The organism is Paenibacillus sp. FSL P2-0322 (genome assembly GCF_037975315.1).
Lineage (GTDB): Bacteria > Bacillota > Bacilli > Paenibacillales > Paenibacillaceae > Paenibacillus > Paenibacillus polymyxa_B.
Map to the genome: position 1 here is coordinate 5,280,858 of NZ_CP150243.1, position 101,643 is coordinate 5,382,500.

General features: G+C 46.5%; 92 protein-coding genes, 13 tRNA genes, 6 rRNA genes, 3 pseudogenes and 1 other annotated feature (2 of these 115 running past the window's edge). Of the genes and pseudogenes, 4 read left to right on the forward strand and 110 right to left on the reverse strand.

Features of this window, described 5'->3' with window-relative positions; translation table 11 throughout:
- From MKY24_RS23355 to MKY24_RS23405, 11 genes and pseudogenes are all read right to left on the reverse strand, one after another.
- On the reverse strand, window positions 1-8,372 hold the 5' portion of the coding sequence (locus tag MKY24_RS23355; RefSeq protein ID WP_339200986.1) for an amino acid adenylation domain-containing protein. Its footprint begins 6,595 nt before the window's first position; only the first 8,372 of its 14,967 coding nucleotides appear in the window; it begins with the start codon at window positions 8,370-8,372; the stop codon falls past the left edge of the window.
- Between the two features lie 679 nt (window positions 8,373-9,051).
- Window positions 9,052-9,252, reverse strand: a pseudogene (locus MKY24_RS23360) (diaminobutyrate--2-oxoglutarate transaminase); the annotation flags it as partial.
- A 418-nt stretch (window positions 9,253-9,670) separates the two neighbouring features.
- The gene (locus MKY24_RS23365) at window positions 9,671-9,811 is read right to left on the reverse strand and encodes a hypothetical protein (protein ID WP_339200987.1); all 141 of its coding nucleotides are present in this window, start codon (window positions 9,809-9,811) and stop codon (window positions 9,671-9,673) included.
- Window positions 9,812-9,831: 20 nt separating this feature from the next.
- Window positions 9,832-10,281, reverse strand: a complete 450-nt coding sequence (locus MKY24_RS23370; RefSeq protein WP_023990471.1) for a group II intron maturase-specific domain-containing protein — start codon at window positions 10,279-10,281, stop codon at window positions 9,832-9,834.
- A 516-nt stretch (window positions 10,282-10,797) separates the two neighbouring features.
- Window positions 10,798-11,118, reverse strand: coding sequence for a hypothetical protein (locus MKY24_RS23375; protein ID WP_339200989.1), 321 nt, complete (start codon window positions 11,116-11,118; stop codon window positions 10,798-10,800).
- Window positions 11,119-11,601: 483 nt separating this feature from the next.
- Window positions 11,602-11,949: a helix-turn-helix transcriptional regulator gene (locus tag MKY24_RS23380; protein WP_023990474.1), complete on the reverse strand. Its 348-nt coding sequence runs from the start codon at window positions 11,947-11,949 to the stop codon at window positions 11,602-11,604.
- Window positions 11,950-12,522: 573 nt separating this feature from the next.
- Window positions 12,523-12,729, reverse strand: coding sequence for a hypothetical protein (locus MKY24_RS23385; RefSeq protein ID WP_053326171.1), 207 nt, complete (start codon window positions 12,727-12,729; stop codon window positions 12,523-12,525).
- Between the two features lie 314 nt (window positions 12,730-13,043).
- A pseudogene (locus MKY24_RS23390) lies at window positions 13,044-13,133 on the reverse strand (DNA-binding response regulator); the annotation flags it as partial.
- A gap of 62 nt (window positions 13,134-13,195) precedes the next feature.
- Window positions 13,196-14,500, reverse strand: a pseudogene (locus MKY24_RS23395) (histidine kinase); the annotation flags it as partial.
- A gap of 124 nt (window positions 14,501-14,624) precedes the next feature.
- A complete protein-coding gene (locus MKY24_RS23400) occupies window positions 14,625-15,206 on the reverse strand; it encodes a TetR/AcrR family transcriptional regulator (RefSeq protein WP_023990477.1) in 582 nt (193 codons plus the stop codon).
- Window positions 15,207-15,298: 92 nt separating this feature from the next.
- A complete protein-coding gene (locus MKY24_RS23405) occupies window positions 15,299-16,309 on the reverse strand; it encodes a fumarylacetoacetate hydrolase family protein (protein ID WP_023990478.1) in 1,011 nt (336 codons plus the stop codon).
- A gap of 165 nt (window positions 16,310-16,474) precedes the next feature.
- Between MKY24_RS23405 and MKY24_RS23410 the strand changes: the two genes are divergently transcribed.
- The gene (locus MKY24_RS23410) at window positions 16,475-17,497 is read left to right on the forward strand and encodes an MBL fold metallo-hydrolase (RefSeq protein ID WP_023990479.1); all 1,023 of its coding nucleotides are present in this window, start codon (window positions 16,475-16,477) and stop codon (window positions 17,495-17,497) included.
- An 884-nt stretch (window positions 17,498-18,381) separates the two neighbouring features.
- Here MKY24_RS23410 and glmS read toward each other — a convergent pair.
- The 26 genes from glmS to MKY24_RS23540 all read right to left on the reverse strand — a co-directional run bounded on the left by glmS (window position 18,382) and on the right by MKY24_RS23540 (window position 37,655).
- Window positions 18,382-20,214, reverse strand: a complete 1,833-nt coding sequence (gene glmS / locus MKY24_RS23415) for a glutamine--fructose-6-phosphate transaminase (isomerizing) (protein WP_023990480.1) — start codon at window positions 20,212-20,214, stop codon at window positions 18,382-18,384.
- A gap of 631 nt (window positions 20,215-20,845) precedes the next feature.
- Window positions 20,846-22,186 (reverse strand): phosphoglucosamine mutase, encoded by a 1,341-nt coding sequence (gene glmM, locus MKY24_RS23420; protein WP_013312125.1) that lies wholly within the window; start codon window positions 22,184-22,186, stop codon window positions 20,846-20,848.
- Window positions 22,187-22,246: 60 nt separating this feature from the next.
- The gene (locus tag MKY24_RS23425) at window positions 22,247-23,716 is read right to left on the reverse strand and encodes a CdaR family protein (protein ID WP_023990481.1); all 1,470 of its coding nucleotides are present in this window, start codon (window positions 23,714-23,716) and stop codon (window positions 22,247-22,249) included.
- Entirely contained in the window at window positions 23,713-24,546 is an 834-nt protein-coding gene (gene cdaA / locus MKY24_RS23430) for a diadenylate cyclase CdaA (RefSeq protein ID WP_013312127.1), read from the reverse strand. Before cdaA ends, MKY24_RS23425 begins: the two co-directional genes overlap by 4 nt.
- Window positions 24,547-24,767: 221 nt before the next feature.
- Complete coding sequence (locus MKY24_RS23435; RefSeq protein ID WP_013312128.1) at window positions 24,768-25,391, reverse strand: zf-HC2 domain-containing protein; 624 nt, start codon at window positions 25,389-25,391, stop codon at window positions 24,768-24,770.
- A gap of 150 nt (window positions 25,392-25,541) precedes the next feature.
- On the reverse strand, window positions 25,542-26,108 hold the full coding sequence (gene sigW / locus MKY24_RS23440; protein WP_016818747.1) for an RNA polymerase sigma factor SigW: 567 nt from the start codon (window positions 26,106-26,108) through the stop codon (window positions 25,542-25,544).
- 191 nt (window positions 26,109-26,299) lie between these two features.
- Window positions 26,300-29,092, reverse strand: coding sequence for a phosphoenolpyruvate carboxylase (ppc, locus tag MKY24_RS23445; protein ID WP_264454484.1), 2,793 nt, complete (start codon window positions 29,090-29,092; stop codon window positions 26,300-26,302).
- Window positions 29,093-29,830: 738 nt separating this feature from the next.
- A tRNA-Gly gene (locus tag MKY24_RS23450) sits at window positions 29,831-29,901 on the reverse strand.
- A 9-nt stretch (window positions 29,902-29,910) separates the two neighbouring features.
- Window positions 29,911-29,984: transfer RNA gene (locus tag MKY24_RS23455), tRNA-Pro, on the reverse strand.
- 18 nt (window positions 29,985-30,002) lie between these two features.
- Window positions 30,003-30,079, reverse strand: a tRNA-Arg gene (locus MKY24_RS23460).
- A 5-nt stretch (window positions 30,080-30,084) separates the two neighbouring features.
- A tRNA-Gly gene (locus MKY24_RS23465) sits at window positions 30,085-30,159 on the reverse strand.
- Between the two features lie 10 nt (window positions 30,160-30,169).
- Window positions 30,170-30,250: transfer RNA gene (locus MKY24_RS23470), tRNA-Leu, on the reverse strand.
- A gap of 11 nt (window positions 30,251-30,261) precedes the next feature.
- A tRNA-Lys gene (locus MKY24_RS23475) sits at window positions 30,262-30,337 on the reverse strand.
- A gap of 4 nt (window positions 30,338-30,341) precedes the next feature.
- Window positions 30,342-30,416: transfer RNA gene (locus MKY24_RS23480), tRNA-Gln, on the reverse strand.
- Between the two features lie 55 nt (window positions 30,417-30,471).
- A tRNA-Val gene (locus tag MKY24_RS23485) sits at window positions 30,472-30,547 on the reverse strand.
- A gap of 11 nt (window positions 30,548-30,558) precedes the next feature.
- Window positions 30,559-30,630: transfer RNA gene (locus MKY24_RS23490), tRNA-Glu, on the reverse strand.
- Window positions 30,631-30,641: 11 nt separating this feature from the next.
- Window positions 30,642-30,714, reverse strand: a tRNA-Thr gene (locus tag MKY24_RS23495).
- A 3-nt stretch (window positions 30,715-30,717) separates the two neighbouring features.
- A tRNA-Asn gene (locus tag MKY24_RS23500) sits at window positions 30,718-30,793 on the reverse strand.
- Between the two features lie 19 nt (window positions 30,794-30,812).
- Window positions 30,813-30,929: ribosomal RNA gene (rrf, locus tag MKY24_RS23505) — 5S ribosomal RNA — on the reverse strand.
- A 148-nt stretch (window positions 30,930-31,077) separates the two neighbouring features.
- Window positions 31,078-34,002 (reverse strand): 23S ribosomal RNA (locus tag MKY24_RS23510).
- 189 nt (window positions 34,003-34,191) lie between these two features.
- Window positions 34,192-34,267: transfer RNA gene (locus tag MKY24_RS23515), tRNA-Ala, on the reverse strand.
- 21 nt (window positions 34,268-34,288) lie between these two features.
- Window positions 34,289-34,365 (reverse strand) — tRNA-Ile (locus tag MKY24_RS23520).
- A gap of 38 nt (window positions 34,366-34,403) precedes the next feature.
- Window positions 34,404-34,520 (reverse strand): 5S ribosomal RNA (rrf, locus tag MKY24_RS23525).
- 118 nt (window positions 34,521-34,638) lie between these two features.
- Window positions 34,639-36,194: ribosomal RNA gene (locus MKY24_RS23530) — 16S ribosomal RNA — on the reverse strand.
- The 16S, 23S and 5S rRNA genes sit together here with 13 tRNA genes alongside, the layout of an rRNA operon.
- A 423-nt stretch (window positions 36,195-36,617) precedes the next feature.
- Entirely contained in the window at window positions 36,618-36,848 is a 231-nt protein-coding gene (locus tag MKY24_RS23535) for a hypothetical protein (RefSeq protein ID WP_013312131.1), read from the reverse strand.
- A gap of 192 nt (window positions 36,849-37,040) precedes the next feature.
- Window positions 37,041-37,655, reverse strand: a complete 615-nt coding sequence (locus tag MKY24_RS23540) for a stage II sporulation protein M (RefSeq protein ID WP_339200990.1) — start codon at window positions 37,653-37,655, stop codon at window positions 37,041-37,043.
- 95 nt (window positions 37,656-37,750) lie between these two features.
- On the opposite strand from MKY24_RS23540, the gene pdaB reads away from it, so the two are divergent.
- Window positions 37,751-38,530 carry a polysaccharide deacetylase family sporulation protein PdaB gene (gene pdaB, locus MKY24_RS23545; protein ID WP_053326182.1) on the forward strand — a complete coding sequence of 260 codons (780 nt, stop codon included), beginning with the start codon at window positions 37,751-37,753 and terminating at the stop codon, window positions 38,528-38,530.
- A 106-nt stretch (window positions 38,531-38,636) separates the two neighbouring features.
- Complete coding sequence (gerD, locus tag MKY24_RS23550) at window positions 38,637-39,383, forward strand: spore germination lipoprotein GerD (RefSeq protein WP_339200991.1); 747 nt, start codon at window positions 38,637-38,639, stop codon at window positions 39,381-39,383.
- Window positions 39,384-39,417: 34 nt separating this feature from the next.
- Here gerD and MKY24_RS23555 read toward each other — a convergent pair whose 3' ends face one another.
- From MKY24_RS23555 to MKY24_RS23570, 4 genes are all read right to left on the reverse strand, one after another.
- On the reverse strand, window positions 39,418-40,524 hold the full coding sequence (locus MKY24_RS23555; protein WP_023990487.1) for an Mrp/NBP35 family ATP-binding protein: 1,107 nt from the start codon (window positions 40,522-40,524) through the stop codon (window positions 39,418-39,420).
- Between the two features lie 59 nt (window positions 40,525-40,583).
- Window positions 40,584-41,360, reverse strand: coding sequence for an N-acetylmuramoyl-L-alanine amidase CwlD (gene cwlD / locus MKY24_RS23560; RefSeq protein WP_069080586.1), 777 nt, complete (start codon window positions 41,358-41,360; stop codon window positions 40,584-40,586).
- 68 nt (window positions 41,361-41,428) lie between these two features.
- Window positions 41,429-42,598, reverse strand: coding sequence for a sulfate adenylyltransferase (gene sat, locus MKY24_RS23565; RefSeq protein WP_339200992.1), 1,170 nt, complete (start codon window positions 42,596-42,598; stop codon window positions 41,429-41,431).
- A gap of 53 nt (window positions 42,599-42,651) precedes the next feature.
- Complete coding sequence (locus tag MKY24_RS23570; RefSeq protein ID WP_068939394.1) at window positions 42,652-43,344, reverse strand: phosphoadenylyl-sulfate reductase; 693 nt, start codon at window positions 43,342-43,344, stop codon at window positions 42,652-42,654.
- Between the two features lie 962 nt (window positions 43,345-44,306).
- Between MKY24_RS23570 and MKY24_RS23575 the strand changes: the two genes are divergently transcribed.
- On the forward strand, window positions 44,307-44,549 hold the full coding sequence (locus MKY24_RS23575) for a hypothetical protein (protein ID WP_339200993.1): 243 nt from the start codon (window positions 44,307-44,309) through the stop codon (window positions 44,547-44,549).
- Between the two features lie 507 nt (window positions 44,550-45,056).
- Here MKY24_RS23575 and rpsI read toward each other — a convergent pair.
- From rpsI to MKY24_RS23920, 69 genes are all read right to left on the reverse strand, one after another.
- Window positions 45,057-45,449 carry a 30S ribosomal protein S9 gene (rpsI, locus tag MKY24_RS23580; protein WP_013312140.1) on the reverse strand — a complete coding sequence of 131 codons (393 nt, stop codon included), beginning with the start codon at window positions 45,447-45,449 and terminating at the stop codon, window positions 45,057-45,059.
- 20 nt (window positions 45,450-45,469) lie between these two features.
- Window positions 45,470-45,907: a 50S ribosomal protein L13 gene (gene rplM, locus MKY24_RS23585; RefSeq protein ID WP_013312141.1), complete on the reverse strand. Its 438-nt coding sequence runs from the start codon at window positions 45,905-45,907 to the stop codon at window positions 45,470-45,472.
- Between the two features lie 183 nt (window positions 45,908-46,090).
- Window positions 46,091-46,876 (reverse strand): tRNA pseudouridine(38-40) synthase TruA, encoded by a 786-nt coding sequence (gene truA / locus MKY24_RS23590; RefSeq protein WP_023990555.1) that lies wholly within the window; start codon window positions 46,874-46,876, stop codon window positions 46,091-46,093.
- A gap of 151 nt (window positions 46,877-47,027) precedes the next feature.
- Window positions 47,028-47,393 carry a 50S ribosomal protein L17 gene (rplQ, locus tag MKY24_RS23595; RefSeq protein ID WP_013312143.1) on the reverse strand — a complete coding sequence of 122 codons (366 nt, stop codon included), beginning with the start codon at window positions 47,391-47,393 and terminating at the stop codon, window positions 47,028-47,030.
- A gap of 34 nt (window positions 47,394-47,427) precedes the next feature.
- Complete coding sequence (locus MKY24_RS23600) at window positions 47,428-48,372, reverse strand: DNA-directed RNA polymerase subunit alpha (protein ID WP_007432558.1); 945 nt, start codon at window positions 48,370-48,372, stop codon at window positions 47,428-47,430.
- A gap of 135 nt (window positions 48,373-48,507) precedes the next feature.
- The gene (gene rpsK, locus MKY24_RS23605; protein ID WP_013312144.1) at window positions 48,508-48,903 is read right to left on the reverse strand and encodes a 30S ribosomal protein S11; all 396 of its coding nucleotides are present in this window, start codon (window positions 48,901-48,903) and stop codon (window positions 48,508-48,510) included.
- A gap of 19 nt (window positions 48,904-48,922) precedes the next feature.
- Window positions 48,923-49,291, reverse strand: a complete 369-nt coding sequence (gene rpsM / locus MKY24_RS23610) for a 30S ribosomal protein S13 (RefSeq protein WP_007432560.1) — start codon at window positions 49,289-49,291, stop codon at window positions 48,923-48,925.
- A gap of 21 nt (window positions 49,292-49,312) precedes the next feature.
- Window positions 49,313-49,426, reverse strand: a complete 114-nt coding sequence (rpmJ, locus tag MKY24_RS23615; protein ID WP_003333770.1) for a 50S ribosomal protein L36 — start codon at window positions 49,424-49,426, stop codon at window positions 49,313-49,315.
- Window positions 49,427-49,543: 117 nt separating this feature from the next.
- A complete protein-coding gene (gene infA, locus MKY24_RS23620) occupies window positions 49,544-49,759 on the reverse strand; it encodes a translation initiation factor IF-1 (RefSeq protein ID WP_006212898.1) in 216 nt (71 codons plus the stop codon).
- A gap of 2 nt (window positions 49,760-49,761) precedes the next feature.
- Entirely contained in the window at window positions 49,762-50,070 is a 309-nt protein-coding gene (locus tag MKY24_RS23625) for a KOW domain-containing RNA-binding protein (protein ID WP_013312145.1), read from the reverse strand.
- Window positions 50,071-50,079: 9 nt separating this feature from the next.
- Window positions 50,080-50,619, reverse strand: coding sequence for a M24 family metallopeptidase (locus MKY24_RS23630; protein ID WP_023990556.1), 540 nt, complete (start codon window positions 50,617-50,619; stop codon window positions 50,080-50,082).
- Between the two features lie 5 nt (window positions 50,620-50,624).
- On the reverse strand, window positions 50,625-51,269 hold the full coding sequence (locus MKY24_RS23635; RefSeq protein ID WP_013312147.1) for an adenylate kinase: 645 nt from the start codon (window positions 51,267-51,269) through the stop codon (window positions 50,625-50,627).
- A 90-nt stretch (window positions 51,270-51,359) separates the two neighbouring features.
- Window positions 51,360-52,658 (reverse strand): preprotein translocase subunit SecY, encoded by a 1,299-nt coding sequence (gene secY / locus MKY24_RS23640; RefSeq protein ID WP_013312148.1) that lies wholly within the window; start codon window positions 52,656-52,658, stop codon window positions 51,360-51,362.
- On the reverse strand, window positions 52,658-53,098 hold the full coding sequence (gene rplO, locus MKY24_RS23645) for a 50S ribosomal protein L15 (RefSeq protein ID WP_013312149.1): 441 nt from the start codon (window positions 53,096-53,098) through the stop codon (window positions 52,658-52,660). Before rplO ends, secY begins: the two co-directional genes overlap by 1 nt.
- Window positions 53,099-53,141: 43 nt before the next feature.
- Window positions 53,142-53,327: a 50S ribosomal protein L30 gene (rpmD, locus tag MKY24_RS23650; protein ID WP_013312150.1), complete on the reverse strand. Its 186-nt coding sequence runs from the start codon at window positions 53,325-53,327 to the stop codon at window positions 53,142-53,144.
- Between the two features lie 12 nt (window positions 53,328-53,339).
- The gene (rpsE, locus tag MKY24_RS23655) at window positions 53,340-53,837 is read right to left on the reverse strand and encodes a 30S ribosomal protein S5 (protein ID WP_013312151.1); all 498 of its coding nucleotides are present in this window, start codon (window positions 53,835-53,837) and stop codon (window positions 53,340-53,342) included.
- A 27-nt stretch (window positions 53,838-53,864) separates the two neighbouring features.
- Window positions 53,865-54,233 carry a 50S ribosomal protein L18 gene (gene rplR / locus MKY24_RS23660; protein ID WP_007432568.1) on the reverse strand — a complete coding sequence of 123 codons (369 nt, stop codon included), beginning with the start codon at window positions 54,231-54,233 and terminating at the stop codon, window positions 53,865-53,867.
- Window positions 54,234-54,348: 115 nt separating this feature from the next.
- Window positions 54,349-54,891 (reverse strand): 50S ribosomal protein L6, encoded by a 543-nt coding sequence (rplF, locus tag MKY24_RS23665; protein WP_013312152.1) that lies wholly within the window; start codon window positions 54,889-54,891, stop codon window positions 54,349-54,351.
- A 33-nt stretch (window positions 54,892-54,924) separates the two neighbouring features.
- Window positions 54,925-55,323 (reverse strand): 30S ribosomal protein S8, encoded by a 399-nt coding sequence (rpsH, locus tag MKY24_RS23670; protein ID WP_007432570.1) that lies wholly within the window; start codon window positions 55,321-55,323, stop codon window positions 54,925-54,927.
- A 32-nt stretch (window positions 55,324-55,355) separates the two neighbouring features.
- Entirely contained in the window at window positions 55,356-55,541 is a 186-nt protein-coding gene (locus MKY24_RS23675) for a type Z 30S ribosomal protein S14 (RefSeq protein WP_013312154.1), read from the reverse strand.
- A gap of 76 nt (window positions 55,542-55,617) precedes the next feature.
- Window positions 55,618-56,163 carry a 50S ribosomal protein L5 gene (gene rplE / locus MKY24_RS23680; RefSeq protein WP_007432571.1) on the reverse strand — a complete coding sequence of 182 codons (546 nt, stop codon included), beginning with the start codon at window positions 56,161-56,163 and terminating at the stop codon, window positions 55,618-55,620.
- A 31-nt stretch (window positions 56,164-56,194) separates the two neighbouring features.
- Complete coding sequence (rplX, locus tag MKY24_RS23685) at window positions 56,195-56,548, reverse strand: 50S ribosomal protein L24 (protein WP_013312155.1); 354 nt, start codon at window positions 56,546-56,548, stop codon at window positions 56,195-56,197.
- A 36-nt stretch (window positions 56,549-56,584) separates the two neighbouring features.
- Window positions 56,585-56,953 carry a 50S ribosomal protein L14 gene (rplN, locus tag MKY24_RS23690; RefSeq protein ID WP_007432573.1) on the reverse strand — a complete coding sequence of 123 codons (369 nt, stop codon included), beginning with the start codon at window positions 56,951-56,953 and terminating at the stop codon, window positions 56,585-56,587.
- Window positions 56,954-56,987: 34 nt separating this feature from the next.
- A complete protein-coding gene (gene rpsQ / locus MKY24_RS23695) occupies window positions 56,988-57,251 on the reverse strand; it encodes a 30S ribosomal protein S17 (RefSeq protein WP_007432574.1) in 264 nt (87 codons plus the stop codon).
- A gap of 50 nt (window positions 57,252-57,301) precedes the next feature.
- Window positions 57,302-57,499, reverse strand: a complete 198-nt coding sequence (rpmC, locus tag MKY24_RS23700) for a 50S ribosomal protein L29 (RefSeq protein ID WP_007432575.1) — start codon at window positions 57,497-57,499, stop codon at window positions 57,302-57,304.
- A complete protein-coding gene (rplP, locus tag MKY24_RS23705) occupies window positions 57,489-57,923 on the reverse strand; it encodes a 50S ribosomal protein L16 (protein WP_007432576.1) in 435 nt (144 codons plus the stop codon). Before rplP ends, rpmC begins: the two co-directional genes overlap by 11 nt.
- A gap of 2 nt (window positions 57,924-57,925) precedes the next feature.
- Complete coding sequence (gene rpsC, locus MKY24_RS23710; protein WP_013312156.1) at window positions 57,926-58,591, reverse strand: 30S ribosomal protein S3; 666 nt, start codon at window positions 58,589-58,591, stop codon at window positions 57,926-57,928.
- A gap of 13 nt (window positions 58,592-58,604) precedes the next feature.
- Window positions 58,605-58,937, reverse strand: a complete 333-nt coding sequence (gene rplV / locus MKY24_RS23715) for a 50S ribosomal protein L22 (protein WP_013312157.1) — start codon at window positions 58,935-58,937, stop codon at window positions 58,605-58,607.
- Window positions 58,938-58,973: 36 nt separating this feature from the next.
- Window positions 58,974-59,252 carry a 30S ribosomal protein S19 gene (gene rpsS / locus MKY24_RS23720; RefSeq protein ID WP_007432579.1) on the reverse strand — a complete coding sequence of 93 codons (279 nt, stop codon included), beginning with the start codon at window positions 59,250-59,252 and terminating at the stop codon, window positions 58,974-58,976.
- Window positions 59,253-59,324: 72 nt separating this feature from the next.
- On the reverse strand, window positions 59,325-60,155 hold the full coding sequence (rplB, locus tag MKY24_RS23725) for a 50S ribosomal protein L2 (protein ID WP_023990557.1): 831 nt from the start codon (window positions 60,153-60,155) through the stop codon (window positions 59,325-59,327).
- A gap of 30 nt (window positions 60,156-60,185) precedes the next feature.
- Entirely contained in the window at window positions 60,186-60,476 is a 291-nt protein-coding gene (rplW, locus tag MKY24_RS23730) for a 50S ribosomal protein L23 (RefSeq protein ID WP_013312159.1), read from the reverse strand.
- Entirely contained in the window at window positions 60,476-61,099 is a 624-nt protein-coding gene (gene rplD, locus MKY24_RS23735; RefSeq protein WP_013312160.1) for a 50S ribosomal protein L4, read from the reverse strand. The genes rplW and rplD overlap by 1 nt, the downstream gene beginning before the upstream one ends.
- A 26-nt stretch (window positions 61,100-61,125) precedes the next feature.
- Complete coding sequence (gene rplC, locus MKY24_RS23740; protein WP_013312161.1) at window positions 61,126-61,749, reverse strand: 50S ribosomal protein L3; 624 nt, start codon at window positions 61,747-61,749, stop codon at window positions 61,126-61,128.
- Window positions 61,750-61,781: 32 nt separating this feature from the next.
- Entirely contained in the window at window positions 61,782-62,090 is a 309-nt protein-coding gene (rpsJ, locus tag MKY24_RS23745) for a 30S ribosomal protein S10 (protein WP_005544556.1), read from the reverse strand.
- A 337-nt stretch (window positions 62,091-62,427) separates the two neighbouring features.
- The gene (tuf, locus tag MKY24_RS23750) at window positions 62,428-63,618 is read right to left on the reverse strand and encodes an elongation factor Tu (protein ID WP_028542619.1); all 1,191 of its coding nucleotides are present in this window, start codon (window positions 63,616-63,618) and stop codon (window positions 62,428-62,430) included.
- Between the two features lie 94 nt (window positions 63,619-63,712).
- Window positions 63,713-65,791 (reverse strand): elongation factor G, encoded by a 2,079-nt coding sequence (fusA, locus tag MKY24_RS23755; RefSeq protein ID WP_023990559.1) that lies wholly within the window; start codon window positions 65,789-65,791, stop codon window positions 63,713-63,715.
- 47 nt (window positions 65,792-65,838) lie between these two features.
- Window positions 65,839-66,309 carry a 30S ribosomal protein S7 gene (rpsG, locus tag MKY24_RS23760; protein ID WP_007432586.1) on the reverse strand — a complete coding sequence of 157 codons (471 nt, stop codon included), beginning with the start codon at window positions 66,307-66,309 and terminating at the stop codon, window positions 65,839-65,841.
- Window positions 66,310-66,360: 51 nt separating this feature from the next.
- Window positions 66,361-66,783, reverse strand: coding sequence for a 30S ribosomal protein S12 (rpsL, locus tag MKY24_RS23765; protein ID WP_007432587.1), 423 nt, complete (start codon window positions 66,781-66,783; stop codon window positions 66,361-66,363).
- A 144-nt stretch (window positions 66,784-66,927) separates the two neighbouring features.
- The gene (locus MKY24_RS23770; RefSeq protein ID WP_007432588.1) at window positions 66,928-67,179 is read right to left on the reverse strand and encodes a ribosomal L7Ae/L30e/S12e/Gadd45 family protein; all 252 of its coding nucleotides are present in this window, start codon (window positions 67,177-67,179) and stop codon (window positions 66,928-66,930) included.
- A gap of 217 nt (window positions 67,180-67,396) precedes the next feature.
- A complete protein-coding gene (gene rpoC, locus MKY24_RS23775; protein WP_013312165.1) occupies window positions 67,397-71,011 on the reverse strand; it encodes a DNA-directed RNA polymerase subunit beta' in 3,615 nt (1,204 codons plus the stop codon).
- A 140-nt stretch (window positions 71,012-71,151) separates the two neighbouring features.
- Window positions 71,152-74,697, reverse strand: coding sequence for a DNA-directed RNA polymerase subunit beta (gene rpoB / locus MKY24_RS23780; protein ID WP_028542620.1), 3,546 nt, complete (start codon window positions 74,695-74,697; stop codon window positions 71,152-71,154).
- A 356-nt stretch (window positions 74,698-75,053) separates the two neighbouring features.
- Window positions 75,054-75,656 carry a class I SAM-dependent methyltransferase gene (locus MKY24_RS23785; RefSeq protein WP_076294719.1) on the reverse strand — a complete coding sequence of 201 codons (603 nt, stop codon included), beginning with the start codon at window positions 75,654-75,656 and terminating at the stop codon, window positions 75,054-75,056.
- Between the two features lie 148 nt (window positions 75,657-75,804).
- Window positions 75,805-76,170, reverse strand: coding sequence for a 50S ribosomal protein L7/L12 (rplL, locus tag MKY24_RS23790; RefSeq protein WP_010348819.1), 366 nt, complete (start codon window positions 76,168-76,170; stop codon window positions 75,805-75,807).
- Between the two features lie 68 nt (window positions 76,171-76,238).
- Window positions 76,239-76,742, reverse strand: a complete 504-nt coding sequence (rplJ, locus tag MKY24_RS23795) for a 50S ribosomal protein L10 (RefSeq protein WP_013312168.1) — start codon at window positions 76,740-76,742, stop codon at window positions 76,239-76,241.
- Window positions 76,743-76,816: 74 nt separating this feature from the next.
- Window positions 76,817-76,968 (reverse strand) — a sequence feature (ribosomal protein L10 leader region).
- A 68-nt stretch (window positions 76,969-77,036) separates the two neighbouring features.
- Window positions 77,037-77,729: a 50S ribosomal protein L1 gene (gene rplA, locus MKY24_RS23800; protein ID WP_013312169.1), complete on the reverse strand. Its 693-nt coding sequence runs from the start codon at window positions 77,727-77,729 to the stop codon at window positions 77,037-77,039.
- Between the two features lie 87 nt (window positions 77,730-77,816).
- Entirely contained in the window at window positions 77,817-78,242 is a 426-nt protein-coding gene (gene rplK, locus MKY24_RS23805) for a 50S ribosomal protein L11 (RefSeq protein WP_007432595.1), read from the reverse strand.
- A 73-nt stretch (window positions 78,243-78,315) separates the two neighbouring features.
- Complete coding sequence (nusG, locus tag MKY24_RS23810; RefSeq protein WP_007432596.1) at window positions 78,316-78,849, reverse strand: transcription termination/antitermination protein NusG; 534 nt, start codon at window positions 78,847-78,849, stop codon at window positions 78,316-78,318.
- A 22-nt stretch (window positions 78,850-78,871) separates the two neighbouring features.
- Window positions 78,872-79,063 carry a preprotein translocase subunit SecE gene (secE, locus tag MKY24_RS23815; RefSeq protein ID WP_013312170.1) on the reverse strand — a complete coding sequence of 64 codons (192 nt, stop codon included), beginning with the start codon at window positions 79,061-79,063 and terminating at the stop codon, window positions 78,872-78,874.
- Window positions 79,064-79,083: 20 nt separating this feature from the next.
- The gene (gene rpmG / locus MKY24_RS23820; protein WP_023990562.1) at window positions 79,084-79,233 is read right to left on the reverse strand and encodes a 50S ribosomal protein L33; all 150 of its coding nucleotides are present in this window, start codon (window positions 79,231-79,233) and stop codon (window positions 79,084-79,086) included.
- Window positions 79,234-79,567: 334 nt separating this feature from the next.
- Window positions 79,568-80,212, reverse strand: coding sequence for an RNA polymerase sporulation sigma factor SigH (sigH, locus tag MKY24_RS23825; RefSeq protein WP_016324748.1), 645 nt, complete (start codon window positions 80,210-80,212; stop codon window positions 79,568-79,570).
- A gap of 162 nt (window positions 80,213-80,374) precedes the next feature.
- Window positions 80,375-80,896 carry an NYN domain-containing protein gene (locus tag MKY24_RS23830; protein ID WP_023990563.1) on the reverse strand — a complete coding sequence of 174 codons (522 nt, stop codon included), beginning with the start codon at window positions 80,894-80,896 and terminating at the stop codon, window positions 80,375-80,377.
- 4 nt (window positions 80,897-80,900) lie between these two features.
- A complete protein-coding gene (rlmB, locus tag MKY24_RS23835; protein WP_023990564.1) occupies window positions 80,901-81,647 on the reverse strand; it encodes a 23S rRNA (guanosine(2251)-2'-O)-methyltransferase RlmB in 747 nt (248 codons plus the stop codon).
- A gap of 55 nt (window positions 81,648-81,702) precedes the next feature.
- The gene (locus tag MKY24_RS23840; protein ID WP_339201003.1) at window positions 81,703-82,161 is read right to left on the reverse strand and encodes a ribonuclease III domain-containing protein; all 459 of its coding nucleotides are present in this window, start codon (window positions 82,159-82,161) and stop codon (window positions 81,703-81,705) included.
- Window positions 82,158-83,561, reverse strand: coding sequence for a cysteine--tRNA ligase (gene cysS / locus MKY24_RS23845; RefSeq protein ID WP_025723808.1), 1,404 nt, complete (start codon window positions 83,559-83,561; stop codon window positions 82,158-82,160). The genes MKY24_RS23840 and cysS overlap by 4 nt, the downstream gene beginning before the upstream one ends.
- Window positions 83,562-83,585: 24 nt before the next feature.
- Window positions 83,586-84,266: a serine O-acetyltransferase gene (cysE, locus tag MKY24_RS23850; RefSeq protein WP_013312176.1), complete on the reverse strand. Its 681-nt coding sequence runs from the start codon at window positions 84,264-84,266 to the stop codon at window positions 83,586-83,588.
- A gap of 488 nt (window positions 84,267-84,754) precedes the next feature.
- Window positions 84,755-86,215 (reverse strand): glutamate--tRNA ligase, encoded by a 1,461-nt coding sequence (gene gltX / locus MKY24_RS23855; protein WP_028542624.1) that lies wholly within the window; start codon window positions 86,213-86,215, stop codon window positions 84,755-84,757.
- Window positions 86,216-86,254: 39 nt separating this feature from the next.
- Entirely contained in the window at window positions 86,255-86,731 is a 477-nt protein-coding gene (gene ispF / locus MKY24_RS23860; RefSeq protein ID WP_023990567.1) for a 2-C-methyl-D-erythritol 2,4-cyclodiphosphate synthase, read from the reverse strand.
- Window positions 86,728-87,426 carry a 2-C-methyl-D-erythritol 4-phosphate cytidylyltransferase gene (ispD, locus tag MKY24_RS23865; RefSeq protein WP_023990568.1) on the reverse strand — a complete coding sequence of 233 codons (699 nt, stop codon included), beginning with the start codon at window positions 87,424-87,426 and terminating at the stop codon, window positions 86,728-86,730. The genes ispF and ispD overlap by 4 nt, the downstream gene beginning before the upstream one ends.
- A gap of 70 nt (window positions 87,427-87,496) precedes the next feature.
- Window positions 87,497-88,582, reverse strand: coding sequence for a PIN/TRAM domain-containing protein (locus MKY24_RS23870; RefSeq protein ID WP_023990569.1), 1,086 nt, complete (start codon window positions 88,580-88,582; stop codon window positions 87,497-87,499).
- Window positions 88,583-88,775: 193 nt separating this feature from the next.
- Window positions 88,776-89,528 carry a CDP-diacylglycerol--serine O-phosphatidyltransferase gene (gene pssA / locus MKY24_RS23875; RefSeq protein WP_071558182.1) on the reverse strand — a complete coding sequence of 251 codons (753 nt, stop codon included), beginning with the start codon at window positions 89,526-89,528 and terminating at the stop codon, window positions 88,776-88,778.
- Window positions 89,529-89,582: 54 nt separating this feature from the next.
- Complete coding sequence (gene disA, locus MKY24_RS23880; protein ID WP_013373290.1) at window positions 89,583-90,659, reverse strand: DNA integrity scanning diadenylate cyclase DisA; 1,077 nt, start codon at window positions 90,657-90,659, stop codon at window positions 89,583-89,585.
- Between the two features lie 12 nt (window positions 90,660-90,671).
- The gene (gene radA, locus MKY24_RS23885; protein ID WP_013312184.1) at window positions 90,672-92,045 is read right to left on the reverse strand and encodes a DNA repair protein RadA; all 1,374 of its coding nucleotides are present in this window, start codon (window positions 92,043-92,045) and stop codon (window positions 90,672-90,674) included.
- A 240-nt stretch (window positions 92,046-92,285) separates the two neighbouring features.
- Window positions 92,286-94,730 (reverse strand): ATP-dependent protease ATP-binding subunit ClpC, encoded by a 2,445-nt coding sequence (gene clpC / locus MKY24_RS23890; RefSeq protein WP_279836075.1) that lies wholly within the window; start codon window positions 94,728-94,730, stop codon window positions 92,286-92,288.
- Between the two features lie 44 nt (window positions 94,731-94,774).
- Window positions 94,775-95,839: a protein arginine kinase gene (locus MKY24_RS23895; protein ID WP_071558181.1), complete on the reverse strand. Its 1,065-nt coding sequence runs from the start codon at window positions 95,837-95,839 to the stop codon at window positions 94,775-94,777.
- Between the two features lie 28 nt (window positions 95,840-95,867).
- Entirely contained in the window at window positions 95,868-96,392 is a 525-nt protein-coding gene (locus MKY24_RS23900; protein WP_023990574.1) for a UvrB/UvrC motif-containing protein, read from the reverse strand.
- A 69-nt stretch (window positions 96,393-96,461) separates the two neighbouring features.
- Window positions 96,462-96,926, reverse strand: coding sequence for a CtsR family transcriptional regulator (locus MKY24_RS23905; RefSeq protein WP_013312188.1), 465 nt, complete (start codon window positions 96,924-96,926; stop codon window positions 96,462-96,464).
- A 540-nt stretch (window positions 96,927-97,466) separates the two neighbouring features.
- Window positions 97,467-98,654 (reverse strand): GNAT family N-acetyltransferase, encoded by a 1,188-nt coding sequence (locus MKY24_RS23910; RefSeq protein ID WP_279836230.1) that lies wholly within the window; start codon window positions 98,652-98,654, stop codon window positions 97,467-97,469.
- Window positions 98,655-98,818: 164 nt separating this feature from the next.
- A 5S ribosomal RNA gene (gene rrf / locus MKY24_RS23915) occupies window positions 98,819-98,935 on the reverse strand.
- A gap of 146 nt (window positions 98,936-99,081) precedes the next feature.
- Window positions 99,082-101,643: ribosomal RNA gene (locus tag MKY24_RS23920) — 23S ribosomal RNA — on the reverse strand (it continues 364 nt past the right edge of the window).

Here is a 101,643-nt window from a genome sequence, read left to right on the forward strand (position 1 = left end):
CTTTCTTTATAAAGAGCCGTTGCGAATTCAAAACTGCACTCCAGGCCGCCGTTTTCTTCCGTAACATCCACACTCAGGTCGAACTTGGCCGTGCCGTATTCGCTAGGGTACGGGGACAATTTCAGCCCTTCCAGCTCAAACTCTTTATCCTCCAAGTTTTGTAGGGAGAACATCGTGTCAAACAGCGGGTTGCGGCTCAAATCCCGGCTGACCTGCACTTTATCAACGAGCTCTTCGAACGGATAATTCTGATGCTCGTAAGCGCCTAAGGTCGTTTCTTTCACTTCTTCCAGATACGACAGGAAGGTCTTCTCCGAAGCCGGATAATTGCGGAGCGCCAGCGTATTGACGAACATTCCGATCAAAGGCTGCGTGTCTCCGTGCGTTCTGCCCGCAATCGACGTTCCGACGATCAAATCGTCCTGACCTGTGTATTTATGCAAAAGCACGGTATATGCCGCAAGCAGCACCATATACAGCGTCGTTCCTCTTTGAGCGGCCAGCTGCTTCAAGCCTTCGTTCGTTGCCTCGTCCACGAAGGACGTCAGCGTTTGTCCCTCAAAGCTCTGCACGGCAGGACGCGGATAGTCCGTCGGCATTTCCAGAACCGGCAGCTCGCCCCGGTAACGGTCCAGCCAGTAAGCTTCCTCGCGTTTCAACTGCACTTTTTGCTCGTCCGACTGCTGCCATACCGCATAGTCCTTGTATTGAATGTGCAAAGGCTCTAATGACTCGCCGCCGTACAGACGAACGAGTTCCTCGACTAACACGTCCATCGAAACCCCGTCGGAGACGATATGGTGCATGTCGAACATCAGCAAATAACGTTCGGCTGCCAGCTCTACGAGCTCCGCCCGCAGCAGCGGAGGCTTCGCCAAGTCGAAAGGCCGGATGAAGTCCTGCACGACTTCAGGCGCTTCTTCCTCGCTCGCATGACGGTACTCGACGGCAAAGTCGACGCTCTCGTAAATGCGCTGTATTGCTTCGCCTTGTACGATCTCAAAGCCGGTTCGCAGTGTTTCGTGCCGTGCGATCAGTCCGCGGAAAGCCTTCTCCAGCAGGCTCCGGTCAATCGATCCTTCCAGCAGCAGCACGCCCGGCATGTTGTAGCTCTGATCGGCCCCTTCCAGCTGATTCAGGATAAACAACCGCTTCTGAGCTGAGGAAAGCGGATAATATGCTCTTGCGCCTGCCAGCGGAATCGACGAGAACGACTGCTCTCCGATCCGGGAGATGGCAAGAGCCATCTCTTCGATCGTCGAGTAGCGGAATACGTCGCGCAGAGGCAGCTCAACGTTCATTTCCTTCTGAATCTTGCTGACAAGGTTCGTCGCCCGCAAGGAGTGGCCTCCGAGCTCGAAGAAATTGTCCAGGACTCCAATACCGGAGTAACCCAGCACTTCCTCCCAGATCTTCACAAGCTCGGACTCCGTCCGGTTACGCGGTGCTACATATTCGACGCCCGTCTGCAAGCTGCCTTGGGGCTCCGGCAGCGCTTTGCGGTCTACTTTGCCGTTGGCCGTCAGCGGCATGCGCTCCAGCTGCACGAAGTACGACGGGATCATGTACCCCGGCATTCCCTGGGCCAGTGAGGTTCTCATTTCGCTGACCGTCAGTGTCCGGTCCGCCACAAAGTAGGCGACAAGCGCCTTCTCGCCCCCGCCGTCCTGACGGGCAAGCACCACCGCTTCTTCCACGCCCTCGACGTTCAGCAGCTGCGTCTCGATTTCGTCCAGTTCGATCCGGTAACCGCGGATTTTGACCTGGTGATCGATTCGGCCCAGGTATTCGATGTTGCCGTCCGGCAGCCAAGCCGCCAAGTCGCCCGAGCGGTACAGTTTCTCCCCCTCCGCAAACGGGGAATCGACGAACTTCTCCGCCGTCAGATCCGGACGGTTCAGGTATCCTCTCGCAAGGCCTTCCCCGGCCACGTACATTTCGCCCGCTACGCCGATCGGCACTGGGCGGCGGTTTTCATCCAGGACGTACACCCTCAGCGTCGGGATCGGCTTGCCGATATTGCTCTTCGCCGCCTCCATTTCGACCCACGTTATTTCCTTATACGTCACGTGAACCGTCGTCTCGGTAATGCCGTACATATTGATCAGCTTCGTCTCCGGGTACTTCGTCTTGAAGCCCTTGAGCAGCAGCGGACTCAGCGCTTCGCCCCCGAAGATGACGTTGCGAATCCGCAGATCGTACGGATGGTCCGCCAAGACCTCACGCAGCAGCTGGTAGAAGTATGTTGGCGTCTGGTTCAAAATCGTGACCTGTTCGCGGCCCAGCAGCGCCAGGAAATCAGCCGGATTTTTCGCCGTCAGCGGCGGTACGATGACCAGCTTGCCTCCGTACAGCAGCGCTCCGTACATTTCCCAGACGGAGAAATCGAAGCAGAACGAGTGGAACAGCGTCCACGTGTCGGACGGCCCGAAGTCGAACAGGTTCTTGTCGTTGAACAGGAGCCGCACGACGTTCTTATGCTCGATCAGCGTTCCTTTCGGTCTGCCGGTCGTTCCCGACGTGTAGATGACATATGCCAGGTTATCCGGCCCGGAAATCGGCTCCAGGTTCGAAGCGTCCAGCGCACCTTCGGAGCCCGCCCCTCTGTCCCTCCAAACGAAATCATCCAATTCGAGGCGCGTTCCTGCGAAGTCAGTCTTCTCGTGCAGATGCTTTTGAATCAGCAATAACGGCGCGCCCGAATCCTCGATCATGAAGCGGATGCGCTCCTCCGGGTAGTCGGGATCGACAGGCACGTAGGCTCCGCCCGCTTTGAGAATCGCCAGAATGCCGACGACCATATCGAGCGAGCGTTCGGCCAGAATCGCTACCAGCTGGTCCGCTTCTACTCCCGTCTCCCGCAGCTTCCGCGCAAGGCGGTTGGATCGCTCGTTCAGCTCGCGGTAAGTCAGCTGCCGCTCGTTCATGACAGCGGCCACGTTGTCCGGGTAAAGCTCCGCCTGCTCTTCGAACAATTGAACGAGCGTCTTCCCGCGCGGAAATTCCGTGGTGGTGTCGTTAAAACGTCCGAGAAGGTCGGCCTTTTCCGCCTCCGTCACAAGTTCCAGCTCGCCCACTGTAATTTCCGGGTTATCCGTCACCTGCTCCAGCAGATGGACGAGATGCCCCTTGAGCCGCTCGATGCTGTCTTTATCGAACACTTCGGCGTTAAAGTCGAACCGAATTTCGATCTCGGCTCCCGGCACCACGGTCACGTTGAAGTTATAGTTCGTCTGCTCCTCCATCTGAACGTCAGCGATCGTCAGGTCGCCGTGTTGCTGGTCGCCCGCCTGCTCCATCTGCTCGTCCACCGGATAGTTCTCGAAAGCGATGATATGGTTGATCAGGTTCTGCTTTTGCACGCTGCGGGCTTGAATTTCATACAGCGGATAGTAATCATATCGCCCGGACTCCAGCGCACGCTCTTGGAGTTTCGCCATCATATCAGCGAACACGGTGCCCGCTTCGCTCGTGACGCGGACAGGCACCGTATTGATGAACAGCCCGATCATGGACTCGATGCCCGGGATTTCCACCGGTCTTCCGGCCACGACGCTGCCGAATACGGCATCGTTTGTTCCGTTATATTTTTGCAGCATCACGCCCCAAGCGGCTTGCAACAGCGTATTGACCGTAACCAGGCGATCTTTCGCCACCCGATCCATCCGCTCGCTCAACTCCTTGCCCAGCTCGGCGGTGACGTGATCAGCCGTAAATCTGCCGTTCAGCGCCGGTTCCTTTTGTCCCGGGAGTACAGTTTGCCCTTCATAACCTGACAGGAATGCCGTCCAATAGCCGGATGCCGCCTGATCGTCCTGTTTCTCCAACCATTCGATATAGGCGCCATAATCCGATCCCTTATCTCCCGCTGGCTGCTTGCCGGATGCCAAGGTCGAGTACGTCTCAAACAGCTCCTGCGTCAGCTGCGCCAGGCACCAGCCGTCCATCAAAATATGCTGGAAACTCCACAGCACATGATAGCTTTGCTCTTCGGTGCGCAGGATCGTAACCCGAACGAGCGCGTCATGTTCCAGGTCGAAGCCGCGAAGCTTGTCATCCTCGGCCTTTTTATCCAAATACGCTTGTTTCTCGTCCACCTGCAAATGAAGCAGCTCTTCATATTCAAAGCCGACCGGCTTGTCGCGGTATATGATTTGCAGCGGCTCGCCCGCCGGTCCTTTCACAAAATTCGCCCGCAGCACCAGATGACGTTTCGCAAGCTCCATCCAGCTCCTCTCGAAAAGCTGGACGTCGAGCGCTCCCCGCATCGTAAACCGCGTCTGCTCGAAGTAAGCGGCAGTTTGCCGGTCAAGCGCGCTGTGGAACCACATGCCCTTCTGCATCGGCGTAAGCGAGTAAATATTTTCGATTTCCCCGAGATGGCCCGAGCGCTGGGCGATTTGCTCCAATTCCGCGATGGTCAAGCCTTTAAATTGCACGTCGCTCGGCGTCAATTCGGTGTTTTCTTTGCCTGCGCAGTGGGTAATGAGCTCTCGGAGACTTTGCTCAAGCCGCTGAGCGAAGGCTTCCATCGTTTCCTTGCGATACTGCTTCCGGCTGTAGCTGAGATCGAGCGATAAAGTGCCGTCCAGCACCATGCCGTTGATATCCAGCACAAAGCTGCGGGCCTGCCGGTCGCTGGCCGGGCTGCCGCTGGAATAAGAAGATATGCCGATCTCGTCCTGATTGACATCATCGTCGAACTGGCCGAGGTAGTTAAAATTAATTTCCGGCTCTGCGCCCCAAACAAAGCCATCCTCCGATTTGGAGAGATAGCGGCATACGCCGTACCCAAGCCCCTTGTTCGGAATGCGGCGCAAGCTTTCCTTGACCTGTTTAATCTGATAGGCCAAATCCCGGTCGGTTTCTGGCTCCAGGACGACCGGAAACTTGGTCGTAAACCAGCCGACTGTGCGCGTGATGTCGATATCCGTTCCGATCGATTCGCGTCCGTGTCCTTCGAGATTGATCCGCACCCGTTCGTGTCCCGTCCACTTGCGAACGGCTATGCCGAGCGCCGTTACCAAAATATCGTTCATTTCGGTGTTGTAGGCCCGGTGAACCCGCTTCAGCAGCAGCTCCGTTTCTTCGGGAGTCAAACGGACGAACAGCGATTCGCTGTCCTGCTGCGTCGTAACGTCCGCCTCCAGATCCTTCGGCACGGCCGGAACCGCAATTTGTTCCACGGCCTGCCAATAGGCCCGTTCCTTCGCCATCTCCGGGCTTTGCGCGTAAGCGGCTAACTGCTCGGACCAAGTGCGGTACGCATCCGTTTTCGCCGAGAAACGAATTTCCTCGCTTTTGCCGGCCTGCTCGTAACCCAGAGCGAAATCCTCCATCAAAATGCGCCAAGACACGCCGTCCACCACGGCATGATGAACCGCGAGCAGCAAATGATCGCCGTCCGCGCACCGGAACAGTCCCGCCTTCACGAGGGGCCCGTTCTCCAGATCGATGCCCGCTTGAATGTCCGTTGCCTTCGCTTCCACAGCCTGCGCGGTATTCTCCGCATCCTTGAAGTCGAACACGTCCAGCGTGAACAGCCCGCCGTCCTGAATCGCGCGGTTCCGCGCGCTAAACCCTTGTTCCGTCTTGCGGAACACCATCCGCAAGGCGTCATGATGCTCGGCCAGCTTTTGCAGCACCTGACGCACCGTCTCTTCGTCGAAGCGTTCCTTCCGGTACAGCATCACCGACTGGTTGAAATGATGCGGGTCCGCAAAGGAGCTCTCGAAAAACCAATGCTGAATCGGCGTCAGCGCCGTTTCACCCGTTATTTCGCCCTGATCAATGGTACGTCCGATCGGTTTCACATGCAGGCTGAGCTGTGAAATAGTCGGATATTTGAACAAATCCCGGATTTCCAGCTTGTAGCCGGCTTGATGAAGCCGCGAAGATACTTGAATGGACTTGATCGAGTCTCCGCCCAGCTCGAAGAAATGATCCGTTACCCCAACGCGATCGGCGTTCAATACCGCCTGCCACACATCGGCAAGCGTCCGCTCGGCTTCATTGCGGGGAGCTACGTACGCGCCGCCGGTCAGCGCGTTTCCTTCCGGAGCGGGCAAAGCCTTGCGGTCGATTTTGTCGTTCGGCGTGAGCGGCATCTGCGGAAGCTGAACAAAATGCGCCGGAATCATGTAATTCGGCAATTTTTGCGCCAGCGCGCTTCTTAGCTCGCCGAGCGTAAGCGGGCGCCCCGCGACCAGGTAAGCGCACAGTTCTTGCCCGCTTTTGCCTTCCCGCGCGATTACGATCGTCTCCTGCACGGAGTCGATCTTCAGAAGCTGCTCTTCAATCTCGCCGATCTCGATCCGGAATCCACGGATTTTCACCTGATGGTCGATCCGACCCAAGTACTCAATATTTCCGTCCGGCAGCCAGCGGGCGAGATCTCCCGTCCGGTAAAGGCGTTCTCCCGGCGCAAACGGATGTTCCACGAACTTCTCTGCCGTCAGCTCCGGATGGTTCAGGTAACCTCTCGCAAGCCCCACGCCTGCCACGCACAGCTCGCCGTCCACTCCCGGAGGCACAAGCTGCAGGTGGGCATCCAAAATAAAAATCCGGTGATTGGCCAGCGGGCGCCCGATCGGAATGACTCTGCCCTCCGGCTGCTCCTCATCCGCATCCCAAAGTGTCGTAACAATCGAAGCTTCGGTAGGGCCGTAAGCATTGAAATAGTGGACCTTGCGTTTCCACTGCTGCACGAATTCGGCCGATACCGCCGAGCCTCCCGTTACGAGCTTCGTTAAGCTGGGAAGGCGGTCCGGGTTCAAATAAGCACTGTACGTCGGAGGCAAAATCGCCGCCGTAATCGCATGCTCGTTCATATAACTCTCGAACAGGCGGTTGTCGAGAATCGTCTCGGCCGTCGGGATGTACAAAGCCGCGCCAAAATAGAGCGCTTTGAACACTTCCCAGCAGGACGCGTCGAACGACAGGCTGGCGAATTGAACGATCCGGTCATGCTCCGTGATGCCCAGCCTGTCCGCGAACATCAGCTTCAAGCTGACCAAACCGCGATGCTCCAGCATGACCCCTTTGGGATTGCCCGTCGTACCTGACGTATAGATGACATAAGCCAGATCGTTCGGACCGCTGGCCGGCTCCAGGTTCGAGCCATCGTCGCTGTAGGCCTGCTCGTCATCCAGCGCCACCACAGTCCCTTCGAACGGCACCTGCTGCAGCAGGTGCCGTTGAGTCAGCAGCAGCTGCGCATTCGAGTTCTCCAGAATGTAGCGGATGCGTTCTTCCGGGTATTCCGGGTCGATCGGCACGTAGGCACCGCCAGCTTTCAGAACCGCCAGAATGCCAACGACCGTCTCCAGCGATCTCCTGACCATCAAGCCTACCAGCTGATTGGGCAGCACGCCGACCGATCGCAACGTCCGCGCCAGCCGGTTCGCCCGTTCGTTCAGCTCCGCGTACGAAAGCCGCCGCCCCTCAAAGACAACCGCCGTCGCTTCGGGCACCCGCTTCGCCTGCTCCTCCACGAGCTGATGAATCGTCCGATCACGGGGATAGTCCTTCTCGGTATCGTTAAAGCTTTGCAGCAATTGAAATTTCTCGTCTTCCGACAGCATGTCCGCCCGCACGATGTCCATCTCCAACTCGTGAAGCCCCACGGCCAGCAGGCGATTCAGATGGCCGACGACCCGAGTCATAAACTCGGAGTCATATAAGTGCTCGTTATATGACAGCGCTAGCTGTATCGTCCCGTCGGTTAAGCTGAATTCAAAGGAACAATCCGTGACCACATTTTGCCCGATTTCGTCCAGATGCAGCTCCTTAAGGGATACTAGCGTATGGATGACGGGTATACCGTCTGCATATTGCAGGTCCAGCTTCTCCGTCATTTTCAAGAACGGAATATGTTGATGCTGAATCGCTCTCGGCAAGGAAGTCCTCAGCTCGCTCAGAAGCGTTTTAAAAGTCGCACCCGCCGAAAGCGAGTTTTTCAAAATGACCGTATGATTAACGGATCGACGCGTCTCCGTCGGTTTCCGTACAACCGGCATGCCGACCAGAATGTCAGAAGCGCCTGTGTATTTATGCAAGAGTGACTGAACACCGGCGAGCAAAATCATAAAAGCGGCCAGCGGAGCGCCCTTGCTCATTTGAAGGACGCGCTGCGCCGCTTTTTCCGAAAGCGAACCGCCTACGGTTTTCATAATGGGCGCCAGGGAGCTTGGAGCTTTGCTGTAAGGCAGCGGCGTCAAGGTATAATCGTCGCTACCGAATTTTTCGTTCCAAAACAACATTTCTTTTTCAAAAGCCATCTGGATCGTTCCCCTCTCTTCATCGGTAAAAGCAATCCGGCGGAGCATATGCCGCAGCAACGCTTCAGCCTCGCTCCCCGCCTTTTCAAACATGTGACAACAATGTCAATGGCTTTCGCCAGGTCACCGCTTCGCTTGCCCGTTTGATCGCATGCGGCAATCCTCTGCCTAGCAGCTGTCCCGCTCGGCTCCCATGCGTGAAAGACAACAAAGAGCATCGTTCTACGCAAGAGATGCAGCTGCTTCCGGCTCCTCTGCTTCAATATGCTTGCTGCGGACGAGCCGCCCGAAGACGGGCTTTGGTTTAACATTGGGTTCGGAATTAGATTTGGGGGTGGACAAGGGATGTTCCACCCATCGATGTTAGGCTTGCTGTAGGGTTCCGGCCGGCCAGCAGGAAGTCGACCGTACCTCCGGATTCGGCACCGGAGCTGCCTTTGTCGAAGCCTATGTTTAAGGGATATTGATACACTCTATGTACGATTTTAGTATTCCCCCGCCTGGTGTGAATAAGTAAAGATCTGGCTGCGGGGTAGTGAGCTTTTCCTGACGATTAGATGTGACAATGGTGCTGCATGAGGCTCAAAGAATGCTCCGTATGGCATAAACGGGACAGCCCTTGGATCGGCGGTGAATTCCATGCTGCCTGACGGTACCGCAGGCAGCATGGGGAGAAAATCTTCCAATGGGATGAAAACGTTATCTTAACATCAGGGCCGCACGACCCCCAGAAGGCACTTCCGTGCCTCTTGCCGGGGCGTCCACCTGCTTTCGTTACCAGCAAATCCTGGGTCTCCTGAGAGATCACCTGCTGCATACTGGACTTGATAATGTCGCAGCCGGCGACCAGATGCTCCATCGAGACGGTCAGCGGAGGCATGATCTTCAGCACGCAGTCTCCTCTGCCGGCTCTTTCAATGATGAGCCCGTTCTCGAGGCTGATCTCCGTCATCCGCTTCGCCTCGGCTTCATCCTTTCTGAACCTTCTGAAGTCATGGAGCAACATATTCTCGGCAGTCATTTTCCACAATTGTCGGTCCCCGCATGCCAGCTTGCTGGGTAGCCAGTGGACTGGTCTCTCGCACACAGCTTGGATAGGTATAAAAACCATCCAATTCTATTTTATATCATAATTGGAAAGGTAACCTAGGTAAAATTATATCAAAATTCCGAAGAATGTATAGTAAAACTTTAGTTAAATTTGGTCAAGGTGTTAATATTTTGCCTAAAAAGAGCGAATGGAGAAGAACGCTGGGAATGGTTTGCCATCAATCGAGGAATTCGACGCGTGTCGACATTCAGGCGGGGTGCCGGCCGATTTGGGAGATCTTCCCTGTATACATTCTCTGCCGGTGCTCCGAATCCTTGCGCTTTGCGATAACTTAACATGATTACCTGACGAATTTCTGGAAGCCTGGCTGGAAACGTGACTGGATGTCTGCTGGATATTCTGCTGAAAATCCGTTGGATACTCGGTTGGAACTGCCCGGCTGGAAGCTGGCCGTAGCGTCCGCCCGGATGGCAGCCGGCATAGTTTTGTATCCCGCCGTCTTCACTGCGCCTCTGCTAGAGTAAAGGGCAGATAAATTCTGCCCCTCCTCATCAAACCGTACGTGAGGTTTTCCCTCATACGCTTCTTGGCATACCATTTTGTGAGTCGCTGAAGGATGTACCAGTCACGTTTAGCCATCTTCCTTTGGCTGTAGGTCGTAACGTAGTAGTTACGCCAACCCTGTATTTTCGGGTTTAAGTATTCCAAATGTTCTTGGAATGATTTGTGACGCATATTCGCAGGGGCTAGTCGTTCCTTCACGACTTCCCTAATTCGCTCCTTTGCCTTACGGCACAGCCATTGTTGGGTCGTATAATATACTTGGCTTTCGGAAGTTTCGGCCTTCGTCTTTCGGTGAAGCATGCCTAGGAAGTCGAAGCCTTCTTCTCCTGTCCATAGTCCGACGATTCGCGTTTTTGTCGGGTGTAACGTTAACTCCAGACGTTCCATTATCGTTCGAATGATCTCGTATGCCCGATCCGCATCCTTCTTGGGGATAAATTGGCGCTTTACGGGTTTCCCATACCCTGGCCTTTACCTTGTTTTATCCATTTTTCTATCGTGGTGGGAATCGGATATGCTTGAGCCATAATGCCCCTCCATTCACCTCGTAGTTTCTTAATGCAAAAAAAGCCCCATTGTAAAAACAAGGTGCCTGACTTTAAGATGTGTGATATATAATTTTTCAAGAGAGATTTCAGTACTAGGCTAGCTTCTTAATAAACTAACTTTCGACAAAAAAGCGTAAATTATAAAGGATGTATATTTAGTGAGATTATACCATGAATTGTGCTTTAAGGAATAAAAAAATAGGTCTTACCATCATAAATATCTTGGTTATCGAGGTTGATATACAATCGCTCAGCACGTAATTTCACATCTTTGGTCTCCGTCGAATTATCTTAGGTTGCTTTCTTTTATTCTCCAATCCCTTTGAAAAATAACACTGCTACAGATAGTGTCGTCTTAGAGGAATCTTAAATTGGGTTGCTTTTTATGAAAAAATTTATGCATCCATTCGTCTTTCTCCAGCTTGGTCAGTATATATTTAGTCGTTATATTTTTTAACTGACGAAACCGATTAATCTCAGATTTTTTAAAGAAACCTTTTGCAGCATACTCCATCAATAACTCGTAATTAATACGCCCAGCACAAACTAAAGAATCCTCACTTAATTGACCAAGTGCATCTTTGACATTAAGCTGCGGACTTGGGATCACTACATTCAAGCTTCCAAAAGGAAGCTCTATTCTTTGAATTTCCTCTTTGCCCCCCCCCCGACTCATGGCTTCGCATGAGCTGTAGAAGGATATACGAGTGTACGCATATACTCCAAGGAGCACTAATATTCAAACCAGGACTCGTAACGAACATCTTATAGACGTCGGTGTGCCCATGGCATCAATTACATCTTGGATGGAAGATCCTATCGTAAATGGAGCGGCCCCCTTCTTCTTTGAGCCAATAGATACTTTCAAATTATGGTTGATATTATTCCACCCAATGATATGATCATTAGAGTCCAATTCCACATGTGATTCCCATAAGTCCATGAGTTTCCGATGACCGATGTCGAAGTTCCCATAACATCAATCACTTTTTGCTTCGGAGACCCTATAGTAAAAAAAAATTGGGACTTTCTTCTTCCAGATTTATATGGATAGCCGTGTGTCCATCTCAATTGGATGGATCATATGTCTAATGTGAACTTAAAACATAACTACTGAAGGCTTTGCAATAATGAGTCCCCTTCACGGCTCCGCGAAAGTTCATTTATCTCTATACCGCTTTAACTTCAAATCAACAATTCCCTCTATTTCCTGTTTATCGCCCAGGTCTAACTTTCGAAATCCTGAGATTAATTTTGATTCAAGATCATCTAACTTAACTTGAAATAATCCACTATAAAAAGTTGCCGCCTCATCAAGTAATAACCAATCTAAATCAATATCGAAATTTAGTTTAAGGGCAATTACGGTTTCTAAGGATGGTTTGTACTTATCTTTTTCCAATTCACTTAATGTACCCTGAGAAATACCAATAGTAGATGAAAAGTCAGTTTGATTAAGCTTATTTAATTTTCTTATACTCTTTATCTTTTCACCCAAAGTCTTCATTGCTCCACCTACCATCCATAAAAATGAAATACATACTTAATTTATAATAGTTATATATATTATATATTCATTTGTATTTTAGATAAAAAAACATTTTTTTCATCGCGACAATAAGCTCTTGATTTCTCATACTGTTTTCAACAGAAACTTGGATTTCTCCTGCTTCAATTACTTAAGATACCAATACAGGAAAGGGTTCAAAGCCCTTTGATTTGTCATGCAACTATACTCGCTCTGATTGAGCCAAAGCAGTCGCCTCCTGAATTTAATAACAAAAGCCCGATGATACTTGCTCATCGGACTTTTGTTAAATACTTACTAAGAAAAGATATTATTGTTATTTTTCGTTAATATTTAGTACACAACTTTATTTTTTAGTACACAATCTTATTGTTTAGTACACAACTTTATTGTCCGAAGACAAATTAGTGTCTATATACAATAAAGTTGAGTTCTGAATAGTGTTGATAAATCAACGTTTTTCGTTATTTCATAATAATAATAAATACAATAAAGTTGAGTTCTCAAATCATATTTAAAGCTTCTCCTTCAATTAAAAAAGTCATTTTATAATTATCCGTTATTACTTAGCCCCTCATCGGATTTTAATTTCAAAAAGTTGGCCACTGAATCAGAGAAATAAATCATATAAATAATGTAGATAAGGGGATTAATCAACGCCTCTTTTCCCCAGAGCGAAGGAAGCACAATATCCTGATCTGACAGCCCAATTTGCGACAACATTTCTTCGCCAAAGCGACTGAGAAATTTTGAATACATTGTTGTTGTATAAAAAGAGTGGGTTTGTTCAACTTTATCTCTATTTAAAAAATAAAACATGTTCTTTCGGATTTTAGTAAAGCGAATGGCTCTTTGCATGTGAAGTAGGAGCCAGTTATTGTGGGCAATGGTAAACAAGTCGTTATTAATATTTGAATGAGTACAATGAAGGGATTGAAAAAACTCGCGCAAATGTTCAATCCTGGTATGTTAAACGTAGCAAGAGGGATGACATAGCTTGGAGACAATTTGTGATTTACCAGCCCCCACATATAGCTTGATTGCGCGCATAAAAACAACCTTCTCCCCACTTTTCAGGTGCCTTGTTCAAGCGCATATCTTGTAAGCTGGACACGATTTTGAAGATACAACTTTTGCAATATAATTTTCAAATGGTTTTTAACCATAGTATAACGAGGTTCCATTTATTTGAATGCAGGCATTCAATGATACTCTTCTCTTATACTTAACCTTGCATAATACTATCAGGAAGAGTATCTCGCTTGATATGAGGATCGTAATTGGCGACCACAAGAATATCCATATGCCGCGCAGTGCGCAGTAACTTTTGGATAATTGTTCCTTCCCGTAAACGTTTCCATATGGGGCTGTCACTCTGACCAATAATGAGTTGGGTAGTATGATATTCATTAGCTCTGGCAAGAAGAACATCTGCAAGCTTATCAGAATGCCCAAGTGGCACAACTTCAAAATGCCCGCCTAGACGCACTACCAGGCTTTCGAGTTTCTCTTTTTTCATCAATTCCTCTTCATTCATCGTATCCGTTGGGTGTACATATGTGACAATCCATTGTACCTTTAGTCGGAATGCAATTCTAAATCCCCGCCGGATTAACCTTTCTGCATTGGAACTCAGCTTGACGCATACGAAAATGACCTCCCGCTTATTCCAGGGTCCACGTAAGGAACTTTTGCGCTCCCATGCTTCCAGACGTTCATCCACATCGTCCGCAATTTCCCGAAGCGCCAGCTCCCTTAAAGCAATTAAATTTCCAATTTTAAAAAAGTTCCCCAGAGTCTGATCTATCTTCTCCCGGGCATATATCTTTCCTTCCTTCATACGGGCTTGTAGAGCCTGCGGTGCCACATCGATCAGCTCGACCTCGTCAGCAAGGCGAAGAATGGAATCCGGGACGGTTTCCCTGAAACGCACCCCTGTAATTTGCTCCACTGCATCATTTAAGCTCTCTAAATGCTGAACGTTAACGGTAGAAATGACAGAAATCCCAGCATTCAAAATTTCCAATACATCTTCATATCGCTTTTTGTTTTTGCTACTGGGAACGTTGGTGTGAGCCAACTCGTCGACAAGTACCAGTTCAGGATTCCGCCGGATGATTGCCCCAGTATCCATTTCTACAAGTTCTGTGCCTGAATATTTGATTTTTGTGCGCTCGATTAATGGCAGTTCTGCAACCTGCTGGATGGTTTCTTTTCGCCCATGCGTTTCCAGCAAACCAATTACAACATCAATGCCCTTTTTAAGAAGATGATTGCCCTCTTGCAGCATAGTGTAGGTTTTGCCAACTCCAGGAGCCGCACCAATAAAGACCTTGAATCTTCCCCTTTTGATTCGTCCAATTTTCTCATCCACTTCCCGTGAATTTAAGCGGTGATATAACGGGTTTTTCTTCCGATTGGTCATTTTGGCTGGCAGAATCCGCTCTCCATGGTGCTCCGCCCGATCAGCAACGATAAAGATATCCATATTTTTGGATTTTTTTAGAATGTCATTGATGACGGAGCCTTGTCAGAAATAATGTCCCGGTTGCAGTATAACGAGCTTTCGAGCATCTTGGTGCATCTTCTTTCAATTGTTCTAGAGTTAAAGCTGCGCAAGCAGTCTTCGGCATATTTAAATAAATCAACAAAGCTTATGACTGAGACAAAATTCCTTTTACAAACAATGAGACACTGTGCTTGTAGAACTCTTCCTCGGTGACGAGTTGGGACTGATATTGCCGGTGAATCAGCTCGCTCATCTGAAATCCGTAGCACATCGAGAGAAAAGACATGGCGGCAAGACGCTCATCCTGTCTGGCTATAACTTTTTTCTTCTGCAAGCGTTCAAAATATTCAACCAGCAAGGAGTGCAGCTTCACCGGCGGATCGGCCAGCACTCTGTCCAATTCGGGAAGCATTCCTTTGTCGCGGATGCCAATCAAAATGATGTCCGCATTTTTATGGAAAAACAAACGGTACTGCTGGCTTACATTCAGCAGATCGACTTCCGGATTATCGGTCGCGTCCTCTTTTAACAGCTTCTCAAATTGCGGGATATCCGCATGTCTTTCAATGATGGCTTCCAATATGCCTTTCTTGCTTCCAAATTGCCGGAAAATCGTAGATTCATTGACTTTAGCTTCCGTTGCAATGGCTTTGGTGCTTACTCCCCGATAGCCCTTCTTTTTGATGAGCCGTGTCGCGGCTTCAATGATTCTGTCTGAAGTTTGCATTGTATTTCTCCTTTTGCATATGTTAAACCTATTCTACTACAAGTTTTGCATGTGCAGCAGGGTCGGGGTTCATCATTTTCATAAACGTTTATTTAAGGCAAATCGCTTCTTTTTTCCCAGCGGCTTGGTTCCGTAATCTTGACATGATCAGGCACAAATTGCGTGAGCGTGCCTAATTTATCAAATGTAATCTGGATTCGGTCAGAGGGCAACAGCCATTGTTCGGTCTCGATTGCGCAGCAATCCGGTATCGTCCCCATTCCTATAATCGTGCCCGGGAGCGGCGTGAAAACTTTGAGAACCTCCTCCATCACTTTTGCAGGGTGTGCAGAATACTCGGATGTGCTTCCCTTCCAGTGCAGTCTCTCCCCGATGCGTACATCCACATCCAGTACCAGCGGGTTGTCGATTTCATCCGGCGTAACCAGAAATGGTCCTATTCCTTTGCTGCGATCAAAATCTTTGCAGCGCGTCGGTCCGGTCAGCGCCTGGAAATCCGGCCACTGCACATCGCGGACAGTACTGTCGTTAAAAATAACATAACCTGCAATGCAGTTCCCCTTCCCTGTAACAAAGGCCAGCTCCGGCTCGATATCCAGGTAGGAAGTGTACGAAGGCCAATGAATCGTATCCCCATCGCCAATTAATGCATTATGGTTACACTTGTAATAACTGAAAGTTACTTTATTCGGATCTTTCTGGAATTTTTCGGTAATATTTCGTTTAAGCTCTTCTCTTTCCGGCCCTGTATATTCTCTTTGCAGCAGATTTGCGCCAGCATTTCTCAGATGTCTTGGCGTCAGCCCAAAATCGATAAGCGCAGCCGGATTCGGAACCGGCGGCAGCAGTTTTACCGCTGCAATCGGGCAGATTTCATGTTCATTGAATTGATGCGACTGTTCGACAGCATATTGCATCAATTCCTTAGCGGCATCATAACTTGCCGGCAAATAATGAAGATAGCTGTCCATACATTCAAGACTGTCAACGAATGTTCCCTGCTTTTTCATGATTGCGGCAAAAGACACGACAAATTTCTCGTTAATTACAAGCCCAAACAAAGGTTCCTGGGATGTCTTGGTTTGAAAGGTTACTAGCTTCATGTTGCAGCGCCTCCATCCATGTAGTGTGATGTTGTTCTGTTACTATCATATAGCACAGAGAAAATGCATGCAAGTACATGCTTGCATTTCTGTTTTCCATTCTCTATAATAAAGACATAGTCAGTATGCCTTACCCCAAAAACATATACGCAAAGGAGAATTTTCATGAAGTATGGACATATTATCCAAAAACCTCGTGTTAAATTTTTTGAAGTTGCAGATGGCGTCTTTGCCGGTATTTCGCCGTATCGCGGCATCAGTTGGGCCAATGCCGGGTTCATCAACAAGGGTGAAGGGCTGGTGTATGACACGTTCTTCGATTTGTTCCATGCGCGGGAAATGCGGGAGGCTTTTATGGAAGTAAGCAACGGCGGCTCTCCCGCATATGTGGTGAACTCGCACTATAACAGCGACCATGCCTGGGGAAACAAAGTGTTTGAAGATGCTTGCATTATTATGCACAAGGAAGCGTCCAGAGAGCGTCTCACCGAAAATATCGCCTGGATGGACAGCGTCATTAGAAGAGGAAAGGATTCTCCGGAATCGACTTCGGGCGAGCGGTTTTTTGCAGCAGAATTTGAAGGATTCGACCTGGAAGGCGTAGAATGGGTGCTCCCGAATATTGAGATAAAGGACGATATCAACATCCGTCTTGGAGATACGGAAGTTATGATTTACAACGTAGCTCCGGCCCACTCTGACAGTGACTTGCTGCTGTGGATGCCAAAAGAAAAAGTGCTGTTCGCCGGCGATGTCGTGTTTAACGGTTGTACGGCATACAGCGAAGAGGGAACCCTCAATTGGGTTAAAGTGCTTGATCGCATTATTGATGAAATTAAACCCGAAATCGTTGTTCCAGGACATGGCGCCATCTGCGGCCTGGACTTCGTGAAGGAGCAGAGAGACTACCTCCTGAATCTGATCAGCGAGTTCAACAAGCATTACAATGGCGAAATTGATTCCTTGTCCCTGACCAAGCAAATTGATATTTCCCGCTTTCTTCATTGGATTCAGCCAGAACGCTTGTATGTTACAGTGGATATCCTATTGAAAAGCAAACGAGGGTTACCACCCCTTCCAATTTGGAACGAGGTGCCTGCTAAGCTGGAAGACATGAAAGCTTTTTTGGCCGGAAAATATGGTAATCAAATCAAGCCATGGGACCCTATGAGTGTTTGGCAAGAATAGCAATTTGAAGCTAGCCTACGAAAAACAAAAAACGGCCCTGTCGCAAACGATGCGAACAGCGGCCGTTCTTTTGAATTGTTCCACGGAAATAAAATCGGCGCTTAGAACCGATTATGAAAAAAATGGAGATGGACTTATGACTTACTAGTAGAACTCTTCTAAAACGATATAACCAAAATTTGATGTTAAGTGTATTTCTCTTCTTTAAAGGGATTCCAAGACTTTTGGCGGTAGCCACCATCACTAACCTGCCCGTTAGCTTAATGACGAATCGTCAGTCTAAGACTTTATTTTCTCAATCTATATCTTTATTTTCTTAGTCTAGAACTTTGTTTTACGGTCTAATACTTTATTTTCTTTTAACATTTTTAAGGCATCTTAATAAGAAGCTTCCGGGAAAGATTAGTACCGAACAATCTTCAGCTTTATAAAATCAATAATTTCATCTCTATCTTCTTTAGTAAGTTCTCGAAACAAAGAAATAAGTTCTAGTTCCTAGGCTTCAATAGCTAAATTAAAAATAGGGTTCTTTGATACAGGCGTATCTCCAAAGATTAACCACTCTATATGGGAATTGAAGTTTTCTTTAATTGCTATAATTATATCAAGAGAGGGTCTATATTTATCTTGCTCTAGTTCACTCAACGTTCCTTGAGAAATTCCAATTGTATTTGCAAACTTTATTTGATTTAAGTTGTTTGTTTTTCTAATAGTTCGAATTCGTTGGCCTATTGTAGACCTAATTGCCCTCCTAAGCTAAAAAGATCCCGATATAATATCATCGGGATCTTTCTTGATGTTTGTAAAATAACTAGTTCCATACTTTTTTTACTGGTTCCGCACTTTTTTATCACCAGACAATTAGTTTAGCATTTTACTAAAGCTTATTCTACGGTAACACTTTTCGCCAGGTTACGTGGTTTGTCAACATCATGACCCAGTGCAAGAGAAGCGTAGTAAGCCAACAGTTGGAGAGATACAACCGAAATTGCAGCAGACAGGATTGGAAGTGTCTTTGGAATGGCAAATACCTGATCCACGGACTTCAGCAACTCAACTGCGTGCTCTTCGTACGTAATCGCAAGAACATCTGCACCACGAGCCTTAACTTCCTTAATGTTGCTCACGGTTTTCTCCAACACGGATTCCTGTGTTACCAAAGCGATAACCGGAATGCCGTCTTCAATCAATGCCAGTGTACCATGCTTCAATTCACCCGCAGCATAAGCCTCGGAATGAATGTAGGAGATTTCCTTGAGCTTCAGGGAGCCTTCCTGTACTACAGCATAGTCCTGACCGCGACCAATAAAGAACAGGTGCTTGTGGCTCGCAATTTGCTCAGCATAGGCTTTGATCGCATCTGCTTTACCCAGCATCTCTTCCACTTGCTCTGGCAGAGATTCCATAGCAGCCAGCACATGAGCTACTTGCTCACCCGTTTGTGTGCCACGCACTTGAGCGAGATACAAACCAAACAGATAGAACGCAATCAACTGTGAAGAATATGCTTTAGTGGAGGCTACGGCAATTTCCGGTCCTGCCAGTGTAACCAACACATCATCTGCATCACGGGCAATGGAGCTGCCGACTACGTTGGTAATCGCCAGTACATGAGCGCCATTTGCTTGTGCTTCACGCAGTGCTGCCAACGTGTCAGCAGTTTCACCGGATTGGCTCACTACGATCACCAATGTCTCTGGTGTTACGATAGGTGAACGATAACGATATTCGGAAGCCACATCGTTTTCTACCGGTATACGAGCCAGACTTTCAATAACTGTACGACCAATCAAACCAGCATTGTAAGCTGTACCACACGCAACAATTTGAATGTTGCGGATATTTTTAATTTGTTCTTCTGTCAGCTTCAGCTCAGGAAGAACAACTTTTTTAGTATCTTTATCGATACGGCCCAACATTGTGTCACGATAAGCCTTAGGCTGCTCGTGAATTTCTTTCAGCATGAAATGCTCATAGCCGCCTTTTTCTGCTGTTACAGCATCCCATTCGACATGAATCATTTCCCGAGAAATAAATTGGCCTTCGATTGTCATTAATTCGACAGCATCACTGGTCAAAACAGCCATTTCGCCATCGTTCAAAATAAATACATTGCGTGTATATTTCAGAATAGCCGGAATGTCGGAACCGATAAAGTTCTCGCCTTCTCCCACACCAATAACCAGCGGGCTAGCTTGACGAACAGCAACCAGCTTATTAGGCTCATGCTCTGTCAGCACACCCAGTGCAAAAGCACCGCGCATAAAGGTAATAGCTTTTTGTACTGCTTTGACGATATCCCCTTTATATTCACGCGCAACCAGATGGGAAATAACTTCCGTGTCCGTTTCGGAAATAAAGGTATGACCTTCGCTGATCAGCTGCTCCTTCAGCTCCAGATAGTTCTCAATAATTCCGTTGTGAACTACAGAGAACTTTTGGCTCTCATCCAAATGTGGATGGGAGTTTTCATCAGAAGGCTTACCGTGCGTTGCCCAACGTGTATGTCCGATACCTGCATGGCCTACCAATGGCGTACCATCCAGTTTAGCTTCCAGATTCGCCAGACGACCTTTAGCCTTAGCTACTTGCAATCCTGAATCTGTAAACACGGCAATACCCGCAGAGTCATAACCGCGATACTCCAGCTTCTTCAATCCGTCAATCAATACCTCTTGTGTATTCTGATTACCAATATATCCTACAATGCCACACATATTCGTTATCCTCCCGATCATCATTTCACAAGACGACTCATCACAGGACTAACGTGTGCGGTAGATTGCGGAATAAAGTTCATTCATCTATGAAGTTGTCAATGATAACTATAGAATTTACAGGCATCTCTTCACGAATGTAACGAAATTCCCAAACCGCGCACGCCAATGATGATGGCCGCACATTCATGAAATGAATCTTATAATTTAGGTTATAAAATAATAAAGGCATCTACCGGTGCGTTGTGTAAACAGTTGCCTGTTCATTTTCCGCTGCCGGTTTACGGCTTGATGCTTCACCGGAAGGTCCCCGCCGAATGTTTCGAACACCTTCACCTCGTCAGCTTGTTTTGTCGTGAACCGATTTGCGAGCAACTTTATCTCAACTGAATCCGTTGCTTCTCCACCAAGTTCCCCCGCACAAAATCAAGCTCTGGCGCTTGTATTACGAACCTTACAACCCTCACTTTCTCTATCTGAGTCACAGCATCCCTATATTATATTCAGCTAAGTATCATTTGGCAATGACACTTTATTCATAATTACACCATGAAGGTCATAAATCGTTAGTAAATAACCGCAAACGCCGTTGCCTGCTTCTTTTTCGCAGGCAACCGACGTTTACAAAATTTTAAACTAATTCTTTCTTCACGACATCTACGATCTGACCGACAAATTGCTCCAGTTCGTCCTTATCCGGGCCTTCGGCCATCACACGAATAAGTGATTCTGTGCCTGAAGCACGGACCAATACACGCCCATTATCACCCAATTGTTGTTCCACCTGCTCAATTGCTTCTGCAATAGCAGGATTCCCCTCGTAATTGCGTTTGTCCTGCACACGCACATTTACGAGCACTTGCGGATACTGTTTCATGAGCGATTTTAGCTCACTCATTTTCTTGCCAGAAGCTTTCAAGGTATCTACCAGCTGAATCCCGGTCAGCATGCCATCGCCTGTCGTATTGTGATCCAGGAAAATAACATGACCAGACTGCTCACCGCCCAGATTAAATCCACCCCGACGCATTTCTTCCATCACATAACGGTCCCCGACCGCAGTTTTTGCAGTCTTGAGTGCCAGCTTTTCAGTAGCTTTATAAAAACCGATATTACTCATCACTGTCGATACAATGGTGCTATCCTTAAGTTTTCCCGCGCGGTTCATTGCATCTCCGCAAATGCAGAGAATATAGTCGCCGTCTACCTCTTCCCCGTTCTCATCAATCGCGATCAGACGGTCGGCATCGCCGTCAAAGGCCAGACCAATATCCGCTTTCAAGCGGCGCACTTCCTCTTTCAACTTCTCAGGATGAGTCGATCCGCAATGATCATTGATATTCAAACCGTTTGGCTCGGCACCGATGGTATGTACCTCAGCTCCCAGTTCTGCAAAAAGCTTCGGCGCCAGCTCATAAGCTGCTCCGTTTGCACAATCCAGTACAATTTTTAACCCTTCAAAAGAATGGCTAATTGTTGTTTTCAAGAACTCCAGATAATCGTAGCGGGAGTGCTCGTCTACAACAACCGTTCCCAATCCGCCACCAATCGGACGAGGCAGTTGGTCTTCTTTTGCATCCATCAGCTCTTCAATTTTCAATTCCGTTTCGTCTGTCAATTTAAAACCGTCGCCGCCAAAAAACTTAATGCCGTTGTCTTCAACTGGATTGTGAGATGCTGAGATCATCACACCAGCGTCAGCTTTCAATTGACGTGTGAGATATGCCACCCCAGGTGTCGAAACAATACCTAGACGAACCACATTAGCCCCAATGGACAGCAAACCGGCTACAAGAGCCGATTCCAGCATCAGTCCAGATATCCGTGTATCCATACCAATAACAACTGTCGGTTTCTCTACATTACCTGCTAAAACATATCCGCCGCAGCGGCCAATGCTATATGCCAGTTCGGCTGTAAGTTCCTGATTAGCAACGCCTCGTACACCATCTGTACCAAAATATTTCCCCATGTAAAATGACTCCCTTTTTTTGTCTAATAAATCATGATTATTTACTACAGATAAAACATGTTATGGCTGACTGTTCTCCGAGGTTCCATTCGCAGAAGAATCTGCGCCGTTATGAGGATTTGTTTTATCCTCCGCAGCTGCGTTGTCCCCGGTCTTAGCGTCAGAGTCTCCACTTTGACTGCCTTGCCCCTCCTGTGGCCTCTCCTGCCCCTTTTCGCCACTACCAGAGGGGTTTGATTCATTCTCACTGTTCGGATTCGTTACAGCAGGCGTAGAAGGGCTCTCAATGTTGACCGTTGCCTTTAGTTGGCTAGCATTTCCGGCTTGCGTAATATATTTAGGCAAGCCTACTTTCAGAGTAACCTCGTGTTGACCAGCCGCGAGGCCACTTACATCTGCCACCAAACTAATATCATCATTGGTTAAATTGTTTACCATATCCTGCGGGCCCTTCACAGTAACATCCATCGTCTTGCCTGCGGGCGCTGTAACAGTCGCAGTCGCTCCATCTCCTGCACCTTGTAAAACGATTGGGATGCCTGACAGCGTCCGTTCCGTATCTGTGACTTCATTGGAAGGAACGACGGTCACCTGAATTTGTATTGACCCTGGCTCGATTTTATCAGAACCTGAGGGGGCTGCCAAATTAGCTTGAACTGCACGGGTCCCCGCTTCCGTAAATTGACTTAAATCCAATGTAGCCGTGACGTAAGAACTAAGGCTGCCCAATACATCCTGCGATGCATACACCGCCGCTTCTTTCACGTTTGCATTGACTTTAGAAAGCGCCAATCCGTCTGGCAACTCTCCGGAATATACAATCTTAACAGGCACAGATTTCGCCTGCTGAGTTACCGGAATTTCAACGGACACAGTGGATGGCTCAATGACCGCACCTGTAAGTTCCTGTCCCTTTTTGTTATAAGCCTTCAGTTTTACACGGTTCTGTTCAAACTTTTCTGAGATGCCATCCGTATTAACAGCCCCCTGAACGGCAGTGACGGTACTCAACTGGCTTTTGGGCAAGGTAACCTTCACGGTTTGAGGAGCAATCACAGGCTTACCAAGCTGCAATCCCGCATCTGGATTTCCCTTAGGAACTATAGATACATTAAATGATTTCGTTTGTTTTTCCTCAATCGTCACTGTAACACGGTTAGGAGTCATAGATACCAATTCCACCCCGTCCGGTAAATCCGGTTCGAGTGATAATGTTTTAGTGCCTGCTCCTAAGCCGTTTAAGTTTAGCTTTGCCTGATAATTATCCGCGAAAAAGGAAGTCAGCACAGAGCGCTGTCCTCTAACTTCCATCTTTACATGGTCAGTATCCATGGTAGACAATACATATTTTGAATCATCCAGACCACTGGCCTGAATGGCCACATTATCAATCACTTTATTATTATAAGAAACGGTCAGCGTAGATGAAGGTGTACCTGTATCTAGATGGACCATTCCCCACAGCAGAACAGCAACCGCAAGCGCCAATATCTTGGAAATCGTATTATTGTTAATCCATTTGTCCATCATGAATTTCCACGGCCTCCCCTCCGATTCCAGAATGAGCCGCGTTTTTCCTTCAAAGACGGTGTTGGCCGCAACTCCTCATACAGCTTGGAGATTAGGGATTCTTCCTTAATGTCGCGCACGACCTGTCCATTAATGGCCAAAGAAATTTGCCCTGTTTCCTCTGACACCACGACAGTTACGGCATCCGTTACCTCACTCACCCCAATCGCAGCCCGGTGACGGGTTCCCAACTCCTTGCTGATGAACGGATTTTCCGATAATGGCAAATAACAGGCCGCAGAAGCAATCTGTTTATTTTGAATAATCACCGCACCATCATGCAGAGGGGTATTAGGAATGAAGATGTTAATTAGCAGTTCAGAACTGACTACAGCCTGTGTCTTGATACCAGACTCTGTATATTCGTTTAGCCCTGTCTCACGCTCAAATACGACCAAAGCTCCTATTTTCCTACGTGATAAATAATTCAGCGCCTTAATCATTTCTCCGATTAACTTGTTAATTTCTTCATCATCCGCAGACGAACGCCCAAATAGTTTGCCACGCCCCAACTGTTCTAGTGCACGACGCAACTCAGGCTGAAAAATAATAAAGATAGCCACCACACCAAAGGTGAACATCTGGTTCATCAACCACTTGAGGGTATACAAATCAAACCAGGTACTAACCGCCCAAATGACAACCAGAAATAGAATCCCTTTCAACAATTGAACTGCACGCGTTCCGCGAACAAGTAAAATAAGCTGATACATAATATAGGTTACGATCAAAATGTCGATAATATCTTTAATGGACTCTTTCCAAGTCAGGTCCGCAAAATAATCCAACATGCGCATGCCCCCGCAATTTTCTGTAGTGAGTGGGTGTAATATGTACACAGTATGCTCTCTCTATCTAGGTTATAACGATCAGGCTCACGTTGCAAGCTGTGTGACAAAAGAACCGCTAAAATCAGTAAAATACAGTACAATTCGCCAGCTTCATATACAAAAAAACGCCTTTTCCAGCGGAAAGAGGCGCTCGATATCGTCCTTGCCATTTCAAGCTTCTTTTATGGAGAAGAGGGTCCCCCGAATAAATCAGTAACCTTGTACCAAATCCAATCCAAGGTTTGATCAATACTTTTAACCTGTCCTGCAATATGAGCGGTGGACGCTTGATAATAAGAACCATCAATTACAGTTACATTTCCTTCCACATCGCCGTATACACGGGCTTCACCATTTTGCACTGTTAGATCTCCGGCAATGGATTTCCCTTCAGGCACAATCACAGTATCACCCTGAATAACGACTTGATCCAGTTGGCTTCCTTTGACTACCAATTGATGGTCCGTGCTAGAAAAGCTAGCCATGCTTGAGCATATAACAATAAGGAAGAAGGCAGCGGCTGTTACAGCGGGATGCCTTTTCACCCACGTCAGCATAGGCACCGCAGTCTGTCTTTTATGCGGTGGCAAAGCATTCATAATGCGAAATGTCAGCTCATCCGATACACACGGCACTTGATGATAGCGTGTACCGTAAAGCATCGCATCCGTCCGCTCCAGCTCTTTAAAACGCATGCGGCATTCCGGGCAGTCTAACAAGTGCTGTTCCAACTCATGTTTGTCCTGCTCAGACAGGTCGCCATCTAGATAGTCATGCATAAAAGAGACGGCTTGTTTGCAATCCATATGAGCCAATCCTTTCTAATATTCTTCCGTGTTTCTCAACATAACATGCTCCGGCTTAGAAACTTTGCTCATCTTACATACGTTACAACGAGCATTATGTTTCATAAAAACATCTACGCAGACTCTTTTCCTAGAATCTATGCGCATGATCTATAGCTTGTGCTCCAGTTTTTTGCGCAGAAAATCCCGGCCCCTGTGTACTCTTGTCTTAATCGTGGTGACTGGGAGATTGAGCACATCACTGATTTCCTGTAAGGAAAGCTCCTGCAAGTACCGTAAAACCATAATCGTCCTATATTTATCCGGAAGGCTGTCAATGGCGTCATGAATTAAAGCCTGCGTTTCGGACAGAAGCGTACTCCCCTCAGGGGTAAGCTCTTCACTGGCGAGCATGGCGTACCCATCGACACCTTCCTGATCATTCATTTCAGCATCAAGTGAGTATGTAGGTTTTCTCCTTCGCAGACGATCAATGCACAGATTTGTAGCAATTCGATAAATCCAGGTTGAGAACTTCTGTCCATGATCGTATTTTTCCAAATTACGATACACACGCAAAAAAGTTTCCTGCACCAGATCCTCCGCCTCATGGCGATTACCTAGCATCCGGTAGGAAAGATGAAAAATCCGATCTTTATATAACTCGACTAACTCCGCAAAAGCTCGCTGATCACCTTTCTGTACCAGCCTCACCAAGCGGCTTTCCATATTATCCACTCTATACTCCCCCAGACTTGCTGATGGGTTACTTACTACATGTTTATGATTATTCATCGTAGTTTAATTTTATCCGGAAATCAACTGTAGTATTGTTACTAACTGCAAGCACACCTGCCATCAATATACAAACAGCACAATCGGGCACCCCATGAGTACCCGATTGCCTGTATTCGTACAACCACACTATATCAGCCCGTATTTCTTAAGCCTGCGGCAATTCCGTTAATCGTCAACAATACCTCACGCAGCATTTCAGTGTCATCACCGTTCTGATCCCGCAGCTCCCGTAGCTCACTTAGCAATTGAACCTGCAAGTAACTTAACGGATCAACATAAGGATTACGCAACCGGATAGATTCCTGAATAACCGGCACGTCGTCCAAAATCTCGGATTGTCCGGTTATTTTCAAAATCAACTCAGATGTCAGCTTGAACTCCGCTGAAATCTGTCCGAAAATGCGCTGCCGGGCCTCTTCGTTATCCGACATCCCAGCGTACTCTTCTGCAATCAGTAAATCCGCTTTAGCGATTGCCATTTGCAGTGTATCAATAAGTGACCGGAAGAAAGCAGAGTCCCTAAACATCGTTTGCAGCACTTTAAGGTTATCCTCATTGTTTTGATAGAAGCTTTGCAAACCTGTTCCAGCCGCATACCACGCAGGTAATAAGTAACGGCTTTGTGTCCATGCAAAAACCCATGGAATGGCGCGCAAGTCCTCAAAACGTTCGCTGTTCTTACGCTTGGACGGACGAGATCCAATATTCAGCTCGCCCACCTCAGGCAACGGTGTAGATTCTTTGAAGAAGTTGAAGAAATCTGGATCTCGGAAAATCAAATCCTGATACTTATCCAGTGATACTTGGGAAATGCGGGCGATAATCTCCTCCCAGCTCTCCTCAAACACTTCCTTCTTCCCGGAACGATGATATGCCACAGCCGTAATCAGCGCCGATGTTGCCTGCTCCAAGCTCCGGTACGCGATGCCTCTAAGCGAGTATCGGGATGATAGTACTTCGCCTTGCTCCGTAATCTTGATTCCGCCTCCAATCGTATGAGGAGGCTGAGCCAAAATACTGCGATTAAGTGGCATTCCACCACGACCCAGCGCACCTCCACGACCGTGGAAAAACTTCACTTTTACGCCAAACTCATTAACTACTTCCGTAATGCTATTCATAGCGACCCGAAGTTCCCAGTTCGCTGTAACCACACCGCCATCTTTATTACTGTCCGAGTATCCCAGCATAATCTCCTGAAGCTGGTCCATCGCAGCCACAGATTGTCGATATACAGGCAAGTTCATCAATCTTCTCATAATATCAGGTGCAGCATGCAGATCATCTATCGTTTCGAACAAAGGGACGGATTGCAGCGTACAGATAACAGTACCATCCTTCTCGATGCGGAACAGGCCTACCTCTTTGGATAAGACCATAACCTCCAGTAAGTCACTGGCTCCCTGAGTCATACTGATCAAGTAGCTTGTAATGGACTGCTTGCCGAATTCCTCCTGAGCCAAATAAATCGTACGATATACGTCAAGACATTCCTGTGTACTATCGCTATATTTTAAATACGGTGAAGTAATCGGACGAGGTTCATTCAGCAGCTTTTCCAGCAGATTTATTTTTTCTTCTTCTGACAGCTTACTGTAATCCGACACAATATTCATTTTAGAAAGAATTTCAGTCATCGCATTTTCATGTTCTTGACTATGCTGACGCACATCCAGCGTAGCTGTATGGAATCCAAACAACTCTACCTGGCGAATCATCTTTTGAATATATGTGTTTGCTACATAATCGGCAAAATGATGACGCAGGCTGTTATCAATAACATTTAGGTCTGCAATGAGCTCTTCCGCAGAATTATAACGCTCATTGGTGCCCTGTTTGCTTTCATCCAGGATGTTGTTCACTTTAGCAATCATATATGCCAGTTTAATGCGATATGGCTCTTTTTCGTTATGCCATACTTCCATCTTTTTAAGTGTAATGTGTGTACGGTCTTCTTCAATAGAAGCCAGCAGATCATCGGAAACTCGCACAATGCTGGTGCTGAAACTCAAGTAACCCATGAGTTCCTTTAACGTGTGCTGATATTCTCTCAAAGCCAACTTGCGCTGCATACGTAACGTTTCCCAAGTCACATGAGCTGTCACAGACGGATTGCCGTCTCGGTCTCCACCGATCCAGGAACCAAATCTCAGATAAGTGGGTATGTGCCATTTTTGTTCGGGATAATATTTGTCCAAACATCGTTCCAATTCTTGGTACACATCTGGGAGTACATGAAACAAGGTCTCGTGAAAATAATACATTCCATTTCTCACTTCATCTAATACAGTTGGCTTGCGATCACGCAGCTCATCTGTCTGCCACAGCGTAATTACTTCGTTTAGCAGATTCTCCCGTACCTGTTCCCGCTCACGCAAGGTAAGCATCGGATTATCCAGCAGCATGACGTCCTCGGAAATGCGCTTGTGGATATCCAGAATTACTCGTCGTGTCGCTTCTGTAGGATGTGCGGTCATGACTAGCTCCAAAGAGAGCTCTTTCAGCAAGTTGCTAACGTCCTCAGCGGAGAAGCCCCCTTGTTTAAGCTCCTGAACGGAACTTTCAATGGAACCGGGCTGAACATCTTCACCAGCGGAATGCTCATAATCCCGCTTACGACGAATACGATGGTTTTGCTCAGCGATATTCACCAACTGAAAATAAATCGCAAACGCGCGAATAACCTGGTGACGAATATCCGTATCCAGTCCGCTGACCATTTGTTTGAAATTCTCATACAACTCCGGCTGATACCCGGCACGTAACGATTTACTTGTCTCACGTATTTTCTCCACGATATCCAAAAGTTCGTTGCCACCCTGATGAACCAAAACCTCACCAAGAATATTCCCTAGAAAACGAACGTCCCGCCGTAGCAGATTGTTGGATTGGTTTTTGTTAGCGGTTAACGTAAGCTCAGTCATGCTTTTCCCCCCATCTGATCTGTTCCACACCATATACAGTTGTAGCAAAGGTACGTATACACACGAAATTTGACACTTTCTTAACATCATACAATAAAAACGCATGAAAAGCTGCAAAATTTACAGTAAAAAATCATCTTTTTGAATTACTTCTTTCGAGAAAATATTGGATTGTTATGAATAAATATGAAATTAATAAATAGAAATGAATGTATACACTAGTGATGCGTGAAACATTATGCACAGTCTCTTATAAAGAGTGTGTTTTTAAAGGTACAAATTCATGCGACATAGTGTGTATATGTTTATTATTTGTTGACAAAGTCAACTCCATTAGCCTTCTATCCACAAAGATATACACAAATTAGCCATTTTCTCAGTGTTTCTAGGGTATTTCCTCTTTAACACTTCGCTTTTTACCCACATAAATAAAGGGAAATGTGCACAACCCAAGAGCAACTGTTGAGTTATCACCATGAATTCGTACCATAATAGCTATAGGATTCCTATATTTAAAGGATTTGATCACGAAATTAGCCTTACTGCAGGAGAAAGGGGAACGTTAGAGGGGAAATTCGGGATCTAGGTGTCAAAAGTAACAAGAGCCTATGTACAATATGCACAAGTCATCCCCAACTGTGCATGACAGGAGACATAATTGCACTAGCTTATATACATAGAAGTAAATGTAATGTGGACAAAATAAAAAGAAGCCTTTCGGCTTCTAGGTAATCGGTAAGCGGGTGATGGGAATCGAACCCACGCTATCAGCTTGGAAGGCTGAAGTTCTACCATTGAACTACACCCGCAAAATAGTATCGGGATGACACGATTTGAACATGCGACCCCCTGGTCCCAAACCAGGTGCTCTACCAAGCTGAGCTACATCCCGATATAATTTTTTAAAATATGGCGCGCCCTGAGAGATTCGAACTCCCGGCCTTTTGATTCGTAGTCAAACGCTCTATCCAGCTGAGCTAAGGGCGCAAATATGGAGCGGACGACGGGAATCGAACCCGCGACCCTCGCCTTGGCAAGGCGATGCTCTACCGCTGAGCCACGTCCGCAAAAACAAGATGCGCGTGGAGGGACTTGAACCCCCACGTCAAAGACGCTAGATCCTAAGTCTAGTGCGTCTGCCAATTCCGCCACACGCGCATGTAATACAATGGTGAGCCATGAAGGACTCGAACCTTCGACACCCTGATTAAAAGTCAGGTGCTCTACCAACTGAGCTAATGGCTCTTAATGGCTGGGGATATAGGATTTGAACCTATGCATGACGGAGTCAAAGTCCGTTGCCTTACCGCTTGGCTAATCCCCAATATGCATATGATTCACAATTCCCCAAGATTTCATCCAGGTAAGAGGATGAAAAATGGTGGAGGCTGAGGGGCTCGAACCCCCGACCCTCTGCTTGTAAGGCAGATGCTCTCCCAGCTGAGCTAAGCCTCCATAATATCCTATGACCCGTAGGGGATTCGAACCCCTGTTACCTCCGTGAAAGGGAGGTGTCTTAACCCCTTGACCAACGGGCCATCCTATAACAAGCTCTCAACCGGGTTCGAACCGGTGACCTCATCCTTACCATGGATGCACTCTACCTGCTGAGCTATGAGAGCAAATGGCTCCCCGAACAGGACTCGAACCTGTGACAACTCGATTAACAGTCGAGTGCTCTACCAACTGAGCTATCAGGGAATATTAATCATAAAGCTCTGCTTGGCGACGTCCTACTCTCCCAGGACCCTGCGGTCCAAGTACCATCGGCGCTGGAGGGCTTAACGGTCGTGTTCGGGATGGGTACGTGTGGAACCCCTCCGCTATCGCCACCAAACATGAATTTGCTGTGCAAATTCTCCCGTACGGTTATTCGGTTCATCACTTATCGTGTGAATGAATAGCCATGCGCTTGTATGTATTTCTACATACCTTCAAGGTTACACCCTGAAAACTGGATCCGAAACTCATTTGCGTTTTATTTTTAGGATAAGCCCTCGACCGATTAGTATTGGTCAGCTCCATGCATTACTGCACTTCCACCCCCAACCTATCTACCTCGTCGTCTTCAAGGGGTCTTACTAATTGGGAAATCTCATCTTGAGGGGGGCTTCACGCTTAGATGCTTTCAGCGCTTATCCCTTCCGTACATAGCTACCCAGCGGTGCTCCTGGCGGAACAACTGGTACACCAGCGGTACGTCCATCCCGGTCCTCTCGTACTAAGGACAGCTCCTCTCAAATTTCCTACGCCCACGACAGATAGGGACCGAACTGTCTCACGACGTTCTGAACCCAGCTCGCGTACCGCTTTAATGGGCGAACAGCCCAACCCTTGGGACCTACTTCAGCCCCAGGATGCGATGAGCCGACATCGAGGTGCCAAACCTCCCCGTCGATGTGGACTCTTGGGGGAGATAAGCCTGTTATCCCCAGGGTAGCTTTTATCCGTTGAGCGATGGCCCTTCCATGCGGTACCACCGGATCACTAAGCCCGACTTTCGTCCCTGCTCGACTTGTAGGTCTCGCAGTCAAGCTCCCTTCTGCCTTTGCACTCTTCGAATGATTTCCAACCATTCTGAGGGAACCTTGGGGCGCCTCCGTTACTCTTTAGGAGGCGACCGCCCCAGTCAAACTGCCCACCTGACACTGTCCTCGCACCGGATCACGGTACCAAGTTAGAACCTAGATACGATCAGGGTGGTATCCCAAGGATGCCTCCCTTCAAGCTGGCGCTCAAAGTTCAACGGCTCCCACCTATCCTGTACAGATCGTACCCAAATTCAATATCAAGCTGCAGTAAAGCTCCATGGGGTCTTTCCGTCTTGTCGCGGGTAACCTGCATCTTCACAGGTATTAAAATTTCACCGGATCTCTCGTTGAGACAGCGCCCAAGTCGTTACGCCATTCGTGCGGGTCAGAATTTACCTGACAAGGAATTTCGCTACCTTAGGACCGTTATAGTTACGGCCGCCGTTTACTGGGGCTTCGGTTCATAGCTTCGCCCGAAGGCTTACCACTCCCCTTAACCTTCCAGCACCGGGCAGGCGTCAGCCCGTATACTTCGCCTTGCGGCTTCGCACAGACCTGTGTTTTTGCTAAACAGTCGCTTGGGCCTTTTCACTGCGGCCCCCTCGGGCTATTCACCCTACCGAGGCACCCCTTCTCCCGAAGTTACGGGGTCATTTTGCCGAGTTCCTTAACGAGAGTTCTTCCGCGCGCCTTAGAATTCTCTTCTCGCCTACCTGTGTCGGTTTGCGGTACGGGCACCTTCTCCTGGCTAGAGGCTTTTCTTGGCAGTCTGAGATCATGACCTTCGCTACTATAATTTTCGCTCCCCATCACAGCCCAGCCTTACGATGTGCGGATTTGCCTACACACCAGCCTCACTGCTTAGACGGACATCCATCAGTCCGCGTCACTACCCTACTGCGTCACCCCATCGCTCATAACGGATTACGGTGGTACAGGAATTTCGACCTGTTGTCCTTCGACTACGCCTATCGGCCTCGCCTTAGGTCCCGACTTACCCTGAGCGGACGAACCTTCCTCAGGAACCCTTAGGCTTTCGGCGGATCTGATTCTCACAGATCTTTTCGTTACTCATACCGGCATTCTCACTTGAATGCAGTCCAGCGCTCCTTACGGTACACCTTCAACCCGCATTCAACGCTCCCCTACCCCTGATGCAATGCATCAAGCCATAGCTTCGGTGGTGTGTTTAGCCCCGTTACATTTTCGGCGCAGAGTCACTCGACCAGTGAGCTATTACGCACTCTTTCAATGGTGGCTGCTTCTAAGCCAACATCCTGGTTGTCTGTGCAACTCCACATCCTTTCCCACTTAACACACACTTGGGGACCTTAGCTGATGGTCTGGGCTGTTTCCCTTTCGACAATGGATCTTAGCACTCACTGTCTGACTCCCGGAACTAAATCTATGGCATTCGGAGTTTGACTGAGCTTGGTAACCCTTGCGGGCCCCGCACCCAATCAGTGCTCTACCTCCACGATTCTATTTCCGAGGCTAGCCCTAAAGCTATTTCGGGGAGAACCAGCTATCTCCGGGTTCGATTGGAATTTCTCCGCTACCCCCACCTCATCCCCGCATTTTTCAACATGCGTGGGTTCGGGCCTCCAGTGCGTGTTACCGCACCTTCACCCTGGACAGGGGTAGATCACCCGGTTTCGGGTCTACGTCCACGTACTCATTCGCCCTATTCAGACTCGCTTTCGCTGCGGCTTCAGCTCTTCACCTTAACCTTGCACGGGAACGTAACTCGCCGGTTCATTCTACAAAAGGCACGCCATCACCCATAGATCGGGCTCTGACTTCTTGTAAGCACACGGTTTCAGGATCTATTTCACTCCCCTTCCGGGGTGCTTTTCACCTTTCCCTCACGGTACTGCTTCACTATCGGTCGCCAGGGAGTATTTAGCCTTGGCAGATGGTCCTGCCGGATTCATACGGGGTTTCACGTGCCCCGCACTACTCGGGATCCGTCTCGGAGAGAACAAGTTTTGAACTACAGGGCTTTTACCTTCTCTGGCGGGCCTTTCCAGACCTCTTCATCTAACCGGTTCCTTTGTAACTCCATGTGAGACGTCCCACAACCCCAAGGAGCAAGCTCCTTGGTTTGGGCTAATCCGCGTTCGCTCGCCGCTACTGACGGAATCACTATTGTTTTCTCTTCCTCAGGGTACTTAGATGTTTCAGTTCCCCTGGTCTGCCTCTATTCTGCCTATGTATTCAGCAGAAAGTGACTGTCGATGAAGACAGCCGGGTTTCCCCATTCGGACATCCCCGGATCAAAGCTTGCTTACAGCTCCCCGAGGCTTTATCGTTGTTCGCCACGTCCTTCGTCGGCTCCTGGCGCCTAGGCATCCTCCGTGTGCTCTTTGTAGCTTAACCTAGACTTTTCTTTCAAAGAAAGAAAATGTCGATGTTCGATAAAGAATGATTTTTGCCAAAGGCAAAAGATCTTTCCTTACCTGCTACCTTTATTTCACTTGTTTACACAAGATCAGCTTAAAGGAATATTCTAAAACGCAATTTCGTTTCGGTATCCAGTTTTCAAGGTGCAATGATAATAAATCTTTTTGGTGGAGCCAAGCGGGATCGAACCGCTGACCTCCTGCTTGCAAGGCAGGCGCTCTCCCAGCTGAGCTATGGCCCCAAAAGGAAATATAAAGTTATATGGTGGGCCCTAGTGGACTCGAACCACCGACCTCACCCTTATCAGGGGTGCGCTCTAACCAGCTGAGCTAAGGGCCCATAATAAACCACCAAAGAAGTTCTTCTTTAGTGGTTTCGCTTGGCGACGTCCTACTCTCCCAGGACCCTGCGGTCCAAGTACCATCGGCGCTGGAGGGCTTAACGGTCGTGTTCGGGATGGGTACGTGTGGAACCCCTCCGCTATCGCCACCAAACGTTCGAGAGTTTGAGCTCTCAAAACTGAGCAACGAGTGAGTAACAGGCCTAAACCTGAGTTTTGAAGCTTACGCTTCATATTTGAATGTTTCCGTTGCAGGAAACGATTCTCCATAGAAAGGAGGTGATCCAGCCGCACCTTCCGATACGGCTACCTTGTTACGACTTCACCCCAATCATCTACCCCACCTTCGGCGGCTGGCTCCCTTGCGGGTTACCCCACCGACTTCGGGTGTTGTAAACTCTCGTGGTGTGACGGGCGGTGTGTACAAGACCCGGGAACGTATTCACCGCGGCATGCTGATCCGCGATTACTAGCAATTCCGACTTCATGTAGGCGAGTTGCAGCCTACAATCCGAACTGAGACCGGCTTTTCTAGGATTGGCTCCACCTCGCGATTTCGCTTCCCGTTGTACCGGCCATTGTAGTACGTGTGTAGCCCAGGTCATAAGGGGCATGATGATTTGACGTCATCCCCACCTTCCTCCGGTTTGTCACCGGCAGTCTGCTTAGAGTGCCCAGCTTGACCTGCTGGCAACTAAGCATAAGGGTTGCGCTCGTTGCGGGACTTAACCCAACATCTCACGACACGAGCTGACGACAACCATGCACCACCTGTCTCCTCTGTCCCGAAGGAAAGGTCTATCTCTAGACCGATCAGAGGGATGTCAAGACCTGGTAAGGTTCTTCGCGTTGCTTCGAATTAAACCACATACTCCACTGCTTGTGCGGGTCCCCGTCAATTCCTTTGAGTTTCAGTCTTGCGACCGTACTCCCCAGGCGGAATGCTTAATGTGTTAACTTCGGCACCAAGGGTATCGAAACCCCTAACACCTAGCATTCATCGTTTACGGCGTGGACTACCAGGGTATCTAATCCTGTTTGCTCCCCACGCTTTCGCGCCTCAGCGTCAGTTACAGCCCAGAGAGTCGCCTTCGCCACTGGTGTTCCTCCACATATCTACGCATTTCACCGCTACACGTGGAATTCCACTCTCCTCTTCTGCACTCAAGCTCCCCAGTTTCCAGTGCGACCCGAAGTTGAGCCTCGGGATTAAACACCAGACTTAAAGAGCCGCCTGCGCGCGCTTTACGCCCAATAATTCCGGACAACGCTTGCCCCCTACGTATTACCGCGGCTGCTGGCACGTAGTTAGCCGGGGCTTTCTTCTCAGGTACCGTCACTCTTGTAGCAGTTACTCTACAAGACGTTCTTCCCTGGCAACAGAGCTTTACGATCCGAAAACCTTCATCACTCACGCGGCGTTGCTCCGTCAGGCTTTCGCCCATTGCGGAAGATTCCCTACTGCTGCCTCCCGTAGGAGTCTGGGCCGTGTCTCAGTCCCAGTGTGGCCGATCACCCTCTCAGGTCGGCTACGCATCGTCGCCTTGGTAGGCCTTTACCCCACCAACTAGCTAATGCGCCGCAGGCCCATCCACAAGTGACAGATTGCTCCGTCTTTCCTCCTTCTCCCATGCAGGAAAAGGATGTATCGGGTATTAGCTACCGTTTCCGGTAGTTATCCCTGTCTTGTGGGCAGGTTGCCTACGTGTTACTCACCCGTCCGCCGCTAGGTTGTTTAGAAGCAAGCTTCTAAACAACCCCGCTCGACTTGCATGTATTAGGCACGCCGCCAGCGTTCGTCCTGAGCCAGGATCAAACTCTCCATTAAAGACCAACCGAAGTTGGTTTATAGAAAGAGCGATAAGCTCATTTTGAAACTGACGAGATAAAATATCTCTTGTTCGCTTCCATTTTATACAACCTGACGGCATGTACCAAAATTTCAGCGTTGGATTTTGTAAACAAAATCCGTACTCACTCGTTGTTCAGTTTTCAAAGATCAAACTTGCATAATGTCTTACTTTGTCTCGTCACCGCGTCTCAGTGGCGACCTTTATAATATATCATCTCTTTTTAGAATTTGCAAGAGTTTTTTCAATTTCTTTTTTTCGAGCTAATCCTTCAAAAAGGAACGAAAATTAATTTACCATGAATATTGAATAGAGTCAATACTTTTTTTGATATCAGAAAGTATAATCTTTTTAAAATAGTTTACTTCCTGATATCTCTGATATAGTTTCATCTTATCTTTTCATTGTTTGGTTTGTGGGACTCGCCCTCTGCGAGCATATTTTGATAGTTCCTTGGCGGGTGCAAAACGGGCATACATGCGAAAGACTGTTTTATATCGTAGTGCGATTGCGTAGCGAATATCTTGATCCAATCGAGTATCGCTCATATCAAGCAGCATTTCATCTAGCTCCTTACGAAGAACGTAGTCAAGTTCCTTGCATTCTTTTTCGTTAAACAGCATTCCCAACATATGACCATACTCCCTTATCAGCAGATTATATAGTACTTATATTTGCTCAACTATTGTTCCAATCTTTACCTGTTTTTAAACTCAACTGCTAAGGTTTCAAACTTACCCCGATTAATCTTCAGCTTCTCTTTAGGCTCTCCCCTTTGTTATGTTCAATTTTCAGGAAATATATAAATAATTGGCCATAATATTTTATTGTGACAATAAACGATAAGTTATGCCACTCTCAATTGCAGCTGCTATAAGCAGTAAGATGACAGACCATATGGACACCCTCAACGTTTGTTTCATAAATAAATCCCACACTGGGCCAGTTCCTTTGCGCTTTAGCCCTATGCTTGTACCTATAGTAGACATTATGTTGATTCCAAACTTCAATCCGAAGGCACAGGCGATAATCAAAACAGGCAATTCAATCACACCGTGAGGCAGTAACCCTTTGACAACAACTTCATACATACTTCTTCCCATATCTGTCTGCAAGTGTACTACAAACCCTAAAACCATACCGTTCACAATTAAAAATATAAACGGTACGATTCCAAATACTGCCCCCATAAATATAACCAGCACACATTTAATTGCATTATTGAAAAAGATGAATACAAAAAAACTCCATTGTGGATGGTCAGAATTCTGCAAGCGCTGCGCTACTTCTCCCAGTCCCTCCATTTGTTGCGCCAGCATGGATTGAATAGTGCCTGTACTTAACCATCCCACCATAATACTTGTGCAGAAAAGAAATGCAGAGATTAAAATTAACCGTCTTGTCGTGTGTAAATCGTGAAAAAATGCTTTTAATCCCATTTGATAATTCCTCCTATTGGTTCAATGGAATAATTGACAACCCCCGGCATAGCTTTAAGTAAACAAGCACTTCGATGAAAGGGGCGTTATTAACCATGAATTCTTTTTTCTATGTATTGAACGGTAAAAAAATCAAACGATTCTTAATCGTAATGGCTGCAGCCGTCTTTACTGTTGGAGTCATTTATGTAGAAACCGATAATGTTACGGTTTTTTCCGAGGAAGCACCAACCGCTATTTATAGTGTACCCACGGACAAAAAGCTGATCGCTCTCACCTTTGATATTAGTTGGGGTGATAAGCGTACTGCCCCCATCTTAAAAGTCCTTGAGGATAAAAAAGTGACCAAGTCCACCTTTTTTCTTTCTGCCCCTTGGAGTAAAACACATCCAGAGCTTGTGAATCAGATTAAAGAAAGCGGATTTGAGATCGGCAGTCATGGCCATAAACACGAAAATTACAGTAGCTTAAGCGATGAAGATATTCGTAAGCAGATTTCCATTGCTCATACCACATTAACCGAACTGACGGGACAGTCCCCGAAGTTGATCCGTATGCCTAATGGCGACTTTGATAAAAGGGTCCTTCAGGTTGCCAGCACTTTAGGCTACAAAACCATTCAGTGGGATACAGATTCCCTGGACTGGAAAAACCCTGGTACTCAGGTCATAATCGACCGTGTTGTAAATAAAGCGCATCCTGGCGATATCGTCCTTCTGCATGCCAGTGATTCCTGTAAACAAACACATGAAGCCTTGCCCGTCATTATCGACAAGTTGCGCGCACAAGGCTATGAATTCGTGACTGTATCTGAACTGCTTCAACAGGGTACAGTAAAAGGCAAAGAGGTGCGCGATCAGGCACTGGGTCTTTAAGGAGTTATTTTACATCGTTCTCAGCTAAAAACCAAAAGCAAATCGACATATTTCTCCGCATTCATCCGCATACTATCCACATTCATGATGAAGGAGGAATACGGCCATGAATTGGACTCGTTTGCGATTTGTTAGCACGGTATGCGTACTGAGCGTTGCACTGAGTGGCTGCGGCTCGGATCAGGGTTCTGCGCCCCCCCAGAACAGTTATAAAGAGATGAAAACGATGGTTGTCGATATCTTGAAAAGCGATGACGGAAAAAAAGCCGTAGAAGAGGCTTTAACCGGGGAAAGCACTTCAAAAGAAGGACAATCCGGTCAAAGCAGTGAAGAGGGTGGGGCTGGTGGTGGATCTGGTGGCAGCATGGGAATGAAAATGCTTATGCCCATGCAATCGGCTGAACAGATGAAGATCGCAGTCAAAGATACTTTGGTATCACCTGAATATAAAAAAGAAATCGAAAAAATTATGACTGATCCGCGTTTTGCCGGAGAATTTGCCAAAGCCATCAACAGCCAAAGCAAACAGCTTCATATGCAACTTATAAAAGACCCTTCTTATCAAAAATCAATTGAAGCGATGCTTAAGTCGCCAGAACTGACCAAGATGTATATGGACTTAACTAAAACTCCTGAATATCGCAAACAATCTATGACAGTCATGCATGATGCCATGCAGAATCCGATTTTTCGGCTTGAAGTCATGAATTTACTTAAAACTGTCGTACAAGAGGAACTCCAACCTAAGGTTGAGAAAAAAAGCGGTGAGCAAGGTGGCTCTGCTGATCAGAAGCAAGATGGTGGTGGTGGTGGTGGTGGTGGAGGCGAAGGAGAACAAGGTGGAGGCCAATAATAAAAAGGCTGGTTCAACAACCAGCCTTTTTTTCTTATTCAAATTCCGCGTGCAACGTCGTAATTTGAGCAGCAATATCATTGTAAATTGCCCCTGTCGCCGACTCGGATTTATATACGGATGGAGAAAAGTCGGCTTCTGAAGGGTGATTGTCTGGGATACCCAGTGGAATTTGCGCCAGCAGCTTCGTATGAAGGGTATCTGCCAGCATAGCCCCGCCACCACGTCCAAAAACATAGTCCTTTTCTCCGGTGGAGGATACATAATAGGACATGTTCTCCACAACACCAATGACCTTATGATCTGTTTGGAGCGCCATAGCCCCTGCACGTGCAGCTACAAAAGCTGCAGTTGCATGTGGGGTAGTGACAATGATTTCTTCACTCTGCGGAATCATTTGATGTACGTCAAGCGCTACATCGCCAGTCCCTGGTGGTAAATCGAGTATCATATAATCCAGTTGTCCCCATTCAACATCACTAAAAAACTGTCTGAGCATTCTCCCCAGCATGGGACCTCTCCAAATCACCGGATTGTTCTCTCTGACAAAGAACCCCATAGACATGATTTTGATACCGAATCGCTCCACCGGCTGAATGATACCATCTTCGACAGAAGGAACCTCCTCCACCCCGATCATATCCGGCACGCTAAATCCATAGATATCCGCATCAATTAAACCCACACGCTTCCCCTGTCTAGCTAAAGCAGCAGCCAAATTTACAGCTACTGTCGATTTTCCGACACCACCTTTTCCGCTTGCAATGGCAATAAACCGGACGCCAGATGCTGGGCTAAGCAGCTCATGTTCTTCCATACCGACAGCATGTCCTTTGGTCAAAACCGGGTCAGCGGCTTCCTCGGTATTCTCCACAGCTTGAATTGCGGACTTTTCATGCTCAGATGCCTCACGAATACGAATATGGACGTGGCTTAATCCCGCCTCTTCTAACGTCTGCCGGATTTCCCGCTCCAGTTCTGCACACGTCTCTTCCTGGCTATTCAAACTAATAGCGGTCAGGGATACCCGATCCTCTTTAACAACCACATCCCGAATAAAATGGAGATCGACTAGACGGCGTCCTGTTTGAGGCTCCCGTACTTGTTGAAGTAGCTCTATAACTTGCTCTCTTGATTGCATGAATTATCAGCACCTCTGCTTTAATGAATTACGGAGTGGTAAACACTTACAGTATACCACTATCTGGCCTCAGGTGCTGGTGAGATCCCCTTTTCCCCGGCACTGTAACGCAAAATCCCCTTATATATGGACGCCGCCACCTGCCTTTGATAGTTCACGTCACTTAGTCGTCTGGCTTCCTCTGGATGGGACAAAAATCCGACTTCTACAAGGGCTGATGGCATTTTGAGAGCTTTCAATAAATAAACTGTGTTCACGGTCTTAGCCACTCTGTCCGTATTTTCCAAGTTGCGTTTGATTTCTTCCTGAATTAAAGACGCCAAATTCTCGTTATCTGCATGGTTAGGAACGTAAAAGGTCTGGGCTCCACTCCAACGGCTCGACGGAATACTGTTCATATGAATACTTAGAAAGAGGTCCGCTTTCTGCTCCTCAATTATACGCACACGCTGCTTCAAATCCTCCGTTTTTCTTCTGGAATAACCTTTCGTTTCTTGCTGCGCCAGGTCGCGGTCATCCTCACGTGTCATGACAACAACAGCACCTGCTTGCTGCAAATAATCCCGCAAATAAAAAGCGATTGCCAGATTAATATCCTTTTCAATAATTCCTTCTTTGCTAACCGCCCCTCCATCAGGCCCTCCGTGTCCAGCATCTATAGCAATTACTTTACCGGTAAGGGGTAAACTCCAATGGGTCCAAGCTCTCGAAGCAGGTATCTCATACAATGCCAGTGTAATAAACAGAACGGCGAGACAACAGCCCAACAGCATTTTTTGCAACGTCCGATAGCGAATCCACAGTGTAACCTCGTGTTTACGATTATTTTTTTGCATAACAAAACGCCTCCGTCCTATACAGATACTAATAATCTATATGGGACGAGGCGTGTAGATAGTACAACTCAGGCATGAACAAATTCTTTCATACCTTCAATCAGCACTTGAGCAACTTCCGGTCGTGTAAATTCAGGTGGCGGGCAAACCCCAGAGCGCAATAATTCCCGTACCTTGGTGCCCGAGAGCGTCAAATGATGCTCCTTGGGATGTGGGCATGTTTTACTTGAGGCCATATTTCCACATCGAGTGCAATAAAAGCTGTGTTCAAAGAACAATGGAGTAATCCCCAGCTCTTCAGGTGTAAAGTGCCTGAAAATTTCCTGTGCTTCGTAGGTACCATAATAGTCTCCTACCCCGGCATGATCCCTTCCAACAATAAAATGGGTGCAGCCATAGTTTTTTCGCACAATAGCATGGAAAATGGCCTCTCTAGGACCCGCGTATCGCATGGCAGCAGGAAATACCCCCAGAAAAGTCCGATCAGCCGGATAATAATTGTCCAGCAGCACCAGATAGCTCTTCATACGCACATCTGCCGGAACGTCATCTGACTTGGTTTCACCAACGAGTGGGTTTAGAAACAAAGCATCCACAATCTCCATCGCGCTTTTCTGGATGTACTCATGCGCCCGGTGTACCGGATTTCGTGTTTGAAAACCGACCACTGTTTTCCAGCCTTTTTCTACAAAATAGTCGCGTGTCTGTGATGGTGTATAGTAAAACTCACTAAATTGTGTGGACTCCGGCCGATTCAGCACTTGCACAGATCCACCAACATACGTAGCAGGTCGATCTAACAGTTTGTTTACGCCAGGATGAGCAGGGTCATCGGTCTTGAATACTCGTCTGGCTTCCTCAGCCTGATCTACCTGATAAATACTTTCAATATCAAGTACAGCATAGATAGTATCGTCTGTTTCACCCACCAAAGCCACCTGCTGACCTAATTTCAGTTCACTGGCTACACTTTCTACAACTGCAAGAGTAATGGGAATACTCCAGACTGTACCATCGGCAAGACGCATATCTGTTACCACCGACCGATAATCAGATTCATTCATAAACCCCGTCAAAGGAGAGAAAGCTCCCACTCCAATCAAATCCAGATCAGAAATGGTCCATGAGTTTACACGGATAGGAAACAATTCTCCTGCAGCCTGCAAAAGTGCTTTTTGCTCCGGTCCTGTAATGATTTTATCAACAAGTGTTCCGCCATGCGGAAGAATTGCAGTCATAATGCACTTCCCTTCTCTTCATAAATACGACTCATAGTTACCTGAATACCATTTTATTGATGGAGCCCACACTCTGTTTTCTCATTGCCTGACCAGCGACCCGCACGAGGGTCTTCACCTGGTAGAACTTCACGGGTACATTGCTCACAACCGATACTGGGATAATTGCGGTCATGCAATGGATTATACAGTACTTCATGAGTACGGATATAGTTCCATACATCCTCGGATGTCCAGCTTGCCAAGGGATTAAATTTAACGAGTCCAAACTTTTCATCATACTCTACCTTTTTTGAATTCGCACGGGTAGGGGCCTGATCCCGGCGAATACCAGTAATCCATGCATCGTATTGTGACAAAATGCGTGTCAGGGGCTCAACTTTGCGTATACCACAACATGTGTTAGGATCTGTTTTCCACAGTTCCTCTCCATGCTCAGCCGCTTGCTCTTCAGGAGTAATTAAGGGAGAGACCCTGACAAAATCCAAATTATATCTGGCTTTCATCTGATCTCGCGTATCGTAAGTTTCTTGAAAATGAAAGTCGGTGTCCAAGTAAAAAATGTCGGTGGAAGGGCTAATTTTTTGAAGCATATCTACTAGTACTACATCTTCTGCTCCGAAGCTACAAGCAAAGGTAAGATTGGGAAATGTAAGAACAGCATACTGGATAACTTCCTCTGGCGTAGCCTCTTCCAGTTCAATTGCCTTGACTCTAATCAACGCTTCTTTCTCCAATAAATTCATTATCAATGCGCCTCCATATGAAGATTCATAAATAAGTGGCATTTCAATACCGACTAAACTAATAAGATTAAATACAGTATAAAACTTTCACAATCATTGTCAATCCAAGGCAAAATGTCCTGATGTAAGCATTTATCTACCCAAATTTGCAGGAATGTTGTTCTGTCAGCATTCTTTAATGCTTTCTTGCGTATCCAACCAAGTTCATTGGCTTTATATAAAATATTCTTATACCAAACACTTGAAAATGGTCCATAGGCTCTTTGGTTACTAAAAATAACTAGTGTAGCTGAAGGTATGCTTGAATGGAGGCTTTTTACGTCAACAAAGACGGCTTGTTCTCTACTCTGCCGAAGACAAAGGCGTACCACCAGTACGCTTTTAAACAAAGGGCTTTCTCATATAACAATATATGGGAATACTTTGGTCCTTGAAGGAATATGCCCTATGGTTTTGACTTTGGAAGAGCAAGCCGAACGTGCGGATAAGCATTTATTTGACAACCTACCTTGCTACGCAAAATTACTTAGTTGAATGATTTCTATAGCCAAAATGTATTATTGTACTATACATATGCTTGTGGATCTTCTGAGTGAAATGCTTTAGAGGCATCTAGGAGCAGCGTATCCTAATCTTGGCCTAGTGCGCGGCAGCAATGCTGAACAGCTTTGGGTTGCTTGATCAAGCAAGAATCATCTGTAGAAGAAAGCAACATCGTTTCTGAATCTAAGATTATCGAAGGGTGCTAGCCGAGGGAATTGAAAATAACTTTAGGTTTCAAAGCTCTTATTTTGCATTCCAAAGATGAAGTCCGTATGTGGACGAGTTCAGATGAAGGCAAACTAGCCTTTACTCGAATTTTTAGCCAGATGAAATCGACTACACTATTCTGGAGCTCTGGCGTCAGCGATGCTTTCATTGTGGAAATTATAAAAGAAATGACTGCGCGCTGAACTCTTATTATGCCTCTATCCAATCCTAAAGCGCTTGTAGAGGCAATTCCCGAGGAATTGATCCACTGGACACAAGCAAGACTCTTATCGCTACTGGAAGCCTATTTAAAGCCTGTCATCAAGGAGGGTCAATTTTATGAGGGTAGACACAGTCGGACAATACATGGTGCTCCCGGTTATAGTTTGGAGCGATTGCTGTGTAGACTATTTCCATTACCAGTAACATGTACATCGCCGTTGCCATTGCAGTAGCATAGAAAGCGGACAGTACTAGGCTAAAGAGCGTCCTTCTCTCAGTGCACACAAATAAAAAGAGGTATTCCTTGCCGTATCCCTAGCTACGCCCAAAACAACTGTACAAGAGGCATAGACAGTACCAGCCAGAACATATCAAGGAACTTTACATAAACAACTGAAAGCAAAGTATCTCGTGAAACAGCACTTAGCAGAGAATATTAAGATGAGGCTAATTTGATAGTCGAACATTATATTTTAGTCACAGGTTATAAACATTACAGAATAAACTCCGTGGAAATAGCCAACTGTATTTGTGTATAACAATATCGTCTTCAATTACATCGTGGATAACTTTTCGTGTTCCATGCATTTGCATGCGGTTATTTATGTATTCGCAGAAACATGCTGAAGCCCATGAATTTTAGAGTAAGTCTACTTATCCACATGTGGATAATAATCAGGAAATGACTAAATAAAAAAGAACCCTTTCCATAAGGAAAAGGTTCTTCTGTATTCGAAATATTAACGTTTCGAGAACTGTGGTGCACGACGAGCGGCTTTGAGACCGTATTTTTTACGTTCTTTCATACGTGGGTCACGAGTCAAGAAGCCTGCTTTTTTCAAAGCTGGACGGAATTCCGGATCTGCTTTCAACAGAGCACGGGAAATACCGTGGCGAATTGCGCCGGCTTGACCAGAGATACCACCACCATGAGCGATAACGAGTACGTCATAGCTGCCAACTGTTTCTGTCAGGTTCAGTGGTTGTTTTACGATCAGTTTGAGAGTTTCCAAACCGAAATATTCATTAATATCACGCTTATTGATGACAATGCGTCCTTCACCCGGTACGAGACGAACACGAGCTACCGAATGTTTACGACGACCTGTCCCATAGTATTGTACTTGTGCCATGAAACTGTCCTCCCTTTTAATTATCCGCGAAGTTCGTAAACTTCAGGTTTTTGTGCTGCATGTGGATGCTCAGTGCCTCTGTAAGCTTTAAGTCTCAGCTTCATTTTCTCGCCTTGACGAGTTTTAGGAAGCATACCGTGAACAGCCAATTCCAACATACGCTCAGGCTTGTTCTTAACCATTTCTTGTGCAACCGTTACTTTCAGACCACCCGGATGCAGGGAGTGACGGTAGTACTTCTTGTTCTCCATTTTTTTACCGGTCAATACGATTTTTTCCGCATTGATTACAACAACAAAATCACCTGTGTCCACATGTGGTGTAAATTGTGGCTTGTGTTTGCCGCGAATCAACGCAGCCGCTTCGCTTGCCAGACGGCCGAGCGTTTTGCCTTCGGCATCAATGATGTGCCAGTTGCGCTCAACTTCATTTGGCTTCGCCATATACGTAGTACGCATGAAAAGTATCCTCCTTAAGTTCGTTAACAGAAATCATCATTTATCTTCGTTCGTTAAGTTGCTGCATTATTGATGGATTAGATGTTAATTTAAAGTGATTATCTTAATTGGGGCTGTGGGAAAGCCATTAAGAAAACACAACTTTTATATTACAGGATAACCATCAATTCCGCAAGGGTAAAATCAATGTTTTTTGATGTTTTCGTCGTACTCTACATTCCAGAGCGTTAAAGCGTGTCCAACGGCCGTAGGTCCGGCCTTTGAACGATTTTTCGCCTCCAAAATGGAAGGAATATCATCCGACGATTTTTTGCCTTCTCCCACTTCCAGCAAAGTACCCATAATAATCCGAACCATGTGCTGCAAAAATCCGCTACCTGTAATATAAGTATGGATAATTCCTTGATCATCCGAGTCCGGACGTGAAAAGGAATGGTCTACTGTCATATAGGCTTCGTAAATAGTGCGAACATGATTCGTCTTTTGGGAACGTCGAGATGCGAACGAAGTATAGTCAAAGGTGCCAACTAAATGAGCTAACCCTTCCTCCATCGCTCTTACATCCAGACTCGTTGGATGATGGGCCTGTGTACGACGGTGAAAGATGTCCGGAAACCGGTTCGCATTAATACTGTACCGATATGTCTTCCGCTTCGCCATGCGGCGTGCATGAAAGGACAGTGGCACCTCTCTCGCATCCGTAACGATGATATCACGAGGCAACCAGGCATTAAGTGCCAGACACCAGCGCTGTAACGGAATCGGCGATTCAGTGTGAAAATTGAATACCTGCCCGTATGCATGTACACCTGCATCTGTACGGCCTGAGCCTGTAATTTTAAGACGCTCGCCCGTCAATGAGTAAATAGCATGTTCAAGGCAGTCCTGAATGGTGTTACCGTTAGGCTGCGTCTGAAAGCCATCATAGTGGGTTCCGTCATAGTTCACCTTCATGCACAAGTTCCGCATGCTTCTCACACCTTTGTAGGGGTAGTCTCTGGCCTTACAAGGAATAACCGAACATAACAAAGGAGAAGCCCCTCAAGGACTCCTCCAAGAGAAAAAAAGGGTTGTTCAGAATCAAGCCGATTCTGTCCACCCTTCCCTCATCTTCGCCTGTTTACGCGCGGTCAACCAATTCCAGATATACCATTGGAGCGGCGTCGCCACGACGAGGTCCCAATTTCAGGATACGAGTGTATCCACCTGGACGCTCAGTGTAACGTGTAGCCAATTCGCTAAACAGCTTTTGGATTGCATCCTGCTCACCATCCAAAGTTTCACGGCGAACGAACGCAGCCACTTGACGACGTGCGTGCAGATCTCCTTTTTTCGCTTTGGTGATCAGTTTTTCAGCAATAGAACGAACTTCTTTCGCTTTAGCCTCAGTAGTTTGGATACGCTCATACAAGAACAGATCGGTTACCAAATCACGAAACAAAGCTTTACGGGCACTGGAGTTACGGCCCAATTTTTGGTATGCCATGTAATTTCCCCTCCTTCACAAAAACATTGCTGTACTATTCTTCCGTACGAAGTCCTAAACCAAGTTCCTCGAGCTTCTCTTGTACTTCTTCCAAAGATTTGCGACCCAAGTTACGGACCTTCATCATATCTTCTTCAGATTTAGTCGTGAGTTCTTGTACCGTATTGATACCAGCGCGCTTAAGGCAGTTATAGGAACGGACGGAGAGATCCAGCTCTTCGATCGTCATTTCAAGAACTTTTTCTTTCTTGTCTTCTTCTTTTTCAACCATAATTTCAGCATCTTTTGCCTCGTCCGTGAGACCCACGAACAACATCACATGCTCGGTCAAAATTTTGGCTCCAAGGCTCACTGCTTCCTCGGGACGAATACTTCCGTCAGTCCAAACCTCAAGTGTCAGCTTGTCATAATTCGTAACCTGGCCGACACGCGTATTTTCTACGCCGTAGTTCACGCGTGCAATCGGAGTGTAGATGGAGTCGACGGGAATGACGCCGATCGGCTGGTCATCACGTTTGTTCCGATCCTGCTTAACGTAACCGCGACCGCGATTGGCAAAAATACGCATGTGAAGTCTCGAACCCGGTCCGAGCGTAGCAATGTGAAGATCCGGATTAAGAATTTCCACATCACTATCCGCACGGATATCTCCTGCCGTTACAACTCCTTCGCCTTCCGCATCGATTTCGAGTACTTTCTCTTCATCCGAGTGGATTTTAAGCGATAAAGCTTTCAAGTTCAGAATGATCTCCGTTACGTCTTCCTTCACACCGGGAACCGTTGCAAACTCGTGCAGAACCCCATCGATCTGAACCGATGTGACTGCTGCCCCCGGTAACGAGGATAACAGAATACGGCGAAGCGAGTTTCCCAGCGTCGTACCGTATCCGCGTTCCAGCGGTTCTACTACGAATTTTCCATAGGTGCCATCATCATTGACGTCAACCGTCTCAATTTTCGGCTTTTCGATTTCTATCACTGCAATATCCCTCCTTCAAAACGTCGCTCCTATATGAAACATTCACCTTATCCATAGTCTATCATGCAGTATACCTAAACATCCATTCTTGGCAGTTTGTGCCGGATCTATACTACACGCAGAGGAGAAATCTCATTAGACGCGACGACGTTTTGGAGGACGGCATCCGTTATGAGGTACCGGAGTTACGTCTTTGATCAGGTTAACTTCCAAACCAGCAGCTTGCAAAGAGCGGATTGCTGCTTCGCGACCTGCACCAGGTCCTTTAACCATGACTTCGACAGTTTTCATGCCGTGTTCCATAGCAGCTTTAGCAGCAGTTTCTGCGGCCATTTGCGCTGCAAATGGAGTAGATTTACGGGAACCACGGAATCCCATGCCGCCTGAGCTGGCCCAAGAGATTGCGTTACCGTGTGGATCTGTGATCGTAACGATCGTGTTGTTGAACGTGGAACGGATGTGTGCCACGCCAGTTTCGATATTTTTACGGTCACGGCGTTTTGTACGTACAACTTTTTTCGGTTTAGCCATTGAATGTTATCCTCCCTTCTTATTTCTTTTTGTTCGCTACAGTCCGACGAGGACCTTTACGGGTACGAGCATTAGTTTTAGTACGTTGTCCGCGAACAGGCAACCCACGACGGTGACGAACACCACGGTAGCACCCAATCTCAGTCAGACGTTTAATATTCAAGGAAATTTCACGACGCAGATCGCCTTCTACTTTAACTTCTTTGTCGATCGTTTCACGTAATTTGCTCACTTCATCTTCAGTCAAATCACGAACACGCGTGTTTGCACTGATGCCTGTTTCCTTCAAGATTTTCTGAGAAGTCGTTTTACCGATTCCGAAAATGTAAGTCAAGGCGATCTCAACGCGTTTGTCACGTGGCAAATCCACACCAGCTATACGAGCCATTTTACGCTACACCCCCTTCTATTAACCTTGTTTTTGTTTGTGTTTCGGATTTTCGCAAATAACCATTACGTTCCCTTTGCGGCGAATGACTTTGCATTTTTCGCAAATAGGTTTTACAGAAGGTCTTACCTTCATGTTGATTACCTCCTCCAAGCTTTACCCTGGTAAAACTCGCTTCGTGAACATTCACATCGTTTTGCCGAGCAAAACAAGTTTTTTAAATGACATACGTTTAATAAAAACCTGCATGAATTACTTGCGGTACGTTATACGGCCTTTGGTTAAATCGTAAGGCGATAACTGTACAACCACCTTGTCGCCTGTCAAAATACGGATAAAGTGCATCCGCAGCTTTCCGGAAACATGAGCAAGAATTTGATGACCGTTCTCCAGCTCTACCTTGAACGTAGCGTTCGGCAGTGGCTCGATTACCGTACCTTCAACCTCAATGACATCTTCTTTGGCCAAAGTCAGTCTCCTTTCTCTTCAGCTTGGTATTCGGACGAGTCCAGGAAAGTTTTCACTGCATGGCGCAGCTTTCCATTCGTCACCCGACCGCTTTCGTTTAAACTGTTTACAATCTCGCTACTAATCTTTGGCTGAGGCACCAAATGAAGAACATTTTTCTTCTTCGCTTGATCAAACTTTCGTTTATCCCCATCCGCAATATATACAAACCTGCTATCTGCTACTGAAACGACAACCGCAATCTGTCCGGCACCTCTGCCTTTCAGAATCTTCACCAGCTGACCGATTTGCAGGTTTCCTTGCTGAATCATTACAATCACCTACGCACTCAGTTTCGTGAAAATGTCCATGCCGCCCGTTTCGCACGTCACCGCTTGCTCGTTATGAGCACATGAGGTTACGTTCATCGTAACGACCGTCCAGTTGTCTTCCAGCGTCCCTACATGGTGAGAACCTATCTGAATCATTGATTCAATAGCCAGCCCAATGCCGGTTTTCAGCCTCGGCCCCTGCTCAGGAATACCACGGTTTGGATTCTCAATATATTGCTGAATGGCATGCGACATTGTAAACTGGCGAGTTTTCGCGATGATATCGCCTTTGTTTAACTTGCGTTTGCCGGGAAATCCGTGCACCAGTTGTTCGTTGACTGAAGCGCAAATGCTAGCAGGAAAACCGTTATAACCTTTAAAAGACGGCACAGCTCCCTGACTGCGAATATACCGATCAGCTAAATGATCAAGTTCACCGGTCGTAATACCGGGCTCGATGTGTCCTGCCAAGAGATGATCCGTTTCCGTATCTATTCTCTTAGCTTTCCTCATAAAGCTTGATTCCGTCCCCGACTTGCAAATGATCATTACAGCTAACCCCGCAACAAGGACACGATATTTTGGGAAACCACATCAATATCCTGTTCTCCGTCAATATGACGCAGAAGATTCTGGTTCTCATAAAACGTGAGGAGTGGTGCTGTTTTATTACTATATTCGTCAAGTCGTGTTCTTACGCTATCTTCATTATCGTCAGGACGCTGATAGAGTTCCCCACCGTCTTTATCGCAAATGCCTTCAACCTTAGGAGGATTAAAGACAATATGATAGCTAGTTCCGCAGCTTTTACAAACCCGCCGTCCTGTGATTCGTGCCAACAAGTTGTCACTATCCACTTTCAGGTTGATGACGTCATCTAGCTTCGTATTCAAACGACCCAAAATTTGATCCAAGGCTTCAGCTTGAGCCAAAGTTCTTGGAAAACCGTCCAGCAAGAACCCTTTCTTGCAATCTGGCTGTTGTAGCCGTTCTTCAACGATACCGATTGTTACGTCATCCGGAACAAGTTCACCCTTGTCGATATATTCTTTAGCTTTAATGCCAATAGGTGTTCCCTGTTTCATCGCTAGGCGAAAAGCATCACCTGTCGAGATATGAGGAATGCCGAATTCCTTCACAATGACATCTGCTTGTGTACCTTTACCAGCCCCCGGAGGGCCCATGATCAAAATATTCACAATCTGTCACTCCTCAAGACGACCCCTACACAAGAAACAGCACAAAAGGTGCCGGTAAGCATGCGAACATCCTAAGCCGGTACCTATTGCCTATTTGTTGATGAAGCCTTTGTAATGGCGTTTGATCAGTTGGCTTTCGATTTGCTTCATTGTATCCAATGCTACACCAATGATGATGAGCAATGAAGTACCGCCAATTTGCACGGAACGAGGCAAGCCCGAAAGCGAACCGAAGAATACCGGCAAAACGGATATGACTGCCAGAAACAAGGCTCCTGTCATTGTCAAACGTGACATTACTCGTGTCAAGTATTTCTCCGTGGCTTTACCCGGGCGAATTCCCGGAATATAACCGCCGTTTTTCTTCATATTGTCGGCCATTTGCTGCGGATTCATCTGTACAAAGGTATAGAAGAATGTGAAACCGATAATCATTACGACATACAAAACCATGCCCAGCGGCTTGTCATAATACAAGTAAGTGGTAACCCACTTAGCCCAAACATGATCTGCCCAGAAACTCGCAATAATTGTCGGGAATTGCAGCAATGATACCGCAAAGATTACCGGAATAACGCCTGCCGCATTAATTTTCATCGGAATATGCGTATTCTGGCCACCGTACATTTTGTTGCCAACTACACGTTTCGCGTATTGTACCGGGATTTTCCGAATACCTTGCTGGATGTAGATAACACCAACAATAATCAGAACAATCACCAGGGCAATTATAATTGCCTTCAGAATATTCATAAACAGCTGATCTGCCTGAATAAACTGAGATTCTACAACCGTCCGAATATGTCTTGGAATACCCGCTGCAATCCCTGCGAAGATAACAATAGAGATACCATTGCCGATTCCCTTTTCGGTAATTTGCTCACCGAGCCACATAAGGAACGTAGTTCCTGCTGTAAGCACAATGGCAATGACCAGATAATCTGCAAAAGTGGCTCCTGGAATCATCGCTGCACCGTACAGTCGATTAAAGCCAATCGACGTTCCGAATGCTTGAATCAGGCCAAGTATTACCGTACCATAACGCGTAATTTGAGCCAACTTCTTTTTACCATGCTCTCCTTGTTTAGCCCATTCCGCAAGTTTCGGAATCACGTCCATTGACAGCAACTGTACAATGATGGACGCTGTAATATATGGCATAATCCCGAGGGCGAAGATCGAAAACTGATACAATGCGCCCCCTGAGAAGGTGTTAAGGAGTCCAAACAACTCGCTTCCTGCCTGATCCTGAGAAGTAAAGACTTGCTTGTTCACGCCGGGAACCGGCACAAAGGAGCCAATACGATATACAAAGAGTATAAACAGGGTGAACAGGATTCGGGTTCTAAGATCCTCAACCCGCCATATATTTTTCAGGGTCTTGAACATTAGATCACCTCGGTTTTACCGCCGGCAGCTTCAATTTTCTCTACCGCAGATTGAGAGAACTTGTTCGCTTTAACTGTCAATTTCACAGTGATTTCACCGTTACCCAGAATTTTGATTCCGGATTTAGCGTTTTTCACAATGCCATTGTTCAGCAAAAACTCAGGGCTTACTTCTGTACCCGCTGCAAAACTGTTCAAATCTTCGATATTCAAAACCGCATACTCTTTACGAGTAGGATTTACGAAACCGCGTTTAGGCAAGCGACGATACAGTGGGTTTTGACCACCCTCGAAGCCCGGACGTACACCACCGCCGGAACGAGCGTTTTGACCTTTATGACCACGACCAGAAGTTTTACCCGTACCGCTACTAGGACCACGACCCAAACGTTTACGTTCTTTGCGGGAGCCTGGAGCTGGGGAAAGCTCATGTAACTTCATCGTTCGTTGCACCTCCTTGATTATTGTTAAAATACTTTATTTCTTAAGCCTCAATTTCTTTAACAGAAACCAAATGGCTAACTTGATTAATCATCCCGCGAATAGCTGCATTGTCGGGTTGAACTACTTTATGGTTGATTTTACGCAAGCCGAGCGTTTTAACAGTCGTTCTCTGATTACCAGGACGGCCGATCAACGAACGAACGAGGGTAATTTCTAATTTCGCCATGATATTCCCTCCTTAGCCCAGCAGCTCTTCGATGGATTTGCCGCGCAATTTTGCAACTTCTTCAGCGCGTTTCAAGCGGGACAAACCTTCCAAAGTCGCATTGACCATATTCATGGAATTCGAAGAACCCAAAGATTTTGTCAAGATATCACCTACACCAGCAAGTTCCAGTACAGCACGAACCGGACCACCAGCGATAACTCCAGTACCTTCCGATGCCGGTTTCAACAGAACCCGGCCAGCACCGAACTTACCTGTAACAAGGTGAGGAATTGTTGTTCCTACGAGTGGAACGTGAACCAGGTTTTTCTTAGCATCTTCAATACCTTTGCGAATTGCATCAGGTACTTCGCCAGCTTTACCGATTCCAGCGCCTACCCAGCCGTTGCCGTCGCCCACTACTACCAGAGCACTGAAGCTGAAACGGCGTCCGCCTTTGACAACTTTAGCTACACGATTAATATTTACTACTCTTTCAGTCAGTTCCAAAGTATTCGGATCTACACGCAAGTCGTTAACCTCCTTTTGAGAAATGTCTTAGAATTCAAGGCCTGCTTCGCGAGCTGCATCAGCCAAAGCTTGAATCCGTCCATGATACAAGTATCCACCACGGTCAAATACGATGTTAGCATGGCCTTTTTCTTTCGCACGTTTAGCAACGAGTTCGCCAACTTTACGAGCTGCTTCTACACTACCGCCGTTTTTGATTTCGCTGCTCAGTTCTTTATCCATAGTGGATGCAGATACCAATGTTACACCAGCTACATCATCAATCAGTTGTGCGTAGATATGCTTGGAAGAGCGGAATACGTTCAAACGAGGACGTACAGCCGTACCTTCGATTTTCTTACGTACACGCAGATGTCTTCTGACACGTGCTTTATTTTTATCTTGTTTTGTAATCATCTCAAGTTTTCACTCCCTTCAGTTTGCCTTTTAAAACTTTATACTAAGACGCACTGGGTAAAAAAGAAGTACGAAGTCTTTCCTGCAGAAAGACCGCACAAAGTCGGTAAGAAACTTATTTCTTCTTACCGGCTTTACCTTCTTTACGAATGATGCGCTCGCCTTCGTATTTAATCCCTTTACCTTTGTACGGTTCAGGTTCACGAACGGAACGAATTTTAGCAGCGTAGGCACCTACACGCTCTTTATCAATTCCGCGAACGATGATTTTAGTGTTCGAAGGAACTTCGAATTCGATGCCCGCTTCCGGTGTGATTTCAACCGGGTGAGAGTATCCAACGTTCAGAACGATTTTATCTCCGGATTTGCTTGCACGATATCCGACCCCAACCAGCTCCAGAGATTTTGAAAACCCTTCAGTTACACCACTTACCATGTTGTTGACAACGCTGCGGGTTGTTCCATGCAAAGAGCGGTGAAGTTTGTTGTCCGAAGGACGAACTACATTAATTTCATTGTTTTCCACAGTAACGGACATGTCTTTATGAAGCTCACGAGTCAATGTTCCTTTAGGACCTTTAACTGTGATCGCTGTGTTGTTCAAAGTCACGTCAACACCACTTGGTACTGTGATTGGTTTACGACCAATACGGGACATATCTGTTGCACCTCCTATCTTTTAAACGTTATCTTACCAAACGTAGCAAACAACTTCTCCGCCGGCTTTGGACTGACGTGCTTCTTTGTCGGTCATGATACCTTTGGATGTTGAAATGATTGCGATCCCGAGTCCACCCAATACGCGTGGAATCTCATTGCTCTTCGTGTAAACGCGAAGACCTGGTTTACTGATTCTTTTCAAACCTGTAATAACACGCTCGTTGTTCGCACCGTATTTCAAGAAAATACGGATAATCCCTTGTTTGCTATCTTCAACAAATTCCGCATCACGAATGAATCCTTCACGTTTCAGGATGTCGGCGATTTGTTTTTTCATTGTAGATGCAGGCATTTCTACTGTTTCGTGACGAACTGTGTTCGCGTTACGAATACGAGTAAGCATATCTGCAATTGGATCAGACATAGTCATTGTGTATAAACCTCCTTCCCAAACAGGACTTTTTACCAGCTTGCTTTTTTCACGCCAGGAATCTGGCCTTTATAAGCTAATTCACGGAAGCAAATTCTGCAGATCTTAAACTTTTGCAGTACCGAATGTGGACGACCACAACGCTCGCAACGAGTGTAAGCACGAACTTTAAACTTTGGTGTGCGTTGTTGTTTGACTTTCATTGAAGTTTTTGCCACTTAGCCTGACACCTCCTAAATAGTTTCGGAGAACAGGGTGTCTTTAAAATCAGACGCCCGAAACGTTATGCCAACATTATTTTGCGAAAGGCATGCCCAGCTGAGTCAGAAGCTCACGGGACTCTTCGTCAGTTTTGGCAGTCGTTACGATAACGATGTCCATACCACGAACTTTATCAACTTGATCATACTCGATTTCCGGGAAGATCAACTGTTCTTTCAGACCAAGCGTGTAGTTACCACGTCCGTCGAAAGCTTTTGTCGATACACCATGGAAGTCACGTACGCGAGGAAGAGTAATGTTGAACAATTTGTCCAAGAAATAATACATACGCTCGCCACGAAGTGTTACCTTTACACCGATCGGCATGTTTTCACGCAATTTAAAACCTGCAATAGATTTTTTTGCGCGAGTGATTACTGGTTTTTGACCAGCAATCAGCTGCATGTCGTTGAGAGCTGAATCAAGTACTTTGGAGTTTTGGACTGCGTCGCCAACACCCATGTTGATTACAACTTTCTCGATTTTAGGCACTTGCATCACTGTTGTATAGTTGAACTTCTGCATCAAAGCAGGAGTGATTTCTTTCAAGAAACGTTCTTTCATTCTTGTTGTAGCCATGAATCATATACCTCCTTTCTTCAAAAAATAATTAGTCGATCACTTCGCCAGAACGTTTTGCAATGCGCACTTTTTTTCCGTTGTCCAAAACTTTGTAACCAACACGGGTTACTTTTCCGCTCTTCGGATCAATGTGCATAACGTTGGAAACGTGAATCGGAGCTTCTTTCTCGATGATGCCGCCTTGTGGATTCAGCTGATTAGGCTTTTGGTGTTTTTTAATCATGTTAACACCTTCCACAAGCACACGGTTTTGACGAGGGTAAGCAGCGATAACGCGACCTTTTTTACCTTTATCTTTACCTGTAATCACCAGAACAGTGTCGTCTTTTTTGACGTGAAGCTTGTTGTTATGGGATTCCAGAACTTTTTTCACTTTTGGCATTTCGTACACCTCCTACGGGCACATTTTAAGGTGAGTTTAGATCACTTCCGGAGCCAAGGAAACGATTTTCATGAAGTCCTTGTCACGAAGTTCGCGAGCAACTGGTCCGAAAATACGAGTACCACGTGGGCTCTTGTCTTCTTTAACGACCACTGCTGCGTTCTCGTCAAATCCGATGTAGGAACCGTCTTTACGGCGGATAGAACGTTTAGTACGAACAACAACCGCTCTTACTACATCACCCTTTTTGACAACGCCGCCTGGTGTTGCTTGTTTTACGGAACAAACGATCAGGTCACCAATTTGAGCTGTACGACGTCCCGTACCACCGAGCACACGGATACACATCAGTTCCTTCGCGCCGGAATTGTCAGCTACAGTCAAACGTGTAAATGGTTGAATCATTTATTTATCCTCCTTTCGGAAAAACTACACTACATTAGATTATAACAGCTTTTTCAACGATTTCGACCAGTCTCCAGTTTTTGTCTTTGGACAAAGGGCGAGTTTCCATGATTTTAACAGTATCACCAATTTGTGCAGTGTTGTTTTCATCATGAGCTTTGAATTTCTTAGTTACTTTAATACGTTTATGGTAGAGATCATGTTTTTTGTAAGTTTCTACAGCAATCACAATCGTTTTATCCATTTTGTCGCTGACTACTTTACCGACTAATACTTTACGGGCATTACGTTCGCTCATTGTTGGCCTCCTTCCTAATTACAGGCGGATTTTCCACCCGGTCTGATATCTTAGCTAATCCCAAGTTCTCTTTCACGGATCACAGTTTTAGCACGAGCAATTTCCTTACGCACAGCGCCGATCCGAGTCGGGTTATCAAGCTGACCGGTAGCGAGTTGAAAACGAAGGTTGAAAAGTTCTTCTTTAAAACCGGAGATCTTTTGTTCGATTTCAGCAGTGGTTAGGTTGCGGAATTCACTAGCCTTCATTTGCTTCACCACCCAATTCTTCACGTTTCACAAACTTAGTTTTGATTGGCAGTTTGTGAGCGGCAAGACGCATTGCTTCACGAGCAATCTCTTCCGGAACACCAGCAAGTTCGAACATAATCTTGCCTGGTTTCACTACTGCAACCCATTTTTCTACGTTACCTTTACCACTACCCATACGAACCTCAAGAGGCTTCTGAGTAATTGGTTTGTCAGGGAAAATTTTAATCCAAACCTTACCACCACGTTTGATGTAACGAGTCATCGCAATACGAGCAGCTTCGATTTGACGGTTAGTAATCCATGCAGGTTCAGTAGCTTGCAAACCGTACTCACCAAAGTTCAGTGTAGTACCGCCTTTTGCACGACCCTTCATATGACCACGTTGTTGTTTACGATGTTTTACGCGTTTTGGTACCAACATGATTAGTTGCCTCCTTCCTGAGGAGCTTGTTTCTTAGCTGGAGGAAGAACCTCTCCACGATAGATCCATACTTTTACGCCAAGACGACCGTAAGTAGTATGAGCTTCCGCTGTACCATAGTCAATGTCGGCACGAAGCGTATGCAGTGGAACAGTTCCTTCGCTGTACCCTTCGGAACGAGCGATTTCGGCACCGCCAAGACGTCCGCCTACTTGAGTTTTAATTCCTTTTGCTCCGGAGCGCATAGTTCTTTGAATCGCTTGTTTCAAAGCACGACGGAAAGAAACACGACGTTCCAATTGTTGTGCAATGCTTTCAGCAACCAGAATTGCGTCCAGTTCAGGATTTTTAATTTCAGAAATATTGATGTGTACCTTTTTACCGCCTGCGATTTTAGTAATTTCATTACGCAGATTTTCAACTTCGGAACCACCCTTACCGATAACCATACCTGGTTTCGCAGTGTGAATCGTTACGTTGACACGGTTAGCTGCTCTCTCGATTTCAACACGGGATACAGCGGAGTCTTTCAATCTTTTTTTCAGATGTTCACGAATTCTAACGTCTTCCAGCAAAAGATCACCGAAATCTTTGCCTGCATACCATTTGGATTCCCAATCACGGATAATACCGATTCGGAGTCCGACGGGATTTACCTTTTGGCCCACACGTTTTCCCTCCTTATTTTTCAGATACCACCAGAGTAATATGACTGGTGCGTTTGTTGATGCGACTTGCACGACCCATTGCACGCGGGCGGAATCGTTTCATTGTAGGACCTTGGTTTACAAAAACCTGAGATACTACCAATTTATTTACGTCCAAAGAGTAGTTGTGATCTGCATTTGCAATCGCAGAATTCAACAATTTCTCAACGACTGGAGAAGCGGACTTTGGAGTGTGACGAAGAATTGCGATCGCCTCACCAACCTGCTTACCGCGAATCAAATCGATAACAAGTTTCACTTTGCGAGCAGAAATCCGTACGGACTTAGCATGTGCTTTTGCTTCCATTGAGTTTACCTCCTCTCAAACACTACGCTGTGTTGATTATCTTCTTGTTTTCTTATCGTCATCCGTATGGCCTTTGTACGTACGTGTTGGAGCAAATTCGCCCAATTTGTGTCCGACCATATCTTCCGTTACGTATACTGGCACGTGTTTACGACCATCGTATACACCAAACGTATGTCCGATAAATTGCGGGAAAATCGTAGAGCGACGGGACCAAGTTTTGATTACCACTTTTTTGTCCGACTCGTTCAAAACCTCTACTTTTTTCAACAGGTAACCATCAATGAATGGTCCTTTTTTGAGACTGCGACCCATTTATGAATCCTCCCTTCGTTAAAACGTAGTCGTTCCTTAATATGTTAACGTGCGACTTAAGCGCACGTTTTATTACTTAGTACGACGACGAACGATGTACTTATCAGATGCTTTACCTTTTTTACGTGTCTTGTAACCAAGGGTTGGTTTACCCCATGGAGACATTGGAGATTTACGTCCGATTGGAGCGCGACCTTCACCACCACCGTGTGGATGATCGTTAGGGTTCATTACAACACCGCGAACTTCAGGACGTTGTCCCAACCAGCGACTACGACCGGCTTTACCGATTTTCACCAGTTCGTGGTCTTCGTTACCTACAGAACCGATTGTAGCGCGGCAAACTTTCAGAATGCGGCGAACTTCACCAGAAGACAAACGAATTGTAACATACTTTTCTTCTTTACCAAGAAGTTGGGCTTCCGTACCAGCAGCGCGAACGAGTTGGCCACCTTTACCCGGTTTCAATTCGATGTTGTGGATAACCGTACCTACTGGAATGTTTTCCAATGGCAAGGAGTTACCGATTTTGATATCGGAACCTGCACCGGATACCACTTCGTCTCCTACTTTCAGACCTTTAGGAGCGATGATGTAACGTTTTTCACCATCCACATAGTGGATAAGTGCGATGTTGGACGTACGGTTTGGATCATATTCGATCGTAGCAACGCGGCCCGGTATTCCATCTTTGTTACGTTTGAAGTCAATAATACGGTATTTACGTTTGTGTCCGCCGCCTTGATGACGAACTGTAATTTTACCTTGGTTATTGCGTCCAGCTTGCTTGCTCAGAGGTGCCAGCAACGATTTCTCGGGCTGATTAGTTGTAATCTCCTCGAAAGTAGATACAGACATAGCACGTCTGGCCGGGGACGTTGGTTTATACTTTTTAATTGGCACTGAGTTTCCCTCCTTACTTTACAGTTTCAATTATACCGTTTCAAAAAACTCAAGCGGCTTACTGTCTTTGCTCAGCGTTACGAACGCTTTCTTCCACTCGCTCGTATAGCCGGAATGACGTCCGTAGCGTTTTGGTTTTGCAGGAACACGAAGCGTATTTACGTTACTTACTTTCACGTTAAAAATGGCTTCGATTGCTTTTTTAACTTCGACTTTGTTAGAACGAATGTCAACCTCGAAAACGTATTTCAAGTCATTCATCATACCAGCCGTACGTTCGGTGATAACCGGACGTTTGATAATATCACGAGGATCCTTCATTACGCGAGCACCTCCTCTACCTTCTGAACTGCTTCCTTCGTAATGATCAGTTTGTCGTGTCCGAGCACATCAAGAACATTAATGCCGTCTGCGGCTACAAACTTCACACCAGGAATATTACGAGCGGAAAGTGCTACATTATCATCATAGCTAGGAGCTACGATCAATGCTTTACGATCAGCTTTAAGGTTATTCAAAATGGCTGCGAATTCTTTCGTTTTAGGTCCGTTCAGTGTAAGAGCGTCCAATACGATAATTTCATTCTCAATCACTTTGGATGACAACGCCGATTTGATCGCCAGACGGCGAACCTTTTTAGGCAATTTGTAAGCATAGCTGCGTGGAGTGGGACCGAATACAGTACCGCCACCAACCCATTGCGGTGCACGGATCGAACCTTGACGAGCGCGGCCAGTACCTTTTTGTTTCCAAGGTTTACGTCCGCCACCACGTACTTCAGAACGTCCTTTTACTTTGTGAGTACCTTGACGCAGGGAAGCCAATTGCATAACAACAGCGTCATGAAGAACGTGCTTATTCGGCTCGATACCGAACACTGCGTCGTTCAATTCAATTTCACCAACTTGGCTGCCGCTAATATTAAATAGTGCTACTTTTGGCATTTCGTGTTCCTCCTTTCTTCAGTTGTTTATTTTTTCACTGTTTCTAATACTTTAACGAAGCTATTTTTAGGTCCTGGAATGGAACCTTTCACGAGCAATACATTACGTTCTGTATCGATCTTAACAACTTCAAGACGTTGGATCGTTACCGTTTCATGCCCCATGTGTCCTGGAAGGTGTTTACCTTTAGGAACGCGGTTAGCTTGAATGGAACCCATAGAACCTGGACCTCTGTGGTAACGCGAGCCGTGTGCCATTGGTCCGCGGCTTTGTCCCCAACGTTTGATAACGCCGGCAAAACCTTTACCTTTAGAAATACCTGTTACGTCAACGAATTCGCCTTCTGTGAAGACATCAGCCTTCAGTTCTTGGCCAACCTCGTACGCAGCAAGGTCGATGCCACGAAGTTCACGAACGTAGCGCTTAGGTGCAGTATTTGCTTTTTTCGCATGTCCTGCTTCAGGTTTGTTGGATCTTTTTTCTTTCTTATCAGAGAAACCGAGTTGGATAGCTTCGTATCCATCGTTTTCCAGATCTTTCTTTTGCAGAACAACACAAGGACCTGCTTCGATAACCGTAACAGCAAGTACGTTACCTTCAGGGGTAAACACTTGAGTCATTCCGAGTTTTTTTCCTAAGATACCTTTCATGTTGACACCTCATTTCTTTTCCTAATTACATATTACAATTTAATTTCGATATCTACACCGGACGGCAGGTCCAAGCGCATCAAGGCATCCACAGTTTGTGGAGTCGGGTTAACAATGTCGATCAAACGCTTGTGTGTGCGCATTTCGAACTGCTCCCGGGAATCCTTGTACTTGTGTACCGCACGGAGAATAGTAATGATTTGTTTTTCAGTTGGCAGCGGAATTGGCCCGGATACACCTGCGCCCGAACGTTTAGCTGTTTCAACAATTTTCTCAGCGGATTGATCAAGAATTCTATGATCGTAAGCTTTCAAACGAATACGAATTTTTTGCTTTGCCATTTTAGTCCCTCCTTCTATCGCCCAATTTGGTATCGGACATACTCCGTGAAAATTTTCCGACAGCCCTCCCATGGCAAAGGGGCCGGGTGTGTCAGTAACCTCTCACATCATCGCACAGTCACAAACAACATTAGTTATTATATCGAATAGTTCTGCCTATTGCAAGCAAAAACGAAAAAACAATGCATCTTATTTTCAAAAGATACAATTGTGTTCGCAGCTTGCGATTTTCCCAAGAGAAAAGCCCCCGCACCAGGGCAGGGGCTGTTTAGCTTCGTTCCAATACAATGTTACTCGTTCCAGTACACTGTTGCTCTATTTAAAGGCTAAAGCCTTCTTATTTGGAGATTGTTGCTACGGCACCAGCGCCAACTGTACGTCCACCTTCACGAATAGAGAACTTAGTTCCTTCTTCGATAGCGATCGGGTTGATCAGTTGAACAGTAACCGTGATGTTATCACCAGGCATTACCATTTCGGAACCTTCTGGCAAAGTAATGATACCAGTTACGTCAGTTGTACGGAAGTAGAACTGTGGACGGTAACCAGTGAAGAAAGGTTTGTGACGTCCACCCTCTTCTTTAGTCAAAACATAGATTTGAGCAGAGAATTCTGTATGAGGTTTAACAGAACCTGGTTTAGCCAATACTTGGCCACGCTCGATTTGTGCACGATCTACACCGCGAAGCAATGCGCCGATGTTATCGCCAGCTTGAGCAGAGTCAAGCAATTTACGGAACATTTCTACGCCTGTTACTACGGATTTACGGGATTCTTCTTGAATACCGATGATTTCGATTTCGTCGCCCACTTTAACAGTACCACGCTCTACACGGCCTGTTGCAACTGTACCACGACCAGTGATGGAGAATACGTCCTCGACAGGCATCAAGAAAGGCTTGTCAGTATCGCGTTCTGGAGTTGGGATATAAGTGTCGATTGTTTCGAACATTTCAACGATTTTCTTAGCATAGTCGCCCTCTGGGTTTTGCAGAGCTTCACGAGCGGAACCGCGAATGATTGGAGTGTCGTCGCCTGGGAAGTCATATTCGCTCAGCAAGTCACGAACTTCCATTTCAACCAATTCCAGCAACTCTTCGTCTTCAACCATGTCGCATTTGTTCAGGAATACAACGATGTAAGGAACACCAACTTGGCGGGACAACAGGATGTGCTCGCGAGTTTGCGGCATTGGGCCGTCAGCTGCGGATACAACCAGAATCGCTCCGTCCATTTGTGCAGCGCCAGTGATCATGTTTTTAACATAGTCGGCGTGACCTGGGCAGTCAACGTGTGCATAGTGACGGTTAGGTGTTTCATATTCCACGTGTGCAGTGGAGATTGTGATACCGCGTTCGCGCTCTTCTGGAGCTTTATCGATTTGATCGAATGCTACAGCAGCACCACCGTAAGTTTTGGACAATACAGTTGTGATTGCAGCAGTCAAAGTAGTTTTACCATGATCGACGTGACCAATAGTACCGATATTAACGTGCGGTTTGTTACGTTCAAACTTAGCCTTTGCCATTTGAACAATTCCTCCTCAATAACTTGTTTTATTTTAGGCTGCCGGATGCCCTTTTGGTAAAACCTTAAGTATACCGGTCAGCTGATACATTGTATTACTCGCCGCCTTTGGTTTTGGCAACGATCTCTTCAGCAATGCTCTTCGGCACTTCTTCATAATGAGAAAGTTCCATAGAGAACACGCCGCGTCCTTGTGTACCGGAGCGAAGTGTAGTCGAGTATCCGAACATTTCGGACAAAGGCACCTTCGCACGAATGATTTGAGCTCCACTACGGGAATCCATACCTTCAATCCGACCACGACGGGAGTTCAACATACCCATTACGTCACCCATGTATTCCTCAGGAACCGTTACTTCAACTTTCATAATCGGCTCAAGCAAAACTGGTTTACATTTGTCTTTCGCTGCTTTCAGCGCCATTGATCCGGCAATTTTAAATGCCATTTCATTGGAATCGACATCATGGTATGATCCGTCCACGATTGTAGCTTTAACGTCCACAAGCGGGAAGCCTGCGATAACGCCGTTTTTCATTTGTTCCTCAATACCAGCAAGAGCAGGTGCGATGTACTCTCTAGGAACAGAGCCGCCGACTACCTTACTTTCGAATTGACTACCAGTACCTGGTTCGAGTGGTTCGAACTCAACCCATACGTGACCATATTGACCACGACCACCGGACTGACGAACGAATTTACCTTCGACACGTGCTGGAGCACGGAACGTTTCACGGTAAGCAACCTGTGGTTTACCCACATTCGTTTCTACCTTGAACTCACGACGCATACGGTCAATGATGATGTCCAAGTGAAGCTCACCCATACCTGCCAAGATGGTTTGACCTGTTTCTTCGTTAGTATGAGCGCGAAGAGTTGGATCCTCTTCAGTCAACTTACCGAGAGCTACAGACATTTTATCTTGGTCAGCTTTGGTTTTAGGCTCAACCGCGATTTCGATAACCGGATCAGGGAAATTCATGGACTCGAGAATAACAGGACTCTTCTCATCACACAGTGTATCACCTGTACCTGTATCTTTCAAACCTACGGCAGCCGCAATATCACCAGAGTAAACTACAGTGATTTCTTGACGACTGTTCGCATGCATTTGAAGAATACGTCCGATACGTTCGCGTTTACCTTTTGTTGCATTCAATACGTAAGAACCGGATTGAAGAACACCGGAGTATACGCGGAAGAATGTCAACTTACCAACGTAAGGATCCGTCATGATTTTGAAGGCCAATGCGGAGAATGGCTCTTCATCGGAAGAGTGACGTTCAACTTCCGTACCGTCTTCCAAATGCCCTTGAATACTTGGCACGTCAGTAGGAGCCGGCAAATAGTCGAGAACAGCATCCAACATCAGCTGAACACCTTTATTGCGGTAAGAAGATCCACAGATAACTGGGAAGATTTTAACTTCTACAACACCTTTACGGAGAGCGGCTTTAATTTCGGCAACCGAAATTTCTTCGCCTTCCAGGTATTTCATTGTCAATTCTTCGTCCAGTTCAGCAACCTTCTCGATCAATTCATTACGGAGTTCTTCAACCTGATCTTTGAATTCCGCAGGAATTTCTACTTCTTCGATATCTTGACCAAGATCATCTTTGTACATATGAGCTTTTTGTTCAACGATATCGATAATACCAGTAAAATCATTTTCTGCGCCGATTGGCAATTGAATCGCAACTGCGTTCGCTTGAAGGCGATCACGCATGTCGGAGACAACATTCAGGAAGTCGGCACCAATGATATCCATTTTGTTTACATATGCGATCCGTGGAACGCCGTAGCGATCAGCCTGTCTCCATACGGTTTCGGACTGAGGCTCAACGCCTTCTTTCGCACTGAAAACACCAACTGCTCCGTCCAATACACGAAGGGAACGTTCAACTTCAACAGTGAAGTCAACGTGCCCCGGGGTGTCGATGATATTGACGCGGTGACCTTTCCAGGCAGCGGTCGTCGCAGCGGAAGTAATCGTGATTCCGCGCTCTTGTTCTTGTTCCATCCAGTCCATTGTCGCAGCGCCTTCGTGAACTTCACCGATTTTGTGCGTACGGCCTGTGTAGAACAAGATCCGCTCTGTTGTTGTGGTTTTACCCGCGTCAATATGAGCCATGATCCCGATATTACGTGTATTTTTCAAGGAGAACTCTCTTGCCATGAAATGGGTCTCCCTTCAAAATTGAAGTTATTTTTTTGAGCTGAATCCTACCAACGATAGTGAGCAAACGCTTTGTTTGCTTCAGCCATTTTGTGCGTGTCTTCACGTTTTTTCACGGAAGCGCCTGTGTTGTTGGAAGCATCGATAATTTCAGCCGCCAAACGCTCTTCCATGGTTTTCTCACCGCGGTTGCGGGAGTAGTTTACGAGCCAACGTAATCCCAGGGACGTACGTCTTTCTGGTTTTACCTCGATTGGTACTTGGTAGTTGGCACCGCCGACACGGCGTGCTTTAACTTCCAGGACTGGCATGATATTCTTGATAGCTGCTTCAAAAACTTCCATCGGGTCATTCCCCGTACGTTCTTGGATAAGCTTGAACGCATTGTACAGAATGCTTTGAGCAACGCCTCGTTTTCCGTCGAGCATGATGCGGTTGATCAAGCGGGTAACCAACTTGCTGTTGTATACCGGATCTGGCAACACGTCTCTTTTGGTAACTGGACCTTTGCGTGGCATGGATATCCCCCTTTCTTACATGTTAAACCGACATATGCGGTTTATATCTCATTAGGATTTTTTAGCTTTAGGGCGTTTTGCGCCGTATTTGGAACGAGCTTGCATGCGGTTGTTTACGCCTGCAGTATCCAAAGCACCGCGAACGATATGGTAACGCACACCCGGAAGGTCTTTTACACGACCGCCGCGAATCAGCACTACGCTGTGTTCTTGAAGGTTATGTCCAATACCTGGAATGTAAGCAGTCACCTCTACACGGTTCGTCAAGCGAACACGAGCATATTTACGAAGTGCGGAGTTTGGTTTTTTCGGAGTCATAGTACCTACACGAGTGCACACTCCGCGTTTTTGCGGGGCACTGATGTCGGTAGCTTCACGTTTCAAGGCATTAAAACCTTTTTGCAAAGCCGGTGATTTCGATTTCTCGATTTTGGCTTGACGTCCTTTACGAACCAGTTGGTTAATAGTTGGCATGTTGGTTGCCACCCCCTTCCTCAATTTTTGCTGTTACTTTACAAACCTTATCTAAGCCCACAGACCCAGGCGGTTCATAAAAGAACAAATGAAAAGTCTTTGCCGCCAAGAATAACAATTCCTTAGACAAAAACGTTCCTTACCCTATTGTTTTACGATAGCAGCCATTGCGGCTCCCACTTCAATCCCACATGCAGCTCCGAGATTTTTCATTGTGTCTACGAGAGTCACTTTGACTCCTTGCTTGTTGCACAAAGCAATGATGTTGGAAGTGAGACGCTGATCTGCGTCTTCTGCCACATATACTTCTGAGGCAAAGCCCAATTCTACCATACGAATGGTTTGTTTGGTACCGATTTTGACATGAGCATCTTGCAGTCCCTGTTCTTTAGACATATCTCATTCCTCCGAAAAGACCCAATAGCATATAGGCTGCTCACGCACCTTTGCTATATTAGCATTGACTATAAGTAATGTCAAGACAATTATAAACTATAATCCATTTAAACAGAATAGTACGATTCATTTTTGAAAAAACACCGGAGCACCGTCTGCTGTAGCTTTTATGCAAAGCTTATGTCTACGGTGTTCCGGCAATCATACTATTTTTATATTACTCGGCCGAAATAGGTTCGAGTTCCTCAGATGGAGACTGTCCCTCTTCCGGTTGGGCAAATTTCACACTACGGTAACGGTTCATACCTGTTCCCGCAGGAATCAATTTACCAATAATTACGTTCTCCTTCAGTCCAAGCAACTGATCGACCTTGCCTTTAATAGCTGCATCAGTCAGGACACGAGTAGTTTCCTGGAAGGATGCTGCTGACAAGAAGGAGTCAGTTTCCAGAGAGGCCTTGGTAATACCGAGCAGTACCGGCTTAGCTACCGCTGGTTCTTGGCCGCTGAGAATCGCTATCTTGTTTGCATTTTCATACTCATGGACATCAACAAAGGAGCCTGGAAGTAAGATCGTGTCGCCCGCATCAATGATACGGATTTTACGCAACATTTGACGAATCATAACTTCTACGTGCTTGTCGTTGATTTCCACGCCCTGGTTCCGGTATACGCGTTGAACTTCCTGAAGGATATAGTTCTGTACCCCGCGAATACCTTTAATACGCAGCATTTCTTTAGGATCAATTGAACCATCCGTCAGTTCGTCCCCAGCTTCAACAGTCATACCTTCGCTTACGCGCAGGCGGGAACCATACGTTACTGAATATGTTTTCGTTTCAGCTTCACCCTGAATGTCGATCTCACGGCGGTCTTTACCTTCGCGAACTTCTTTAACTGTACCGTCAATTTCACTAATAGTTGCCTGACCTTTAGGATTACGTGCTTCAAAAAGCTCCTGGATACGAGGCAAACCTTGTGTAATATCGTCACCCGCTACGCCGCCTGTGTGGAACGTACGCATAGTAAGCTGTGTTCCTGGCTCACCAATGGATTGTGCAGCGATAATACCAACTGCTTCACCAATCTCAACGTGTTTACCAGTAGCCAGATTGCGACCGTAGCATTTCTTGCAGACGCCATGTTTAGCACGGCAACTTAGTACAGAACGAATCTGAACTTTGTGTACACCGGCTTTAACAATCGCTTCAGCTTTGTCGGAGTCAATCAGTTCGTTACGTCTAGCCAAAATCTCGCCAGTCTCAGGATGACGTACCGTTTCAAAGCAATAGCGACCTTCCAGACGGTCATAGAGATCCTCAATCACTTCTTTACCGTCCTGGATACGACTTACTGTGAAGCCTTTATCCGTTCCGCAGTCTTCTTCGCGCACGATAACATCCTGTGCCACATCTACGAGACGACGAGTCAGGTAACCGGAGTCAGCCGTACGGAGGGCTGTATCCGCCAAACCTTTACGCGCTCCGTGAGTGGAGATGAAGTACTCGAGTACTGTCAGACCTTCACGGAAATTTGATTTGATTGGGAGTTCGATAATACGTCCGGATGGATTGGCCATCAGACCACGCATACCGCCGAGCTGAGTAATCTGTGACTTGTTACCCCGCGCTTTGGAGTCCACCATCATCATGATAGAGTTGTAGCGATCCATGGACTTCATCAATACTTCGGTAATATCATCTTTCGCTTTAGACCAAATGTCGATAATCCGGTCATAGCGTTCTTCATTCGTAATCAGACCACGACGATACTGATTCGTCACAACTTGCGCTTTGTCCTCAGATCCCTTAAGAATCTCTTGTTTTTCCACCGGCACGATTACGTCCGATACAGCAACGGTTACCCCTGCACGAGTGGAATACGTAAAGCCAAGCTGCTTGATTTTATCCAGAATTACAGCTGTTTCTGTTGTATGGTAAGTCTCAAAACAACGGGCAATGATATTACCAAGGTAATCCTTGCCTACTCCGTTAGCTTGCGGAGCGTTTTGAATGGCTTCTGTAAGATTTACACCCTTCTCGTAAACAAAGAACTCCTCCGCAGTACCATAAAGCAGGTTCGCACGGGTCGCATCATTGATGTACGGGAAGCTTGCCGGGAAAATTTCATTAAAGATAATTTTACCAACCGTTGTGATCAACATCGCTTCCTGTTGTTTTTCCGTAAAGCTCGTTTTATTCAAAGCTTTAACCGGAATAGCTACACGAGCATGAAGACCAGCTGTACCGCGTTGGTAAGCCGATATAGCTTCATTCATGTTGCGAAGGATCATATTGCTTCCTTCTTCTTCTTTGTTATCCATAGTCAGATAGAAAGAACCAAGAACCATATCCTGGGAAGGTGTAACAACTGGCTTGCCGTCTTTCGGATTCAAAATGTTGCCGGATGCTAGCATAAGCAAACGAGCTTCAGCTTGAGCTTCCGCAGACAACGGAACGTGAACAGCCATTTGGTCACCGTCAAAGTCGGCATTATATGCAGTACATACGAGCGGATGCAGACGAATCGCACGACCCTCAACCAAAATCGGTTCGAACGCCTGGATACCGAGTCTATGCAACGTAGGGGCACGGTTCAGAAGAACTGGATGCTCCTTGATTACTTCTTCCAGCACATCCCATACTTCTGCACTCACACGTTCTACTTTACGCTTCGCGCTCTTGATATTGTGCGCCAAACCTTTGTTCACTAGTTCTTTCATAACAAAAGGTTTGAACAGTTCAAGTGCCATTTCTTTCGGCAAACCGCATTGATACATTTTCAAGTACGGACCTACAACGATAACGGAACGACCAGAGTAGTCAACACGTTTTCCGAGCAAGTTCTGACGGAAACGTCCTTGTTTACCTTTCAGCATGTGGCTGAGGGATTTCAAAGGACGGTTACCTGGACCTGTAACAGGACGACCACGACGACCATTATCAATCAAGGCGTCAACAGCTTCCTGCAACATCCGTTTTTCATTTTGTACGATAATATCTGGCGCACCTAGATCTAACAGACGTTTCAGACGGTTATTACGGTTAATAACACGACGATACAAGTCGTTAAGGTCAGAAGTAGCGAAACGACCACCATCCAGCTGTACCATTGGACGAAGCTCAGGAGGAATAACAGGAAGTACGTCCATGATCATCCAATCCGGTTGGTTGCCGGAGTTACGGAATGCCTCAATAACTTCAAGGCGTTTGATTGCACGGTTACGACGTTGTCCTTGAGCTGTACGCAGCTCTTCTTTCAAGAATTCCAACTCTTTGTCTATATCCAAATCTTGAAGAAGCTTTTTAACCGCTTCAGCACCCATACCTGCCTGGAAGCCATAGCCATATTTTTCACGATAGCTACGGTATTCTTTCTCGGACAGGAGTTGCTTTTTCTCCAAAGGCGTATCTCCTGGATCGGTTACAACATAAGATGCGAAGTAAATGATCTCTTCCAGAGATCTTGGAGACATATCAAGAGCAAGACCCATACGACTTGGAATGCCTTTAAAGTACCAAATGTGCGATACAGGAGCAGCCAACTCAATATGGCCCATACGCTCACGGCGAACCTTAGCGCGAGTAACTTCTACTCCACAACGGTCACAGACAACACCTTTATAGCGTACACGTTTGTACTTACCGCAATGACATTCCCAGTCTTTCGTAGGTCCGAAAATTTTCTCGCAAAATAGTCCTTCTTTTTCCGGTTTAAGCGTACGATAGTTAATCGTCTCCGGTTTTTTGACTTCTCCGCGGGACCAAGAACGAATCTTTTCGGGGGAAGCAAGCCCGATTTTCATATATTCGAAATTGTTAACGTCCAACAAGGAGCAACCCTCCTTAACCAAATCCTGAGTTTTTAGGTTTGATACCGCCCAGCAACACCGGGCGGTATCAAGAAACCTGATCCATTCTAGAATGGATCAAGGTATATAACAAAGCTGATATGAGTCAGTCAGCAGTCAAACTACTCTACGCCAACCTCAGAGCCTTCCAGATTCAAACTCAGCTTATCGCCGGTTGTGTCATCCTCATCATCAAGCTCTCTCATTTCGATCTCTTGTTCGTCTTCAGACAGAATCTTCACGTCCATACCCAAGCTTTGCAGCTCTTTGATCAAGACCTTAAATGATTCTGGAACACCCGGTTCAGGTACATTTTCACCTTTGACAATGGATTCGTAAGTTTTAACACGTCCAACCACATCATCGGATTTCACAGTCAAAATTTCCTGAAGCGTGTACGCTGCGCCGTAGGCTTCCAATGCCCATACTTCCATCTCCCCGAAGCGCTGTCCACCGAATTGAGCTTTACCACCCAATGGTTGTTGCGTAACGAGAGAGTAAGGACCTGTAGAACGAGCATGGATTTTATCATCGACCATGTGCGCCAGTTTGATCATGTGCATGACACCGACAGTAACTTCACGTTCAAAACGATCACCCGTACGTCCGTCATACAACACAGTCTTACCATTACGCTGCATGCCTGCCTCTTCCATTGTATCGAATACGTCATACTCCTTGGCACCATCGAATACTGGAGTTGCCACATGAATACCAAGACGCATTGCAGCCATACCCAGATGGACTTCAAGCACCTGTCCGATGTTCATCCGTGAAGGTACGCCCAGCGGGTTCAGAACGACCTGTACTGGTGTGCCATCCGGCAGGAACGGCATATCTTCTTCAGGCAAAATACGGGCAACGACACCCTTGTTACCGTGACGTCCAGCCATTTTATCGCCTTCGGAGATTTTACGTTTTTGAGCAATATATACACGAACCAACTGATTTACACCTGGTGGCAATTCATCACCATTTTCACGTGTAAACACCTTTACATCTACAACAATCCCGTCTGTTCCGTGAGGAACTCTCAAAGAAGTATCGCGAACCTCGCGTGCCTTCTCACCAAAGATTGCGTGTAAGAGACGTTCTTCAGCTGTCAATTCAGTCACACCTTTAGGTGTAACTTTACCAACGAGAATGTCACCTGCGCCGATTTCGGCACCAATACGAATGATTCCACGCTCATCCAAGTTGCGAAGCGCTTCTTCACCGACATTTGGAATGTCGCGAGTGATTTCTTCAGGTCCAAGCTTCGTGTCACGAGCCTCGGATTCGTATTCCTCAATATGGATCGAGGTGTATACATCTTCCTTAACCAGTTTCTCACTCAGCAGGATCGCATCCTCGTAGTTGTAACCTTCCCAAGTCATGAAGGCAACGACAACGTTACGTCCCAACGCCAACTCACCCATCTCTGTAGATGGACCATCCGCAAGAATATCGCCAACTTTGACAATATCTCCTCTGTTCACAATCGGACGTTGGTTGATGCAAGTTCCTTGGTTAGATCGCATAAATTTGTGTAATTTATACTTAACAATGTCGCCCTTCACTTCAGCGCCATCTACAGTTTCGATACGACGCAACCAAATTTCGTTAGCCGAAGAACGTTCGATAACTCCGTTGTATTTGGATACAACGCAAACACCAGAATCTTTCGCAGACTTGTGCTCCATTCCTGTTCCGACCAATGGAGACTTCGGAATCAGAAGTGGGACAGCCTGACGCTGCATGTTGGAACCCATCAATGCGCGGTTAGAGTCATCATTCTCCAGAAACGGAATCAATGCAGTCGCGACCGATACGACCTGTTTAGGCGATACGTCCATGTAATCGACACGGCTACTAGCCATCGGAATAATGTTATCAGACTGTTTGTTATAACGGACAATGACGACCTCATCCTTAAAGGTGTTTTCCTCCGTCAATTCCGCATTCGCCTGAGCTACGATGTAGTTATCTTCTTCATCAGCAGTCAGGTAATCAATCTGCTCTGTAACTTTTCCGGTTTTTGGATCTACCCAACGATAAGGTGCTTCGATAAATCCGTACTCGTTGATGCGTGCAAAAGTGGACAAAGAGTTGATCAAACCAATGTTTGGTCCCTCCGGTGTCTCGATAGGACACATGCGGCCGTAGTGACTCGGATGGACGTCACGTACTTCCATACCCGCGCGTTCGCGCGTCAAACCGCCGGGTCCGAGTGCAGACAGACGACGTTTGTGCGTTAATTCAGCAAGCGGATTCGTCTGATCCATGAACTGAGACAGCTGCGAGCTACCAAAGAACTCTTTAATCGAAGCAATTACCGGACGTATGTTAATCAGCGCTTGTGGCGTAATTACATTAGCATCCTGAATCGACATTCTTTCACGCACTACGCGTTCCATACGGGACAAACCGATACGGAACTGGTTTTGGAGCAACTCACCTACAGAACGTAAACGACGGTTACCCAAATGGTCAATATCGTCCGTACTTCCGATTCCGTGAAGCAAGTTAATAAAATAACTGATGGAGGAAATAATATCGGCAGGCGTAATATTCTTAACCGATTTATCAATATTTCCGTTAGCAATCAGTTTTACTACTTTACCATCCTCAATTGGTGAGAATACATCGATCGTTTGAAGTGGAATATCATTGCTTTCTAGCACACCACTCGCAACATGATACGTACGATGTCCTACTGATTCCTCCAGTTGGGCCAAAATCTCGTCCAACAGGCGGCGATCTACCATTTGCCCGGCTTCAGCGATGATTTCACCAGTCGTTGTATCAATCAAAGTCTCAGCAAGTCGTTGATTGAACAGACGATTTTTGATGTGAAGCTTTTTATTGATTTTGTAACGGCCTACGTTGGCCAGATCATAACGTTTTGGATCAAAGAAGCGCGCAACCAGCAAGCTCTTTGCGTTATCCAGTGTAGGCGGCTCACCCGGACGGAGACGCTCATAAATTTCAATCAGCGCTTTCTCGGTGGAATCCGTGTTGTCTTTATCAAGTGTGTTGCGGATATATTCGTCATTGCCGAGCAAATCCAGAATCTCAGCATCAGTGCCAAAGCCCAGCGCACGCAGCAACACCGTAACCGGAATTTTACGGGTACGGTCAATCCGGACATAGATAATATCCTTCGCATCCATCTCCAGTTCGAGCCAAGCCCCCCGGTTAGGAATTACCGTTGCGGTGTATGTTGTTTTCGCATTCTTGTCGACTTTTGTGCTGAAATAGACGCTGGGAGAGCGAACCAACTGGCTGACAATAACCCGTTCCGCACCGTTAATAATAAACGTACCCGTTTCAGTCATCAGCGGGAAGTCTCCCATGAATACTTCCTGCTCTTTCACTTCCCCGGTTTCTTTATTAATAAGCCGGACTTTTACCCGAAGCGGTGCTGCATACGTAACGTCGCGTTCCTTTGCGTCGTCAACGGTATATTTGGGTTCTCCGAGAGAATAGTCGATAAACTCCAGAATCAGGTTTCCAGTGAAATCCTGAATTGGCGAAATATCCCGAAACATTTCCCGTAATCCTTCCTCCAAAAACCAATCATAGGATTTTTGTTGGATCTCAATCAGGTTCGGAACCTCGAGTACCTCATTAATACGTGCATAACTGCGCCGAGTGCGTCGACCATATTGAACAAGATGTCCTGCCAACTTAAACTCACCCCTCATGTCTACTCACTTTAAAAATACATTGCGAACCTCTGTTTGTGACCTTATAATAAGACACATACAGAAGATTCAATCTTACAAATACAGAAAAGCCCTTACTCGAATGCATTCGAAAAAAGAGCAACGTATCTGCAGAATCCTCTTACCGGAAGATCTTCATCACTTGTAGATTTGCCCAAAATGGTTGTATTATACGTAATAGAGATAAATACTATACCTATCTACGCATAAATCTATTGACATTTCAACAAACTAAAGCCATGGAGGGCATCCTAATACTGACATTTTATAATAATATCACAGACCAGGATTCAAGTCAATGGTCCTATTGCATTTTCTCAAAAACTTTTTTCAGCCTTCAAAATTCGATAACCTTTATCCTTTGTAACTTCCTCTACATAACCGAAAAGGCTCTCTATCTTAGCACTCGCCGAAGGGGCCCCCTGCTTTTTCTGAATGACTACCCACAAAGCTCCACCCTCTTTTAAATGTTCATAAGCAAGCTCAAAAATGGTATGCACTGTTTCTTTTCCTGCACGTATAGGAGGATTCGTCAAGATCACGTCAAAACGTTCATTCTTCACTTCCGCAAACAAATCGCTTTGCTTAATGGTGACATTCTTAACCCCATTACGTTCCGCATTCTCTATCGCTAGTTGAACGGCTCGCTCATTAATATCAACCATTGTGACGTGTCCCTCGGGGACAAGCGCGGCTGCCGCCAAACCGATCGGCCCATAACCGCATCCTACATCCAATACCGAAGCTTGTGCAGGAAGCTGCATCGCTTCAATCAGCACACGACTCCCGTAATCAATTCCCTGCTTCGAAAAAACGCCTGAATCGCTGGCAAAACGGTATGACCGCCCCCGAAGCACTGTTTCCAGGCTCCGTCGTTCATGCGCCGTCTCTGGCCGCTTGGAGTAATAATGATCAGCCATTCATGCCCACCTCTTTCGGTTGTACTACCATCATAGCCTTTACAATAACCTTTCAGACATGCTGGTACTACCGTTTTACAGCAACAAACCCCTTGAAGATCACCTCAAGGGGTTTGTTTTAGTTCATTGTCTGCTAGAAAGCAGTCAATTATTTTACTTCTACAGAAGCGCCTGCTTCTTCCAATTTTGCTTTAATGGATTCAGCTTCTTCTTTAGCGATTTTTTCTTTCAGTGGTTTTGGAGCGTTGTCAACCAGTTCTTTTGCTTCTTTCAGGCCAAGACCTGTGATTTCGCGAACTGCTTTGATAACGTTGATTTTGGAAGCGCCAGCGCTTGTCAAGATTACGTCGAACTCGGATTGCTCAGCTTCTGCTGCGCCACCTGCTGCGCCACCTGCTACAGCTACTGGAGCTGCTGCAGTTACGCCGAATTCTTCTTCGATTGCTTTCACGAGATCGTTCAGTTCCAATACGGACATACCTTTAATTGCTTCCAAGATTTGCTCTTTACTCATGGTTGAACCTCCATTTAAATTCGTATTTTTTTGTTTTCAACTGCTATACAGCAGGTTTAATCCCTAACTTATGCGCTTTGCTCTTCTTTTTCTGCAACAGCTTTAACTGCAAGCGCGAAGTTGCGCACAGGAGCTTGAAGCACGCTGAGGAGCATGGAAAGGAGACCTTCGCGGGATGGCAGTTCTGCCAGTGCTTTGATTTCCTCAACACCGATAACGCGACCTTCTACAACTGCACCTTTCAGTTCCAGTGCATTGTTCTTCTTAGCGAAATCGTTCAAGATTTTAGCTGCAGACACTGCATCATCTTTGCCGAACGCGATTGCAGTAGGACCTGTCAATACTGCGTCCAGTTCAGTCAATTCTGCTGCCGCAGTTGCACGGCGGAGCAGTGTGTTTTTCAGCACTTGAAATTCGATTCCGGCTTCGCGAAGCTGCTTACGCAGCTCAGTTACTTGGGCAACATTCAGACCGCGATAGTCTGCAACCACAGTTGTTACGCTCTCGCGCAATTTTGCAGCTACAACTTCAACAGCTTCTTGTTTTGCTTGAATCACCTTTGCATTTGCCAAACTGTACACCTCCTGATCAATTTATCCGCTTTGTTCGAAGCACCCGATCTGGTGATCTTACAAAGCTTGCTTTCATAAGCATGAAAAAAGCCTCCGTAGAGTACGAAGGCTTGATAAATCTACATGGACGGGACAAGCCCGTCACATGAAACGTTCTATCATAACACCTCGGTAGGAAATTAAGCCCGAAGGCACCTACTGTCTACGGTAAGCATATTCAACTTTAATGGTCAGTCACAAGGACTCACAACTTTTATAGAATAACAAATTTGATTGAGTGTGTCAATCAAAATATTATCTGTAAACAGATGCGTTCACACGTGCACTTGGTCCCATAGTCGAAGAAATAGCGATGTTTTTCAGGTATACACCCTTAGCAGCCGCTGGCTTCGCACGGTTCAAGGCTTCAACCAAGGCTTTAAGGTTCTCGTTCAGCTGTTCAGCACTGAAGGAAGCTTTGCCGATTGGCGCATGAATTTGACCGGCTTTGTCGAGACGGTATTCGATTTTACCCGCTTTAATTTCTTGAACAGCCTTGGCAACGTCGAAAGTAACTGTGCCTGCTTTAGGGTTAGGCATCAAACCTTTACCACCGAGCAAACGACCCAGTTTACCAACCTCACTCATCATATCAGGTGTCGCAACGCAGACGTCGAATTCGAACCAGCCTTGTTGGATTTTGTTGATCATATCTTGATCACCAACAAAATCAGCGCCAGCCGCTTCCGCTTCTTTCACTTTGTCACCTTTTGCAAATACCAGAACACGTTGTGTTTTACCCGTACCATGCGGCAGGACAACAACACCACGAACAGCCTGGTCTTGTTTACGGGAATCTACGCCCAGACGAACTGCTGCTTCAACGGTTTCGTCGAATTTAGCAGTCGCAGCCTTTTTCACCAGTTCAACGGCTTCTAAAGGCTCGTAAGTTGCTTCGCTGTCAATCAGCTTAGCAGCTTCCAGGTACTTCTTACCATGTTTAGCCATAATGTTTTCCTCCTTATGTGGTATTAGCGGATATTCCTCCCACACTTGCCGGACAGTCAAACTGCCGGCACACGTAGATTAATAAAATTAATCTACGATGGTGATACCCATGCTGCGAGCAGTACCTTCAACCATACGCATTGCCGATTCTACGGAAGCTGCGTTAAGGTCAGGCATTTTTTGCTCTGCAATTTGACGAACAGCAGCGCGATTTACAGTTGCAACTTTCGTTTTATTCGGTTCACCGGAACCTTTTTCGATTTTAGCAGCAACTTTCAACAGAACAGCAGCCGGTGGAGTTTTCGTGATGAACGTAAAAGAACGATCCTCAAATACCGAAATTTCAACCGGAATAATCAGGCCTGCTTGATCAGCAGTACGAGCATTGAACTCTTTACAGAATGCCATGATGTTGACACCTGCTTGACCCAAAGCTGGACCTACTGGAGGCGCTGGATTAGCTTTCCCTGCAGGAATCTGCAGTTTTACCATTTTAATTACCTTTTTTGCCATGGATGACACCTCCTTGACTCAATAGTGGTAGACGGACCTATCGATCCTCCCACAAGAAACCTGTAAGAAAAATCTATATTTTCTCCACTTGAGTATAATCCAACTCAAGCGGGGTTTCCCGTCCAAACATGTTGACGTGAACCTTAAGCTTGCTCTTCTCAACCAAAATTTCTTCCACGGAGCCCACAAAATTCGCAAAAGGACCAACTTTAATTCGCACGGATTCCTTAACATCGAATTCAATCTTCGGTTTCGGCTCTACCATGCCCATATGCTTCAGAATCTGTTCAACTTCTTCTGGAAGCAATGGCGTCGGTTTGGAACCCGAGCCTGTCGACCCTACAAATCCCGTAACACCTGGTGTGTTGCGTACAACATACCAAGAGTCGTCGGTTTGGACCATTTCGACTAAGACATAACCAGGGTAGACTTTACGCATAACGGTTTTTTTCTTACCGTCCTTGGTTACCAGTTCTTCTTCCATAGGAACAAGAACACGGAATATCTTGTCTTCCATGCCCATGGACTCAACGCGTTTTTCCAAATTGGCTTTGACTTTGTTCTCATACCCTGAATAGGTATGAACGACGTACCATCTTTTTTCCATATCAAGCCACCTGGAACCCTTCCTAGATAATCGCTTCGATCACAGCGGAAATGCCGATATCGAGAACCCAAAAATAAATCGTGACGAACGCAATTGTCCCTATGACAATCAGCGTATAGTTGGTCAGTTCTTTACGATTGGGCCAGCGAACCTTCTTGAGTTCAGCCCAGCTTTCAGAGAAAAAGGAAAACAGAGACTTGAAACTGCGTTTCACGCCGACTACACCTCCAAAAACTATCTGGTTTCCCGATGAGAAGTCTGTTCGTTACAGGACTTACAGAATTTCTTCATCTCCATGCGGTCGGGGTGATTACGCTTGTTTTTCGTCGTTGTGTAATTTCTTTGTTTGCATGTTGTACAAGCCAAAGTAATAATTACCCGCATGATGTGCACCTCCCGAAGACATCCAACACCGGAAGTCTCATAATTGATCCTAAAAAAAACCGCGAATTTAGGCCTACCTAAAACACTTTATCACACGGGGTTTTCCATGTCAACGAATGTTTGCATACAATTCGCAGTCCCGGCTGTGGTGCATTTTAACATCTGTGCATCCTTTAAAACTGTTCTCTGAAAAGCTGCTTCAAAAATCAAGGCGATATCTATTATTCATCTTTTTTAGTATAAATCATTTGTAACACTTATAAACCTGCATAATCTACCTATAACGAATAAAAAAAGACTCGGACTCGAGCCTTTTCCCTGTCAGCCTCTACTTTCAACTATCTCTTACTTCCAGATACTTTTCAAGTTTACGCTTGACCCGTTGCAGCGCGTTATCAATGGATTTCACATGGCGGTCAAGATCCTCTGCAATCTCCTGATACGAACGTCCGTCTAGATACAACATAAGTACCTTGCGTTCCAGCTCGCTCAGAATCTCGGACATCTTGTCCTCAAGGCCCACAAACTCTTCCTGATTGATTATCAGCTCTTCAGGGTCACTTACTTGTGTTCCGCAAATCACATCGAGCAACGTCCGGTCTGACTCTTCATCATAGATGGGCTTGTCCAGAGATACGTAAGAGTTCAGAGGAATGTGCTTTTGTCGTGTAGCCGTCTTAATTGCCGTAATAATCTGTCGTGTAATGCACAACTCGGCGAAAGCCTTGAACGAAGCAAGCTTGTCTCCCTTAAAATCACGAATGGATTTGTAGAGACCAATCATGCCCTCCTGAATAATATCCTCGCGATCAGCACCAATCAGGAAGTAGGATCTGGCCTTGGCCCGCACAAAGTTTCGGTATTTGTTAATCAGAAACTCCAGCGCTTCCCCATCACCTTCATGGACTGCTCCGACAATGTCTTCATCATTTTTGTAATCAAACTTTGACAACATGATATCCTTGAGGTCCACACTCACTAACAATCCCTCCGGCTGCAACGCAAGGTACCCGTTACTCTCTCAAATATACGACAAGTATACGCGATGTAACCTGATACCGTCAACCACAACAACCTAAAAAAGAAGAGCGCTAACAAAATTGTCAATGGTTTCAAAATGGAGAAGGGTCCAATTATTGGTTTATTCTCTTCTCCATCGTTCAAACAACTTTCGAAGCTCCGGACTCAGTTTGGCATCTAGCGAGTTACGGGACAATTTGGCACTATCCTGCTGGATTCGCTTCTGCACTTCCCTTTCGGATTCCTCAATCTCGATCAGTAATTCCCGCGCCGACACCCTGAGTGCACCTTGTCCAAATGCGACATGTTGCTCTACCTGATCGCTTGTGGCTACGTAAATACTTCTTCTTTTACTGCTCAGCTCTCGAACCAATCGCTCGATGCACTCATCAGCAGTTTCTTTTTCTCTGGTAAAATAAATCTGGACTTTGCTCTGGGCAAAAGTTTTACCTAATCCTGGCACCCTGTAAGCATCAAATACGACGATGACTCTTCTGCCGGAATACGCCTGATGATCCGCCAGCCGTTCAAGAAGTCTGTCCCTCGCTTCCTGCATACCAGATTGTACCAGTGCGGAAAGTTCGGGCCAGGCTCCAATCATATTGTAACCGTCCACAAGCAGAACATCCCGCATGTCAGCCATATCGTTAGCCCCGTGCCTGTCGTCCGCGCAATACTTCGTACATGACAACACCTGCAGCTACAGAAGCATTAAGGGAATTAATTTGCCCCGCCATTGGCAGCTTGACGAGTACATCGCATTTCTCACGGATCAAACGGCCCATCCCTTTATTTTCGTTACCAATGACAATGGCTACCGGTCCCGTGAATACTCCATTCCCAAAGACAGGGTCTTTCGCTGTAACATCCGTACCAACTACCCATACACCCTCTTCTTTAAGACGGTCAATGGTTTGTCCCAGATTGTTTACACGCGCCACCGGGACGTACTCCACAGCACCTGCCGATGTTTTGGACACCGTTACAGTTACAGCTGCAGAACGCCTTTTCGGCACAATAACACCATGCGCTCCAGTACAGTCCGCTGTACGAAGGATGGAGCCCAAATTATGAGGGTCTTCAATCTCATCCAGCAAAATTAAAAACGGCTCTTCTCCCTTATCACGAGCAGTGGCGAGCAATTCTTCCACTTCAACATAGGCAAAAGGCGCAGCTTGCGCGACCACTCCCTGATGCTGAATGCCCGGAACCATTTGATCCAGCTTACGCTTGTCCACCTGCAAAACAATGATTCCTGCTTTTTTCGCCTCAGCTGTAATCGGCAGCGTCAAATGTTTTTGTGCATTATCCGCAATCCATATTTTATTTATCGTTCTGCCTGAACGCAATGCCTCCGTTACCGAATGCTTACCGGCAATCCATTCTTCTTCCATCTCTAGCTTCCTCCCGGGAAACGGACGATGCTTGTTCCATCCAGTCCGTTCCCATTTATGATTTTTCTGTATTTTCCATTTGTGCAATTCCGAACGTAATCAACTCTCTTAATCTGTCCAAATGTCCATCACAATAAAGAGATCCAACCAACCCTTCCAGTGCAGTGGCATGCCGATACTCAAGCACATCAGCATTTTTGGGCAAACTTCCTGATTTAGCATTTCTTCCTTGTCGGACAATATCGCGTTCTTCTTCCGTTAGTACCTTTTCCAATAGCCCCAACATGCGACTCTGCGCCTTGGCGGAGACTAGCCCTGTGGCTCGCCGATGCAGATAGTTTGGACGCAGGTTAGGCTGAGCCAACAAATATTGCCGGACAGCTACCTCGTACACTGCATCACCAATGTAAGCTAGTGCAATGGGGGGCATCAAACGGGCTGGCTTGGATGCAGGGTACGGGAACCAGTTCCCCGTACCTTCCGATGCTTCTGAGTTCATTGGCTTATCACTCATTTTCGCCGCCACCGCATACCCTGCGCCGTATCTTCAAGCACAATGCCTTTTGCAGCCAACAGATCGCGAATTTCGTCAGCTCTACCCCAGTTTTTGGTCTTACGAGCTTCGACACGTTCTGCAATTAACTGCTCGATTTCGTCATCCAGCAACTCTTCACTCGGTTCCGAATAAATGCGAAGTACGCTATTCATCGAATGAAAGGTATGCAATACAGCTTGTAGTTCCGCCTGATGTACGACATCTCGCTGCAACAAATGGTTTGCTTCGCTAACCCAATCAAATACAGCAGTAATCGCATCAGGTGTATTGAAATCATCATTCATTTTTTCGCCAAACTGCTGCAAAATTCCGTCGAGCTTCGTTTGCAGTTCCGTCGATACTCCCCCATTACCTTCCAGCGCATTAGCTAAACGATGCTTCACATTGGCAACTGCATTGGCGATCCGCTCGACACTGTTCTCCGCCTGACTCATAGTCTCTTGGTTATAGTTCAACGGATTCCGGTAATGTGTCGACAACATAAAATAACGTAAAGCCTCCGGCTTGTGGTGAGCGCGCAAATCTTTAACCAAAATACCATTACCGAGTGATTTCGACATTTTTTCATTATCTATGCGAATATATCCGTTATGCATCCAGTAGCGAGATAAAGGCTTACCCGTAATCACTTCAGATTGTGCGCATTCACATTCATGATGCGGAAATTGCAGATCCTGTCCGCCCCCATGAATATCCAGTGTATCTCCCAAATAATGGCGAGCCATAGCAGAGCATTCGATATGCCAGCCTGGTCGTCCATCTCCCCAAGGGCTCGACCAATGAATTTCACCCGGCTTCGCTGCCTTCCAGAGTACAAAATCCTCGGCATTTTCCTTGCGTTCATCCACATTGATGCGAATTCCGAACTGAAGCTCTTCCAGATTTTGACCTGATAGTTGTCCGTAATCTTTGAACTTTTTGGTCCGATAGAATACATCGCCATCATTTTCATAAGCGTAGCCTTTGTCTACCAATTCCTTAATAAAATCAATAATCAGGTCCATACTCTCTGTTACACGAGGGTTCATGCTGGCAGCAGGAACATTCAATCCTGCCAGATCCTCATGGTAGGCAGCAATAAATTTCTCAGCAACTGCCGAAACATCCATATCAAGTTCCCGAGCTTTGCGGATTAGTTTATCATCGACATCCGTAAAATTCACCACATAGTTTACATCATAGCCCAAGTACTCCAGGTAGCTCCGCACCACGTCAAATACAATTACAGGTCGTGCATTGCCAATATGAATGTAATCATACACGGTAGGTCCGCATACATACATTTTAACCTTTCCAGGCTCCAGTGGCACAAAAGGCTCCCGACTCCTCGTCATTGTATTATAAATTTGAAGCGGCATTGTTATGTTCCTCCCTCATGAAAATCATTTTTCTAATTTATTCTCTTGGGTCACCTGATGTTTCTGAGCGGATGGCCCATCCTTCAAATCAGATATTTCTGCACGCAAACGTTCAATTTCCCGTTGAAGTTCTCTCATAGAGTCCACAACCGGATCAGGCAATTGATGACTAAGTCGGTCTGGCCGCCTACCATCCTGTCTGACAACTCGCCCCGGGATGCCCACCACCGTACTGTTTGGTGGGACTTCTTTGAGCACAACCGAGTTGGAGCCAATGTTGGACTGTGCCCCAATCGTAAAAGAGCCCAATATCTTCGCACCAGAGCCGATAACAACATTATTCCCAATGGTCGGATGGCGCTTCCCTTTCTCTTTCCCAGTCCCGCCGAGTGTGACCCCCTGATACAATACGACATCGTCGCCAATCTCACAGGTTTCACCGATGACAACTCCCATGCCATGGTCAATGAACAGCCGATCTCCGATACGAGCGCCAGGATGAATTTCAATGCCTGTCATAAACCTCGATACCTGGGATATAACACGGGCTAGAGTACACCAGTTTCGCAAATAAAACCAATGTGCGATTCGGTGTGCCCAAAGGGCATGAACGCCGGAATACGTAAAAATGACCTCAAGCTTACTCCGGGCGGCCGGATCATTATCCAAAACAGTCTGAATGTCGGATTTGAAATGTCTGAACATGTCGCCCTCCTATTCCCTTCATATCCTTGCCGCATCATCACAACACTTCACGTTCCGCCAATTTTCGCATCCACCAGCACTCTTCGACATTTTTCTATCTATAATGAGTCTGAGTCTGATAAAAAAGAAAAAGCGCCTCCGCAGCCTAAGCTGCAGAGACGCATGAACGTGGTCCCACTCTGCTTCGAACATACCTGCTGCATAAAAAAGCAGAGCAGTTCGTCTTTAGCGTCCTGTAACGGGAACGACTCGGCACGCCCTTGTCACATCAGCATTTGACGCTAATGAGAGTTCGGGCGCACGGCTCCCAGGCGCATTTCCTCCGCAGGTCATCTGGACGGCTCTCAGCCTGGGGTTTCCCCTCGACCGTCCTCTCTGGCAGATGCCCTTATGCAGTGTACTTCTCCTGTTCGCAGCCTTTACACGTAAATATCAATCCGTATCAATGGAGTCATTATAGCGAAAAGACAACAAATTGACAAGAAACATCAGCCTTTAATTTGTGCCTTAAGACGATCCAGTACCTTGTCACGTCCGAGCAAAAAGATAGTTTCATTCAGATCCCGTCCATGAGTTTGGCCTGTAAGAGCCACACGAATCGGCATGAATAGTTGTTTTCCCTTAAAACCGGTTTCCTTTTGAACTTCCTTGATCAGCTTAGCCATTTGTGGAGCTGTAAATTCCTCGCTCGTTTCAACTTTACCTGCAAAAGCTCTAAGTACCTCCGGAACCTGCTCTTCGGCCAATACAGCTGCTGCTTCAGCATCCAGTTCCAGATGTGAACGGAAAAACAACTCAGACAACGCTACAATATCGGCTGCAGAAGTCATCTGTTCCTGGTATAAGCGAACCAGGGCCTTAGCCCAATCCAGTTGTTCCGCAGACAGTTCAGTCGGCAACAGCCCCGCTGCCTGGAGATGTGGAATCGCCATGCTGGCAATTCGCTCAGGATCAGCCTTTTTAATATAGTGATTGTTCAGGTAAGCAAGCTTATTTGTATCAAACACAGCCGGACTTTTGGACAAACGATTAGGATCGAAAATCGAAATCAGTTGTTCCCGATCATAGATCTCTTCTTCGCCTTCCGGGGACCAGCCCAGCAGTGCAATAAAGTTGAATATAGCTTCTGGCAGATAGCCCAACTTGTCATACTGCTCCATGAACTGAATAATGGATTCGTTACGCTTACTGAGCTTTTTGTGATCCTCGCCTACAATCAGCGTCATATGACCGAAGCGTGGCGGCTCCCAGCCAAGAGCTTCAAAGATCATCAACTGCCGCGGTGTATTGGAAACATGGTCTTCGCCCCGTAGTACATGCGATATTTTCATCAAATAATCGTCAACTGCTACAGCGAAGTTATATGTCGGAATACCATCCTTTTTGACGATAACAAAATCGCCGCTTTCCTTGGAATTGAATGTAATTTGACCTTTTACGATATCGTCAAACGTATATTCACGATCTTCCGGTACGCGAAAACGAATACTTGGTACACGGCCCTCTGCTTCAAATGCTTGGCACTGTTCTTCTGTTAGATCACGATGTTTCCCAGAATAGCGTGGTGTCTCCCCACGTGCCGTCTGCTCTTCACGCTCGCGCTCCAGCTCTTCTTCAGTGCAGTAACAACGGTAAGCCAAACCACGGTCCAGCAAATCCTGCCAGTACGTTTTATATATGTCCAAGCGTTCAGTCTGACGATAAGGTCCAAACTCGCCTCCCACGTCTACGCTCTCATCCCAGTCCATACCCAACCATTTCAAATATTTAAGTTGGCTTTCTTCTCCGCCCTCAATATTGCGCTTCACATCTGTGTCTTCGATACGAATAATAAATTTCCCACCTTGATTGCGGGCAAACAAATAATTAAATAATGCCGTTCTGGCATTTCCAATGTGCAGATGCCCTGTAGGGCTTGGTGCATAACGTACACGAACTTCCGTGCTCATATAATCTCCTCCAAATTGAATTACTCAAGATGATAGCATTTACTTGATAAGACAGACAACCGATTGAGCCGCGATTCCTTCACCCCGTCCGGGAAACCCGAGTTGCTCTGTCGTGGTCGCCTTGACGTTCACCTGGGATAGCTCCTCTGCTTCCAGCGCCCGAGCGATGACTTCATTCATCTGCGGAATATACGATGCCATTTTGGGCTTTTGTGCGATAATCGTAGAATCAATATTCCCCAAGCGATATCCTCGCTCTTTAGCTAGTCCCCACACATGCTCCAGTAGCTTAAGACTGTCAGCATCCTTAAATTCTGGGTCGTTATCCGGAAAATGCTTCCCGATGTCTCCCAAGCCAAGCGCGCCCAAGATGGCATCGCTAATGGCATGTAGCAGCACGTCTGCATCGGAATGGCCCAACAAACCTTTTTCATACGGAATGTTTATACCTCCGATGATGCATGGCCTTCCTTCCACCAGCTGGTGGACGTCAAATCCTTGTCCCACTCTGATCACTTGATATCCTCTCCCTCTGTTTTTACCCATAACGCCGCCATATCCAAATCCTCAGGCGTAGTAATTTTGATGTTCTTGTAGCTGCCTTGAACGACAGTAACCGGAATTCCTAGCCGCTCTATCAGCATAGAATCATCTGTTCCCAAGAATCCCGACTGCTCCGCTTCCTCATAGGCTCGCAGCAGATCGGAAAGACGAAAAGTCTGTGGCGTTTGAATACTCCACAGACTTCGGCGATCCGGCGTTGCTGTAATGATACCATCCCCGTTCACTTGCTTGACTGTATCCTTTACAGGTACTGCTGCTACAGAAGCACCAGTACGCTGGGCTGCCTCAAGGCATGAACGTACAAGCTCAGGTTGAATTAGTGGACGCACACCATCATGCACCATCACCCAACCCGCTTGTAAGTGGCGCAGACCGCGATAAACCGAATGCTGGCGTTCACTGCCACCAGCCACCACCCGTACATTTTTACCGATTTTGTATTGATGAATCCAATCTCGGCAGCGTTCCACATCTCCTGTCCCAGTCACCATCACCATTTCATCCACTTCGGGCATAGCTGCGAATATTTCAAGTGTATGTATGAAGATGGGCTTGTCCCGCAAAAGCAGAAATTGCTTGCTCTCCTGCGTCCCCATACGGGAGCCGCGCCCTGCTGCCACAATGACAACTCCTACCCGATTGTTCATTCAAATAACTCCTGCCCTGATCGCACTTGGACGATCCGTATGATAACACATCTACTTCATCATACCGCGTTTATTGAGCTTTTTCCAATAATTTTGGTTTGGCAAAGATCATACGGCCGGCTGAGGTCTGAAGTACACTCGTGACCAGCACCTCCATCAGAGAGCCAATATAGTCACGTCCGCCTTCTACAACAATCATCGTGCCATCATCCAGATAGGCTACACCCTGCCCATGCTCCTTGCCGTCTTTAATAATCTGCACCATAATTTCCTCACCGGGCAATACGACAGGCTTCACTGCATTCGCCAAATCGTTAATATTCAGCACTGATACACCTTGAAGTTCGCATACTTTATTCAGGTTAAAATCATTAGTTACAACTTTACCCTGTAACACCTTTGCCAGCTTAACCAACTTACTGTCGACCTCTGAAATTTCCTCAAAATCACCTTCGTAAATGAGCACATTTACATCCAGTTCTTTTTGGATTTTATTCAAAATATCCAGACCTCGCCGTCCACGATTACGCTTAAGTAAATCTGATGAATCTGCAATATGCTGAAGCTCCTCCAGCACAAATTCAGGAATTACAATTGTTCCTTCAATAAAACCTGTCTTGCAAATATCCGCAATACGCCCATCTATAATGACGCTGGTGTCCAATATTTTATGTTCCTCCAGCTTGCGTTCTTCTACACCCGTTCCCCGACCAAAAAAACCAGAACTCCAAAAGGATGACAGCTCGTCCCGCTTTTCTAGCCCAACCATCAATCCTACATATCCGCATATCACGGTAACAGCCGTCTGGATAAGTTGACCCGGGGCCCCCAACCATGAAAAAAGCGGGTAAACTGCTAAGGAAAGTATCAATCCCACCGCTAAACCAATCACACCTGCCATCATCTCGTTCATCGGAATTCGTACCAAGCCTTCAATGCCCTGCTGCAACCGATTCGCCACGGATGCCCCTGCGAATGAACACCCAGCCATAAATAGCACTGCTCCCGCCATCATCCAAACAATCATTCCTGGTAAAGACCCATCACTCAACCATTGCGGCATCCACGTTACAATGCCTCCTACCCGCTGGTATAACGTATAGCCAAACCATGCTCCGCACAATCCTGTAAAAGTTAAAATAGCCTTTCTCCACATTGAGTCTCTATACCTCCTTTATTTTCTTTTCATATAGTCTGCTATTTATTGGATACATAGCATTTCTCTTACCAGTATGATCCATTTTCATCATAACTAACCCTGTGTTTTCACTTTTTATGCATAAAAAAAAGCATTTATCTCCCTGAAATGCTTCAAGGAAATAAATGCTTATTCTTATTCTTGCTTGATACTAACGCTGTGAATGACGATATTGATCGTCCTGTTCTTCCTGACTGGAACGCTCCCGACCACGTCCACGTCCACGTCTGCGTGACAGCTTACGAATGTTCAGCTTCATGCCATACAATGCATACAGCACCAGCGGTACAAAAATCAGCTTCGACAGCTGGTCAGGGAATTTAACAGCCAACACCACCGCTGCAATTACGACCCATGGAGCAACCCAGATCGCTTTTTTGGGGAGGCCGACCTTTTTAAAATTAGGATATCTCATGGAGCTGACCATCAAATAAGAAACCAGCAACATGGCAATCGACATGTATAACAATGAAATATCGTTATGGAATAAGGACAAAGTGGCTAATACGCCACCTGCTGCCGGAATTGGCAAACCCGTAAAATAACCTGGTACACCAGGACGTACGTTAAATCGAGCCAAACGCAACGCTCCGCACATCGGGAAAATGGCAGTAACTGTCCAAGCGAGAGCCGAATTCGCATCATGAAAAGCAACCATGTACATAATAACTGCGGGAGCAACACCAAAAGATATCATATCTGATAAGGAGTCCAGTTCTTTACCGAATTCGCTTTGGGCATTCAGGACCCGGGCCATCCTTCCATCCAGTCCGTCCAACAACATGGCGACAATAACCATAATAGCGGCAAGACTGTATTTTCCGTCTACAGCCAATAAAATGGCGATCATTCCGAGAAACAAGTTACCTAAGGTACACATGTTCGGAATTGATTTGGTAATCATCTCTTCACCTCAATGTATGAATTGTACCATTATAATCCTTTCACTGTATTACATTTACATTTGCCTGTCAATGAAAACTTGTTCCTGCAAACGTTTAAGACCTTCTTTAATCGTACGCGCACGAACCTCTCCAATACCATCCACTTCATCCAGTTCTTCTATCGTTGCTGTCATGACATGCGGAAAACGTCCAAACCGCTCCACCAGATTATGAATAATCACATTCGGCAAACGCGGTATCTTGTTCAGTACCCGATAGCCGCGTGCAGCAATATACTCTTCTGATGTCGCAGCTGAAGAAGGGTAGCCTAGTAAACGTACAATATGATTCACATCTAACAATTCGTCGTCCGTAGAACGTTTGAGTCCCAATATAATTTCACGAATCTTCTCGTCGCTATCGTCTTTGGCATAATCCTTATACAGCAACCATGCTTCTTCCTCAATGTTGCTGACAAGCTCTTCCATCTGCATACTAATCAGACGGCCCTCATTTCCGAGCTCGTTAATAAATCGTTTGATCTCCATTTTGATGCGCAGCACCATTTCGATCCGCTGGATGACATTAACGACCTCCGGCATGGTAACCAGCTCTTCAAATTCAGATGCTGTCAAATTCGTAGAGGCTTGCCCCAACACGGATCTATATTTCTCTAACGTCTGAATAGCCTGATTGGCTTTCGTCAAAATAACCCCGATTTCCTTGAGCGCATACCGTAATGTCCCCTGATACAAGGTAATAATATTACGCCGCTGGGAAATAGAAACCACTAGTTTGCCAGTCTGCTTTGCAACTCGTTCTGCTGTCCGGTGCCGAATTCCTGTTTCAATTGAAGAAATGGAGGAGTCCGGAATCAGTTGCGTATTGGCATATAAAATTCGTTTTAAATCCTCGCTCAATATGATTGCGCCGTCCATTTTAGCCAACTCATACAAATAGTTCGGCGAAAAATCACAATTAATGGAGAAACCGCCATCCACGACTTCCATAACTTCTGGGCTATAGCCAACGACCAGAAGAGCACCCGTTTTGGCACGCAAAACGTTTTCCAACCCGTCGCGAAAGGGAGTTCCCGGTGCCACAAGCCGCAGCAAATCGTTCATTTTATCCAGTTGGCTCGCTTCTTTCATTCTCAATGCCCCCTAATCTAATGCGGCTGCCAGTGCATCTGCCACCGTTCCTACTCCTATAATTTGAATCCCTTTCGGATGTGTCCAGCCCTTCAAGCTTTTCTCCGGCATGATCACCCGTTTGAAACCTAGTTTCTCCGCTTCCCGTACTCGCTGTTCTGCTCGGGATACCGCACGCACCTCACCTGTCAGTCCCACCTCGCCAAAAATCACGTCGTACGGCTTGGTAGGAGCATCCCTAAAGCTGGAAGCAATGCTCACAGCTATAGCCAAATCCACCGCCGGTTCATCCAACTTCACGCCTCCAGCTACGTTGAGATAGGCGTCCTGGTTTTGCAAAAACATGCCCATCCGCTTTTCTAGCACGGCTATGATTAATCCCATTCGATGATGATCGACTCCTGTGCCCATTCGGCGCGGAGATGGAAAATGCGTAGCTGCAATCAATGCTTGCAGTTCAACCAATACAGGTCGGGTTCCTTCCATACTGGCTACAACAGTAGAACCCGCTACCCCCAGTGGTCGTTCAGACAGGAATAGTTCAGAAGGATTTGACACCTCACGCAAACCGCTTTCAGCCATTTCAAAAATACCAATTTCATTTGTAGAACCGAAACGGTTTTTAACTGCACGCAAAAGCCGATACGTATGATGACGCTCTCCTTCAAAATAAAGCACACAATCAACCATATGTTCCAACAAACGTGGACCTGCAATGGCCCCTTCCTTGGTCACATGTCCTACCAATACCGTAGCAATACCTAGCCCCTTGGCAATTCGCATAAAGCGTGAAGTACACTCCCGCACCTGAGCCACACTACCTGGTGCACTCGTCACCTCAGGCAAATATACGGTCTGTATCGAGTCGATGACCAAAAATTCCGGCTTCAAGCTGTCCACCGCTTCTTCAATCGTCTCCAAATTCGTCTCACATAATACGTATAGGCTGGGGGACAAGGCACCGAGCCGATCTGCACGTAGTTTCGTTTGACGGACAGATTCCTCACCAGACACGTACAGCACCTTTAAACCAGTTAAAGCTAGCTCATTAGATGTTTGCAGCATAAGCGTAGATTTACCGATTCCCGGATCACCGCCCACCAAAACGAGTGAACCCGGCACCACACCTCCACCGAGTACTCGATTCAATTCGCCAATTCCCGTCAAAATTCGTGTTTCTTTGCCACTCTCCACCTCTATAATAGGCAGTGGCTTGTCTTTTGTGCTATGAGTAAGAAGGGAAGACCCCATTCCTTGAGTTTTTACAACGCTTTCCGTTTCTTCGACCATGGAATTCCACGCCTGGCATCCAGGACATTTTCCGTACCATTTGGGCGATTCATAACCACATTCCGTACAGGAAAATTTAGTTTTCACTTTAGCCATACTTTATTCCTGGGCTCCTTATTGACGACGATAATGTCAAATTTATGTTCATACAGCCCAGAAAGAGCTGTAACAATAAAAGTTTACCATTGAAGCTTGGCGGACGTAAAGCAATATCACAAACTTTCCCAAAGCATTTACCCAACCATTTCACCGTGTTTTATACATAAAAAGGGTGTCTTCGCAATAGCTTTCCAGCCTGCGAGACACCCTTTTCTACTATTTATTTAGTAAACTGCTTTAGGACTTGGCAGATACATTATCCTTTTTCGTTACAGTCAATGCACCATTCTCCTCATCAATGAAGAGAGAGTCACCCTTAGTAATGTTGCCAGTCAACAGTTCCTCGGACAGGCGATCTTCAATATGCTTCTGGATTGCACGACGCAATGGACGCGCACCATACGCTGGATCAAAGCCTTCCTTGGCAAGGAATTTTTTAGCGTTGTCTGTCAACTCGAAGTCCACCTCATACTCATTCAGGCGCTTACGCAGCTCCTCAGACATGAGTGACACAATTTCGGCAATATGTTTTTCTTCGAGAGAATGGAAAACGATAATTTCATCAATCCGGTTCAAGAACTCAGGACGGAAGCTTTTCTTCAGTTCCTCCATCACTTTGCCCTTCATATTATCGTAATCCGCCCCAGCGTCCACTACAGCTGTAAAACCAAGCGTGGAGTTACGTTTAATCGCCTGTGCACCAACATTAGATGTTAGGATGATGAGTGTGTTACGGAAATCGACGACACGACCTTTGGAATCTGTTAGACGACCATCTTCCAGCACTTGCAGAAGAATATTGAATACTTCTGGGTGTGCTTTTTCAATTTCATCCAGCAACACAACTGAGTATGGCTTACGACGTACCTTCTCAGTCAGCTGACCGCCTTCTTCATATCCAACGTACCCTGGAGGTGCTCCTACCAGACGGGACGTGGAGTGCTTCTCCATATATTCGGACATATCAATACGGATAACCGCATTTTCATCTCCAAACATGGATTCAGCCAAGGCGCGTGCCAATTCTGTTTTACCAACCCCAGTTGGGCCGAGGAAAATAAAGGAACCGATTGGACGCTTCGGATCTTTCAGTCCGGCACGTGCCCGGCGAATCGCCCGGCTTACTGCCTTAACTGCTTCATCCTGTCCAATTACCCGCTCATGCAGCAACTCTTCCATATTCAACAAGCGGTGTGTTTCTTCCTCTTTCAGCTTGCTGACTGGAACACCTGTCCAGATTGCAACGACTTGAGCGATATCCTCTGGTGTAACTTCAGAATCTGTACGACCCTGTTGTTCTTTCCATTGGTTTTTCGTCACGTCTAGCTCTTCACGGATTTTTTGCTCTGTATCACGCAACGCTGCCGCTTTTTCAAACTCCTGACTTTGTACCGCTGAATCCTTTTCCTTACGGATATCTTCCAGACGGTTTTCCAGCTGTTTCAGGTTTGGCGGTACAGTGTAAGAATTCAGCCTTACTTTGGAGCCCGCTTCATCAATAAGGTCAATAGCCTTATCTGGCAGGAAGCGGTCAGTGATATAACGATCTGACAATTTTACAGCCGCTTCAATAGCCTCATCTGTGATCTTTACACGGTGATGAGCTTCGTAACGGTCACGCAGACCATACAAGATTTGAATTGCCTCTTCTGGAGAAGGTTGATCCACTGTAATTGGTTGAAAACGACGCTCCAAAGCAGCATCTTTCTCAATATATTTGCGGTATTCATCGAGCGTGGTCGCACCGATGCATTGCAGCTCGCCACGTGCCAGAGCAGGTTTCAGGATGTTGGATGCATCAATTGCGCCTTCCGCTCCACCAGCACCAATCAGTGTATGCAGCTCATCAATGAACAATACGATATTACCCGCTTGACGAATCTCGTCCATAATTTTTTTCAAACGATCCTCGAATTCACCACGATACTTGGTGCCTGCTACCACAGAACCCATATCCAGCGTCATTACGCGCTTGTCGCGCAACGTTTCAGGAATCTCATTCGCTATGATTTTTTGGGCCAATCCTTCGGCAATCGCCGTTTTACCTACCCCAGGCTCACCGATTAGAACCGGATTGTTCTTTGTACGGCGGCTGAGCACCTGAATTACGCGTTCAATTTCCTTGCTACGCCCAATAACAGGGTCCAGGTTGTTTTCCTTCGCAGATGCCGTCAGATCGCGTGCCAGACTGTCCAGAGTTGGCGTGCTGACATTAGCTGGAGCACCATGATGGCTGGAAACAGCCTCGCTGCTGCCGAGCAATTGAAGCACTTGCTGACGCGCTTTGTTCAGACTGATGCCCAGGTTGTTCAGTACACGCGCTGCTACGCCTTCACCTTCACGAATAAGACCAAGCAAAATATGTTCTGTACCTACATAGGTATGGCCCAGTTTGCGGGCTTCATCCATGGACAGTTCGATGACTTTTTTGGCGCGTGGAGTATAGGCAATGTTCGTCGGTTGCTCTTGACCGCGTCCAATCAGCGTTTCCACTTCATCCTGGATTTTTTCCAGTCCCAGCCCTAAACCGATTAAGGCTTTCGCGGCTATTCCTTCACCTTCACGAATGAGGCCTAGCAAAATGTGCTCTGTGCCAATGTTGTTGTGTCCCAATCGAACAGCTTCTTCCTGAGCCAAAGCAAGCACTTTCTGTGCACGTTCCGTAAATCTTCCAAACATCATATATCCTGCACCTCCACAGTGTGTATTTCAGATCATTCTATATATTAAAGGGTTGTGCCTAATTTTTGCCGGATCAGCTTCGCCCGGTACATATCGCGCTCTTCGGTATTCATTTTATCCCCAAAGCTTTTTTGCAGGAACCCGGGTTGTGTCATCACATTCAGCTCATTCATCGCTGCGGTGGAAGGACGCTCCAAAATCCCTAAATCTACGCCAAGACGTACATCGGATAGCCGCTGTGCAGCCTCCTTGGAATCCAATACTGCTGCATATGACAAAATACCGAATGAACGCATCACCCGATCTGTAATTCGCAGCATAGATTCATTCATTAGCCTTTCTCTGGCAGAACGCTCGTGCTCAATAATTTGTAGCACCACGCCATGTAGATTCTCAATAATCTCCGCTTCGGTTTGTCCCAGTGTAATCTGATTAGATACCTGAAACAAATTTCCGACCGCTTCGCTGCCTTCACCGTAAATGCCACGAACTGTAAGACCTACCTGTGAAACAGCAGACAATATACGATTGATTTGATGAGTCATAACTAATGCAGGCAAATGCATCATCACCGAAGCTCTCATACCTGTGCCGACATTCGTCGGACAACTGGTCAGAAAACCTCTCCGATCATCAAATGCATAATCAACATGCGCTTCAAATGCATCATCAATAATCATAGCGCGTTCCCAAGCTTCCCTAACCTGACATCCCGGATATAAGCACTGGATACGCAGATGATCCTCTTCGTTTATCATAACACTAACCGATTCATCATCGCTAATTAAAACAGCACCGTTACGAGATTCGTTCGCCAAATTTGGACTAATCAAATGCTTCTCAACCAGCACCTGCTTGTCGATCTCATCCAACTCGGATATTTTCAACGTATGAAAAGTACCAAAACCGCCTAAATCATCATACTGAAGGATATCCGTCAAGCGTTGAAGTGCTTCTTCCGACTGCTGATTGGTAGCAAGCATGGGAAAAGGCAGATGCTGCAAGTTACGCGCAATTCTCACCCGGCTGCTAATGACAATCTCCGAATCCGCAGCATCACCACGCATCCAGTCACTTAGCGGCTTCTCCGTAAATCGAATATTGGGCATTACGCATCCCTCCTACTCTTCACAAACTTTACTCTTCAGTCATTTCTTTTTCAAGCTCTCTGATTTGATCCCTAAGCTCAGCAGCTGATTCAAATTCTTCCTGTACAATATGCTGTTGCATCTCTTTTTTCAAATCGTCAATTTGCCGTTTAACCTTCAGTCGGCCTCCAGTGCGAACCGGAACTTTACCAACATGATTCGTACTGCCATGCACACGCTTGAACAGAGGGTCCAGACGACTATCAAAATATTGATAGCACGATGGGCATCCGAAACGTCCCAGCTTACTAAACTGTGCATAGGTCATGCCACAATCCTTGCATTGCAGGTTCTGCGGGCCACTGTGGCCTGGAGACTGGCTCTTTGTACTGGAGTCAAAATCCAGCATCCCCGACAACAAGCTATGAATCGAAAAGCCGTTAGGTGTTCCAGGGATCATCTCCCCTTTTTCCTTGGCACATGTCTCACAAATATGAAACTCTGTCTTTTCGCCATTCACAATTTTGGTGAAATGCAAAGTTGCCGGCCGCATATTACATTCTTGGCACAGCATAAAAGCACCTCCTTCAATGTCAGGATTTATACCAATCCCTACATCCAAACGTTAGTCTCTTTCCACACACTATTTGGTCGCCAGCAACGAAATCAGCATAGCCTTAAGCAATCTTGCTCGCAGTTGATCACGATAGGGAAGCTTCAGTAATAATGTATCCCTTGATAAAGCAGCCTTCATTAAATTAGCTTCCCTTTTGCTTAAAAAATGGGCTTCCTCTAACTGATAAATTAGACCTTCTGCTGCCGATTGGCTTATTTCCTCCCCGATGCTCTGATGAAGATGTGTATGGATGGCATGCTGTGCAGGCAGCTGAATTCGCTGAATACGAATGTAGCCCCCGCCACCGCGTTTACTTTCCACCACATAGCCTTTTTCCAGCGTAAACCGGGTGCTAATTACATAATTAATTTGCGACGGCACGCAGGAAAAGCGGTCAGCCAGATCGTTGCGCTGAATCTCCACTAAACCTTGGGGACTTTCCAGCAATATACTCTTCAAATATTGTTCAATAATATCGGAAACATTGCGCATTTCATCATCCTCCACTAACGGAAACGCAAGTATTCAAGTACATTTCACGCTCCACAGAGTCCGCCGTATATTGAACTTAACCAAACGGTAAAGTCACGAATCTAAGCTGTATTCAGGCTATTGCCTGATCTACATCCATTGGAATTGTACCTTCTTGTCTCTAGTGTGGCCTTTATTTGCGATTAATCATACACTTCTCTTATGTTCATAAGAGTCAGCTCCTAACTATACGCAAATCATTTCGATCCTCATTTACTTCTTTGCTATCAAAATTACCTTATACAGCTAATCCATCAGCATAGTACTTCTACAGAATCACACTTGGCTTGATTGACTTTGACTTTCTTTGACTATATTCATATTATAGCACATTATTCATTTTTGCCAAGGGGTCAATACCATTTTTCGCAATCTAATTATGTTTTATACAATACCATAAAAAAACTCTTCCCATTACAGAAAGAGTTTTGAAAATTATGATAACCACACAAGTTATGTTCCCTGAAAGATGGGGCCTAAGAAGAACTAAATGGGCCTTTATCAGAAAAAATCCAATAAGAACGTTTGTTTTACCGGTATTACACGTTTAAGGACAGACACAGACTCACTGCTGCCTTCAATACGCCCCCATTTATACAGATCATCAGCCTGCTGGTAGCCAAGCATCAGAGTCGTCAGTGACTGAATCCCAAGTTTCAAGTCAGCTACTATGGCGTTTTCAGATAAATTGCTTATATCCACTCTCTCCAGATGTCCTTGCCCCTCCGTAGTAATCGTTAATCTCCATAATCCATCATTCCATGGAGCATACCGATCAGTCAGATTTAAGGTTAAACTTGTTTCTTCTCCAATCTGTTCAAAAGGGTATCTTTCTATAAAAGCAGCTGCATCCACAATACGACCCATAAAATAAGGCACCGTTTCCTGTTGAATTCGTGGATCATCGAGTAAAAATGGCAGATTGTCATCTGCTGGAACGTAATTAAATTTACCTTGGGCTATCATTGAGTCATGATTTGCAAAATAAGTCCATAAAGCCCGACGAGCCGTCTCATTTTCATATACCAACTCATCACAATTCAACTGTTTATCTTCAATTTTGTATAGTGCATATCCCTGAGGATCGCCTGTTTCAGAGTAATATACCGCAGTTCGATAGTTCTCATTTAAAATCCGCTCTTGCCACCATTCCTTATCTCGTACCAGCGTGCCATTATAACGAGATGCATACGCTTGATACACTTGGTCCAGTTCTGAAATATCTTTGACATCGCGTTTGACTGTACCTTCTGTTTTAAGTTTTGTAGGGAATTTATCAATGGGAATGACGTACTTTTTGTATTCAATATACGTTTCCCATCCAAATTTACGATAGAAGGCAAAGGAGAATGGATGCAGAAAAGAAAGGCTTTGTCCCGCAGACTTCATTTCTTCAAGCGCATGCGTCAACAAACGTGACACCATGCCTCCGCGACGTTTTTCTGGCCACGTTGCTACACCAGCAATGCCCCCCATATCAAAAACCTGACCGTTTATGTATACCTGTAGCGGTAACAAAGTCAGTTTAGCATTCAAGTCATGTCCGTCGAATATTCCCCATGTTTGCTCTGGTTTGAATTTCTTCTTGGATTTTTCCATATCCTCCAGGGACATTGTAAACTGAAAAGCATATTGAGATAATTCAATAGCCGCTTCAAATTCCTCACGTTGTAATTGTCTGATCTCCATAACTTCGTCACCTCGCTCGTATACTTGGGCATCCATAAAAAAGATTATACACTTAGAGTGTGGCAAAGCCTCTTCCCTCTGTCAACCTTAGAAGCAGGTGGCCATCTAAAAACACATAAAAAAAGGATGATAATCTCATTGAGATTATCATCCTTTTCACTTTTGCTTGGCGACGTCCTACTCTCCCAGGACCCTGCGGTCCAAGTACCATCGGCGCTGGAGGGCTTAACGGTCGTGTTCGGGATGGGTACGTGTGGAACCCCTCCGCTATCGCCACCAAACATGAATTTACATCGTAAATTCTTTAACAGGAATCAGCATCGCCAAATGCTGTGTGTTCGCTTGTTTCATATAAGCTACTTGAGCTTATACAATACAAAACTTACACCCTGAAAACTGGATCCGAAACTCATTTGCGTTTTATTTTTAGGATAAGCCCTCGACCGATTAGTATTGGTCAGCTCCATGCATTACTGCACTTCCACCCCCAACCTATCTACCTCGTCGTCTTCAAGGGGTCTTACTAATTGGGAAATCTCATCTTGAGGGGGGCTTCACGCTTAGATGCTTTCAGCGCTTATCCCTTCCGTACATAGCTACCCAGCGGTGCTCCTGGCGGAACAACTGGTACACCAGCGGTACGTCCATCCCGGTCCTCTCGTACTAAGGACAGCTCCTCTCAAATTTCCTACGCCCACGACAGATAGGGACCGAACTGTCTCACGACGTTCTGAACCCAGCTCGCGTACCGCTTTAATGGGCGAACAGCCCAACCCTTGGGACCTACTTCAGCCCCAGGATGCGATGAGCCGACATCGAGGTGCCAAACCTCCCCGTCGATGTGGACTCTTGGGGGAGATAAGCCTGTTATCCCCAGGGTAGCTTTTATCCGTTGAGCGATGGCCCTTCCATGCGGTACCACCGGATCACTAAGCCCGACTTTCGTCCCTGCTCGACTTGTAGGTCTCGCAGTCAAGCTCCCTTCTGCCTTTGCACTCTTCGAATGATTTCCAACCATTCTGAGGGAACCTTGGGGCGCCTCCGTTACTCTTTAGGAGGCGACCGCCCCAGTCAAACTGCCCACCTGACACTGTCCTCGCACCGGATTACGGTACCAAGTTAGAACCTAGATACGATCAGGGTGGTATCCCAAGGATGCCTCCCTTCAAGCTGGCGCTCAAAGTTCAACGGCTCCCACCTATCCTGTACAGATCGTACCCAAATTCAATATCAAGCTGCAGTAAAGCTCCATGGGGTCTTTCCGTCTTGTCGCGGGTAACCTGCATCTTCACAGGTATTAAAATTTCACCGGATCTCTCGTTGAGACAGCGCCCAAGTCGTTACGCCATTCGTGCGGGTCAGAATTTACCTGACAAGGAATTTCGCTACCTTAGGACCGTTATAGTTACGGCCGCCGTTTACTGGGGCTTCGGTTCATAGCTTCGCCCGAAGGCTTACCACTCCCCTTAACCTTCCAGCACCGGGCAGGCGTCAGCCCGTATACTTCGCCTTGCGGCTTCGCACAGACCTGTGTTTTTGCTAAACAGTCGCTTGGGCCTTTTCACTGCGGCCCCCTCGGGCTATTCACCCTACCGAGGCACCCCTTCTCCCGAAGTTACGGGGTCATTTTGCCGAGTTCCTTAACGAGAGTTCTTCCGCGCGCCTTAGAATTCTCTTCTCGCCTACCTGTGTCGGTTTGCGGTACGGGCACCTTCTCCTGGCTAGAGGCTTTTCTTGGCAGTCTGAGATCATGACCTTCGCTACTACAATTTTCGCTCCCCATCACAGCCCAGCCTTACGATGTGCGGATTTGCCTACACACCAGCCTCACTGCTTAGACGGACATCCATCAGTCCGCGTCACTACCCTACTGCGTCACCCCATTGCTCATAACGGATTACGGTGGTACAGGAATTTCGACCTGTTGTCCTTCGACTACGCCTATCGGCCTCGCCTTAGGTCCCGACTTACCCTGAGCGGACGAACCTTCCTCAGGAACCCTTAGGCTTTCGGCGGATCTGATTCTCACAGATCTTTTCGTTACTCATACCGGCATTCTCACTTGAATGCAGTCCAGCGCTCCTTACGGTACACCTTCAACCCGCATTCAACGCTCCCCTACCCCTGATGCAAGCATCAAGCCATAGCTTCGGTGGTGTGTTTAGCCCCGTTACATTTTCGGCGCAGAGTCACTCGACCAGTGAGCTATTACGCACTCTTTCAATGGTGGCTGCTTCTAAGCCAACATCCTGGTTGTCTGTGCAACTCCACATCCTTTCCCACTTAACACACACTTGGGGACCTTAGCTGATGGTCTGGGCTGTTTCCCTTTCGACAATGGATCTTAGCACTCACTGTCTGACTCCCGGAACTAAATCTATGGCATTCGGAGTTTGACTGAGCTTGGTAACCCTTGCGGGCCCCGCACCCAATCAGTGCTCTACCTCCACGATTCTTTTTTCCGAGGCTAGCCCTAAAGCTATTTCGGGGAGAACCAGCTATCTCCGGGTTCGATTGGAATTTCTCCGCTACCCCCACCTCATCCCCGCATTTTTCAACATGCGTGGGTTCGGGCCTCCAGTGCGTGTTACCGCACCTTCACCCTGGACAGGGGTAGATCACCCGGTTTCGGGTCTACGTCCACGTACTCAAGTCGCCCTATTCAGACTCGCTTTCGCTGCGGCTTCAGCTCTTCACCTTAACCTTGCACGGGAACGTAACTCGCCGGTTCATTCTACAAAAGGCACGCCATCACCCATAGATCGGGCTCTGACTTCTTGTAAGCACACGGTTTCAGGATCTATTTCACTCCCCTTCCGGGGTGCTTTTCACCTTTCCCTCACGGTACTGCTTCACTATCGGTCGCCAGGGAGTATTTAGCCTTGGCAGATGGTCCTGCCGGATTCATACGGGGTTTCACGTGCCCCGCACTACTCGGGATCCGTCTCGGAGAGAACAAGTTTTGAACTACAGGGCTTTTACCTTCTCT

Bases quoted from the DNA above. Each gene is read 5' to 3' on its own strand.
- clpC (WP_279836075.1), bottom strand. From the start codon at position 94,730: ATGATGTTTGGAAGATTTACGGAACGTGCACAGAAAGTGCTTGCTTTG.
- MKY24_RS23570 (WP_068939394.1), bottom strand. From the start codon at position 43,344: ATGAATTTATTGGAGAAAGAAGCGTTGATTAGAGTCAAGGCAATTGAA.
- MKY24_RS23895 (WP_071558181.1), bottom strand. From the start codon at position 95,839: ATGCCCAATATTCGATTTACGGAGAAGCCGCTAAGTGACTGGATGCGT.
- ispD (WP_023990568.1), bottom strand. From the start codon at position 87,426: ATGAACAATCGGGTAGGAGTTGTCATTGTGGCAGCAGGGCGCGGCTCC.
- MKY24_RS23575 (WP_339200993.1), top strand. From the start codon at position 44,307: ATGCCTCTATCCAATCCTAAAGCGCTTGTAGAGGCAATTCCCGAGGAA.
- rplR (WP_007432568.1), bottom strand. From the start codon at position 54,233: ATGATTACAAAACAAGATAAAAATAAAGCACGTGTCAGAAGACATCTG.
- MKY24_RS23405 (WP_023990478.1), bottom strand. From the start codon at position 16,309: ATGAAGCTAGTAACCTTTCAAACCAAGACATCCCAGGAACCTTTGTTT.
- rplN (WP_007432573.1), bottom strand. From the start codon at position 56,953: ATGATTCAACCATTTACACGTTTGACTGTAGCTGACAATTCCGGCGCG.
- pdaB (WP_053326182.1), top strand. From the start codon at position 37,751: ATGAATTCTTTTTTCTATGTATTGAACGGTAAAAAAATCAAACGATTC.
- tuf (WP_028542619.1), bottom strand. From the start codon at position 63,618: ATGGCAAAGGCTAAGTTTGAACGTAACAAACCGCACGTTAATATCGGT.
- rplV (WP_013312157.1), bottom strand. From the start codon at position 58,937: ATGGAAGCAAAAGCACATGCTAAGTCCGTACGGATTTCTGCTCGCAAA.
- MKY24_RS23370 (WP_023990471.1), bottom strand. From the start codon at position 10,281: ATGGAACGTCTGGAGTTAACGTTACACCCGACAAAAACGCGAATCGTC.
- MKY24_RS23910 (WP_279836230.1), bottom strand. From the start codon at position 98,654: ATGGAGATCAGACAATTACAACGTGAGGAATTTGAAGCGGCTATTGAA.
- rpmG (WP_023990562.1), bottom strand. From the start codon at position 79,233: ATGCGGGTAATTATTACTTTGGCTTGTACAACATGCAAACAAAGAAAT.
- rpsM (WP_007432560.1), bottom strand. From the start codon at position 49,291: ATGGCTCGTATAGCTGGTGTGGATTTGCCACGTGACAAACGCGTTGAG.
- MKY24_RS23375 (WP_339200989.1), bottom strand. From the start codon at position 11,118: ATGAGTCGGGGGGGGGGCAAAGAGGAAATTCAAAGAATAGAGCTTCCT.
- cysS (WP_025723808.1), bottom strand. From the start codon at position 83,561: ATGCCGCTTCAAATTTATAATACAATGACGAGGAGTCGGGAGCCTTTT.
- rplK (WP_007432595.1), bottom strand. From the start codon at position 78,242: ATGGCAAAAAAGGTAATTAAAATGGTAAAACTGCAGATTCCTGCAGGG.
- MKY24_RS23380 (WP_023990474.1), bottom strand. From the start codon at position 11,949: ATGAAGACTTTGGGTGAAAAGATAAAGAGTATAAGAAAATTAAATAAG.
- cysE (WP_013312176.1), bottom strand. From the start codon at position 84,266: ATGTTCAGACATTTCAAATCCGACATTCAGACTGTTTTGGATAATGAT.
- rplL (WP_010348819.1), bottom strand. From the start codon at position 76,170: ATGAGTAAAGAGCAAATCTTGGAAGCAATTAAAGGTATGTCCGTATTG.
- pssA (WP_071558182.1), bottom strand. From the start codon at position 89,528: ATGATTACCAAATCAATTCCGAACATGTGTACCTTAGGTAACTTGTTT.
- secY (WP_013312148.1), bottom strand. From the start codon at position 52,658: ATGTTCAAGACCCTGAAAAATATATGGCGGGTTGAGGATCTTAGAACC.
- rplM (WP_013312141.1), bottom strand. From the start codon at position 45,907: ATGCGTACTACGTATATGGCGAAGCCAAATGAAGTTGAGCGCAACTGG.
- cwlD (WP_069080586.1), bottom strand. From the start codon at position 41,360: ATGCAAAAAAATAATCGTAAACACGAGGTTACACTGTGGATTCGCTAT.
- MKY24_RS23410 (WP_023990479.1), top strand. From the start codon at position 16,475: ATGAAGTATGGACATATTATCCAAAAACCTCGTGTTAAATTTTTTGAA.
- rlmB (WP_023990564.1), bottom strand. From the start codon at position 81,647: ATGGAAGAAGAATGGATTGCCGGTAAGCATTCGGTAACGGAGGCATTG.
- MKY24_RS23770 (WP_007432588.1), bottom strand. From the start codon at position 67,179: ATGTCTAAAGAACAGGGACTGCAAGATGCTCATGTCAAAATCGGTACC.
- rpmD (WP_013312150.1), bottom strand. From the start codon at position 53,327: ATGGCGAAATTAGAAATTACCCTCGTTCGTTCGTTGATCGGCCGTCCT.
- MKY24_RS23830 (WP_023990563.1), bottom strand. From the start codon at position 80,896: ATGGCTGACATGCGGGATGTTCTGCTTGTGGACGGTTACAATATGATT.
- MKY24_RS23555 (WP_023990487.1), bottom strand. From the start codon at position 40,524: ATGCAATCAAGAGAGCAAGTTATAGAGCTACTTCAACAAGTACGGGAG.
- rpsG (WP_007432586.1), bottom strand. From the start codon at position 66,309: ATGCCACGCAAAGGTCCAGTTACCAAAAGAGACGTGTTGCCAGATCCG.
- rplX (WP_013312155.1), bottom strand. From the start codon at position 56,548: ATGCCAAAAGTGAAAAAAGTTCTGGAATCCCATAACAACAAGCTTCAC.
- MKY24_RS23425 (WP_023990481.1), bottom strand. From the start codon at position 23,716: ATGATGGACAAATGGATTAACAATAATACGATTTCCAAGATATTGGCG.
- fusA (WP_023990559.1), bottom strand. From the start codon at position 65,791: ATGGCAAGAGAGTTCTCCTTGAAAAATACACGTAATATCGGGATCATG.
- rpsJ (WP_005544556.1), bottom strand. From the start codon at position 62,090: ATGGCAAAGCAAAAAATTCGTATTCGTTTGAAAGCTTACGATCATAGA.
- MKY24_RS23630 (WP_023990556.1), bottom strand. From the start codon at position 50,619: ATGATCATTTGCAAGTCGGGGACGGAATCAAGCTTTATGAGGAAAGCT.
- gltX (WP_028542624.1), bottom strand. From the start codon at position 86,215: ATGAGCACGGAAGTTCGTGTACGTTATGCACCAAGCCCTACAGGGCAT.
- glmS (WP_023990480.1), bottom strand. From the start codon at position 20,214: ATGTGTGGCATTGTAGGATATATTGGTAATCAGAATACACAAGAGGTA.
- truA (WP_023990555.1), bottom strand. From the start codon at position 46,876: ATGCGGAACTTGTGCATGAAGGTGAACTATGACGGAACCCACTATGAT.
- rpmC (WP_007432575.1), bottom strand. From the start codon at position 57,499: ATGAAGGCTAGTGAATTCCGCAACCTAACCACTGCTGAAATCGAACAA.
- sat (WP_339200992.1), bottom strand. From the start codon at position 42,598: ATGACTGCAATTCTTCCGCATGGCGGAACACTTGTTGATAAAATCATT.
- rplQ (WP_013312143.1), bottom strand. From the start codon at position 47,393: ATGGCATACCAAAAATTGGGCCGTAACTCCAGTGCCCGTAAAGCTTTG.
- MKY24_RS23365 (WP_339200987.1), bottom strand. From the start codon at position 9,811: ATGCCGGCTGCCATCCGGGCGGACGCTACGGCCAGCTTCCAGCCGGGC.
- radA (WP_013312184.1), bottom strand. From the start codon at position 92,045: ATGGCTAAAGTGAAAACTAAATTTTCCTGTACGGAATGTGGTTATGAA.
- ppc (WP_264454484.1), bottom strand. From the start codon at position 29,092: ATGACTGAGCTTACGTTAACCGCTAACAAAAACCAATCCAACAATCTG.
- disA (WP_013373290.1), bottom strand. From the start codon at position 90,659: ATGAAAGAAGCGAGCCAACTGGATAAAATGAACGATTTGCTGCGGCTT.
- rpsL (WP_007432587.1), bottom strand. From the start codon at position 66,783: ATGCCAACTATTAACCAACTGGTTCGTAAAGGACGTCAAGCCAAAATC.
- MKY24_RS23400 (WP_023990477.1), bottom strand. From the start codon at position 15,206: ATGCAAACTTCAGACAGAATCATTGAAGCCGCGACACGGCTCATCAAA.
- rplE (WP_007432571.1), bottom strand. From the start codon at position 56,163: ATGGCTACAACAAGAATGAAAGAACGTTTCTTGAAAGAAATCACTCCT.
- rpsI (WP_013312140.1), bottom strand. From the start codon at position 45,449: ATGGCACAAGTACAATACTATGGGACAGGTCGTCGTAAACATTCGGTA.
- rplC (WP_013312161.1), bottom strand. From the start codon at position 61,749: ATGAAAGGTATCTTAGGAAAAAAACTCGGAATGACTCAAGTGTTTACC.
- nusG (WP_007432596.1), bottom strand. From the start codon at position 78,849: ATGGAAAAAAGATGGTACGTCGTTCATACCTATTCAGGGTATGAGAAC.
- rplD (WP_013312160.1), bottom strand. From the start codon at position 61,099: ATGCCAAAAGTAGCACTATTTAATATTAGCGGCAGCCAAGTTGGTGAA.
- rpsS (WP_007432579.1), bottom strand. From the start codon at position 59,252: ATGGGTCGCAGTCTCAAAAAAGGACCATTCATTGATGGTTACCTGTTG.
- MKY24_RS23435 (WP_013312128.1), bottom strand. From the start codon at position 25,391: ATGGATTGCAAACAAGCCGTCTCTTTTATGCATGACTATCTAGATGGC.
- MKY24_RS23785 (WP_076294719.1), bottom strand. From the start codon at position 75,656: ATGGCTGATCATTATTACTCCAAGCGGCCAGAGACGGCGCATGAACGA.
- MKY24_RS23540 (WP_339200990.1), bottom strand. From the start codon at position 37,655: ATGGGATTAAAAGCATTTTTTCACGATTTACACACGACAAGACGGTTA.
- MKY24_RS23900 (WP_023990574.1), bottom strand. From the start codon at position 96,392: ATGCTGTGCCAAGAATGTAATATGCGGCCGGCAACTTTGCATTTCACC.
- gerD (WP_339200991.1), top strand. From the start codon at position 38,637: ATGAATTGGACTCGTTTGCGATTTGTTAGCACGGTATGCGTACTGAGC.
- MKY24_RS23625 (WP_013312145.1), bottom strand. From the start codon at position 50,070: ATGATTCAGCAAGGAAACCTGCAAATCGGTCAGCTGGTGAAGATTCTG.
- rplP (WP_007432576.1), bottom strand. From the start codon at position 57,923: ATGTTGGTACCAAAACGCGTAAAACATCGTAAACAACAACGTGGTCAT.
- rpsH (WP_007432570.1), bottom strand. From the start codon at position 55,323: ATGACTATGTCTGATCCAATTGCAGATATGCTTACTCGTATTCGTAAC.
- rpsK (WP_013312144.1), bottom strand. From the start codon at position 48,903: ATGGCTAAACCGAAAAAAGTTGTACGTACAAAACGCCGTGACCGTAAA.
- rplW (WP_013312159.1), bottom strand. From the start codon at position 60,476: ATGAAGGATCCTCGTGATATTATCAAACGTCCGGTTATCACCGAACGT.
- glmM (WP_013312125.1), bottom strand. From the start codon at position 22,186: ATGGGGAAATATTTTGGTACAGATGGTGTACGAGGCGTTGCTAATCAG.
- MKY24_RS23535 (WP_013312131.1), bottom strand. From the start codon at position 36,848: ATGTTGGGAATGCTGTTTAACGAAAAAGAATGCAAGGAACTTGACTAC.
- rpsQ (WP_007432574.1), bottom strand. From the start codon at position 57,251: ATGAGCGAACGTAATGCCCGTAAAGTATTAGTCGGTAAAGTAGTCAGC.
- MKY24_RS23905 (WP_013312188.1), bottom strand. From the start codon at position 96,926: ATGCGCAATGTTTCCGATATTATTGAACAATATTTGAAGAGTATATTG.
- rplA (WP_013312169.1), bottom strand. From the start codon at position 77,729: ATGGCTAAACATGGTAAGAAGTACCTGGAAGCTGCTAAGCTGATTGAC.
- MKY24_RS23870 (WP_023990569.1), bottom strand. From the start codon at position 88,582: ATGTGGAGAAAGGCTATTTTAACTTTTACAGGATTGTGCGGAGCATGG.
- MKY24_RS23840 (WP_339201003.1), bottom strand. From the start codon at position 82,161: ATGAGTGATAAGCCAATGAACTCAGAAGCATCGGAAGGTACGGGGAAC.
- rpmJ (WP_003333770.1), bottom strand. From the start codon at position 49,426: ATGAAGGTAAGACCTTCTGTAAAACCTATTTGCGAAAAATGCAAAGTC.
- rplO (WP_013312149.1), bottom strand. From the start codon at position 53,098: ATGAAGTTACATGAGCTTTCCCCAGCTCCAGGCTCCCGCAAAGAACGT.
- rplF (WP_013312152.1), bottom strand. From the start codon at position 54,891: ATGTCCCGTATTGGTCGTAAACCAATCACAGTACCAAGTGGTGTTGAC.
- cdaA (WP_013312127.1), bottom strand. From the start codon at position 24,546: ATGTTGGATTATTTTGCGGACCTGACTTGGAAAGAGTCCATTAAAGAT.
- MKY24_RS23385 (WP_053326171.1), bottom strand. From the start codon at position 12,729: ATGTATTCAAAATTTCTCAGTCGCTTTGGCGAAGAAATGTTGTCGCAA.